General features: G+C 54.4%; 84 protein-coding genes and 2 CRISPR repeat arrays (1 of these 86 cut by a window edge). Of the genes, 52 read left to right on the forward strand and 32 right to left on the reverse strand.

What is annotated here, in order from left to right; genetic code table 11:
- The 7 genes from clpA to cas6f all read left to right on the forward strand — a co-directional run.
- Positions 1–139: the final stretch of an ATP-dependent Clp protease ATP-binding subunit ClpA gene (gene clpA / locus K2184_RS12085; protein ID WP_004100629.1), read on the forward strand. 2,144 nt of this gene lie to the left of the window's left edge; the window shows 139 of its 2,283 coding nt (coding positions 2,145–2,283); the start codon falls outside the window, past its left edge; the stop codon is at positions 137–139.
- Positions 140–329: 190 nt separating this feature from the next.
- A CRISPR array of direct repeats spans positions 330–777; the repeat unit is 28 nt; unit sequence GTTCACTGCCGTACAGGCAGCTTAGAAA.
- A 153-nt stretch (positions 778–930) separates the two neighbouring features.
- Positions 931–1,914, forward strand: a complete 984-nt coding sequence (gene cas1f / locus K2184_RS12090; RefSeq protein WP_163525144.1) for a type I-F CRISPR-associated endonuclease Cas1f — start codon at positions 931–933, stop codon at positions 1,912–1,914.
- The gene (cas3f, locus tag K2184_RS12095) at positions 1,911–5,150 is read left to right on the forward strand and encodes a type I-F CRISPR-associated helicase Cas3f (protein WP_163525142.1); all 3,240 of its coding nucleotides are present in this window, start codon (positions 1,911–1,913) and stop codon (positions 5,148–5,150) included. The genes cas1f and cas3f overlap by 4 nt, the downstream gene beginning before the upstream one ends.
- A gap of 17 nt (positions 5,151–5,167) precedes the next feature.
- Positions 5,168–6,481: a type I-F CRISPR-associated protein Csy1 gene (csy1, locus tag K2184_RS12100; protein WP_105889986.1), complete on the forward strand. Its 1,314-nt coding sequence runs from the start codon at positions 5,168–5,170 to the stop codon at positions 6,479–6,481.
- Complete coding sequence (gene csy2, locus K2184_RS12105; protein WP_049591101.1) at positions 6,478–7,413, forward strand: type I-F CRISPR-associated protein Csy2; 936 nt, start codon at positions 6,478–6,480, stop codon at positions 7,411–7,413. Before csy1 ends, csy2 begins: the two co-directional genes overlap by 4 nt.
- A gap of 10 nt (positions 7,414–7,423) precedes the next feature.
- Positions 7,424–8,425 (forward strand): type I-F CRISPR-associated protein Csy3, encoded by a 1,002-nt coding sequence (gene csy3 / locus K2184_RS12110; protein ID WP_023320641.1) that lies wholly within the window; start codon positions 7,424–7,426, stop codon positions 8,423–8,425.
- Between the two features lie 9 nt (positions 8,426–8,434).
- Positions 8,435–8,989, forward strand: a complete 555-nt coding sequence (cas6f, locus tag K2184_RS12115; protein WP_163525140.1) for a type I-F CRISPR-associated endoribonuclease Cas6/Csy4 — start codon at positions 8,435–8,437, stop codon at positions 8,987–8,989.
- A 216-nt stretch (positions 8,990–9,205) separates the two neighbouring features.
- A CRISPR array of direct repeats spans positions 9,206–9,954; the repeat unit is 28 nt; unit sequence GTTCACTGCCGTACAGGCAGCTTAGAAA.
- Between the two features lie 129 nt (positions 9,955–10,083).
- Here cas6f and infA read toward each other — a convergent pair.
- The 5 genes from infA to trxB all read right to left on the reverse strand — a co-directional run bounded on the left by infA (position 10,084) and on the right by trxB (position 15,896).
- Positions 10,084–10,302: a translation initiation factor IF-1 gene (gene infA / locus K2184_RS12120; protein ID WP_002211347.1), complete on the reverse strand. Its 219-nt coding sequence runs from the start codon at positions 10,300–10,302 to the stop codon at positions 10,084–10,086.
- Positions 10,303–10,581: 279 nt separating this feature from the next.
- Positions 10,582–11,286, reverse strand: a complete 705-nt coding sequence (gene aat, locus K2184_RS12125; protein WP_004100631.1) for a leucyl/phenylalanyl-tRNA--protein transferase — start codon at positions 11,284–11,286, stop codon at positions 10,582–10,584.
- A 38-nt stretch (positions 11,287–11,324) separates the two neighbouring features.
- Complete coding sequence (gene cydC / locus K2184_RS12130; protein WP_004111859.1) at positions 11,325–13,046, reverse strand: heme ABC transporter ATP-binding protein/permease CydC; 1,722 nt, start codon at positions 13,044–13,046, stop codon at positions 11,325–11,327.
- A complete protein-coding gene (cydD, locus tag K2184_RS12135; RefSeq protein ID WP_163525138.1) occupies positions 13,047–14,813 on the reverse strand; it encodes a heme ABC transporter permease/ATP-binding protein CydD in 1,767 nt (588 codons plus the stop codon).
- Between the two features lie 114 nt (positions 14,814–14,927).
- A complete protein-coding gene (gene trxB / locus K2184_RS12140) occupies positions 14,928–15,896 on the reverse strand; it encodes a thioredoxin-disulfide reductase (RefSeq protein ID WP_004100637.1) in 969 nt (322 codons plus the stop codon).
- A 531-nt stretch (positions 15,897–16,427) separates the two neighbouring features.
- Here trxB and lrp point away from each other — a divergent pair.
- The 8 genes from lrp to K2184_RS12180 all read left to right on the forward strand — a co-directional run bounded on the left by lrp (position 16,428) and on the right by K2184_RS12180 (position 28,822).
- Positions 16,428–16,922, forward strand: a complete 495-nt coding sequence (gene lrp, locus K2184_RS12145) for a leucine-responsive transcriptional regulator Lrp (RefSeq protein WP_002439523.1) — start codon at positions 16,428–16,430, stop codon at positions 16,920–16,922.
- A gap of 135 nt (positions 16,923–17,057) precedes the next feature.
- Positions 17,058–21,224 (forward strand): DNA translocase FtsK, encoded by a 4,167-nt coding sequence (gene ftsK / locus K2184_RS12150; protein ID WP_224261020.1) that lies wholly within the window; start codon positions 17,058–17,060, stop codon positions 21,222–21,224.
- A 119-nt stretch (positions 21,225–21,343) separates the two neighbouring features.
- A complete protein-coding gene (gene lolA, locus K2184_RS12155; protein WP_004100642.1) occupies positions 21,344–21,955 on the forward strand; it encodes an outer membrane lipoprotein chaperone LolA in 612 nt (203 codons plus the stop codon).
- Positions 21,956–21,963: 8 nt separating this feature from the next.
- Positions 21,964–23,307 (forward strand): replication-associated recombination protein RarA, encoded by a 1,344-nt coding sequence (gene rarA / locus K2184_RS12160; protein WP_004100647.1) that lies wholly within the window; start codon positions 21,964–21,966, stop codon positions 23,305–23,307.
- Positions 23,308–23,397: 90 nt separating this feature from the next.
- On the forward strand, positions 23,398–24,690 hold the full coding sequence (gene serS, locus K2184_RS12165; RefSeq protein WP_004100649.1) for a serine--tRNA ligase: 1,293 nt from the start codon (positions 23,398–23,400) through the stop codon (positions 24,688–24,690).
- Between the two features lie 200 nt (positions 24,691–24,890).
- Positions 24,891–27,329, forward strand: coding sequence for a dimethylsulfoxide reductase subunit A (gene dmsA, locus K2184_RS12170; RefSeq protein WP_123830268.1), 2,439 nt, complete (start codon positions 24,891–24,893; stop codon positions 27,327–27,329).
- 10 nt (positions 27,330–27,339) lie between these two features.
- Positions 27,340–27,957, forward strand: coding sequence for a DMSO/selenate family reductase complex B subunit (locus K2184_RS12175; protein ID WP_004100653.1), 618 nt, complete (start codon positions 27,340–27,342; stop codon positions 27,955–27,957).
- A gap of 1 nt (position 27,958) precedes the next feature.
- Positions 27,959–28,822 (forward strand): dimethyl sulfoxide reductase anchor subunit family protein, encoded by an 864-nt coding sequence (locus K2184_RS12180; protein WP_004100660.1) that lies wholly within the window; start codon positions 27,959–27,961, stop codon positions 28,820–28,822.
- 56 nt (positions 28,823–28,878) lie between these two features.
- Here the strand turns inward: K2184_RS12180 and K2184_RS12185 are convergent, their stop codons facing one another.
- Positions 28,879–29,085, reverse strand: a complete 207-nt coding sequence (locus K2184_RS12185; RefSeq protein WP_123830269.1) for a hypothetical protein — start codon at positions 29,083–29,085, stop codon at positions 28,879–28,881.
- Between the two features lie 11 nt (positions 29,086–29,096).
- Here K2184_RS12185 and K2184_RS12190 point away from each other — a divergent pair, with 11 nt between their 5' ends.
- Positions 29,097–30,245: an MFS transporter gene (locus tag K2184_RS12190; protein ID WP_004111869.1), complete on the forward strand. Its 1,149-nt coding sequence runs from the start codon at positions 29,097–29,099 to the stop codon at positions 30,243–30,245.
- 39 nt (positions 30,246–30,284) lie between these two features.
- Here K2184_RS12190 and K2184_RS12195 read toward each other — a convergent pair whose 3' ends face one another.
- The 5 genes from K2184_RS12195 to K2184_RS12215 are packed head-to-tail and all read right to left on the reverse strand — an operon-like array spanning position 30,285 to position 34,055.
- A complete protein-coding gene (locus tag K2184_RS12195) occupies positions 30,285–30,722 on the reverse strand; it encodes a PTS sugar transporter subunit IIA (protein ID WP_163525134.1) in 438 nt (145 codons plus the stop codon).
- A 53-nt stretch (positions 30,723–30,775) separates the two neighbouring features.
- Positions 30,776–31,687, reverse strand: coding sequence for a transketolase family protein (locus tag K2184_RS12200; protein WP_049591096.1), 912 nt, complete (start codon positions 31,685–31,687; stop codon positions 30,776–30,778).
- The gene (locus tag K2184_RS12205; RefSeq protein WP_163525131.1) at positions 31,687–32,484 is read right to left on the reverse strand and encodes a transketolase; all 798 of its coding nucleotides are present in this window, start codon (positions 32,482–32,484) and stop codon (positions 31,687–31,689) included. Before K2184_RS12205 ends, K2184_RS12200 begins: the two co-directional genes overlap by 1 nt.
- Positions 32,485–32,496: 12 nt before the next feature.
- Positions 32,497–33,762 carry a PTS ascorbate transporter subunit IIC gene (locus tag K2184_RS12210; protein WP_004100670.1) on the reverse strand — a complete coding sequence of 422 codons (1,266 nt, stop codon included), beginning with the start codon at positions 33,760–33,762 and terminating at the stop codon, positions 32,497–32,499.
- A 17-nt stretch (positions 33,763–33,779) separates the two neighbouring features.
- Positions 33,780–34,055 carry a PTS sugar transporter subunit IIB gene (locus K2184_RS12215; protein WP_004100672.1) on the reverse strand — a complete coding sequence of 92 codons (276 nt, stop codon included), beginning with the start codon at positions 34,053–34,055 and terminating at the stop codon, positions 33,780–33,782.
- Between the two features lie 122 nt (positions 34,056–34,177).
- On the opposite strand from K2184_RS12215, the gene K2184_RS12220 reads away from it, so the two are divergent.
- Positions 34,178–35,035: a MurR/RpiR family transcriptional regulator gene (locus K2184_RS12220; protein WP_004111873.1), complete on the forward strand. Its 858-nt coding sequence runs from the start codon at positions 34,178–34,180 to the stop codon at positions 35,033–35,035.
- A 56-nt stretch (positions 35,036–35,091) separates the two neighbouring features.
- On the opposite strand, the gene pflA is transcribed toward K2184_RS12220, so the two are convergent.
- From pflA to ycaO, 4 genes are all read right to left on the reverse strand, one after another.
- Complete coding sequence (pflA, locus tag K2184_RS12225; protein ID WP_004100682.1) at positions 35,092–35,832, reverse strand: pyruvate formate lyase 1-activating protein; 741 nt, start codon at positions 35,830–35,832, stop codon at positions 35,092–35,094.
- A 203-nt stretch (positions 35,833–36,035) separates the two neighbouring features.
- On the reverse strand, positions 36,036–38,318 hold the full coding sequence (gene pflB / locus K2184_RS12230) for a formate C-acetyltransferase (protein ID WP_439237756.1): 2,283 nt from the start codon (positions 38,316–38,318) through the stop codon (positions 36,036–36,038).
- 51 nt (positions 38,319–38,369) lie between these two features.
- Entirely contained in the window at positions 38,370–39,227 is an 858-nt protein-coding gene (focA, locus tag K2184_RS12235; RefSeq protein WP_004100685.1) for a formate transporter FocA, read from the reverse strand.
- Between the two features lie 386 nt (positions 39,228–39,613).
- Positions 39,614–41,374 (reverse strand): 30S ribosomal protein S12 methylthiotransferase accessory factor YcaO, encoded by a 1,761-nt coding sequence (gene ycaO / locus K2184_RS12240; RefSeq protein WP_004100686.1) that lies wholly within the window; start codon positions 41,372–41,374, stop codon positions 39,614–39,616.
- A gap of 114 nt (positions 41,375–41,488) precedes the next feature.
- Here ycaO and K2184_RS12245 point away from each other — a divergent pair, with 114 nt between their 5' ends.
- The 14 genes from K2184_RS12245 (at position 41,489) to K2184_RS12310 (ending at position 57,363) form a co-directional block, all read left to right on the forward strand.
- On the forward strand, positions 41,489–42,181 hold the full coding sequence (locus K2184_RS12245; RefSeq protein ID WP_004100689.1) for a DUF421 domain-containing protein: 693 nt from the start codon (positions 41,489–41,491) through the stop codon (positions 42,179–42,181).
- 186 nt (positions 42,182–42,367) lie between these two features.
- Positions 42,368–43,456 carry a 3-phosphoserine/phosphohydroxythreonine transaminase gene (gene serC / locus K2184_RS12250; protein WP_004100691.1) on the forward strand — a complete coding sequence of 363 codons (1,089 nt, stop codon included), beginning with the start codon at positions 42,368–42,370 and terminating at the stop codon, positions 43,454–43,456.
- Positions 43,457–43,528: 72 nt separating this feature from the next.
- Positions 43,529–44,812, forward strand: coding sequence for a 3-phosphoshikimate 1-carboxyvinyltransferase (gene aroA / locus K2184_RS12255; protein WP_023320650.1), 1,284 nt, complete (start codon positions 43,529–43,531; stop codon positions 44,810–44,812).
- 147 nt (positions 44,813–44,959) lie between these two features.
- Positions 44,960–45,727, forward strand: coding sequence for a M48 family metallopeptidase (locus K2184_RS12260; RefSeq protein WP_004100700.1), 768 nt, complete (start codon positions 44,960–44,962; stop codon positions 45,725–45,727).
- Positions 45,728–45,898: 171 nt separating this feature from the next.
- Positions 45,899–46,582, forward strand: a complete 684-nt coding sequence (cmk, locus tag K2184_RS12265) for a (d)CMP kinase (RefSeq protein ID WP_004100701.1) — start codon at positions 45,899–45,901, stop codon at positions 46,580–46,582.
- 136 nt (positions 46,583–46,718) lie between these two features.
- The gene (gene rpsA, locus K2184_RS12270) at positions 46,719–48,392 is read left to right on the forward strand and encodes a 30S ribosomal protein S1 (RefSeq protein ID WP_004100702.1); all 1,674 of its coding nucleotides are present in this window, start codon (positions 46,719–46,721) and stop codon (positions 48,390–48,392) included.
- A gap of 150 nt (positions 48,393–48,542) precedes the next feature.
- Positions 48,543–48,830, forward strand: coding sequence for an integration host factor subunit beta (ihfB, locus tag K2184_RS12275; protein WP_004100704.1), 288 nt, complete (start codon positions 48,543–48,545; stop codon positions 48,828–48,830).
- A gap of 215 nt (positions 48,831–49,045) precedes the next feature.
- Positions 49,046–51,310, forward strand: coding sequence for a ComEC family protein (locus K2184_RS12280; RefSeq protein WP_163525130.1), 2,265 nt, complete (start codon positions 49,046–49,048; stop codon positions 51,308–51,310).
- A gap of 36 nt (positions 51,311–51,346) precedes the next feature.
- On the forward strand, positions 51,347–53,095 hold the full coding sequence (gene msbA, locus K2184_RS12285) for a lipid A ABC transporter ATP-binding protein/permease MsbA (protein ID WP_105889996.1): 1,749 nt from the start codon (positions 51,347–51,349) through the stop codon (positions 53,093–53,095).
- Entirely contained in the window at positions 53,092–54,072 is a 981-nt protein-coding gene (gene lpxK / locus K2184_RS12290; RefSeq protein ID WP_004100710.1) for a tetraacyldisaccharide 4'-kinase, read from the forward strand. Before msbA ends, lpxK begins: the two co-directional genes overlap by 4 nt.
- Before the next feature lie 46 nt (positions 54,073–54,118).
- Complete coding sequence (locus tag K2184_RS12295; RefSeq protein ID WP_016808061.1) at positions 54,119–55,348, forward strand: winged helix-turn-helix domain-containing protein; 1,230 nt, start codon at positions 54,119–54,121, stop codon at positions 55,346–55,348.
- A gap of 52 nt (positions 55,349–55,400) precedes the next feature.
- On the forward strand, positions 55,401–55,583 hold the full coding sequence (gene ycaR, locus K2184_RS12300; protein WP_004100713.1) for a protein YcaR: 183 nt from the start codon (positions 55,401–55,403) through the stop codon (positions 55,581–55,583).
- Entirely contained in the window at positions 55,580–56,326 is a 747-nt protein-coding gene (kdsB, locus tag K2184_RS12305; RefSeq protein WP_004100715.1) for a 3-deoxy-manno-octulosonate cytidylyltransferase, read from the forward strand. Before ycaR ends, kdsB begins: the two co-directional genes overlap by 4 nt.
- A 143-nt stretch (positions 56,327–56,469) precedes the next feature.
- Entirely contained in the window at positions 56,470–57,363 is an 894-nt protein-coding gene (locus K2184_RS12310; RefSeq protein ID WP_163525128.1) for a YcbJ family phosphotransferase, read from the forward strand.
- Here K2184_RS12310 and elyC read toward each other — a convergent pair.
- A complete protein-coding gene (elyC, locus tag K2184_RS12315) occupies positions 57,340–58,119 on the reverse strand; it encodes an envelope biogenesis factor ElyC (protein WP_134882549.1) in 780 nt (259 codons plus the stop codon). The genes K2184_RS12310 and elyC overlap by 24 nt on opposite strands.
- A gap of 121 nt (positions 58,120–58,240) precedes the next feature.
- Here elyC and cmoM point away from each other — a divergent pair, with 121 nt between their 5' ends.
- The 7 genes from cmoM (at position 58,241) to K2184_RS12350 (ending at position 68,970) form a co-directional block, all read left to right on the forward strand.
- Positions 58,241–59,020: a tRNA uridine 5-oxyacetic acid(34) methyltransferase CmoM gene (cmoM, locus tag K2184_RS12320; protein WP_004100721.1), complete on the forward strand. Its 780-nt coding sequence runs from the start codon at positions 58,241–58,243 to the stop codon at positions 59,018–59,020.
- A gap of 3 nt (positions 59,021–59,023) precedes the next feature.
- A complete protein-coding gene (gene mukF, locus K2184_RS12325) occupies positions 59,024–60,346 on the forward strand; it encodes a chromosome partition protein MukF (protein ID WP_049127791.1) in 1,323 nt (440 codons plus the stop codon).
- Positions 60,327–61,031, forward strand: coding sequence for a chromosome partition protein MukE (gene mukE, locus K2184_RS12330; RefSeq protein WP_004100725.1), 705 nt, complete (start codon positions 60,327–60,329; stop codon positions 61,029–61,031). The genes mukF and mukE overlap by 20 nt, the downstream gene beginning before the upstream one ends.
- Positions 61,031–65,479 (forward strand): chromosome partition protein MukB, encoded by a 4,449-nt coding sequence (gene mukB / locus K2184_RS12335; protein ID WP_163525126.1) that lies wholly within the window; start codon positions 61,031–61,033, stop codon positions 65,477–65,479. The genes mukE and mukB overlap by 1 nt, the downstream gene beginning before the upstream one ends.
- Positions 65,480–65,662: 183 nt before the next feature.
- The gene (gene ldtD / locus K2184_RS12340) at positions 65,663–67,456 is read left to right on the forward strand and encodes a L,D-transpeptidase (RefSeq protein ID WP_163525124.1); all 1,794 of its coding nucleotides are present in this window, start codon (positions 65,663–65,665) and stop codon (positions 67,454–67,456) included.
- 301 nt (positions 67,457–67,757) lie between these two features.
- Complete coding sequence (locus tag K2184_RS12345) at positions 67,758–68,309, forward strand: YcbK family protein (protein WP_004100731.1); 552 nt, start codon at positions 67,758–67,760, stop codon at positions 68,307–68,309.
- Positions 68,310–68,322: 13 nt separating this feature from the next.
- Positions 68,323–68,970 (forward strand): MBL fold metallo-hydrolase, encoded by a 648-nt coding sequence (locus tag K2184_RS12350; protein WP_004100733.1) that lies wholly within the window; start codon positions 68,323–68,325, stop codon positions 68,968–68,970.
- Between the two features lie 66 nt (positions 68,971–69,036).
- Here K2184_RS12350 and K2184_RS12355 read toward each other — a convergent pair whose 3' ends face one another.
- From K2184_RS12355 to pncB, 4 genes are all read right to left on the reverse strand, one after another.
- Positions 69,037–70,227 carry an amino acid aminotransferase gene (locus K2184_RS12355; protein WP_004100734.1) on the reverse strand — a complete coding sequence of 397 codons (1,191 nt, stop codon included), beginning with the start codon at positions 70,225–70,227 and terminating at the stop codon, positions 69,037–69,039.
- Positions 70,228–70,414: 187 nt separating this feature from the next.
- Positions 70,415–71,494 carry a porin gene (locus tag K2184_RS12360; protein ID WP_004100735.1) on the reverse strand — a complete coding sequence of 360 codons (1,080 nt, stop codon included), beginning with the start codon at positions 71,492–71,494 and terminating at the stop codon, positions 70,415–70,417.
- A gap of 589 nt (positions 71,495–72,083) precedes the next feature.
- Complete coding sequence (gene asnS, locus K2184_RS12365; protein WP_004100736.1) at positions 72,084–73,484, reverse strand: asparagine--tRNA ligase; 1,401 nt, start codon at positions 73,482–73,484, stop codon at positions 72,084–72,086.
- A gap of 312 nt (positions 73,485–73,796) precedes the next feature.
- Positions 73,797–74,999, reverse strand: coding sequence for a nicotinate phosphoribosyltransferase (pncB, locus tag K2184_RS12370; protein ID WP_004100738.1), 1,203 nt, complete (start codon positions 74,997–74,999; stop codon positions 73,797–73,799).
- Positions 75,000–75,326: 327 nt separating this feature from the next.
- Between pncB and pepN the strand changes: the two genes are divergently transcribed.
- A complete protein-coding gene (pepN, locus tag K2184_RS12375; protein WP_004100740.1) occupies positions 75,327–77,942 on the forward strand; it encodes an aminopeptidase N in 2,616 nt (871 codons plus the stop codon).
- Between the two features lie 64 nt (positions 77,943–78,006).
- On the opposite strand, the gene ssuB is transcribed toward pepN, so the two are convergent.
- The 3 genes from ssuB to ssuE are packed head-to-tail and all read right to left on the reverse strand — an operon-like array spanning position 78,007 to position 80,198.
- Entirely contained in the window at positions 78,007–78,780 is a 774-nt protein-coding gene (gene ssuB / locus K2184_RS12380; RefSeq protein WP_004111897.1) for an aliphatic sulfonates ABC transporter ATP-binding protein, read from the reverse strand.
- Positions 78,777–79,568 (reverse strand): aliphatic sulfonate ABC transporter permease SsuC, encoded by a 792-nt coding sequence (gene ssuC, locus K2184_RS12385; protein WP_004100742.1) that lies wholly within the window; start codon positions 79,566–79,568, stop codon positions 78,777–78,779. Before ssuC ends, ssuB begins: the two co-directional genes overlap by 4 nt.
- Positions 79,569–79,622: 54 nt before the next feature.
- A complete protein-coding gene (gene ssuE, locus K2184_RS12390; protein WP_004100743.1) occupies positions 79,623–80,198 on the reverse strand; it encodes an NADPH-dependent FMN reductase in 576 nt (191 codons plus the stop codon).
- A 247-nt stretch (positions 80,199–80,445) separates the two neighbouring features.
- On the opposite strand from ssuE, the gene pyrD reads away from it, so the two are divergent.
- Both pyrD and zapC read left to right on the forward strand, forming a co-directional pair.
- Complete coding sequence (gene pyrD, locus K2184_RS12395; protein ID WP_004100745.1) at positions 80,446–81,456, forward strand: quinone-dependent dihydroorotate dehydrogenase; 1,011 nt, start codon at positions 80,446–80,448, stop codon at positions 81,454–81,456.
- 168 nt (positions 81,457–81,624) lie between these two features.
- Positions 81,625–82,167 carry a cell division protein ZapC gene (zapC, locus tag K2184_RS12400; RefSeq protein ID WP_004100747.1) on the forward strand — a complete coding sequence of 181 codons (543 nt, stop codon included), beginning with the start codon at positions 81,625–81,627 and terminating at the stop codon, positions 82,165–82,167.
- Here the strand turns inward: zapC and K2184_RS12405 are convergent.
- A complete protein-coding gene (locus K2184_RS12405) occupies positions 82,164–83,273 on the reverse strand; it encodes a YcbX family protein (protein ID WP_016808052.1) in 1,110 nt (369 codons plus the stop codon). The genes zapC and K2184_RS12405 overlap by 4 nt on opposite strands.
- Positions 83,274–83,371: 98 nt before the next feature.
- On the opposite strand from K2184_RS12405, the gene rlmKL reads away from it, so the two are divergent.
- The 6 genes from rlmKL to rmf all read left to right on the forward strand — a co-directional run bounded on the left by rlmKL (position 83,372) and on the right by rmf (position 91,293).
- On the forward strand, positions 83,372–85,477 hold the full coding sequence (gene rlmKL, locus K2184_RS12410) for a bifunctional 23S rRNA (guanine(2069)-N(7))-methyltransferase RlmK/23S rRNA (guanine(2445)-N(2))-methyltransferase RlmL (RefSeq protein WP_004100749.1): 2,106 nt from the start codon (positions 83,372–83,374) through the stop codon (positions 85,475–85,477).
- A gap of 12 nt (positions 85,478–85,489) precedes the next feature.
- Positions 85,490–87,397, forward strand: coding sequence for an ABC transporter ATP-binding protein (locus K2184_RS12415; RefSeq protein WP_004100750.1), 1,908 nt, complete (start codon positions 85,490–85,492; stop codon positions 87,395–87,397).
- A 14-nt stretch (positions 87,398–87,411) separates the two neighbouring features.
- The gene (pqiA, locus tag K2184_RS12420) at positions 87,412–88,680 is read left to right on the forward strand and encodes a membrane integrity-associated transporter subunit PqiA (RefSeq protein WP_032727997.1); all 1,269 of its coding nucleotides are present in this window, start codon (positions 87,412–87,414) and stop codon (positions 88,678–88,680) included.
- Positions 88,670–90,307, forward strand: a complete 1,638-nt coding sequence (gene pqiB, locus K2184_RS12425) for an intermembrane transport protein PqiB (protein WP_004100756.1) — start codon at positions 88,670–88,672, stop codon at positions 90,305–90,307. Before pqiA ends, pqiB begins: the two co-directional genes overlap by 11 nt.
- Positions 90,307–90,870: a membrane integrity-associated transporter subunit PqiC gene (gene pqiC, locus K2184_RS12430; RefSeq protein WP_004100758.1), complete on the forward strand. Its 564-nt coding sequence runs from the start codon at positions 90,307–90,309 to the stop codon at positions 90,868–90,870. Before pqiB ends, pqiC begins: the two co-directional genes overlap by 1 nt.
- Positions 90,871–91,125: 255 nt before the next feature.
- Positions 91,126–91,293 (forward strand): ribosome modulation factor, encoded by a 168-nt coding sequence (rmf, locus tag K2184_RS12435; RefSeq protein WP_004100764.1) that lies wholly within the window; start codon positions 91,126–91,128, stop codon positions 91,291–91,293.
- 66 nt (positions 91,294–91,359) lie between these two features.
- Here rmf and fabA read toward each other — a convergent pair whose 3' ends face one another.
- Positions 91,360–91,878 (reverse strand): bifunctional 3-hydroxydecanoyl-ACP dehydratase/trans-2-decenoyl-ACP isomerase, encoded by a 519-nt coding sequence (gene fabA, locus K2184_RS12440; protein ID WP_004100765.1) that lies wholly within the window; start codon positions 91,876–91,878, stop codon positions 91,360–91,362.
- A gap of 69 nt (positions 91,879–91,947) precedes the next feature.
- Positions 91,948–93,705: an AAA family ATPase gene (locus K2184_RS12445; protein WP_163525122.1), complete on the reverse strand. Its 1,758-nt coding sequence runs from the start codon at positions 93,703–93,705 to the stop codon at positions 91,948–91,950.
- A 185-nt stretch (positions 93,706–93,890) separates the two neighbouring features.
- On the opposite strand from K2184_RS12445, the gene matP reads away from it, so the two are divergent.
- On the forward strand, positions 93,891–94,343 hold the full coding sequence (gene matP, locus K2184_RS12450) for a macrodomain Ter protein MatP (protein WP_004100768.1): 453 nt from the start codon (positions 93,891–93,893) through the stop codon (positions 94,341–94,343).
- A gap of 110 nt (positions 94,344–94,453) precedes the next feature.
- Here matP and ompA read toward each other — a convergent pair whose 3' ends face one another.
- Together ompA and sulA are read right to left on the reverse strand one after the other, a co-directional pair.
- Entirely contained in the window at positions 94,454–95,524 is a 1,071-nt protein-coding gene (ompA, locus tag K2184_RS12455) for a porin OmpA (RefSeq protein ID WP_004100770.1), read from the reverse strand.
- Between the two features lie 353 nt (positions 95,525–95,877).
- Positions 95,878–96,387 carry an SOS-induced cell division inhibitor SulA gene (sulA, locus tag K2184_RS12460; RefSeq protein ID WP_024273980.1) on the reverse strand — a complete coding sequence of 170 codons (510 nt, stop codon included), beginning with the start codon at positions 96,385–96,387 and terminating at the stop codon, positions 95,878–95,880.
- A gap of 461 nt (positions 96,388–96,848) precedes the next feature.
- Between sulA and K2184_RS12465 the strand changes: the two genes are divergently transcribed.
- The gene (locus tag K2184_RS12465; protein ID WP_163525120.1) at positions 96,849–97,472 is read left to right on the forward strand and encodes a TfoX/Sxy family DNA transformation protein; all 624 of its coding nucleotides are present in this window, start codon (positions 96,849–96,851) and stop codon (positions 97,470–97,472) included.
- Here the strand turns inward: K2184_RS12465 and yccS are convergent.
- Positions 97,460–99,595, reverse strand: a complete 2,136-nt coding sequence (yccS, locus tag K2184_RS12470) for a YccS family putative transporter (protein WP_032728000.1) — start codon at positions 99,593–99,595, stop codon at positions 97,460–97,462. The two genes, K2184_RS12465 and yccS, sit on opposite strands and share 13 nt — an antisense overlap.
- A 17-nt stretch (positions 99,596–99,612) precedes the next feature.
- Positions 99,613–100,059: a YccF domain-containing protein gene (locus K2184_RS12475; RefSeq protein ID WP_004100782.1), complete on the reverse strand. Its 447-nt coding sequence runs from the start codon at positions 100,057–100,059 to the stop codon at positions 99,613–99,615.
- 122 nt (positions 100,060–100,181) lie between these two features.
- Here K2184_RS12475 and helD point away from each other — a divergent pair, with 122 nt between their 5' ends.
- The gene (gene helD / locus K2184_RS12480; protein ID WP_163525118.1) at positions 100,182–102,236 is read left to right on the forward strand and encodes a DNA helicase IV; all 2,055 of its coding nucleotides are present in this window, start codon (positions 100,182–100,184) and stop codon (positions 102,234–102,236) included.
- A gap of 28 nt (positions 102,237–102,264) precedes the next feature.
- On the opposite strand, the gene mgsA is transcribed toward helD, so the two are convergent.
- Positions 102,265–102,723 carry a methylglyoxal synthase gene (mgsA, locus tag K2184_RS12485; protein WP_163525164.1) on the reverse strand — a complete coding sequence of 153 codons (459 nt, stop codon included), beginning with the start codon at positions 102,721–102,723 and terminating at the stop codon, positions 102,265–102,267.
- A 154-nt stretch (positions 102,724–102,877) separates the two neighbouring features.
- On the opposite strand from mgsA, the gene K2184_RS12490 reads away from it, so the two are divergent.
- A complete protein-coding gene (locus K2184_RS12490) occupies positions 102,878–103,291 on the forward strand; it encodes a CoA-binding protein (protein ID WP_004100789.1) in 414 nt (137 codons plus the stop codon).
- Between the two features lie 209 nt (positions 103,292–103,500).
- Here K2184_RS12490 and K2184_RS12495 read toward each other — a convergent pair whose 3' ends face one another.
- Positions 103,501–103,728, reverse strand: a complete 228-nt coding sequence (locus K2184_RS12495) for a hypothetical protein (protein WP_064374117.1) — start codon at positions 103,726–103,728, stop codon at positions 103,501–103,503.
- A 164-nt stretch (positions 103,729–103,892) separates the two neighbouring features.
- On the opposite strand from K2184_RS12495, the gene K2184_RS12500 reads away from it, so the two are divergent.
- The coding region (locus K2184_RS12500) for an Ig-like domain-containing protein (protein ID WP_439237757.1) at positions 103,893–110,394 on the forward strand (6,502 nt) is incomplete at its 3' end.

The following is a 110,394-nucleotide window of genomic DNA, read 5'->3' on the forward strand; positions in this document are numbered from 1 at the left end:
AAAACCGCTGGCCAACGAGCTGCTGTTTGGCTCACTGGTTGACGGTGGTCAGGTGATCGTTGAGCTGGACAAAGAGAAAAACGCGCTGACCTACGCCTTCCAGAGTGCGCAAAAGCACAAACCGGAAGCGGCACATTAAGTCGCTTGCGTGAAACGTCAAACCGGCCTCAGGGCCGGTTTTTTTATGCCGATGTCCTGAACCCTTTTTTATTCCGCTTTTGTAAGCTATTGATTTGATTAAAGTGAAAATCTGGCGTGAAATTATGGTAGCAGAGAGGGGCTGTTGATTAATTTCAATGATAACAATATGGTAGGGTGTCGTTCGTTCAGTTCACTGCCGTACAGGCAGCTTAGAAATTTGGAAAGACCCGGCCTAATCAACCGGGTTTGTTCACTGCCGTACAGGCAGCTTAGAAATGATGCAGGGTGCAGCTACGCTAACACGCGATGTTCACTGCCGTACAGGCAGCTTAGAAACAGCGGGCCAGAGCTGCGCCATAAATAGCATCGTTCACTGCCGTACAGGCAGCTTAGAAATCGAACCATTCCGTAAGCTGTTTGTTATTGTCGTTCACTGCCGTACAGGCAGCTTAGAAATGGAAATCGTTGTCGAAGAAATAATCGTACTGGTTCACTGCCGTACAGGCAGCTTAGAAATAATATTGACCCAACAGGAGCGTCAGGAGCATGTTCACTGCCGTACAGGCAGCTTAGAAATCGACAAGCACATACTGCCCTACATCGGCAAGGTTCACTGCCGTACAGGCAGCTTAGAAAAGAGCTTGCCTATACTGCGGTGCAGGCTAAAACGATTTTAAAGAATTTGCCAAAATAATAGGCTATTTTGCAATTTGCGATGAATGTCAACGTATTACCTCTAATATACTGTTTTTATAAACAGCTATCGACACTGAGCCACAGGATGTGACTATGCCCGCGAACTATATTGCCCCGTCGGATTTAAAAACGATTCTCCATTCGAAGCGCGCCAATATTTATTATCTGGAAAAGTGTCGGGTTCAGGTCAACGGCGGCCGCGTGGAATATGTTACGAGCGAGGGAAAAGAGTCATTCTACTGGAATATCCCAATAGCAAATACAACGGCTATTATGTTGGGAATGGGAACCTCCGTTAGCCAGGCTGCAATGCGTGAGTTTGCCCGAGCGGGCGTAATGGTCGGTTTTTGCGGTACGGATGGCACGCCTCTTTATGCCGCTAATGAAGTCGATATTGACGTTTCCTGGCTGTCCCCGCAAAGCGAATATCGACCAACTGAGTACTTACAGCGGTGGGTTTCATTCTGGTTTACGGAGATTAAGCGGTTGGAAGCGGCGAAATGTTTCCAGAATATTCGCCTCGCGCAACTGGAAAAACACTGGCTCGGCAGCCGAATGCAGCGCGAGTCGCTATTTCCAGTCAATAAAGAAAAGCTGCTGGGATTAACGGAACGTGCGCGTTCAGGTATGGCGGAGGCGGATAGCCATACCGCGCTGATGCTTCAGGAAGCACAGCTCACCAAAGCGCTATACAAACTTGCCGCGCAGACCTCCGGTTATGGGGATTTTAAACGAGCAAAGCGTGGCGGAGGGCTGGATCTGGCAAATCGCTTTCTGGATCAGGGAAACTATCTGGCATACGGGCTTGCCGCGGTGGCAGCGTGGGTTACCGGCATTCCTCACGGCCTGGCAGTAATGCATGGTAAAACCCGGCGCGGAGGGCTGGTCTTTGACCTTGCCGATTTAATAAAAGATGCGTTAATTATGCCTCAGGCATTTATCTCCGCCATGCAGGGGGATGATGAGAGAGATTTCAGACACGCCTGCATTAATCATTTCCAGCAGTCAGATGCCCTCGATTTAATGATTGCCGCCCTTAAGGAAACCGCTGCCGCAGTGGGCGGGAGCGCAGAATGAACGTGCTGATCGTTTCGCAATGCACAAAAAAAGCCAGAGAAGAGAGTTGTCGCATTATCGATCGGTTTGCTGAGCGGATTGGAACCAGCGCCTGGCAAACCACCATAACGATGGAAGGGCTGGCAACACTGCGCAAATTGTTACGCAAGTCCGCTCGTCGCAATACGGCAGTTGCCTGCCACTGGCTAAAAAAGAGCGGGCAGTCCGAGCTAATGTGGATAGTCGGAAATCCACGCCGCTTTAATGCGCAAGGCAAAGTGCCGACTCACCGTACCACGCGTTCGGTATGGGTTTCTGATGAAGGTTTGCGTTGGCAATGTGGTGAAAGTATCGCTTTGCTGGCCGCGATTGCCGGACTTTTTCATGATTTCGGTAAAGCGGGCCGCGGCTTTCAGGAAAGCCTGTCCGGGAAAAGTCCAAAGACTTATCAGCCTTACCGGCATGAATGGATTTCGGTTCGCCTGTTTCAGGCCTTTGTCGGCGATCAAGATGACGATGGGTGGCTGGCAAAGCTCGGAGCGCTTTCGCCAGTTGATGAAACTGAGCTGCTGGGCAGATTGCTTAAAGACAACCCGCGATTTTCCAATAGCCCTTTCCTCACACTTCCCCCGCTTGCCAGGGCCGTTGCCTGGCTCATCCTTTCACATCACCGCCTGCCTGATAATTTGGATGGCGATAATGAACCGTTGCTCAATCATTGTGAGAGCTGGCTGGAAACTCAGCTTAACGCCAGCTGGAATTCGCTAAATCACAGAAATGAAAGCTGGCGGGATACGGATTTTCATAAGGTCTGGACCTTCCCCCAGGGAACGCCGCTGCAAAGTATGACCTGGCGAGAAAAGGCGCGGCAGATAACCCGGCGTGCCCGAAATAGCGCGGCTTTAAACCAGTGGGGCCAGATGGACCAGCCATTTACGCTACATATGGCGCGTTTTTGCCTGATGCTGGCCGATCATTTTTATTCCGCCAGCAATCCGCAGCCCGGATGGCAGGATCCGGAGTATCGCCAGTGGGCCAACGGCGATCGCAGCAGCGGGGCGCTGAAACAGCGAGTGGATGAACATCTCTGCGGCGTAGCGCATCATGCGCTGCTTTTGGGCCGACAGCTGATGCGCGTTCGTTCATCGCTACCGGCGATTGCGCGACATAAAGGGTTTCGTGAGCGGGCCGCAAACCCGCTTTTTCACTGGCAAAATAAAGCGTGGGACGTAACTTCCGCACTACGTGAACGGAGCAGGGAAAACGGTTTTTTTGGCGTCAATATGGCTTCAACCGGCTGTGGTAAAACCTTTGCCAATGCGCGAGTGATGTACGCGCTTGCAGATCAACAGGAAGGCTGTCGCTTTACCATTGCCCTTGGCTTGCGGACGTTGACATTGCAGACGGGAGACGCGTTGCGCAGCCGTCTGAAGCTGGATGACGATGACCTGGCGGTGCTCGTTGGTTCGAGGGCGGTGAAGGAATTATGGCAATCGACGAAGAGAGAGGAGCCTGACCGCGGCAGTACCTCTGAGGGGAGTTTATCTGAGGAGCTGCACTATGTTCATTATGCGGGCAGTACCCAGGCAGGGATTCTGGAAAAATGGTTACGCGGGGATGCAAAGCTTTCTGCTCTGGTCAGCTCGCCTGTGCTGGTTGCCACCATTGACCATCTGATCCCGGCCACGGAGGGTGTACGTGGTGGAAAGCAGCTACCGGCCATGCTGCGTCTGCTTACCAGCGATCTGGTGCTGGATGAGCCGGACGACTTTGATATCAACGATCTTCATGCGGTATGCCGCCTGGTGAACTGGGCCGGGATGCTGGGAAGCCGCGTTCTGCTCTCATCCGCGACGCTTCCGCCCGATCTTATCCAGGCGCTATTTGCCGCTTATCTGGCCGGGCGAAAAATATGGCAGGCGTCATGTGGGGTCAGCGACAGGCCCGTCAATATTTGTTGCGCCTGGTTTGATGAGAAAGGCGCCCGCGCAGAACAGATTGCTGACGGTCTCTCTTTCCGTCAGGCGCACAATCTGTTTATTGAGCGGCGAGCAAAAATGCTGGCGGAGAAACCCAGGCTGCATTTTGGCCGTATCGCTTCCCTATCTTCGGAGCCTGGTACAGTAGAAGATGTGATTAGCCGGGTTGCGCAAACCGTTCATACGCAAATGCTGCCATTGCATCAGGCGCATAACGAACCGCACAGCAACGGTAAAACCGTGTCGATGGGGTTGGTGAGATTTGCCAATATCGATCCGCTGGTCGCCGTAGCGAAAGCGCTATTCGCGATATCCTCTCCGCAAGACGTCTGCATTCATTACTGCGTTTATCACAGTCGACATCCGCTGATGGTTCGGTCAGCCATTGAAGCGAGACTGGATCAAGCATTTATGCGTCATCAGCCCGCCAGGCTCTGGCAGCATCCGGATATTGAAAAAGCGTTGCGCAGTCGTCCGGAAAAGCATCATCTTTTCGTCGTGCTCGGTACCTCCGTCATGGAGGTCGGACGTGACTGGGATGCCAGCTGGGGCATTATTGAACCCAGCTCAATGCGCTCCATCATTCAGTTTGCAGGCCGTATCCAGCGCCATCGTCGGCAGCTTCCCGAGAGCGAGAACCTGGCGATCCTCAGCCATAATATTCGGGCGTTACGAAAACTATCCCCGGTCTTTTGCAAACCCGGGTTTGAAGATCGCGACAATCTTTTATCCGACCACGACTTGCTTAATCTACTGCCGCTGCAGGATTACCAGACCATCAATGCGCTACCGCGGATTTTGCCAGCTAAGGGCGACAATAAGCTGGCTGCGCTGGAGCATGCGCGGCTTCATAAGGAATTACTTAGCAGTAAGAGCAAGCGGTTGATTGCTGCGGACTGGTGGCGGCGCTCGCTTAGCTGGAGCGGCTGGATGCAGCGTAAAACGCCGTTCCGCCAGTCGCAGCCTGAGAAATCCTATTTCCTTCATATGAATGATGAAGATAGCGAGCCCTGCTTTGCTTTTTATGCTGAGGACGGAAGCGTCAAACCCTCAGGCAATTTTAAGTTGCAGTTGCTGAAGTTTGCCGACGGTGTCACCTGCTGGGGGACAGTGGATTACCAGCAAGCGATGCTGGCGCAGGCAGAGGCGCAGGGAATTGAAATCGACTGCGTTGGCGCATTGTTTGGCGAAATTCGGGTGCCGGAAAATAGTCAGGAGGATGCAACCAGCGACTGGAGTTATCACCCGTGGCTGGGTGTTTACAGGGAGATTTATTAACAATGTCAGGAGCAGCTATGACAACCGAAGCACTGACTCACTTCATCATCGACTACATCGCTTCACGAAAGCAGCCCAAATTAGACGCCTTTGAAAAAGAGGCGGCGAAACGGCTGGCTCAAGGCGAGGATGCCGGCGCTATCGCGCAGGAGCGTCAGGAGCTTGAAGTGAAGTATCAGCCGCGCAACTGGCTGACGGATGCGGCAAGACGTGCTGGGCAAATCAGCCTTGTCACTCATGCGGCGAAGTTTACCCACGGTGACTCAAAAAGCAGCAGCATTTACCGCGAAACGGTGGGCGATGAGGGTTATTTAAGTACAGCTGTGCTGGCTAACGTGGCGGCGGATGCGGTGGGCAACGCGGCTGCTCTGGACGTGGCAAAACTGCTGCAAACCGAAGTGGGCGGCGATTCGCTGCTGGCCTGCCTGAAACGCGGCGATCGTAGTCCGCTGATGGGCTTTGCTGAAAACGACGCCCAGCTGGCACTGTGGATGGAAGGATTCTCTCATGCGTTAACGCCTGCTCAACCCGCCTCGCATAAGCTTGCCAAACAGATTTACTTTCCAGTCGATGGCGGCTATCACCTGCTATCTCCGCTATTTGCCACCTCGCTGGCGCAGGCGATGCATGAAAAAATGGTGGCAGCACGATTTGGCGAACAAGCAAAAGCCGCGCGTGAAGCTCGCCGGGCGGGCAAATGGCATGCGCAGCCCGATGTGCGCTATCCGAATATTGCCGAAATGCATTTTGGCGGCACTAAACCGCAGAATATTTCGGCGTTAAACAGCTCGCGCGGTGGGCGGGTCTGGCTGCTGCCGTCGCAGCCGCCAAAATGGACAATGCTCGATAAGGCGCCGCAAAATCTGACTAGTCTCTTTGCACTACGCGGCGATTTTAACCGAGCGGCAACCGACACTGTTTCCCGGATGGTTTCTCTGCTTAAAGAGAAGACTGATAACAATAATCGCCATATCCGCAATGCTCGGGCGGGTTATGTTGATGAACTGATTGATTTGCTATTTCTTCATGCAGCGACGTACCAGCAGGAAGCGTGGCAGGGATGGACGCTTAACAGCCCGGATTTACCTCTCCACCAGCAGCTTTGGCTCGATCCCTGGCGTAGCAAAACAGACGAGACATTCCGCTCTGAGCGTGAAAAAGGCGACTGGCAACGAAGCGTCGCGGATGACTTCGCGCGCTGGCTGAACTATCGCCTGAATAAAGCGCGTCTCGATGTGGGGATCGCCGAGCGCCGTGAGTGGCAAACTCAGCGTCTGTTTAGTCAACGGATGCGGGAAATGGAAGCTATTGTGCAGGAGGCGCTGAAATGAGCTATCTGCTTTTATTGCCCCATATTCGCATCGAAAACGCAAATGCGGTAGCAGGATTAACCTGGGGATTCCCCGCTATTACCCACTTTTTAGGGTATGTTCATGCGCTTTCCCGCAGGGTGAGCGAATTTGGCGTCTCTTTCACCGGCTGCGCGGTGATTAATCATGAACACCACATTCAGGCCTATTCCTCCGGGCGCGACTATCAATTTGCGCTGACTCGTAATCCGCTGACCAAAGAAGGTAAAACCGCTGCCTTTAACGAAGAGGGGCGAATGCATCTTACCGTCTCTTTGCTTGTTGAATGCCAGGGCGAAATCATCAATGGCGAATATGGCAAAGCGGCGCTCTGTTCGTCTCTGCTTACGCTCTGCCAGAGCCACAAACTGGCGGGCGGAAGTATCGTGATGATGCGCGAGCCACAGATATTTAATGCGCCTGATGATGAAAGAACGCTGCGTAAGATCCTCTGGCGTCTGATGCCAGGTTTTGCTCTCTGCGATCGCAGCGAGTGGTTGATGGAGCACTATCGCCAGCTGCAGCAGCGGAGGCCGGAAAGCAGCTTACTGGATGCGTGGCTTGACTTTGCGGCGATCAAATATCAGCCCGTTCAGCAGGAACCGGAGGATAGCGTGAGCTGGGAGTATCAGCCGAAACCGAAGCCGGGGTATCTGGTGCCGCTGATGTGCGGATATCAACGTATTTCCCGTCTATACCAGCCGGGAGAAGTGGCCAACGTTCGCGATACCACAACGCCGTTCGCCTTTACCGAGGCCGTTTATGGCGTTGGAGAATGGCGCGGGTTACATCGTATAGCTGACCTTGAGCCGCTTATCTGGCGCTACCGCACGAGCGATACAGGCTACTACTGTTCTGCAATGCCTGTTGCTGATGATGATTTTATATTTAACGAAGATGACGATTTAGAATAAGGACATAACGATGGCAAAGGCTCCTGTATCTGTAAAAACGGCTTCCGTACTGGCATTTGAACGCAAGCTCGCCACCTCCGATGCGATGATGTATGCGGGGAACTGGCTGGGCGATAGCTGGCAACCGATCGAAATTAAGGAAAAAGCGGTACGTGGAACTATCTCGAACCGGCTTAAAAATGCCATCGCCAGCGATGCAACAAAGCTGGATGCCGAGATCCAAAAAGCGAATCTGCAACGAGTGGACACGGCGGCGTTGCCCGCTGATGCCGACACCTTAAAAGTCGTATTCACCCTGCGGGTGCTGGGGAACTTAGCGACGCCATCGGTCTGTAATGATATGGCCTATCAGAATGCGATTCAGCAGACGATCGAAGGTTATATCAGCGAGCACGGTTTTGCCGAACTGGCTCGTCGCTATGCGGCTAACCTCGCAAATGGGCGTTTTCTATGGCGCAACCGCATTGGCGCTGAGCAGATTCAGGTTAGCGTGAGCGCGCAGGGGCAGGCGTGGGTATTCAATGGCCACGATTATTCATTACGTGAATTCTCTCAGGACGATGAGGAAATAGCCTCCCTTGCGGCGCTGATCGAACAGGGGCTATGTGGCCAGGCGTGGGTGATGCTAACGGTTGAGGCGCAGGTACGTTTGGGCGCCGGGCAGGAGGTCTTTCCGTCACAGGAGCTGGTACTGGATAGCAACAGTAGTAAAAGTCGCGTGCTGTATCAGGTCGCGGGCATTGCCGGGATCCACTCGCAGAAGATCGGCAATGCGCTGCGCACTATCGATACCTGGCATCCAAAAGTCGATGAGCTGGGGGCGATTGCGGTAGAGCCGTACGGCTCGGTAACCAGCCGCGGTATGGCCTGTCGTCAGCCGAAGGACAAGATGGATTTTTATACTCTGCTGGATAGCTGGGTGACGAAAGGCATTAAGCCAGACGTCGAACAGCAGCATTATGTCATGGCGGTTCTTATCCGGGGTGGTGTATTCGGTGAGAAAAGCGAATAAGGGGCTGCCATGGACTATTTCCTGGATATTCGCGTTCTGCCTGACCCGGAATTTAGCGAAGAGATGCTTATGGCCGCACTGTTTGCCAAACTACACCGCGCTTTAGGAGCCAGAGGCAAGGGGGATATTGGCGTCAGTTTTCCTGAGTTTTCCATCAAGCCGGGGCCATTATTACGTTTACATGGTGATGAATCTACACTGTGCGCGCTGGAAAAAACGCTCTGGCGTAAAGGGCTGAATGATTATTGTCAGAGTGGGCAGATAATGCCGGTAGGGGAAATACAAGGATGGCGTTGCGTCAGTCGGGTACAGGTAAAAAGCAGCCCCGAGCGTCTGATGCGCCGCTCGATGAGAAAAGGCTTGCTGACGCAGGATGAAGCAAATGAGCGATTGCTTAGCATGCGGGGAGAGTCAACAGCGCTCCCCTGGTTGAATATGAAAAGCCTCTCAAATGGGCAGAAGTTTCCGCTATTTATTTGTCACGGTGAGCTGCTGGCGCAGCGCGTCGCGGGAACATTCAATAGCTATGGGCTGAGCCATATCGCGACTATCCCCTGGTTTTAGCATGTTGGTGAGAGTTTTTGACGAGTGCTAAAACAAACCATAACCGGCGCGGTCTTTCGCGCCGATTTTTCAATCGCTAATTAAAACCCTTTTTTATGATGAATCTCTATCTTATTGATTTTAGACAGTGATTTTATAAAGGTCAGAAAAAGGGTTGTGAAGAGGGGAAGGCGTTTTTTGGCTTTTTTATCAGATGGTTGTAGTGGTTAGGCTTCAGTTCACTGCCGTACAGGCAGCTTAGAAATTATGCCCGGTTCTCCATGTCCCGCCTTGGGGGTTCACTGCCGTACAGGCAGCTTAGAAAACAACGAGACCTAAGGCCAGGGGGGACACAGCGTTCACTGCCGTACAGGCAGCTTAGAAATCCAGAAACGAAAAAACCCGCCGAAGCGGGTCGTTCACTGCCGTACAGGCAGCTTAGAAACTGGGTATCCATATCGATTACAGCAACCCGCTGTTCACTGCCGTACAGGCAGCTTAGAAAAGATCCAGCGTCCGAGACTGCTGATAACTGAAGTTCACTGCCGTACAGGCAGCTTAGAAAAGTTACACGGAACAGGTCAGATTACCCAAAGCGTTCACTGCCGTACAGGCAGCTTAGAAATGGCGAAGCATGCGAACCTCGTTAGCCCATCCGTTCACTGCCGTACAGGCAGCTTAGAAACGGCAACGCTGCTACTGCCGAACGAACGTCTTGTTCACTGCCGTACAGGCAGCTTAGAAATGCCAGCGCGAACGGAAGCATCAAGAGCATCAGTTCACTGCCGTACAGGCAGCTTAGAAAGACAGCCTAGGAAATTACCGCGGGCGTTGGCGAGTTCACTGTCGTACAGGCAGCTTAGAAATCCGATACCACGGCATACCGGCCGCAGCTTTCATTCTCTGCCGTACAGGCAGCTTATAAATGCTCTTCCTGGCGCTGTTGCTTCTGCTGTTTGTTCACTGCCGTACAGGCAGCTTAGTGATCGTGGCGGTTACGGGCGCAGAGACAGGGCCGTCAAAGCCGAAGAGGGAAGCGGCGTGAGAATAAAAGAAATGAAAAGACCGGGAATTATCCCGGCCTTCAGCATCTGGCGCGTTAAGCGCGAAAACGATCAGCGACTACGGAAGACAATGCGGCCTTTGCTCAGGTCGTACGGGGTCAGCTCAACAGTCACTTTGTCGCCCGTCAGAATGCGGATGTAGTTTTTACGCATTTTACCGGAAATATGCGCAGTTACCACGTGACCGTTTTCCAGTTCTACGCGGAACATAGTGTTAGGCAGCGTATCAAGTACGGTGCCCTGCATTTCAATATTGTCTTCTTTGGCCATCTAGTCCTCTGGGGTATCACTACCGTAGTTTTGAACCGGCAAGATAATGCCGAAGTTCAGCAAGTATGTAAAGTTTTACGTCAAATCGCCGAAGTAGTTTTGGCGCATTGCCCGTAATTCACGCGGATAAACCGGGCGACAGGCGCAAACGTAAAGGGGGAGTGACAGAACGATGGGCGTTATCTGACTCTTATTATTCCCAAACGGCGGCGGGGCAACGGGCAGAAGCTACTCTACCGCGCAATTATAACATCCCGACAAAAAATGTGCTGAAAACATTTATGCTTCTCCTGCAAATAGCACCCTTGGCACCCAGAACCGCTCCGGCAGACGATACGTCCGCAGTACGGAGAGATAGTCGAGATAATCGCGGCGAGGAATTTCCACTGCGCCCAACGAAGCCGTATGCTTGTTTAGCACCTGGCAATCGATTAATTTTCCACCATCGTGCATAAACGCCTGGCTAAAGACCAGTAGTGCGGTTTTGGAGGCATTCTCGGCTCGGCTGAACATTGATTCTCCGCAAAACAGCGCCCCCTGTGCAACGCCGTACATGCCACCCACTAATTCCTCTTCCTGCCACACTTCAACAGAATGAGCGTGCCCCAGCTCATGTAGCTGATGGTATGCCTGAACAATACCCTGCGTTATCCATGTTCCCTCATCACGATGATCGGCGCAGCCTTCAATAACCTGACCGAAGGCGTGATTCAACGTTACGCGATACGGGGAGCGCTGATGAAAACGCTTCATACTGCGGCTGAGATGGAATTTCTCCGGCCACAGTACCGCTCGCGGGTCGGGGGACCACCAGAGAATTGGGTCACCGGGCGAAAACCATGGAAAAATACCGCGCTGATAGGCCATCAGTAACCGCGCCGGGCTAAGATCGCCGCCCAGCGCTAACAGACCATTAGGTTCGCGCAAAGCGCCTTCCGGGGAGGGGAAGGCGATGGAATGATGAGAGAGCTGAACCAGCCGCATTTTTACCTCAACGCATCAGGCAATGATTCAATAGTAGCCTACAGACGCTGCTTAAACTGGTAGTAACGCCCCTGTTCAGCCAGCAATTCTGCGTGACTACCTTGCTCAATAATCTTTCCGTTGTCCATGACTATTATCTGATTAAACCGCGCCAGCCCGCGCAGACGATGAGTTACCATCAGCACGGTTTTTTCACGCATAACTTCAGCAAGTAAATCAAGTATTTGGCTTTCGGTCGTCGCATCAAGGCCTTCAGTAGGTTCGTCCAGCAGCATCAGCGGCGCATCGTGAAGCAGGGCGCGAGCGATAGCCAGCCTGCGCAACTCGCCGCCGGAAAGCTGACGACCACCTTCTCCCAGCCAGCTATTCAGGCCGCTATCTTCCAGCAACCTGGCTAAACCGACGCGTTCAAGCGTTTCTGCAAGCCGGGCATCGCTGGCCCCCGGAGAAGCCAGCAGCAGGTTGTCGCGCAGGGTCGCGCTGAACAGATGTACGCGCTGCGGCACGACGCTCATCGCCTGGCGCAACGTCGCTTCGTTAAGCTGCGTCAGCGGCTGATCATTGAGTAATATCTCTCCCTCCGCAGGATCCCAGGCACGGGTCAGCAGCTGTAACAGCGTCGATTTACCGCAGCCTGTTCGTCCCAGGATGGCGATATGCTCTCCGGCCTCGATCTGCAATGATATTTTCTCCAGCGCAGGGGAGGGCTGCTGCGGATAGCTGAAGGTAACCTGATTTAAGCTCAACGAAACGCGATCCAGCTTTTGGCTTTCGCCCTGAGTGAAGGCGACTTCCGGCTCTTGTTCGGTAATTTGCGTGATGCGCTTTGCGGAAGCGATCACCTGCCCCAGATGCTGAAATGCGCCGGTTACCGGCGCCAGCGCTTCAAACGCCGCCAGCGCGCAGAAGACAAACAACGCGATCAGCGCGCCCGGTTGAGTATCGCCGCCAACGCCTGCTGAGGCGAGCCACAGCATAGTAATAACCGCCACTCCGCCAATCAGCAGCATCAGCGCCTGGGAGAGGGCCGTCAGTTCCGCCTGGCGACGCTGCGCATCCAGCCAATGCGCTTCGGTTTTTTCCATTTGCTGCCGGTAACGATCGCTGGCGTTGAACAGCATCAGCTCCGCCTGCCCCTGCAGCCATGAGGTCAACTGCTGGCGATACTGCCCGCGGAAATGAGTCATGCTTTCACCGGCGGGCTTACCGGCGCGATAGAACAGCGGCGGCATCACCAGCAGGGTAAGTAGCATAATCCCGCCCAGGGTCAGAGCCAGAGTAACGTCCAGTACGCTCAGCCCCACGGTGACGACGAGAATTACCACCAGCGCGCCTACCAGCGGCGATATGACGCGCAGATAGAGATGATCCAGGGTATCGACATCTGCAACCACCCGGTTAAGCAGTTCACCCTGACGAAAACGCGCCAGCCCGGCGGGGGAGAGCGGTAGCAGTTTGCTGAAGGTAAATACCCGCAGATGCTGCAGGACGCGAAAGGTTGCGTCATGGCTGACCAGACGCTCAAAATAACGGCCAGCGGTGCGAATGATCGCCGCGCCGCGTACGCCCGCGGCTGGCAGCATATAGTTAAAGCTGTAGATGCCCGCTACGCCAACAACGGCCGATGCCGACAGGAACCAGCCGGATAACGTTAATAAGCCAATGCTGGCCAGCAGCGTAACGATCGCCAGCACGATACCGAGCAGCAGCAGCCATTTGTGTCGTTTGTACAGCGCCAGGTAAGGCCATAATGCGCGCATTTAAATCTCCTCCTGACGATGAGCAAGCAGGGTTGCAAAAGGGCCGCCTGCGGTCGCCAGTTGCGAATAACTGCCTTGTTCAACAATTTGACCATCCTGCATCACCCAGATTGCATCCCAGTTCGCAAGGCCTTCCAGCTGGTGGGTAACCATTAGCGTGGTTTGCTGCGTTGATGCATTGGTCAGCGCCTGCATCACGCGCTGCTCACTATGGGCATCCAGGCTGGCTGCGGGTTCGTCCAGCAGCAGCAGGCGGCAGGGTACCAACAGCGCCCGCGCGACGGCGACACGCTGAGCCTGCCCGACCGACAGGCGACCGGCCTGATCGCCGACAGGCGTGTTAATACCCTGCGGCAGAAGGGAGAGGAACTCGCTGACCCACGCTTTATCCAGCGCAAGCTGTAGCTGTGCTTCGGTGGCATCAGGGCAGGACAGCAGGACGTTGTCACGCAGCGTTACCGCCGGCAGCTGCGGATTTTGCCCTACCCAGCACAGGAGACGGCGCCAGCGGTCAGCATCCAGACTCTTTAACTCAACGCCATTGACCTTGAGCGAGCCCTCGAAGGGAAGAAAACCTGTTAGCGTATTCAATAGCGAGCTTTTGCCGGAGCCGCTTTGCCCAACCAGTACCACGCGCTCGCCAGCGCGTAGGGAAAAATTCAGCGGCCCGGCCAGCACTTTACCCTCAGGGGATTTGATCAGCAGGTTGCGGGCTTCGATGCTAATCATTTCATTATCGCTTAATACTTTTTCCCCACGTTCTGGCTGCGCCAGCGGCGTTTCCATAAAGGTCTTCAGGCTATCTGCGGCGCCAATAGCCTGCGCTTTCGCATGATAAAAGGTGCCTAAATCGCGCAGCGGCTGGAAAAACTCGGGGGCCAGAATCAGCGCGAGGAAACCGGCCATCAACGTCACTCCGGCGCCGTAGTGGCCAAAGTTGAGCTCTCCCAGATAGGAAAAGCCAAAGTAAACGGCTACCAGCGCAATCGAGAGCGAGGTGAAAAATTCCAGCACGCCGGAGGAGAGAAACGCCAGACGCAGCACTTCCATTGTTCGCTGACGGAAATCCTGAGAAGCCTCGCGTATGTTATCCGTCTCTGCTTGACCGCGATGAAAAATTCTCAGCGTCTCCATACCGCGCAGGCGGTCGAGAAAATGGCCGCTTAAGCGCGCCAGAGCGAGAAAGTTACGTCGGTTGGCATCGGCCGCTCCCATGCCAACCAGCGCCATAAACAGAGGAATAAGCGGCGCTGTGCCCAACAGAATCAGCGCTGCGGCCCAGTTGATGGGGAAAATAGTGATGACGATCAGTAAGGGAATGCTGGCCGCCAGCGTCATCTGCGGTAAATAGCGAGCATAGTAGTCATGCATATCGTCGATCTGCTCAAGGATCAGCGTGGCCCAGCTGCCTGCGGGTTTCCCCTGTATCCATGCCGGCCCCGCCTGCTGTAAGCGATCCAGAACCTGGCGGCGAATCTCAACGCGGATATGCTGGCCCGCCTGAAAACCCACTCTTTCACGCAGCCAGACAACCCAGGCGCGCAGCACAAAGACCAGCACCAGTAACACAAAAGGCAGCAGCAGCGCCGTGGCGGGAATATTTTCCATAATCATGCGATGAAGGATCCGCGCCAGGAACCAGGCCTGAGCAACGATGAGCAGGCCGCTAACGACGCCCAGGAGACGGGAAATCATCAACCAGCGACGGGAGATAATGCTTTGATCTTTTAACCAACGGGTTAACTCTTGTTGACGGGTTTTATTCATTGCGCGCTTAGCAGGTGTAGTTATGAGTTTTTTGGGCACGGCAATGTTACAACGGGGCAAAAATAAAGGCGACTTTTCGTCGCCTTCTTTACCTTTGTTACTGACTTGTAAAGATTATTTGCAAGCGTCGGCTAAACCATCCAGATAACGCTCTGCATCCAGCGCAGCCATACAGCCTGTTCCGGCAGAGGTAATCGCCTGACGATAGATATGGTCCATCACGTCACCCGCAGCGAAGACACCAGGAATGCTGGTCTGGGTGGCGTTGCCGTGGATACCGGACTGAACTTTAATGTAGCCGTTTTCCAGCTCAAGTTGACCGGCAAAAATCGCCGTGTTCGGGCTATGCCCGATAGCAACGAACAGCCCGGCAACGTCCAGGGATTCAACATTGTCAGCATTCTGCGTATCGCGCAAGCGCAGGCCGCTCACGCCCATCTGATCGCCGGTTACTTCTTCGAGGGTGCGGTTGGTATGCAGCACGATGTTGCCGCTTTCCACTTTATCCATCAGGCGTTTGATGAGGATTTTTTCCGCGCGGAAGCCGTCACGACGGTGGATCAGATGGACTTCGGAAGCGATGTTGGACAGATACAGCGCCTCTTCAACAGCCGTATTGCCGCCGCCGATGACGGCAACTTTCTGGTTACGATAGAAGAAACCGTCGCAGGTGGCGCAGGCAGAAACGCCGCGGCCTTTAAATGCCTCTTCTGATGGAAGCCCCAGATAACGCGCTGATGCGCCGGTGGCGATAATCAGGGCGTCACAGGTGTATTCACCGCTGTCGCCAGTCAGGCGGAACGGACGGTTTTGTAGATCGACGCTGTTAATATGATCGAAAATAATTTCGGTCTCAAACTTGGTGGCATGTTCGTGCATGCGCTCCATCAGCAGCGGTCCGGTCAGATCGTTAGGATCGCCTGGCCAGTTTTCCACTTCCGTGGTGGTGGTCAGCTGGCCGCCTTTTTCCATTCCGGTAATCAGTACCGGCTGCAGATTTGCGCGCGCTGCGTAGACCGCAGCGGTATATCCCGCAGGTCCAGAACCAAGAATAAGCAGTTTACTGTGTTTGGCCGTGCCCATGAGATCCTCGTAATTTATTAGCATACATGCGCTGGATTGTAGGGAATTTGTGGACGTAAAAAAAGAGCGTGGCAGTTTTGTTAACGATATGTGTAATAGAAGCTGCCGATTAATTGGCGATTTAACGAACGAAGAATATAACTAATTCTACTGTCAGGGGGACAATTATAAGAGGAAAACATGAGAATCAACGGGGGAGGATAATGAATATCTGGCATCTTGTACTAAAAATCGATGTTTTGCTTTGACAATCCCCTGTGCTTTTGCGAAAACATTCATGGAAGAAGAAAAGCAGTGTTTAGCGTGTGGCGAATTTTAATGCACGCAAATGCCATTTTTATCCGGGTTAGCGAAATCTACGCATGGTGTGGACAGACGCCATGCGTGATGTCGGTGACTGCCGTCAGGCAACGGGCTTCTCACGTACCCCTGGGTTACCCATCGTCGTAAGGGTAATGACAGGATGGACTCTGGCAGTGAAGGCTCAGAGTCGGAACAGGAGTAGGGAAGGAATACAGAGAGACAATAATAATGGTAGATAGCAAGAAGCGCCCTGGCAAAGATCTCGACCGCATTGATCGTAATATTTTGAATGAATTGCAAAAAGACGGGCGTATTTCCAACGTCGAGCTTTCTAAACGGGTGGGACTTTCTCCGACGCCTTGCCTTGAGCGCGTGCGTCGACTGGAAAGACAGGGTTTTATTCAGGGCTATACAGCGCTGCTCAACCCGCATTATCTGGATGCATCACTTCTGGTATTTGTTGAGATTACTCTGAATCGTGGCGCGCCGGATGTGTTTGAGCAATTTAACTCCGCTGTGCAAAAACTTGAAGAAATTCAAGAGTGTCATCTGGTTTCCGGGGATTTCGATTACCTGTTGAAAACCCGCGTGCCGGATATGTCTGCGTATCGTAAACTACTGGGCGAGACCTTGCTGCGCCTGCCGGGCGTAAACGACACCCGTACCTATGTGGTAATGGAAGAAGTCAAGCAAAGTAATCGTCTGGTAATTAAGACGCGCTAACACGGAACAGGTGCAAAATCGACGTAGTTTGATTACACTCCTGTTAATCCATACAGCAACAGTGCCGGGGAGACCCGGCACTGTTGTCCGTTTTAGCTGAAGGCAGGAAACAGCCTGATACCTGGAGAGCCTTTCTTGAGCCAGGAATACACCGAAGACAAAGAAGTCAAGTTCACAAAGCTGAGTAGCGGGCGCCGTCTCCTTGAGGCATTACTCATTCTTTGCTCCCTTTTTGCCATCTGGTTGATGGCGGCCTTACTCAGCTTTAATCCCTCGGATCCTAGCTGGTCGCAAACGGCGTGGCACGAGCCTATTCATAACATAGGCGGTACGCCCGGAGCATGGCTAGCCGATACGCTATTTTTCATTTTTGGCGTAATGGCTTACACCATTCCGGTCATTATTATCGGCGGCTGCTGGTTTGCCTGGCGTCATCAGGAAAACGACGAGTACATCGATTATTTCGCCGTCTCGCTGCGTTTGATCGGTGCGCTGGCGCTGATTCTCACGTCCTGCGGGCTGGCGGCTATCAACGCTGATGATATCTGGTACTTTGCCTCCGGCGGGGTGATCGGCAGTCTGCTGAGCACCACCCTGCAACCTCTGCTGCACAGCAGCGGCGGCACAATCGCGCTGCTCTGCATCTGGGCGGCCGGATTGACGTTGTTTACCGGCTGGTCCTGGGTCAGCATCGCCGAAAAAATCGGCGGTGTGATTCTCTCTGTTCTCACGTTTGCCAGCAACCGTACCCGTCGTGACGACACCTGGGTTGATGAAGGGGAATATGAAGATGATGAAGAAGAATATGACGATGATGAACCCGCCAGGCCGCAGGGTTCTCGACGCGCGCGGATTCTACGCAGCGCCTTAGCCCGCCGCCAGCGCCTGGCCGAAAAATTCGCTAACCCGATGGGGCGTAAAACTGATGCCGCTCTGTTCTCCGGTAAGCGGATGGATGATGCGGAAGATGAGATTCAGTATAGCGCCAGCGGTGCGCCTGTTGCCGCTGATGATGTGCTCTTTTCAGGTTCCAGCGCAGCGCGTCCGGCCAATGCCGATGACGTTCTGTTCTCCGGAGTCAGCGCGGCACGCCCTGGCGATTTTGACCCATACGATCCGCTGTTGAACGGCCATAGCATTGCCGATCCGGTAGCAGTGGCCGCGCAGGATACCGCTGCTCCACAGGCATGGGCTGAACCACTGCCAGGGTACGACGCTCAGCCAGTCTATCAGCCCGAACCAGTGACACCGCCGCAGCATGCGTACCAGCCGCAGCCGTCTCCGATGCAGCAGCCAGCTTATCAGCCGGAACCGATCGCGCAGCCGCAGCACGTGTATCAGCCGGAGCAGGCTCCGGTGCAGCAGCCAGCTTATCAGCCGGAACCGTTCTTGCAGCCGCAGCACGCGTACCAACCGGAACAGGCTCCGGTGCAGCAGCCAGCTTATCAGCCGGAACCGTTCTTGCAGCCACAGCACGCGTACCAGCCGGAACAGGTTCCGGTGCAGCAGCCAGCTTATCAGCCGGAACCGGTATGGCAGCCGCAGCACGCGTACCAGCCGGAACAGGCTCCGGTGCAGCAGCCAGCTTATCATCCGGAGCCGATCGCACAGCCACAGCACGCGTACCAGCCGGAGCAGGCTCCGGTGCAGCAGCCAGCTTATCAGCCGGAACCGTTCTCGCAGCCGCAGCATGCGTACCAGCCGGAACAGGCGCCAGTGCACCAGCCCGATCCCTATGCTGCCCCCGTTGAGCCTGAGCCTCCGCAAGAGGAGGTGAAGCCTCAGCGTCCGCCGATGTATTACTTTGAAGAAGTAGAAGAGAAACGCGCGCGTGAACGCGAGCAGCTTGCCGCCTGGTATCAGCCGATTCCTGAACCCGTCAGTCCGGTGGCGACAAAACCCATCACGCCTCCGTCTTCACCGGCGGGAGATGTTGCCGCCGTGAGCGCACTGGCGGCCGGGGTCCATCAGGCAACGGGTGCGGCTGCAGCTAGCGCCGCCGCGGCCTCAACCGCTTCTGCCGCATCCGGCGCTGCGCCGTTATTTAGCCCGGCTTCGGGCGGTCCTCGCGCGCAGGTAAAAGAAGGCATTGGCCCGAAATTACCTCGTCCAAATCGCGTTCGGGTTCCCACCCGCCGGGAACTTGCCTCCTACGGGATCAAGCTGCCTTCGCAGCGGTTAGCCGAAGAGCGCGCGCGTCAGGCTGAGCATCAGCACTATGATGATTCGCTGTCTGACGAGGAAGTTGCAGAGCTCGAGCAGGGAGAGCTGGCGCGTCAGTTCGCCGCTGCGCAAAATCAGCGCTATGGTGATAGCTACGCTGCCGAAGATGAAACTGCAGATGACGATTCCGCTGCTGAAGCCGAGCTGGCTCGTCAGTTTGCCGCATCTCAACAACAGCGCTACGCAAGCGAGCAGCCGCCGGGATCGCATCCGTTCTCTGCGGCTGACTATGAATTCTCGCCAATGAAAACGTTAGTTGACGATGCGCCGAGCGAGCCTGTCTTCACGCCATTGCCGGAAGTGCAGCAGCCTGCTCCGCAGTATCAGCAGCCGGTCCAGCATTCGCAGCCCGTGCCGCAGCCGATGCCGCATCAGCACGCCCCTCAGCAACCGCAAAATGTGCAGCACCAGGCTTATCAATCCGCGCAGCATCAGCCGGCTCAACATCCGCAGATGCCGCAGCAGGCTGCTGGCAGCTATCCGCAGCAGCATGCTTCTCAGGGGCACGCCCCGCAGCAGCCGGCCCCACAGCCGCAGGAGAGTCTCATTCATCCGTTGTTGATGCGCAATGGCGACAGTCGCCCGTTGCAGAAGCCGACGACGCTGCTGCCGTCTCTCGACCTGCTTACGCCGCCCCCGGCTGAAGTTGAGCCGATTGATACCTTTGCGCTTGAGCAGATGGCGCGTCTGGTTGAAGCTCGCTTGGCCGATTTCCGCATTAAAGCCGACGTGGTGAACTACTCACCGGGCCCGGTAATCACTCGCTTTGAGCTTAACCTGGCGCCGGGCGTGAAAGCGGCGCGTATTTCCAACCTGTCGCGTGATTTGGCCCGTTCCCTGTCCACAGCGGCGGTGCGCGTAGTCGAAGTTATTCCGGGTAAGCCTTACGTTGGCCTGGAGCTGCCTAATAAAAAACGGCAAACCGTTTACCTGCGCGAAGTGCTGGATAACGCGAAATTCCGCGACAATCCTTCACCGCTCACCGTGGTCCTCGGCAAAGACATCGCGGGCGAACCCGTAACCGCCGACCTGGCGAAAATGCCGCACCTGCTGGTGGCTGGTACTACCGGTTCCGGTAAGTCTGTTGGGGTCAACGCCATGATCCTGAGCATGCTTTACAAAGCGCAGCCGGAAGATGTGAAATTCATCATGATTGACCCGAAAATGCTCGAGCTGTCGGTTTATGAAGGCATACCGCATCTGTTGACCGAGGTGGTGACGGATATGAAAGACGCCGCCAACGCTTTGCGCTGGAGCGTTAACGAGATGGAGCGTCGGTATAAGCTGATGTCTGCGCTGGGCGTGCGTAATCTGGCGGGTTACAACGAGAAAATTGCCGAAGCCGCGCGTATGGGACGGCCAATTCCGGATCCGTACTGGAAGCCTGGCGACAGTATGGATGCAACCCATCCGGTACTGAAAAAAGAGCCTTATATCGTGGTGCTGGTCGATGAATTTGCCGACCTGATGATGACCGTTGGTAAGAAAGTGGAAGAGCTGATCGCCCGTCTGGCGCAGAAAGCGCGCGCCGCGGGTATCCACCTGGTGCTGGCAACTCAGCGCCCTTCGGTTGACGTGATTACCGGCCTCATCAAAGCCAACATCCCGACGCGTATCGCCTTTACCGTCTCGAGTAAAATTGACTCGCGTACCATCCTCGATCAGGGCGGTGCGGAATCTCTGCTGGGGATGGGCGATATGCTCTACTCCGCGCCTAACTCGACGATTCCGGTGCGCGTGCACGGCGCTTTTGTGCGCGACGAGGAAGTTCACGCTGTCGTTCAGGACTGGAAAGCGCGCGGTCGTCCGCAGTATGTCGATGGCATCACCTCCGACAGCGAAAGCGAAGGCGGCGGCGGTGGCTACGATGGCGGGGAAGAGCTCGATCCGCTATTCGATCAGGCCGTGAATTTTGTGACGGAAAAACGCAAAGCCTCCATTTCTGGGGTACAGCGTCAGTTCCGCATTGGCTATAACCGCGCCGCGCGTATTATTGAGCAAATGGAAGCCCAGGGTATTGTGAGCGAGCAGGGTCATAACGGTAACCGTGAAGTGCTGGCTCCGCCGCCCTTCGAGTAACCGCTAAGCTGGGTAAATAAGTGAAAATCAGCCTTTTCTGCTGTTTAGCCGCCGTTAGCGGGTCTAAATTTGGCAGAAGAGGCTCCCGCGTCGGGAGTGACGCACATAAAGGAATGATAATGAAAAAACTCGCAATCACCTGTGCATTACTGTCCGGTCTGGTTGTCAGCCAGGTATGGGCGGATGCCGCCAGCGATTTAAAAAGCCGCCTTGATAAAGTGAGCAGCTTCCACTCCAGTTTTACGCAGAAGGTCACCGACGGCAGCGGTAATGCCGTTCAGGACGGGCAGGGTGATCTCTGGGTCAAGCGGCCAAATCTGTTCAACTGGCACATGACTCAGCCAGATGAAAGCGTGCTGGTTTCTGATGGCAAAACGCTATGGTTTTACAATCCGTTTGTTGAGCAGGCCACCGCCACCTGGTTAAAAGACGCGACCAGCAATACGCCGTTTATGCTGATTGCCCGTAATCAGGCCAGCGACTGGCAAAACTACAACATTAAGCAGAACGGTGACGATTTTGTTCTGACTCCGAAAAACGGCAGCGGTAATCTTAAGCAGTTCACCATCAACGTGGGTCGTGACGGTACGATTCATCAATTCAGCGCCGTGGAACAGGACGATCAACGCAGCAGCTATCAGCTGAAATCGCAACAAAATGGTGCCGTGGATGCATCTAAGTTCACCTTTACGCCGCCGCAAGGGGTTACGGTGGACGATCAACGTAAATAGAGGCGAACGTGAGCAACCTGTCGCTCGATTTTTCCGATAACGCGTTTCAACCTCTGGCCGCCCGTATGCGGCCAGAAAATTTAGCGCAGTACATTGGCCAGCAGCACCTGCTGGCGCCGGGTAAACCCTTACCGAGGGCGATTGAAGCCGGGCACCTGCACTCGATGATTCTCTGGGGGCCGCCGGGAACGGGAAAAACCACCCTCGCTGAGGTCATTGCGCGCTACGCCAGCGCCGACGTTGAACGTATTTCAGCGGTTACCTCCGGAGTGAAAGAGATCCGCGAGGCCATTGAACGCGCGCGTCAAAACCGCAATGCGGGTCGCCGCACGATCCTGTTTGTCGATGAGGTCCATCGGTTTAATAAAAGCCAGCAGGATGCCTTTTTGCCGCATATCGAAGATGGAACTATCACCTTTATCGGCGCGACGACGGAAAACCCTTCCTTTGAACTCAATTCTGCACTGCTATCCCGCGCGCGCGTCTATCTGCTGAAGTCGCTGACCAGCGACGATATCGAACAGGTTCTTAATCAGGCCATGAGCGACAAAACGCGCGGCTACGGTGGGCAAAATATTGTACTACCGGACGAGACGCGCAAGGCCATCGCTGACCTTGTCAACGGTGATGCGCGCCGGGCGCTGAATACGCTGGAAATGATGGCCGATATGGCTGAAACCGACGCCTCCGGCAATCGCGTGTTGCAGGTTGAACTGCTGACCGAAATTGCCGGCGAGCGCAGCGCGCGTTTCGACAACAAAGGCGATCGCTTTTACGATTTAATCTCCGCGCTGCATAAATCGGTCCGCGGAAGCGCGCCGGATGCCGCCCTCTACTGGTACGCGCGGATTATTACCGCCGGCGGCGATCCCCTCTACGTTGCCCGCCGCTGCCTGGCGATTGCCTCTGAAGATGTAGGCAATGCCGATCCGCGCGCGATGCAGGTTGCGATCTCCGCCTGGGACTGCTTTACCCGCGTCGGACCGGCGGAAGGTGAACGCGCCATTGCTCAGGCCATTGTTTATCTTGCCTGTGCGCCCAAAAGCAACGCTGTTTACACCGCCTTTAAAGCGGCAATGGCCGACGCGCGCGAACGTCCCGATTACGACGTCCCGGTACATTTGCGCAATGCCCCCACGAAGCTGATGAAAGAGATGGGCTACGGGCAGGCGTACCGCTATGCACATGATGAACCTAATGCTTATGCCGCCGGAGAGCAGTACTTCCCGGAGGAAATGGCGCAAACGCGCTATTATCAGCCGACAAACCGGGGGCTGGAGGGCAAAATAGGCGAAAAGCTCGCCTGGTTAACCGAACAGGATCAAAATAGCCCGATAAAACGCTACCGATAATTGAGGCGTTGCGGTAAGGTTGTCACACTATTTCCGTGGTCGCGCTCTGCGGCCATTTTTCTTTATTAATTCGATAAGCACAGGATAAGCATGCTCGATCCCAATCTGCTGCGTACCGAGCCAGACGCAGTCGCAGAAAAACTGGCACGCCGGGGCTTTAAGCTGGATGTAGATAAACTTCGCGCTCTGGAAGAGCGTCGTAAAGTTCTGCAGGTTCAAACTGAAAACCTGCAGGCGGAGCGTAACTCCCGATCGAAATCCATTGGCCAGGCGAAAGCGCGCGGGGAAGATATTGAGCCATTACGCCTGGAAGTGAACAAGCTCGGTGAGCAGCTTGATGCCGCTAAGACCGAGCTGGACGCGCTGCTGGCGGAAATCCGCGATATTGCGCTGGCTATTCCAAACATCCCGCATGATGACGTACCGGCCGGTCGCGATGAAAACGATAACGTTGAAGTCAGCCGCTGGGGAACCCCGCGCGAGTTCGATTTTGACATTCGCGATCACGTCACGCTGGGCGAAATGCACGGAGGGCTGGATTTTGCCGCCGCCGTGAAGCTGACCGGTTCTCGCTTTGTGGTCATGAAGGGCCAGCTGGCACGCCTGCACCGCGCGCTGGCGCAGTTTATGCTGGATCTGCATACTGAACAGCACGGTTACAGCGAAAACTATGTTCCGTATCTGGTTAACCAGGACACGCTGTACGGCACTGGTCAGCTACCAAAATTTGCCGGCGACCTGTTCCATACCCGTCCGCTGGAAGAAGAAGCCGACAGCAGCAACTATGCGCTGATCCCAACGGCGGAAGTCCCGCTGACCAACCTGGTTCGCGATGAAATCATTGATGAAGACGATCTGCCGATCAAAATGACCGCCCATACGCCGTGCTTCCGCTCTGAGGCGGGCTCTTACGGCCGTGATACCCGTGGTCTGATCCGCATGCACCAGTTCGACAAAGTTGAGATGGTGCAGATTGTGCGTCCGGAAGATTCCATGGTCGCGCTGGAAGAGATGACCGGTCACGCCGAGAAAGTGCTGCAGCTGCTGGGTCTGCCGTATCGTAAAGTGGCTCTGTGCACTGGCGACATGGGCTTCAGCGCGTGCAAAACCTACGATCTGGAAGTGTGGGTACCGGCGCAGAATACCTATCGTGAAATCTCTTCCTGCTCCAACGTGTGGGATTTCCAGGCGCGTCGTATGCAGGCGCGCTGCCGCAGCAAGTCTGACAAGAAAACTCGCCTCGTACACACGCTGAACGGTTCTGGCCTGGCGGTTGGGCGTACGCTGGTCGCGGTGATGGAAAACTATCAGCAGGCGGATGGCCGCATTGAAATTCCGGAAGTGCTGCGTCCGTATATGCGCGGCCTTGAATTTATCGGCTGATTTTTCGACTCTTTTCTCAAAAGCGCCTGCGGGCGCTTTTTTTTTACCCCCTTCTTGATACCGGGCAATAATCGACTTCGCGAATACGCAGATACTCCCTTTGGATTAACCAGCATAAAAAACTAATAAAGTCTAATTTCGTTATATATAAAACTATATAGCGGCTTTAAGTTAATTGTGAGCAACCAAAGCGAGTATCTATGAAAACCAAAACCCCCGATGCTTTACTGGCTGCCGAGGTGAGCCGGCGTGGTTTAATGAAAACCACGGCGATTGGCGGGCTGGCAATGGCCAGCAGCGCTTTTACCTTACCCTTCACGCGCATTGCCCACGCTGCGGATAGCCTGAGTCCCACCAGCGAAACCGTTACCTGGAGCGCCTGTACGGTTAACTGCGGTAGCCGCTGTCCGCTGCGGATGCATGTGGTCGATGGTGAGATCAAATATGTTGAAACAGACAATACCGGCGATGATAGCTACGACGGCCTGCATCAGGTTCGCGCCTGTCTGCGTGGCCGCTCGATGCGTCGACGCGTCTACAACCCGGACCGCCTGAAATATCCGATGAAGCGCGTGGGCAAGCGCGGCGAGGGCAAATTCGAGCGCATCAGCTGGGAAGAAGCATTTGATACTATCGCCAGCAATATGCAGCGCCTGATAAAAGAGTACGGTAATGAGTCTATCTATCTGAACTATGGAACGGGTACCCTCGGCGGAACTTTGACTCGCTCATGGCCACCGGGAAAAACCCTGATTGCCCGCCTGATGAACTGCTGCGGCGGCTATCTCAACCATTATGGCGACTACTCCACCGCGCAAATTGCCGCTGGCCTGAACTATACCTACGGTGGCTGGGCCGATGGCAATAGCCCGTCGGATATCGAAAACAGTAAGCTGGTCGTATTGTTTGGCAACAACCCCGGGGAAACCCGAATGAGCGGCGGCGGGGTAACCTATTACCTGGAACAGGCGCGGGAGAAATCCAACGCCAGGCTGATTATTATCGATCCACGCTATACCGACACCGGTGCCGGACGCGAAGACGAGTGGATCCCGATTCGCCCGGGAACCGACGCCGCTCTGGTCTCCGCGCTGGCGTGGGTGATGATTACTGAAGACCTCGTTGATCAACCTTTCCTCGATAAGTACTGCGTAGGCTATGACGAGAAAACGCTGCCGGAAGGAGCGCCAGCCAATGGCCACTATAAGGCCTATATTCTCGGTCAGGGCAAAGACGGTATCGCGAAGACCCCTGAGTGGGCGGCGACGATTACCGGCATTCCCCAGTCGCGTATCGTCCAGCTGGCGCGCGAAATCGCCAGCGCTAAACCTGCCTATATTTCTCAGGGCTGGGGCCCGCAGCGTCATGCCAACGGTGAGCTGGTATCCCGTGCAATTTCAATGCTGGCGATCTTAACCGGTAACGTCGGGATTAACGGCGGCAACACCGGCGCGCGTGAAGGTTCTTACTCCCTGCCTTTTGAACGCATGCCGACGCTGGATAATCCGGTGGAAACCAGTATTTCCATGTTTATGTGGACCGATGCGATTGAGCGCGGTACGGAAATGACCGCGCTGCGCGACGGCGTGCGCGGCAAAGATAAGCTTGACGTCCCTATCAAAATGGTCTGGAACTATGCTGGTAACTGCCTTATCAACCAGCACTCAGAAATCAACCGCACCCATGACATCCTGCAGGATGACAAGAAGTGCGAAATGATTGTGGTCATTGATTGCCATATGACCTCCTCAGCAAAATATGCCGATATTCTGCTGCCGGACTGTACGGCCTCGGAGCAGATGGATTTTGCGCTGGATGCTTCCTGCGGCAACATGTCCTACGTGATTTTTGCCGACCAGGCCATCAAGCCGCGCTTTGAGTGCAAAACCATTTATGAAATGACCAGCGAACTGGCGAAGCGCATGGGCGTTGAGCAACGCTTCACCGAAGGTCGCACGCAGGAAGAGTGGCTGCGTCATCTCTATGAACAATCCCGTAAAGCGATCCCGGCACTGCTGCCGTTTGATGAATTCCGTAAGCAGGGAATCTTCAAGCAGCGCGATCCGGAAGGTCACCACGTTGCCTATAAAGCCTTCCGTGAAGATCCCGCCGCCAATCCGTTAACGACGCCGTCAGGGAAAATTGAAATTTACTCTGCGCAGCTGGCGGAAATTGCGGCGACCTGGGAGCTTAAAGAACAGGATGTCATCGACCCGCTACCGATCTACAGCCCTGGGTTTGAAAACTATGACGATCCGCTGGCTGAAAAGTATCCGCTGCAGCTCACCGGTTTTCACTATAAAGCCCGTACGCACTCCACCTACGGCAACGTTGACGTGCTGAAAGCGGCTTGCCGTCAGGAGATGTGGATCAACCCGCTGGATGCGCAGAAGCGCGGCATCGCTAATGGCGATCGGATCCGCATCTTTAACGATCGTGGTGAAGTCCATATCGAAGCCAAAGTGACCCCGAGAATGATACCTGGCGTGGTCGCGCTGGGTGAGGGGGCCTGGTATAACCCGGACGCAGGCCGCGTGGATCAGGCTGGCAGCATCAACGTGCTGACCACCCAACGCCCGTCGCCGCTGGCGAAAGGCAATCCATCGCATACCAACCTCGTCCAGGTTGAAAAGCTGTAAGGAGTAACCGATGACAACTCAATATGGTTTTTTTATTGATTCCGCCCGTTGCACCGGTTGCAAAACCTGCGAACTGGCTTGTAAAGACTATAAAAACCTTACGCCGGAAGTCAGCTTCCGTCGTATCTACGAATACGCCGGCGGCGACTGGCAGGAGGATAACGGGGTATGGCAGCAAAACGTCTTTGCCTATTACCTCTCTATCGCCTGCAACCATTGTGAGGATCCTGCCTGCACTAAAGTTTGCCCTAGCGGAGCGATGCACAAGCGTGAAGATGGCTTTGTTGTCGTCGATGAAGATGTCTGTATCGGCTGTCGCTACTGTCATATGGCCTGCCCGTACGGCGCACCGCAGTACAATGCGACAAAAGGCCATATGACCAAATGCGATGGCTGCCACGAGCGCGTCGCCGACGGCAAAAAACCAATTTGTGTGGAATCTTGCCCGCTGCGCGCGTTGGATTTCGGCCCGATTGAAGATCTGCGTAAAAAACACGGTCAGCTGGCTGCCGTCGCGCCGCTGCCTTCGGCGCATTTCACTAAGCCGAGCATTGTGATTAAACCTAATGCCAACAGCCGACCGTGTGGAGATACCACCGGCTACCTGGCTAACCCGAAGGAGGTGTGAGATGGGGAGTGGATGGCATGAATGGCCGCTGATTATTTTCACGGTCTTGGGTCAGTGCGTCGTGGGCGGATTTATTGTACTGGCTCTGGCGCTAATAAAGGGCGATTTAACGCGTGAACAGCAGCAGCGCGTGGTGCGAAGTATGTTTGGCCTGTGGGTGCTGATGGGCGTAGGTTTTATTGCCTCGACTCTGCATCTTGGGTCGCCGATGCGCGCTTTTAACTCGCTTAATCGCGTGGGGGCTTCATCGCTCAGCAACGAAATCGCCAGCGGTGCGCTGTTCTTTGCCGTCGGCGGCATTGGCTGGCTGCTGGCGGTGGTGAATAAGCTACCCGCGGGACTGCGTCACCTCTGGCTGGTTATTACCATGGTGCTCGGGATCATCTTTGTCTGGATGATGGTCCGCGTCTATAACACCATCGATACGGTGCCCACCTGGTACACGGTCTGGACGCCACTGAGCTTTTTCCTGACGATGTTTATCGGCGGTCCGCTGCTGGGGTATCTGCTGCTGCGCTTTGCGGACGTCAACGGTTGGGCGATGCGCCTGCTGCCGGCGGTGACTCTGCTGGCGCTGGTGGTGAGCGTGACCGTGGTGCTGATGCAGGGTCAGGAGCTGACAACAATCCATAGCTCTATCCAGCAGGCCTCGGCGCTGGTGCCGAACTATGGTTCGCTGATGGCGTGGCGCGTGGTGGCTCTGGTGCTGGCGCTGGTATGCTGGATAGCTCCGCAGCTCAAAGGCTATCAGCCCGCATTGCCGCTTCTGGGGCTGGCATTTGCGCTGGTGCTGGTTGGCGAAGCGATCGGCCGCGGCGTCTTCTATGGCCTGCATATGACCGTCGGGATGGCAATCGCCAGCTAATCGTCCTTTATCGCGCCAGAATTATGATTTCTGGCGCGATAAAAAGTGCGGTCGATTCATGAAATATTTCTACTGATATTCCCACCGCTTTTTTTTAATAAATTAATAAAAACAATGGAATAATATAAATAACTATTCTGTTGACGATCCGCTGGATAAAAAACTTCAATCGTTCCCCCGCAAACCGCGTCAGGCCTGATTTCAGGTAGATTGACAATGTTTTCAGCAGTGGCATGATGCGCACGAAATCTGAACTCCATCACGGTTTATATCCATGACCATCTACACCCGGCCAGTGCAAATGCTGCTCTGTGGCCTGCTTCTGTTGACTCTGGCGATAGCGGTTTTAAATACGCTCGTCCCGCTTTGGCTCGCCCATGAAAATATGCCGACCTGGCAGGTTGGAATGGTGGGGTCGTCCTATTTTACCGGTAATCTGGTGGGAACGTTGCTCGCCGGATGGGTAATTAAGCGCCTGGGGTTTAACCGCAGCTATTACCTGGCATCGGTTATTTTTGCCGTGGGCTGCGTGGGTCTTGGTATCACTATTGGCTTCTGGAGCTGGTTCAGCTGGCGTTTTATCGCCGGCGTCGGCTGCGCGATGATTTGGGTGGTGGTTGAGAGCGCGCTGGTCTGTAGCGGCACTTCGCGGAGCCGGGGTCGACTGCTGGCGGCCTATATGATGATTTATTATGTCGGCACGGTACTGGGCCAGCTAATGGTCAGCAAACTGCCGACGGATCTGATGAGCGTTCTGCCGTGGGTGACGGCGCTGGCTCTGGCGGCCATCCTGCCGCTGCTGTTTGCTCGCGTGGCGACTCAGGCCGATGAACCGCATGAACCGGCGCGTATCTGGCCAATGCTACGGCTGCGTCAGGCCCGCCATGGGGTCAACGGCTGCATTATTTCCGGCATCGTTCTCGGTTCGCTGTATGGCCTGATGCCGCTATGGCTTAACCACCAGGGCGTTAGCGATTCCGGCATTGGCTTCTGGATGGCGGTAATGGTGAGCGCGGGTATCGTTGGGCAGTGGCCGATTGGCCGTCTCGCCGATCGCTACGGGCGTCTGCTGGTTCTGCGCGTTCAGGTATTTGTGGTGATCCTCGGCTGTCTGGCAATGTTAAGCCAGGCCGCAATGGCGCCGGCGCTATTCGTGCTGGGGGCATCCGGCTTTACGCTCTATCCGGTAGCTATGGCCTGGGCCTGTGAAAAAGTGGAGCGTCATCAGCTGGTGGCGATGAACCAGGCGCTCTTAATGAGCTATACCGTGGGTAGCCTGCTTGGGCCGACCCTTACCGCGATGCTGATGCAGAATTTCTCTGATAATCTGCTGTTTATCATGATCGCCAGCGTGTCATTCATCTATCTGCTGACGCTGCTGCGCAAAGCGGGCCACCATCCTACGCCGGTGGCGCACGCCTGATTTATGCAGAACATAGCCAGGGCACGCCCTGGCTATGGTTTAATGCGAAGCAAGAAGCGCGGCAAACTCGGTCTGGCTTTGCACCGTGCTGAATCGCTGAAGTCTCTCCCCCTCATCCAGCCAGCAGACTAACCGCTGGATCGTCTGAATATGCTGTTCGCTATCTGCCGCCGCCAGTATGACTATCAGCCGAATTCCGGGATGATCCGAGAAATCAACGGCTTCGCTACAGCAAAGCAGCGAAAGCGCGCTATTTTTGCTCAGCACGCCCGCTTCCGGACGCGCATGCGGTAGCGCAAATCCCGGGCTCAGTATATACCAGGGGCCATCCTGCTCTGTGGCGTGGATAATCGCACCGGCATACCCGGCGGTAATTTTCCCCTGTTGCTCTAGCGGGCGGCAGGCGAGCTGAACAGCGCTGCGCCAGTTCAGGCAGTGGCTGGTGAACTGACAGGCGGAAAACAGCGTCTCTTCCATACACATTCCTTTTATGCGCGAGCCGACCGCCATCTGACCGGCTCGCCTGGTGGTTAGCGTAGAGCATTAAACAGCGCTTCTCCCGAAATGCCGTATTTGGCTTTTAACTGTCTGCTGTTACCCGATTCGGTAAAGGTATCCTGCGTTCCCAGCCGCGTAAGGCGCGCCGGATGCGCCTTTTGCGTCAGGGTTTCCGCGATCAGCCCGCCGAGGCCGCCGTTGACGGTATGATTTTCAAGCGTAGCGATAAGTGGACAATCATTAACCAGCCGATAAAATTCTTGCTGATTAAAGGGCTTAAGGGTTGCGACGTGAATCAGCTTGCCCTTTTTGCCGCTGGCGACTAACTTTTCATAACCCTCGGTGGCCTGCTCCAGAACCGTCCCTTCAAAAAGAATCGCAAAATCATTGCCGCTATCGGCGATGGCGGCGATATCGCTCACCCGCGGCACGACGCTTTTATCGCGAACCGGCATCGGTTCGCGGGCAACGCGGATATAAACGGGCCCCTTTATTTTTGCCGCCTGCTCGAAGGCCTCGGCGATTTCTTCCGCATCTGCTGGCGTCAGGACGGTTAACCCCGGAAGGACGCGGGTCAGCGCTAAATCCTCCAGCGCATGATGCGAAGCGCCGTCAGGTCCATCATCCATACCGGGATGGCTACCGACGAGTTTAATATTGGCTTTGGCGTAGCAGGCCTGCCGCAGCTGGGTCCAGGCGGTGCCGGTGACGAACATGGCAAAGTTAACATAGAACGGCATAAAGCCTTCCAGCGCCTGGCCGACCGCGAAACTCATGGCGGAGCCTTCCGCAATGCCCATTTCGAAAAAGGCCTCAGGATAGATGGCCTGAAACTGGTCAGTACGGGTAGAGCTGGCTAAATCACTGTCGATAACAACGACGGGATAGCCTTTTTCTTTTAGCGCAATCAGGGCTTTACCGATCTCATCACGGGGTGCTTTCATCACTGTAACTCCTCCATTGCCTGCTGAAATTGTTCTTTGCTCGGGGTTTTTGAGTGCCAGTCGCCGTTGTTTTCCATATAGCTGACGCCGGAACCTTTAGTCGTGTGCGCCACGATGGCGACCGGCTTGCCTTTCAGATGGCGGGATAGCATCAGGGTATCGGCAACCTGATGCATATCATTGCCATCGTGCAGCTCCAGTACATGCCAGCCAAAGCAGCGGATTTTGTCCGCCAGCGGCTCGAGATTAACGACTTCATTAACGGGGTCGTGGGAAGAGAAGCCGTTGTAATCGAAGATGGCGACCAGATTATCCATTTTCATGTGACCAGCCTGCTGTAAGGTTTCCCAGATTTGGCCTTCATGCATTTCGCCATCGCCAACGATGGCAAAGACCCGGTGCGGATCGTTGCGCCGCTTTTTGGCGGCCGCCATACCAAAAGCAATCGACAGCCCCTGACCCAGCAGACCGGTTGTGGCATCGACCTCCGGTAGTGATTTAATGCTTGGGTGTCCCTGCAGGCGCGAGTTGATCTGCCGGAACGTATGGAACTCGCTGCGATCGATCTTTCCTTTTTGATAGAGCATGGCGTACTGCGCGGCGACGGCGTGGCCTTTACTCATCACCACGCGCGAGCGCGGGGAGGCTTGCAGATCGACTTCCTGATAATAGAGCCAGGTAAGAATGTCGATTATCGACAATGCCCCGCCCGGATGGCCAATCCCGGATTCGTAAATCATGGTGACTATCTCGCGGCGAGCGGCAAGCGCATGGGATTTCAGTTCATCAATGTTCATGTTCTTTCCTTCTTAGGGCAGCATTTTACCGATGTAGTACACGACCAGACCCAGGGCAACGAAGTCAGTTTCCGGGAAGCTGGTGCCTGAAAGACCGACGGACTCCATAATCGGGTAAATCAGCGCAGGGCCAATACCGATCAGGATCCCGGTGATGAAGCTTCCGGCAATCGCGCCTTTCCAGCCGCCGGAGGCATTACCAAATACCGCAGCGGTGGCGCCAATGAAGAAGTAGGGAATAGCGACCGGGATAATGACGGTTTGTCCGAGGATCGCCAGCAAACCCATCACCACCAGCCCGCCGACAAAAGACGAGATAAATCCGAGAACCGTGGCGGTTGGAGCGTAGGGAAAGACGACCGGGCAGTCGAGCGCGGGTTTGGCATTAGGAATAAACTTCTCCGAGATGCCGAGAAAGGCCGGAACAATTTCTGACAGCAGCAGGCGCACGCCGGTAATGATGATGTACAGAGAAGCGGTAAAGGTCAGCGACTGAAAGAGCGGGTAAACCAGCCAGTGCATGCCGCCGGCCGCTGCGGTGACCGCAGCTTTTCCGGCCGCGAGCGCGGCGATGTAATAGAAAATACTCACCGAGATCGATACTGAAACAATGTAATCTTTGAAGATCCCCAGCCAACCGGGGAGATTCAGCTTTTCGGTAGATTGTTTAGGATCGCCGACTTTAGAACCGATCCAGCCGGAGGCGGCATAGGCCAGCGTGACGTAGTGCCCCATGGCGATCTCATCGTTACCGGTAATTTTTCGCATCCACGGTTGCGCAATAGCCGGATAGAGGCAGGCGGCGAGCCCCAGCAGCACCGAGCCGACAATAATGGTCGTCATGTCGCTGTAGCCCAGCGCCTTTAGCGTCACGGTAAGCAGCGCGGAGAGATACAGGTTATGTTGCCCGGTAAGAAAGATGTATTTAAACGGCGTCACGCGGGCAAAGAACAGGTTCCAGGCAAAACCAATCACCATAATCAGCGAAACGCACATGGCGAATTTGGTTTGCGCCAGTCCGGTTAGCGCTTCAGCCAGCGGCATTACGCCCTTCAGGCCAAAACCATCGCTGAATAAGGTCTGAAAGTTACCCAGGGAAGTCACCGCCAGACCAGCGCCGCCGGCGAATACCAGAAAGCCGACGATGGTTTTAAAAGTGCCGGAAAGCACTTTTTCAATCGGCTTGCGTTGGATTAACAGGCCGATTAATGCAATAAAGCCAACTAAAAGTGGGGTTACGCCCAGAATGTCGAATACAATAAATCTGAGGAAATCCATATTGCCTCCGGGAGAGGTTAGTTGCTTTGAACGATGTCGGTGAGCGCAGATTCCATCTCTTCACTGTTCATCAGGTCGGTGATGCCGACAGCTCTGAATCCGGCGGCTTCGACTTCATCGGTGAGATCGCGCATAGTGATGACAAAATCAATATCTCGCCAGGTGCGTAAGCCTGAGAGGACGTCGTGTTCCAGCTCGATATCCCAGCCGTGTTTGTCGATGATTTTTTGTGCTTTTATTTTGAGCATTAAGGAGCTGCCCATACCGGTACGACAGACTATGAGACCTTTCATTCGATGTTCTCCTGTTTGTAAAAATAATTATTTTTATTTGTTTGTGTGAGATAATAATTATTATCTTTGCAGCAGGACGAAAGATGTGACTGTGTTTGCATTTTGAGCAAATAAGGCAAAACATGAGCCAGATAGACAATAACTTGTTGATAAGCATAAGAAATGGAGCTTCAGGGCTAAGCCCGATACTGGAGAAAGTTGGCCGTTTTATTACGGAAAATCCTGACTTTGTGATGCGTCACACGATTTCAGAACTGGCCGACTCCATTGATACCAGTGAAGGGAGTATCACCCGTTTTTGTCGGGCATTCGGATTTAAAGGTTTCTCGGATTTCAGAACCGCGCTGGCGATGGAGCAGGGCGCCGCGCGTTCGGAAGACAACGGTATCAACGAGAACGAAGAGATTGCGCCGGTGCTGGCGAGCATTCGCGACAGTAATGCTATCGTGGATAACCAGGAGCTGAAAGCCGCAGCTGACTGGCTTAACGCCCTGAACAGCATTGCTATCTATGCCGTGGGCACGGCAGTGCCGGTCGCGTTATTCCTGCAAATGAATTTAATCAATATGGGTAAGGCGGCCAGCTTTGTCGATCGCTCTTATCCGGCGGCGATGCCGTTGCTGGCTGATAACCAAAAAACCGGCATTATCGTCGTGCATACTGAACAGGCCTCGGCGGATATGATGCAGTCCCTGTCCCTGGCAAAGCAGCAGGGCGTGAAAATATTGTCGCTGACGCGGGGGACGTTCGCGCCGTTAGCCCGCTTATCTGACTGGAATCTTCAGGCGGCGGTGGCTTTACAGGGGGAGGGGGAGTCAGGATTTGCGGAAATTGCCGGCGCCATGATGGTGGCCGACCGGATCCTCAGCGCGCTGGAAGAGCAGGATGAACGCTATGCGGAATACCGTAAAGCGCATCAGAAGCGCATTTTCTCTATTGAAAGCGTGGCAAATAAGCTGTCGGAATACTTTATGTCCTGATGCTTATCATAGTTTGGCAAAAACCCGGTAGCGCTTGCGCTACCGGGTGGGGAAATTTAGTACATCACTTTATGACCGTACTGTTCCAGAATTCCCTTCACGCGTTCCATGGTCTCTTTTTTAGGCGGATGGACGCCATCCAGCTTGTACTCTTCGCCCATGGCCACCCATTTATGTTTGCCCAGCTCATGATACGGCAGCAGTTCAATTTTCTCGACGTTGCCCATATCGCGGGTAAACTCGCCCAGGCGATGCGCGGAATCATCATCGTCGGACCAGCCAGGGACCACCACGTAGCGGATCCAGACTTTGATGTTTTTATTTGACAGATAGCGGGCAAATTCCAGCGTTCGATGGTTAGAGACGCCAACCAGGTTCTGGTGAATTTCATCATTCATTTGCTTGAGATCGAGCATCACCAGATCGGTCACTTCAAGCAGTTCATCGATAACCGGATCGTAACGGCGCACAAAGCCGTTAGTGTCGAGGCAGGTATGAATACCTTCTTTCTTACAGGCGCGGAACCAGTCGCGAACAAATTCGGCCTGCAGAATGGCTTCGCCGCCGGATGCCGTTACGCCGCCGCCGGAAGCGTTCATAAAGTGGCGATAGGTCACCACCTCTTTCATCAGCTCTTCAACGGTAATCTCTTTACCGCCGTGGGTATCCCAGGTATCGCGGTTGTGGCAATAGAGGCAGCGCATCAGGCAGCCCTGGAAGAAAGTGATAAAGCGGATCCCCGGGCCATCGACGGTGCCACAGGATTCAAAGGAGTGAATGCGACCAATTGTTGACATTGCGGTGATATCTCCAGATTCGGCCCGTCCGGGGCCTGTGCATGCACAGCTCAAACCGGCTGTGTTAAGTCTGTTTTGGCTGTTATCCATAAAGTATAGACAGCGGACAAAAGAGACTGGGACAGGAAGGTATTGCTAAAAAGGCCCCACTTGCGTGGAGCCTTTATTGTACGCTTTTTACAGTTCGATTTCAGTCAATACCATTACATGGTCTGAGTGAAGGTACGAGTAATAACGTCCTGCTGCTGTTCTTTAGTCAGGGAGTTAAAACGTACTGCATAACCGGATACGCGGATGGTCAGCTGCGGATATTTTTCCGGGTTTTCCATCGCGTCGAGCAGCATTTCGCGGTTCATGACGTTGACGTTCAGGTGCTGACCGCCTTCGATGGACGCTTCGTGGTGGAAGTAACCATCCATCAGGCCTGCGAGGTTAGTTTTACGAACTTCGTCGTCTTTACCCAGTGCGTTCGGAACGATAGAGAAGGTATAAGAGATACCATCTTTCGCGTAAGCAAACGGCAGTTTAGCAACGGAGATCAGAGAGGCAACTGCACCTTTCTGGTCACGGCCGTGCATCGGGTTAGCACCTGGTCCGAACGGAGCGCCAGCGCGACGACCGTCTGGGGTGTTACCAGTTTTCTTACCATACACAACGTTAGAGGTGATGGTCAGAACGGACTGAGTCGGGATAGCGTTACGGTAGGTGTGCAGTTTCTGAATTTTCTTCATGAAACGTTCAACCAGGTCAACGGCCATATCATCGACGCGAGAGTCGTTGTTACCAAACTGCGGGTATTCGCCTTCGATTTCGAAGTCGACAGCCAGACCGTTTTCATCACGAATCGGTTTAACTTTCGCATATTTGATTGCAGACAGGGAGTCAGCAGCAACGGACAGACCTGCGATACCACATGCCATAGTGCGGATAACATCACGGTCGTGCAGCGCCATCAGGGAGGCTTCGTAGCTGTACTTGTCGTGCATGTAGTGGATGATGTTCAGCGCAGTGACGTACTGTTTAGCCAGCCAGTCCATGAAGTGATCCATGCGGTCCATCACTTCATCGAAGTTCAGAACGTCGCCTTTGATCGGTTCAGATTTAGGACCAACCTGCATTTTCAGTTTTTCATCAACGCCGCCGTTGATTGCGTACAGCATGGTTTTCGCGAGGTTAGCGCGAGCACCGAAGAACTGCATTTGCTTACCAACAACCATCGGGCTTACGCAGCAAGCGATAGCGTAGTCATCGTTGTTGAAGTCTGGGCGCATCAGGTCATCGTTCTCATACTGCAGAGAAGAGGTATCGATGGACACTTTTGCAGCGAATTTTTTGAAGCTCAGCGGCAGTTTTTCAGACCACAGAATGGTGATGTTCGGCTCCGGAGACGGCCCCATGGTGTACAGGGTGTTCAGGAAACGGAAGCTGTTTTTGGTTACCAGAGTACGGCCGTCAACGCCCATACCGCCGATGGATTCAGTTGCCCAAATCGGGTCACCGGAGAACAGTTCATCATATTCTGGAGTACGCAGGAAACGAACCATACGCAGTTTCATGACCAGGTGGTCAATCATTTCCTGAGCGTCTTGCTCGGTGATTTTACCGGCTTTCAGGTCACGTTCGATGAAGATGTCCAGGAAGCTGGAGGTACGACCGAAGGACATTGCCGCGCCGTTCTGAGATTTAACGGCAGCCAGGTAACCAAAGTAGGTCCACTGGATAGCTTCCTGAGCGGTGGTAGCAGGACCAGAGATATCGCAGCCATATTTAGCCGCCATTTCTTTGATCTGACCCAGCGCACGGTGCTGCTCAGAGATTTCTTCACGCAGACGGATGGTTGCTTCCAGATCTTCACCGCTTTCCAGTTTGTCTTGCAGAGAGACGAACTGAGCGTATTTGTCTTTCATCAGGAAGTCGATACCGTACAGCGCAACGCGACGGTAGTCACCGATGATACGACCACGACCATAGGCATCCGGCAGACCGGTCAGAACGCCAGATTTACGGCAGTTCAGGATGTCTTTGGTGTAAACGTCAAACACGCCCTGGTTGTGGGTTTTACGGTATTCAGTGAAGATTTTCTTCAGCATTGGGTCCAGCTCGCGATTGTACGCTTTGCAGGAGCCTTCTACCATTTTGATACCACCGAACGGGATAATCGCACGTTTCAGCGGCGCTTCAGTCTGCAGACCAACGATTTTCTCGAGACCTTTCTCGATGTAGCCAGCGTCATGAGAGGTGATGGTGGACGCAAGGGAAGTATCAAAATCAACAGGCGCGTGAGTGCGGTTTTCCTGTTTAACGCCTTCCATTACGGTGTCCCACAGCTTGGTGGTCGCTTCAGTTGCGCCAGCCAGGAAGGACTCGTCACCTTCGTACGGGGTATAGTTTTTCTGGATGAAGTCGCGGACGTTGACTTCGTTCTGCCAGTCACCTTTCGCAAAACCTTCCCAGGCTGTGGCTAACTTTTCATTAAGCTCGGACATGTAACACCTACCTTCTTAAGTGGATTTTTTATTTACTGCCTGAAACAACCCTTAGTGATGGTTGTCGCCACGCAGGTAAATGACCCAGTATGTCAACCCAACCAGCAGACCACCGCCGATGATGTTCCCGATTGTTACCGGAATCAGGTTATCAGTGATGAAGTTCATGACGGTCAGGTGAGAGAAACTTTCCGGAGTTGAACCAACTGCGGTCCAGAATTCCGGGCTCGCAAAGTCGCGAATGACGATACCCAGCGGGATCATAAACATGTTCGCGATACTGTGCTCAAACCCGCTGGCAACAAACATTGCCACCGGTAAAACCATAATCATGGCTTTATCCATCAGGCTACGGCCGGAGTAGCTCATCCATACCGCAAGGCAGACCATCAGGTTTGCCAGGATACCCAGGCACACAGCTTCAATAAAAGTATGGTGCATTTTGTGGTCGGCGGTTTGCAGAACGTTAAGTCCCCATTGACCGTTGGCAGTCATATATTCGCCTGAAAGCCACATCAGCAATACAAAGAGTAAGCAACCAACCAGGTTACCAACATAGACGTTTAGCCAGTTTTTAGCCAGCTGACCCCATGTTATTCTTCCGCTGGCTTTCGCCACAACGATAAGAACGGTTGAAGTAAACAGGTCGGCACCGCATATAACGCAGAGAATCAAACCCAGTGAGAAGCAAATGCCTCCAATCAGTTTGGCAACCCCGAATGGCATCCCGGCCGTGCCGGTTGTCGCGGTAATATAGAAAACAAAAGCGATAGAGATGAAGACACCTGCGGTGATAGCCAGATAAAACGTCTTTATCGGATGTTTTGTCGCTTTATAGACACCTGCTTCTTCGGCGACTTTCGCCATGGCAGCAGGGAGTAAAAGATCAAAAGGGTTGTCAGCTTTCACACTAACTCTCTCTTTATGTAAGTTGGCGGTGAGATACTAACAAAGCATTATAGAAGGGAATTTGATGTAGATCATATCCTACCGGAACTATAGGCCCTTTTAGTGTGTGGAATTGATGTTTTTTATATCTAATTATTTGATTTTTAACGAAAAAATAAATTTTAAATTTTACAAATAATGTTGATTATTTTCATTTTACCCCCGTTTTTCGGTTAATTAAAATGGGGTATTTTTATTAAATATTAACAATATTTGCGGCACCATTTTATTATTTCTCACCACTAATTAACTTTATGGCTACAACCTGGTTGCGGGTTGTGGAAAACATAAAAAAAGGGGGCCTATTTGCCCCCTCATCATACGGTGATTCAGGCAGTAAAGTGAGCTTATTTACCCCAGAATACAGCTTTTGCGCGCTGTAGCTTTTCGTAGGCTTTCAGTAGCGACTGGTGAGCCGGGAAAGCGAGCAGATCGCTGTCTACTGCCTGCAGCCCATAGAACGGTGCTTCTCCGCTAAGCGCGGCGCTGGCGGCTTCAACGGCATCGGCGCCGTACATGCGTACGAAAGCGTTGAGATACTGCAGTGGCTGACGTTCCTCTTCCTGGCTCAGCAGCAGCAGAGTTTGCAGGCAGCGGTAGTAATTAGCGCGTTCGGCGCTAAAGATTGAGGCATTAAATTCCATGGTCCACTCGGTCCAGATCAAGGCCTGCTCGAGATCGCCGCCCGCCAGCGCCAGCATTGCTTTTAGCTCGCCAATGCGCAGCGTATACCAGCCGTTGTCTTTACCGGTCGCCAGACCGAGCAGTTCGCGCACACGGGTGAAATCATCAAGGCCTTCATCATCCATTTGCTCGATAAGCGCCAGATAATCTTCTTTTTCCCATTCGCTTTCCGGCAGAGAAAGAATCGTTTCCCGCAGAGGTGCGCCCATGCTGTTATTCGCCAGCCAGAGGTCTTCCGCCGGATAGATATCAGACATGCCCGGAACAATTATCCGGCAGGCGTAGACGCTAAGGTGTTCGTAATCGGCGATGTAAACTTCTTTATCTTCTTGTTTAAAGATAGCCATCAGGGTGGCGAACTCTTCCTCCGTGGTGCCGGAGAAGCTCCAGTCCACGAACGGGTAGTCGGCATCCTGCTTAAACATATCCCAGGAGATCAGGCCGCTGGAATCGATAAAGTGCGTTTCAAGATTCGCATGTTCGGCGACTTCTTCATCATCAAAGGTTGGCGGCGTGAAGACGTCGAGATCTTTCAGGCTGCGGCCCTGCAGCAGTTCGGTAACGGTACGTTCCAGCGCCACGCCGAAATCAGGATGCGCGCCAAACGAGGCGAAACAGGTGCCGTTTGCGGGGTTAAACAGCACAACGCAGATAACCGGATATTTGCCGCCGAGCGAACCGTCATAAGCGAAAATCGGGAAACCTTCGGCCTCCAGCTTGTTGATGGATTCAACCACGCCCGGATAGCGCGCCATCACCTCCGCCGGGATCTCCGGGAGGCTGATACTTTCAGCGATAATGCGGTTTTTAATATGGCGTTCGAACACTTCCGAGAGGCCCTGAACGCGGGCTTCGTTGCGGGTGTTGCCCGCGGACATTCCGTTAGAAACGTAGAGGTTGCCGATGATATTCATCGGAATATAGACCGTTTCGCCATCTGACTGACGGGTGAACGGCAAACCGCAGACGCCGCGATCGTCATTACCTGACTGCAGATCGACCAGCATGCTGGCGGTTAACTGATCGTCAGGATCGTAGAATGCGCGCAGGCGGGCATCCAGCAGGCCTTCCGGTACTTCGTCATCGTCGGTTAAAGGGAACCATTTTTCATTCGGATAGTGAACGAAAGGCGCGTTGGCGATGGTCTCGCCCAGCCAGAAGTCGGCAAAAAAATAGTTAGTCGAGAGACGCTCAAAGTACTCTCCAAGGGCCGAGGCCAGCGCGGCTTTTTTGGTGGCGCCTTTGCCGTTGGTGAAGCACAGGGCGCACTCTTTATCGCGGATATGCACTGACCAGACGTGCGGTACCGGGTTGAGCCATGAGGCCTCTTCAATATCAAATCCGAGGTCGTGCAACTTCTGCTGGAAGCGAGCGATGGAATCTTCCAGGGCGGCATCTTTGCCGGGAATAAACGTTTGAGTCATGGCAGTCACTTTTATCGTACGTAAAGCGCGCAATGATACGGGTTTTATATGACAGGTGCTATCTCCATCGTCTGGCTATGCTTATGTCACTCAATAACTGTTCAGGCGTTAACCATGAAGACATTTGACTGGCATCGTATGGCACTGGATAAAGTGCCCGTGGAGTTTCTGGCCGAGGTGGCACTGCGTAGCCTCTATACCTTCGTCCTGGTATTTATTTTTCTTAAGATAACCGGGCGGCGTGGCGTTCGACAGATGTCTCTTTTCGAAGTCCTCATCATTTTGACCCTCGGTTCGGCGGCAGGGGACGTCGCGTTTTATGATGATGTTCCCATGCTGCCGGTACTGGCGGTATTCATTACCCTGGCTCTGTTGTATCGATTGATTATGTGGCTGATGGGGCATAGCGAAAAACTGGAGGACTTGCTGGAAGGTAAGCCGATTATTGTTGTGGAGAACGGCGAACTGGCCTGGGAGAAACTGCAGGCGGAAAATATGACCGAATTCGAGTTTTTTATGGAACTGAGAATCAGCGGGGTTGAGCAACTGGGTCAGGTACGGCTGGCCATTCTGGAAACCAACGGCCAGATCAGCCTTTATTACTATGAGGATGAAGATGTTAAAGCCGGGCTTTCCATTCTGCCTTCCCGTTTTACCGATCGTTTTATCACCATCCCTCACGATGATGAGTACGCCTGCGTTCGCTGTAGCGCAATCCTTACGCTACGAGCTGGGGATAAACAATTATGCCCTCGCTGCGCAAATGCAGAATGGTCGAAGGTCAGTCGGGCAAAAAGAGTCACCTGACAGCAATTATGTCGGTTTTATGACGTCAAGCTGGCAGATTCTTTTGTGTGACCGAGTCCGCATTTCCCCCAGGCTCAGTTTTAGCCATTGCGGTGCGTGTCACTGAATGATAAAACCGATAGCCACAGGAATAACTTATGCCCGCGACGGTTCGCGGGTAAATAACATAGCAAGTGGTGAGGGGAAATGGCTCAGGTCTATAACTTCAGTTCAGGCCCGGCAATGCTGCCGGCGGATGTACTCAAACTGGCGCAAAAGGAGCTTTGCGACTGGAACGGTTTGGGGACGTCGGTGATGGAAATCAGCCACCGTGGTAAAGAGTTCATCAAGGTGGCTGAAGAGGCGGAACAGGATTTTCGCTCCCTGCTCAATATTCCTTCCAATTACAAAGTCTTATTTTGTCACGGCGGCGGTCGCGGACAGTTTGCTGGTATCCCGCTGAACCTGCTGGGTGATAAAACCGTTGCCGACTACGTTGATGCCGGCTACTGGGCAGCCAGCGCGGTTAAAGAAGCGCATAAATACTGCAAACCGAACGTGATTGACGCCAAAATCACCGTTGACGGCCAGCGCGCGGTTAAACCGATGAGCGAATGGCAGCTGACTCCGGGCGCGGCCTATCTGCACTACTGCCCGAACGAAACTATCGATGGTATTGCCATTGAAGAAACGCCTGATTTTGGCGACGATGTCATCGTGACGGCGGATTTCTCCTCGACTATTTTGTCTCGTGAAATTGACGTAAGCCGTTATGGCGTAATTTACGCAGGCGCGCAGAAAAACATCGGTCCTGCAGGTCTGACGCTGATTATTGTGCGTGAAGATCTGCTGGGTAAAGCCAGCATAGCCTGCCCGTCGATTCTTGATTACTCCATCCTGTCGGCCAATGACTCTATGTTTAACACGCCGCCGACGTTTGCCTGGTACCTCTCCGGCCTGGTGTTTAAGTGGCTGAAAGAGCAGGGCGGCGTTGCCGCTATGGATAAAATCAACCAGCAGAAAGCCGACCTGTTGTATAGCACCATCGATAACAGTGGTTTCTATCGCAACGATGTCGCTGCGGCGAACCGTTCGCGCATGAACGTGCCGTTCCAGTTGGCCGATAGCGCGCTTGATAAACTGTTCCTCGAAGAGTCGTTTGCCGCTGGTCTGCATGCGCTGAAGGGCCACCGCGTAGTGGGAGGCATGCGCGCTTCCATTTATAACGCCATGCCGCTGGCGGGCGTGAAGGCGCTGACCGACTTTATGCAGGACTTCGAACGCCGTCACGGCTAATCGCTGTCGTATTTTTCATCCCCGCAGCTCGTCTGCGGGGTTATTATTCTGTTTGTTTGAGAGTTGAGTTTAATGGAATCCCTGACGTTACAACCCATCGCACGCGTAGATGGCACAATTAACCTGCCCGGGTCCAAGAGTGTTTCTAACCGTGCTTTGCTACTGGCGGCATTGGCCCGCGGCACGACGGTGCTGACCAATTTGCTGGATAGCGACGATGTACGCCACATGCTGAATGCCCTGAGCGCGCTGGGAGTTCATTACACCCTGTCTTCCGACCGTACCCGCTGTGAAGTCACCGGTAACGCCGGCCCACTGCACGCGGCTGAAGCATTAGAACTGTTCCTCGGTAATGCCGGAACGGCCATGCGTCCGCTGGCGGCGGCGTTATGTCTGGGGAGTAACGATATTGTGCTGACCGGCGAGCCGCGAATGAAAGAGCGGCCGATTGGTCACCTGGTTGACGCGCTGCGTCAGGGCGGGGCGCAGATTGATTATCTGGAGCAGGAGAATTACCCGCCGCTGCGCCTGCGCGGTGGTTTCAGCGGTGGACAGGTTGAAGTGGACGGCAGCGTTTCCAGCCAGTTTCTGACCGCGCTCCTGATGACCGCCCCGCTGGCGCCTCAGGATACCGTCATTGCGATTAAAGGCGATCTGGTATCCAAACCTTATATTGATATTACGCTGCACCTGATGAAAACCTTTGGCGTTGAGGTTGAAAATCAGTCTTATCAGCGATTTATCGTGCGCGGCAATCAACACTACCGCTCGCCGGGCGATTATCTGGTTGAAGGCGACGCCTCCTCGGCATCCTACTTCCTCGCCGCCGGAGCAATTAAAGGCGGGACGGTAAAAGTCACCGGTATTGGCCGCAATAGCGTGCAGGGCGACATTCGGTTTGCCGATGTGCTGGAAAAAATGGGCGCAACCATTACCTGGGGCGATGATTATATCGCCTGCACGCGCGGCGAACTGAACGCCATCGATATGGATATGAATCATATCCCGGATGCCGCGATGACTATCGCCACGGCCGCCCTGTTCGCCAAAGGCACCACGACTCTGCGCAATATTTATAACTGGCGCGTCAAGGAGACTGACCGCCTGTTTGCTATGGCCACTGAGCTGCGTAAAGTGGGAGCTGAAGTTGAAGAAGGGGAGGATTTCATCCGCATCACTCCGCCTGCGAAGCTCCAGTTCGCTGAAATCGGCACCTATAACGACCATCGTATGGCAATGTGTTTCTCGCTGGTGGCGCTTTCCGATACGCCGGTCACCATCCTTGATCCGAAGTGTACGGCAAAAACTTTCCCGGACTACTTCGAACAGCTGGCGCGAATCAGTACGCTGGCCTGAATCACGCGAATTTTAGGTGAAAACGCCGACCCTTGGGTCGGCGTTTTTTTATGTCTGCTTGTCGGGCGGAAAACTAAATGCTAGCCTTGGTTGCTTGTAAATACAGGATTTATAAGCATTTAATATGCTAATCAATGGATGATTGATATGAGAAATACAAAAGTAATGCTGGCTTTAGCGGTTTCCGCCACGTTGTTGGCAGGTTGTAAAAATATGCAGGGGGTGGACACCAACGCCCTCGTAAGTTCAGGGATGACGGCCTACAAAGCGGCAACGCTTTCTGACTCTGAAGTCAAAGCGCTTTCCGACGATGCCTGTAAGCAAATGGATAGCGAAAATAAAAAGGCCGGCGCTTCAAGTAAGTACACCAAGCGTCTGAATAAAATTGCCAAAGCGTTAGGTAATAATATCAACGGCACCCCGGTAAACTATAAGGTTTACATGACATCAGACGTCAACGCCTGGGCAATGGCCAACGGCTGCGTCCGCGTCTATAGCGGCCTGATGGACATGATGACCGATAATGAAGTTGAAGCGGTTCTGGGCCATGAGTTGGGCCACGTAGCGCTGGGACATTCGCGCAAAGCGATGCAAACCGCCTATGCGACCATTGCCGCGCGTGATGCAATTTCAGCCACCAGCGGAGCGGCTGCAAGTTTGTCTAAATCTCAGTTGGGCGATATCGCAGAGGGAATGATTAACTCCGCTTTCTCCCGCTCTCAAGAGTCCGATGCTGATGATTTCTCCTACGATCTGCTGAAAAAGCGCAACATCAGCACTCAGGGGCTGGTGGGCAGCTTCGACAAACTGGCCAGCCTTGACGCCGGCCACAGTAAATCTCTGTTCGATTCACACCCGCCTTCAGCTGAACGCGCGCAGCATATCCGCGACCGTATCGCGGAAGATAAAAAGTAAAACTGCCTCATCTTCCGGGCTGATGCTCCATCAGCCCGCTATAATTGCACAATTCTTCCGCAATAGATTTCCAGTTATCCGTAATTTACAACCAATGCTCACTTTCCGTCGAAGAGATGCGTATAATGCGCGGCGTTTATATATTTATGCGCCTTGCTAAAGGAGAAAAAGATGACGGCAACAGTTCCGGTAATCACCATTGATGGGCCTGGCGGTGCGGGCAAAGGCACGTTATGCAAGGCAATGGCAGAAACGCTGGGCTGGCATCTGCTGGATTCTGGGGCGATTTATCGCGTTCTTGCTCTCGCTGCGCTGCATCACCATGTTGATGTTGAATCCGAAGAGGCGCTGGTGCCGCTGGCCGCGCATCTTGATGTCCGTTTTGTCTCCACTGATGGTAGCCTGGAAGTCATTCTGGAGGGGGAGGACGTTAGCGCGGAAATCCGCACTCAGGATGTGGCCAATACGGCCTCTAAAGTCGCCGCTTTTCCGCGCGTGCGCGAGGCATTGCTGCGCCGTCAACGAGCCTTCCGTGAGCTGCCCGGTTTGATCGCTGACGGACGCGATATGGGAACCGTGGTATTCCCCGATGCGCCGGTGAAAATTTTCCTTGACGCTTCCGCGGAAGAACGTGCGCATCGCCGCATGCTTCAGTTGCAGGAGAAGGGCTTTAGTGTTAACTTTGATCGCCTTTTATCCGAGATAAAAGAGCGCGACGACCGCGATCGCAATCGTACAGTGGCGCCGCTTATCCCGGCTGCCGATGCCTTAGTTCTTGATTCCACAGAACTAAACATTGAGCAAGTGATTGAAAAAGCGCTACAATATGCGCGCGAAAAACTGGCTTCCGCTTAATCTTATCGTCGATAAAGCACAATAGCCTGCGAATTATAGCAGTACCCCGCAGCAACGGACTGTTTGCGGGTATGTTAAACAACCCCATCCGGCATGGAGCCTGGTGGACGTTAAATATGAAACCTGAAGATTAAACATGACTGAATCTTTTGCTCAACTATTTGAAGAATCCTTAAAAACAATCGAAACCCGTCCGGGTTCCATCGTTCGTGGTGTTGTTGTTGCTATCGACAAAGACGTAGTACTGGTTGACGCCGGTCTGAAATCTGAGTCTGCCATTCCGGCAGAGCAGTTCAAAAACGCCCAGGGCGAGCTGGAAATCCAGGTTGGTGACGAAGTTGACGTTGCTCTGGATGCAGTAGAAGACGGCTTCGGTGAAACCCTGCTGTCCCGTGAGAAAGCTAAACGTCACGAAGCTTGGATCACGCTGGAAAAAGCTTACGAAGACGCTGAAACTGTAGTCGGTATTATCAACGGCAAAGTTAAAGGTGGCTTCACTGTTGAGCTGAATGGTATTCGTGCGTTCCTGCCGGGCTCCCTGGTAGACGTTCGTCCGGTGCGCGACACGCTGCACCTGGAAGGCAAAGAGCTTGAATTCAAAGTCATCAAGCTGGACCAGAAACGTAACAACGTCGTTGTTTCTCGTCGTGCCGTTATCGAATCCGAAAACAGCGCAGAGCGCGATCAGCTGCTGGAAAACCTGCAGGAAGGCATGGAAGTTAAAGGTATCGTTAAGAACCTCACTGACTACGGTGCATTCGTTGATCTGGGCGGCGTTGACGGTCTGCTGCACATTACCGATATGGCATGGAAACGCGTTAAGCATCCGAGCGAAATCGTAAACGTTGGCGACGAAATCACTGTTAAAGTGCTGAAGTTCGACCGCGAACGTACTCGTGTATCTCTGGGCCTGAAACAGCTGGGCGAAGATCCGTGGGTAGCTATCGCTAAACGTTATCCGGAAGGTACCAAACTGACCGGTCGCGTGACCAACCTGACCGACTACGGCTGCTTCGTTGAAATCGAAGAAGGCGTTGAAGGCCTGGTTCACGTTTCCGAAATGGATTGGACCAACAAAAACATCCACCCGTCCAAAGTTGTTAACGTTGGCGATGTAGTGGAAGTTATGGTTCTGGATATCGACGAAGAACGTCGTCGTATCTCCCTGGGCCTGAAGCAGTGCAAAAACAACCCATGGCAGCAGTTCGCGGAAACCCACAACAAGGGCGACCGTGTTGAAGGTAAAATCAAGTCTATCACTGACTTCGGTATCTTCATCGGCCTGGACGGCGGCATCGATGGCCTGGTTCACCTGTCTGACATCTCCTGGAACGTTGCAGGCGAAGAAGCAGTTCGTGAATATAAAAAAGGCGACGAAATCGCAGCAGTTGTTCTGCAGGTTGACGCAGAGCGCGAGCGTATCTCTCTGGGCGTTAAACAGCTCGCAGAAGATCCGTTCAACAACTGGGTTGCACTGAACAAGAAAGGCGCAATCGTAAACGGTAAAGTGACTGCAGTTGACGCTAAAGGCGCAACCGTAGAACTGGCTGACGGCGTTGAAGGTTACCTGCGCGCTTCTGAAGCTTCCCGTGACCGCGTTGAAGATGCCACCCTGGTTCTGAGCGTGGGCGACGACGTTGAAGCTAAATTCACCGGCGTTGATCGTAAGAACCGTGCAATCAGCCTGTCTGTTCGTGCGAAAGACGAAGCTGATGAGAAAGATGCCATCGCAACTGTTAACAAACAGGAAGATGCAAACTTCTCCAACAACGCAATGGCTGAAGCTTTCAAAGCAGCTAAAGGCGAGTAATCTTAGTCTTTCGGGTTACAACAACCTGAATTATGACGAGTTTACTTGACAGATTGCAGGATTCGTCCTGTAATCAAGCACAAAGGGCGGCTACGGCCGCCCTTGTTTAAGCTGTTAGCTAATTTTGCCTTGAAGGAAACCGGAGGAATAATGACCAAGTCAGAATTGATAGAAAGACTTGCCAGCCAGCAATCTCACATTCCTGCGAAAGCAGTGGAAGATGCTGTTAAAGAAATGCTGGAGCATATGGCCTCAACGCTTGCTCAAGGCGAGCGCATTGAAATCCGCGGTTTCGGCAGCTTCTCTCTGCATTATCGAGCACCCCGCACCGGGCGTAACCCAAAAACTGGCGATAAAGTTGAACTGGAAGGTAAGTACGTTCCCCACTTTAAGCCGGGCAAAGAATTACGCGACCGCGCCAATATTTACGAAGAGTAAGTTTCGCTGAGCGGCGACAACATACTTAAACGTTAAAAAAGCACCTTTGGGTGCTTTTTTTATGCCTTTAAAGCTGTACTGGAAGTTGCCTCGCAAAACGTCAGTTCTTTTGCGTTAACAGAGAAAGTTCTCTGGATTGCGCAATCCACTTCTTTTCTGTCCTCAAAGACACTTTCTCCATTTAGCGCAACACTCCCTCTGACAGGGAGGTGCTAATGCGTTTACCACAACTTGCTGGCTGTGTGATTATCGGCATTCTGCCGCTGCTCTGGTTGCCCGATTTGCCCGAGCGTTTGGTTACCTGGGGACTGATGCTGCTGGCGCTGCTTATTGCGCAATGTCGCCGTAGAGCTGCGCAATACGCGGCATTGATAACGCTGTTTTTTGTCTGGGGTGTACTCAGCGCTCGCCAGGTCCTATGGCCGACACAGACGTTAACAAACGGGAATCGTCAGGTTGAGGTTGTGCTGACCGCAACAGATGGGCAGACAACTCATCAGGGCAGAATTGTCCGTCTGGATGGGCGACGGCTATTTCCCGCGCCAGGGGTAAGCCTCTACGGTAATTATTTGCCTGAACCGCCCTGTGCAGGGCAGGTTTGGGCCATGACGCTACGCGCGCGTCCGGTACATGGTCAGCTCAACGAAGGCGGGTTTGACAGCCAGCGCTATGCGCTATCACAGCATCGTCCGTTAACCGGACGCTTTATCAGCGCTAAAGTTCGCGAGCGAAACTGTAGTGTACGAGCGCGTTATCTGGCCTCGCTCAATCAAACCCTGGCGGAACTGCCCTGGCAATCGGTGATGCTGGGGTTAGGCATGGGGGAACGTCTGGCGATCCCTCGCGAGATAAAGATCCTGATGCAGGAAACCGGTACATCGCACCTGATGGCGATCTCAGGGTTACATATCGCGTTAGGAGCCACTCTGGGCTGGTTGCTGCTAAGGGGTTTGCAGTTCTTTCTTCCGTGCCGCTGGCTGGGCTGGCGGGCGCCGCTGCTTACTGGCCTGGCGAGCGCTATTTTTTACGCCTGGCTAACCGGAATGCAGCCGCCCGCGCTGCGCACCTGTGTTGCCCTGATCGTTGGCTGCGCGCTGCGGCTATCCGGGAAACGCTGGTCGCCATGGCAACTATGGCTCTGCTGCATTGGTGCAATACTGTTTGCCGATCCGCTGGCAGCGTTGTCAGAAAGCCTCTGGCTATCGGCGTTTGCCGTTGCGGCGCTTATCTTCTGGTATCAGCTGGCCCCGATGCCTGGCGGTAAAAGGTGCTGGCTGCTGCGCCAAAGCCTCGCGTTATGTCATCTGCAGATCGGCTTGATGTTTTTACTTGCACCTTTACAGATTGCTCTCTTCCACGGCATCAGCTTAACGTCGGTGCTGGCGAATTTGATTGCCGTGCCTCTGGTGACTTTTATCGTTGTTCCGCTGATTCTGACCGCCATGTTTTTACACCTCTGTGCTCCGCTCACCATTGAGATGGTGATATGGCAATCAGCAGACCGTATCCTGGCGGCGCTATTCGGGTTCCTGCGGCAGCTGCCGCCCGGCTGGCTCGAGCTGGATGCTCGCTGGCTTGGGATAAGCCTGCTGCCGTGGCCGGCGTTAATTCTCTGGCGTTTTCATGCGTGGCGCACGTTGCCGGCGTTTTGTTTAGCATGTCTCGGGCTATTAAGCTGGCCATTCTGGCGGAGTACGGCTACCAACGAATGGCGAGTCACCATGCTGGATGTCGGGCAGGGGCTGGCTATGGTGATTGAACGCCAGGGCGCGGCCCTTCTCTACGATACCGGACTCGCCTGGCCTGAGGGTGACAGCGGTGAGCAGATTATCATCCCCTGGCTACGCTGGCATCACTTGCATCTGGAAGGCGTCGTTCTCAGCCACGAGCATCTCGATCACCGCGGGGGACTCAACTCGGTGTTAAAAGCATGGCCTCAAATATGGATACGAAGCCCTCTAGGCTGGGCGGGCCATTTAGCATGCCAGCGCGGAGAGATCTGGCAGTGGCGAGGTTTAACCTTTCGTGCGTTCTGGCCGCTGCCCGGCGCGACAAAGCAGGGGAATAATCGCTCATGCGTGGTGCGTGTTGATGACGGCAAGCACAGTATCCTGCTCACCGGGGATATCGAAACGCCAGCGGAGCAAGCGATGATTAGCCACTACTGGCAACATCTTGCGTCTACACTTATCCAGGTTCCCCATCACGGCAGTAATACGTCGTCCGGGACCGCCCTGTTGCGCAGCGTTGGCGGGGAGGCTGCGCTAGCTTCTGCTTCCCGCTATAACGCATGGCGTATGCCCTCAACCAAGGTGAAACAGCGCTATCGAAACCAGAATTATCAGTGGTTCGACACGCCGCATCAGGGGCAAATTACGGTTATTTTTTCCGCGGATGGCTGGCAAATCCATAGCTTACGGGATCAAGTTTTACCGCGATGGTATCATCAGTGGTTTGGCGGGAACGTTCAGAACGGGTAGAATATGCGGCTATTTCAACACAAGCTGGTTTATTGAATGCAGAACGATAAAGATCTTTCCACGTGGCAGACCTTCCGCCGACTCTGGCCGATTATAGCGCCGTTTAAACCCGGGCTAATCGTTGCAGCGGTAGCGTTAGTGCTTAACGCGGCTAGTGATACCTTCATGCTATCGCTTCTTAAACCGTTACTGGATGATGGTTTTGGTAAAACGGATCGCTCGGTGCTGATATGGATGCCGCTGGTGGTGATCGGATTGATGGTTCTGCGCGGCATCACCAGCTACGTTTCGAGCTACTGCATCTCGTGGGTGTCCGGCAAAGTCGTGATGACGATGCGCCGTCGTTTATTCAGCCACATGATGGGAATGCCGGTTGCATTCTTTGACAAGCAGTCCACCGGGACGCTGCTATCACGTATTACCTATGATTCGGAGCAGGTGGCCTCTTCCTCCTCCAGCGCGTTGATTACCGTCGTGCGTGAAGGCGCGTCGATTATTGGCCTGTTTGCGATGATGTTTTATTACAGCTGGCAGCTGTCATTGATTCTGATCGTTCTGGCGCCGATCGTGTCTGTTGCTATTCGCGTGGTCTCGAAGCGTTTTCGTAATATCAGCAAGAATATGCAGAACACCATGGGCCAGGTGACGACCAGTGCAGAGCAGATGCTGAAAGGGCATAAAGAAGTGCTGATGTTTGGCGGTCAGGCCGTCGAAACCAAGCGCTTTGATAAAGTCAGCAACAAGATGCGTCTGCAGGGGATGAAAATGGTCTCCGCGTCCTCAATTTCTGACCCTATTATTCAGCTAATCGCCTCCCTGGCTCTGGCTTTCGTACTTTATGCGGCAAGCTTCCCGAGCGTAATGGAGACGTTAACGGCTGGTACAATTACCGTTGTCTTCTCCTCAATGATCGCGCTGATGCGTCCGCTAAAATCGCTGACTAACGTCAACGCGCAGTTCCAGCGCGGGATGGCCGCTTGTCAGACGCTTTTCGCTATTCTTGACTCCGAGCAGGAGAAAGATGAAGGCACGCGGGTTATCGAACGTGCGAAGGGCAACCTCGAATTTAAAAACGTTACCTTCAGATATCCGGGGCGTGAAGTCGCTGCGTTGCGCAATATTGACCTCAATATTCCGGAAGGGAAAACCGTGGCGCTGGTAGGGCGCTCGGGGTCGGGTAAATCTACCATCGCCAGCCTGATTACGCGTTTTTATGATGTTGATGAGGGGCAGATCTTGCTGGACGGCCACGACCTGCGTGAATACACGCTGAGCTCTCTGCGCGATCAGGTTGCGCTGGTGTCGCAAAACGTCCATCTCTTTAACGACACCGTGGCGAATAATATCGCCTATGCCCGAACCGAAGAGTACAGCCGCGAGCAGATTGAAGAAGCGGCTCGCATGGCTTATGCCATGGACTTTATCAATAAAATGGACAATGGCCTGGATACGATTATCGGTGAAAACGGCGTTATGCTTTCCGGCGGCCAGCGCCAGCGTATCGCTATCGCTCGCGCCCTGCTGCGCAACAGCCCGATACTGATCCTTGATGAAGCAACTTCGGCGCTGGATACCGAATCAGAGCGCGCCATTCAAGCGGCGCTGGACGAACTGCAGAAAAACCGCACTTCGCTGGTTATTGCTCACCGTCTCTCGACGATTGAGCAGGCTGACGAAATTGTGGTAGTGGAAGATGGCCAGATCGTTGAACGCGGCAGCCATGCCGATCTGCTTGAACATAAGGGCGTTTACGCTCAGCTGCATAAGATGCAGTTCGGCGCATGATTGCGCGCATCTGGTCCGGCGAATCGCCTTTATGGCGGCTGCTGCTTCCGCTCTCCTGGCTCTATGGCCTGGTGAGCGGATTAATACGGCTAAGCTATAAACTGGGATGGCGAAAAGTGTGGCGAGCGCCGGTGCCGGTAGTGGTGGTTGGCAATCTGACCGCCGGCGGTAATGGCAAAACGCCGGTTGTTGTCTGGCTGGTGGAACAGCTTCAGCAGCGCGGTATTCGCGTCGGCGTTGTGTCACGCGGCTACGGCGGAAAAGCCGCGAGCTATCCGCTGCTGCTTAATGTGGATACGCATACCGGGGAAGCGGGCGATGAGCCGGTGCTGATTTATCAGCGTACCGGCGCGCCGGTTGCCGTCTCGCCGGTACGCAGCGATGCGGTTCAGGCGCTGCTCGCCGCCAACGATCTTCAGCTTATCGTCACGGATGATGGTCTGCAGCACTATAAGCTGGCGCGTGACAAAGAGATTGTGGTGATTGACGGCGTACGTCGTTTTGGTAACGGCTGGTGGTTGCCTGCGGGTCCTATGCGCGAGCGCGCTTCGCGTTTGCGCAGCGTGGATGCGGTTATCGTTAACGGCGGTCTCGCCCGCCCGGGAGAGATACCTATGCAGCTTCGTCCCGGGCTGGCGGTGAATCTGCTGACCGGTGAACGCCGGGATGCGGCGGCGTTGGACAACGTGGTGGCGATGGCAGGAATCGGCCATCCGCCGCGTTTCTTCGCCACCCTCGAGAGCTGCGGCGTACGTCCGGTGAAAACCATCTCCCTGGCCGATCATCAGGCTTTGTCGCAGAGCGATGTCGCCGCGCTGGCGGCGCCGCAGCAAACTCTGCTGATGACCGAAAAAGATGCGGTGAAGTGCCGCGACTTTGCGCAGGCAAACTGGTGGTATCTACCGGTCGACGCGATAATGACTGACCAGCGCGCACAGCGCCTGCTCACGGATTTAGTGACGCTGGCGCAGCGCTAATTTCGCTTATCACCGCCTGCGCCGGAACCTTTTACGGAGAAGCTGCATGCCGGTATTGTCCCTCTCGCTTAAAGAAGCTCGCCATCTTCACCTGGCCGCGCAGGGGCTGCTGAAAAAGCCCCGCCGTCGCGCCAAACCCGAGGATGTTCTGCAAACCATTAAGCAGATGTCCCTGCTGCAAATCGATACCATCAACGTTGTTGCCCGCAGCCCTTATCTGGTGCTTTTCAGCCGCCTTGGCCACTATCCGCAGCGCTGGCTGGATGAGGCGCTTCGCGCCGGTGAACTGATGGAATACTGGGCGCATGAGGCCTGTTTCTTACCGCGCAGCGACTTTTCACTGGTGCGTCACCGTATGCTGACGCCGGATAAAATGGGCTGGAAATACCATACCGCATGGATGACCGAGCACGCTCCGGCCATTCAGGAACTGCTGGCCCATATTGCTGAAAATGGCCCGGTTCGCTCGGCAGACTTTGAACATCCGCGTAAGGGCGCCAGCGGATGGTGGGAGTGGAAACCGCATAAGCGCCATCTTGAAGGTTTATTTACCGCTGGAGAGCTGATGGTTATCGAGCGGCGCAACTTTCAGCGCGTTTACGATCTCACGCAGCGGGTCATGCCGGACTGGGAGGATGAGCGGGATGGCCTCTCTCAGGAGCAGGCCGAAGCCATTATGTTACGCAATAGCGCACGCAGCCTCGGGATCTTCCGTGCGCAGTGGCTGGCGGATTATTATCGTCTACGTCGACCCTCGCTACCCCCGCTGCTGGCGAGCTGGCAGGATGAGGGGCTGGTGAAACCGGTAAACGTTGAAACCCTGGGGGAAATGTGGCTTCACCGTGATGCGCTGAAGCTGCTGGAGTCCTCACCCGGCGGCAGGCTCGCCGCCAGCCACAGCGCGGTGCTCTCGCCTTTCGATCCGGTGGTGTGGGATCGCAAGCGGGCTGAGCAGCTATTTAACTTCACCTATCGCCTGGAGTGCTATACGCCCGCGCCGAAACGTCAGTATGGCTATTTCGTATTACCGCTGCTGCATCAGGGGAAGCTGGTGGGCAGAATGGATAGCAAAATGCATCGTAAAACCGGCGTTCTGGAAATTATCGCTCTGTGGCTGGAGGAGGGGGTCAAGGTGACCTCGGGACTCGAGAGCGGGCTAAAACGCGCCATTGATGATTTTGCCCTCTGGCAGGAGGCGACACGGGTGAGCTGCGGGAAGCTGCCGGCGGAACTTTTTGCCGGGCGGCAACAGGGTTGGGAAATTGACGCCGCCTGAGTCAGCGTATGATATGCTGCTAAAGAATCTATTCGGTCCATCTGGAGGAATCATGGATCACCGTTTACTTGAAATTATCGCCTGTCCGGTTTGTAACGGTAAGCTCTATTACAGCCAGGATAAGCAAGAACTGATCTGCAAACTCGATAGCCTGGCTTTTCCGCTGCGTGAAGGTATCCCCGTACTGCTGGAAACCGAAGCCCGCGCGCTTGCTGTAGAAGAGAGCCAGTCATGAGTTTCGTGGTTATCATCCCCGCGCGCTTCGCTTCTACTCGTCTGCCAGGCAAACCGCTCCAGGATATCAACGGCAAGCCGATGATTGTCCACGTCCTTGAGCGAGCCCGTGAATCCGGGGCCGAGCGTATTATCGTTGCCACCGATCATGCAGACGTAGCCCGAGCGGTTGAAGCCGCCGGCGGTGAAGTCTGCATGACGCGTGAAGATCATCAGTCTGGCACCGAGCGCCTGGCCGAGGTGGTTGAAAAATGCGCTTTCAGCGATGACACCATCATTGTGAATATCCAGGGCGATGAGCCGATGATCCCGCCCGCCATCGTGCGCCAGGTAGCCGAGAATCTGGCTGCCAGCACGAGCGGTATGGCAACCTTAGCGGTGCCAATCCACGATGCGGAAGAGGCGTTTAATCCGAATGCGGTCAAGGTTGTCATGGACGCAGCTGGCTATGCCCTCTATTTTTCTCGCGCCACCATCCCGTGGGATCGCGATCGTTTCGCTAAATCCCGCGAGGCTATCGGCGATTCGCTGCTGCGTCATATCGGGATCTATGGCTATCGCGCCGGTTTTATTCGTCGCTATGTTAGCTGGGCGCCAAGCCCGCTTGAACAGATCGAGATGCTCGAGCAGCTACGCGTGCTGTGGTACGGCGAGAAAATCCATGTCGCGGTGGCGGAAGTGGTTCCCGGTACAGGCGTCGATACGCCGGAAGATCTGGAACGCGTCCGCGCGGAGCTACGTTAATCTCCCTCCATCCCCTCCGCCAGGAGGGGATATCTTCAGGCCGTTTTTCCATACTTTTTTACGTCAATTTTGATCTTACCCGATGACAACCCCGGCACAGGCGCTCATTATGAAACCAGTAGTGTTCATAGGGGTAATCAGAAATGGAACAGTTGCGTACCGAGCTGAGCCACCTGCTGGGTGAAAAACTAAGCCGCGTGGAGTGCGTCAGCGAGAAACCCTCGTCGGCGCTGTGGTCTCTATATGATGCGCAGGGAAACCCAATTCCGCTGCTGGCGCGCAGCTTTACGACGCCGGGCGTGGCGCGTCAGCTGGCGTGGAAGATATCAACCCTCGCGCGAAGCGGTACTGTCCGTATGCCGGTGGTCTACGGCGTAATGACGCACGAAGAGCATCCGGGCCCAGATGTACTGCTGATCGAACGACTGCGCGGCGTTTCGGTAGAAGCCCCCGCCCGTACGCCGGAGCGTTGGGAACAGCTACAGGAGCAGATTGTTGAAGCGCTGCTGGCCTGGCACCGTCAGGATAGCGGCGGCTGCGTCGGGATGGTCGACAGCACTCAGGAAAATCTCTGGCCATACTGGTACCGCCAGCGTGTAGAGGTGCTATGGAGCACGCTGAACCTTTATCAGGATACCGGCCTGACGATGCAGGACAAACGCATTCTGTTCCGCACTCGCGAATGCCTTATGGATTTGTTTAAGGATTTCAATGATAACTGCGTGCTGGTCCACGGTAGCTTCACGCTGCGCAGCATGCTTAAAGATCCGCGCAGCGATCAGCTGCTGGCGATGGTAGGTCCGGGCATGATGCTCTGGGCGCCGCGTGAATATGAGCTATTCCGTCTGGTTGATAGCGGCCAGGAAGAGCAGCTGCTGTGGCACTATCTCCGCCGGGCGCCGGTAGCGGAAGCGTTTCTCTGGCGGCGCTGGCTGTATCTGCTGTGGGATGAAGTGGATAATCTGGTCAATACCGGACGCTTTGACCGCGTCCGGTTTGATCTGGCGGCTAAATCAATTCTGCCCTGGCTCGCCTGAAGATCCTTTCAGTCGCTGCCAGATGCGACCTAACGTTTCGTAACCAACCCGATCGCTATGCATTAGCCAGACCGGCGAGGGGATTGCCCGCTCCCATGGGTTGAGCGGTGACTCAATCGCCAGCTGGTTGGCCGGGGCAGGCAAGGGCGCCAGCCCGGCGCGGCGAAAGAAAATCATCGCCCGCGGCAGATGTGAAGCGGAAGTGACCAGCAGGAAAGGCGCATCGCCAACCGCCTCTTTCACCGCGGCGGCTTCCTCTTCGGTATCTTTGGGTTTATCGAGAACGATAATTTCGCTGCGCGGTACGCCCAGGGTCTCGGCTACCCGGGCACTGGTTTCCGCAGAACTTACCGGGTTGGTCTTCGCTCTTCCGCCGGTAAAGATCATTTTGGCTCCCGGATTTTCCTGCCACAGGCGGATGCCCTCCGTCAGCCGCGGCAGGCTGTTATTAATGAGATTTGAACTGGGCGCCCAGGCTGGATTCCAGGTGTATCCTCCGCCCAGTACGACGACGTACTGTACGCGCTCTTCTCCCCGCCACGTCGGGTATTTATCTTCAATCGGTTTGAGCAAACTATCGGCCACCGGTTGCAGGCTTAATAGCAGCAACAGCAGCCAGCCGAAGCTGACGCAGAGCTTGCCGGTGCGCTGGAAACGGCTAAACCACAGCAAGGCGATGCCGACCGCCATAAGCAACAGCAGCAGGGGAAGCGGCAGCATCATGCCGCCTAAAACCTTTTTCAGCGTAAAAAGCATGCCCAACGGTTCCTTTTTTAACCATATAACCAAAGATATACCCGGATCTTACAACAGATCGCTTCATTCTCCGCGCGGGTATGACAAAATAGCGGCTTTGTGTTGGCTTGTGGAGTCACCCGTGCAGGATCGTAATTTCGATGATATTGCTGAAAAGTTTTCGCGCAATATATACGGCACCACCAAAGGCCAGCTGCGGCAGGCGATCCTCTGGCAGGATCTACAACCGCTGCTGAACCAGATGGGGCCTGGGCCATTGCGAGTTCTTGACGCGGGCGGCGGCGAAGGGCAAACGGCGATCAAAGTGGCGGAAATGGGCCATCACGTCACGTTATGCGATCTCTCTGGTGAAATGGTGGCTCGCGCCAGGCAGGCGGCTGCCGATAAAGGTGTGATCGACAACATGCATTTTGTACAATGCGCGGCTCAGGATATTGAGCAGCATTTGGAAAGTCCGGTCGATCTGATACTGTTTCATGCGGTGCTGGAATGGGTAGCCGAACCACAGGCGATGTTGCGTACGCTGTGGTCGATGCTGCGCCCCGGCGGCGCGTTATCGCTGATGTTCTACAATGCTAACGGCCTGTTGATGCACAATATGGTCGCCGGCAATCTGGACTATGTGCAAATCGGCATGCCGAAAAAGAAAAAACGCACGCTGTCGCCGGACTATCCGCGCGATCCGCAGCAGGTTTACGGCTGGCTGGAAGAGATTGGCTGGCAGATTACCGGTAAGACCGGCGTGCGGGTGTTTCATGATTATCTGCGTGAAAAACACCAACAGCACGACAAATTTGCGGCGCTGCTGGAGCTGGAAACGCGCTACTGTCGCCAGGAGCCGTATATTAGCTTAGGCCGTTATATTCACGTCACCGCGCTTAAGCCGCAGATGCAAGGATAAACTATGAGTGAATTTTCCCAGACAGTCCCCGAACTGGTTGCCTGGGCCAGGAAAAATGATTTTTCTATTTCGCTGCCGGTCGACAGACTCTCTTTTCTGCTGGCGATTGCCACGCTGAACGGCGAGCGGATGGAAGGGGAAATGACCGAGGGAGAACTGGTGGACGCGTTCCGCCACGTCAGTGATGCGTTTGAGCAGACCAGCGAAACCATCAGCCAGCGCGCCAATAATGCCATTAACGATATGGTGCGCCAGCGTCTGCTGAACCGCTTTACCAGCGAAATCACCGAGGGTAACGCTATTTATCGCCTGACGCCGCTGGGCATCGGGATCACCGATTACTATATTCGTCAGCGCGAGTTCTCCACCCTGCGCCTGTCGATGCAGCTCTCCATCGTTGCCGGCGAACTCAAGCGCGCCGCCGACTCGGCAGAAGAGGGCGGCGATGAGTTCCACTGGCATCGTAACGTTTTCGCTCCCCTGAAGTACTCGGTTGCGGAAATTTTCGACAGTATCGATCTGACCCAGCGGATCATGGATGAGCAGCAACAGCTGGTGAAAGATGATATTGCCCAGCTGCTGAATAAAGACTGGCGGGCGGCGATCTCCAGCTGCGAGCTGCTGCTGTCGGAAACGTCCGGCACCCTGCGCGAGCTGCAGGATACTCTGGATGCGGCGGGCGATAAGCTGCAGGCAAACCTGCTGCGTATTCAGGACTCGACCATGACGCGCGACGATCTGAATTTTATCGATCGTCTGGTGTTCGACCTGCAAAGCAAGCTGGACCGCATCGTCAGCTGGGGTCAGCAGGCGATAGACCTGTGGATCGGCTACGATCGCCACGTGCATAAATTTATCCGTACCGCTATCGATATGGATAAAAACCGCGTCTTCGCGCAGCGTTTACGCCAGTCGGTCCAGACTTACTTCGACGCTCCCTGGGCGCTCACCCATGCGAATGCCGATCGTCTGCTTGATATGCGCGATGAAGAGATGGCGCTGCATGATGAAGAGGTTACCGGGGAACTTCCGGCGGATCTGGAGTACGAAGAGTTTAACGAAATTCGCGAACAGCTGGCAGCGCTGATTGAAGGTCAGCTGGCGGTCTATAAAGAGAAGGGACTGCCGCTGGATCTTGGTCTGGTGGTACGCGAATATCTTTCGCAGTATCCGCGCGCTCGCCACTTTGATGTCGCGCGCATTGTTGTCGACCAGGCGGTACGTTTGGGCGTAGCGCAAGCAGATTTCACCGGACTGCCGGCAAAATGGCAGCCGATTAATGATTACGGAGCCAAGGTACAGGCGCATGTCATCGACAAATATTGAACAAGTGATGCCGGTTAAACTGGCGCAAGCGTTGGCTAATCCGTTATTTCCGGCGCTGGATAGCGCCCTGCGCGCGGGCCGTCATATCGGCCTTGACGAGCTGGATAATCACGCATTTTTAATGGATTTTCAGGATTACCTGGAAGAGTTTTATGCTCGCTACAACGTCGAGCTGATTCGCGCGCCGGAGGGGTTTTTCTATCTACGCCCGCGCTCGACCACGCTGATCCCGCGCTCGGTGCTCTCCGAGCTGGATATGATGGTGGGCAAAATTCTTTGCTATCTCTACCTCAGTCCGGAGCGCCTGGCGAATGAAGGCATCTTCACCCAGCAGGAGCTTTACGACGAGCTGCTGACCCTGGCGGACGAAGCCAAGCTGCTGAAGCTGGTCAATAACCGTTCGACCGGCTCCGACCTTGACCGCCAGAAGCTGCAGGAAAAAATGCGCGCTTCGCTCAACCGGCTGCGCCGCCTCGGCATGGTGTGGTTTATGGGCCACGACAGCAGCAAATTCCGCATCACCGAATCGGTGTTTCGCTTCGGCGCCGACGTGCGCGCCGGTGACGACCCGCGCGAAGCGCAGCTGCGTATGATCCGTGACGGTGAAGCCATGGCGCTGGAAAATCGTCTGCAGCTTAATGATGAGAATGAAGAGAATCAGCCGGATAGCGGGGAGGAAGAGTAATGATTGAACGCGGTAAATTTCGCTCGCTGACGCTGGTTAACTGGAACGGCTTTTTTGCCCGCACCTTTGATCTTGATGAATTAGTGACCACGCTTTCCGGCGGTAACGGCGCCGGTAAATCCACGACCATGGCGGCCTTCGTCACCGCGCTGATCCCCGACCTGACGCTGCTGCATTTCCGTAATACTACGGAAGCCGGGGCCACCAGCGGCTCGCGAGATAAAGGGCTTCACGGTAAGCTGCGCGCAGGCGTCTGTTACTCGGTGCTGGACGTCATTAACTCTCGCCACCAGCGCGTGGTGGTTGGCGTTCGCCTACAGCAGGTCGCCGGTCGCGATCGTAAAGTTGATATCAAGCCTTTTGCGATTCAGGGGTTGCCTACCTCCATCCAGCCGACTCAGCTGCTGACCGAAACCCTTAACGAGCGCCAGGCGCGCGTGGTGACGCTCAACGAGCTGAAAGATAAGCTCGAAGCGATGGAAGGGGTACAGTTCAAGCAGTTTAACTCTATTACCGAGTATCACTCGCTGATGTTCGATCTGGGCGTGGTGGCTCGCCGCCTGCGTTCAGCTTCCGACCGTAGCAAGTACTATCGCCTGATCGAAGCGTCGCTGTACGGCGGCATTTCAAGCACCATTACCCGCTCGCTGCGCGACTACCTGCTGCCGGAAAACAGCGGCGTGCGTAAAGCATTCCAGGATATGGAAGCGGCGCTGCGTGAAAACCGCATGACCCTGGAAGCGATCCGCGTAACGCAGTCGGATCGCGACCTGTTCAAACATCTGATCAGCGAAGCCACCAACTACGTTGCCGCCGACTATATGCGCCACGCGAACGAGCGACGCATTCATCTCGACAAAGCGCTGGAGTATCGCCGCGATCTGTTCACCTCCCGCGCTCAGCTCGCGGCTGAACAGTATAAGCACGTCGATATGGCCCGCGAGCTGCAGGAACATAACGGCGCGGAAGGCGATCTGGAAGCCGATTATCAGGCCGCCAGCGACCATCTGAACCTGGTGCAGACCGCTCTGCGCCAGCAGGAAAAAATCGAGCGCTATGAGGCGGATCTTGATGAACTGCAGATTCGCCTCGAAGAGCAAAATGAAGTCGTTGCGGAAGCGGTTGACCAGCAGGAAGAGAACGAAGCCCGCGCCGAAGCCGCCGAGCTGGAAGTGGATGAGCTGAAAAACCAGCTTGCCGACTACCAGCAGGCGCTGGACGTGCAGCAGACCCGTGCGATTCAGTACAACCAGGCGCTGCAGGCGCTGGAAAGAGCAAAAGCGCTTTGCCATCTGCCGGATTTAACCCCGGAGAGCGCCGACGAGTGGCTGGAAACTTTCCAGGCGAAAGAGCAGGAAGCGACGGAGAAAATGCTGTCGCTGGAACAGAAAATGAGCGTGGCGCAAACTGCGCATAGCCAGTTTGAACAGACATACCAGCTGGTGGTGGAGATCAACGGTCCGCTGGCGCGTAATGAAGCCTGGGACGTGGCGCGCGAGCTGTTGCGCGAAGGCGTTAATCAACGCCACCAGGCAGAGCAGGCGCACGGGTTGCGCAGTCGCCTGACGGAACTTGAACTGCGTCTGCGTGAACAGCAGGATGCTGAACGCCAGCTGAACGAATTCTGTAAGCGTCAGGGCAAACGTTACGATATCGACGAACTGGAAGCTCTGCATCAGGAGCTGGAAGCCCGCATAGCCTCGCTTTCCGACAGCGTTTCCTCCGCCAGCGAACGGCGGATGACCCTGCGTCAGGAGCTGGAACAGCTGCAGACGCGGACGCAAACGCTGATGCGCCGCGCGCCCATCTGGCTGGCGGCGCAGAACAGCCTCAATCAGCTGTGCGAACAGAGCGGCGAGCAGTTTGAGTCGAGCCAGGAAGTCACCGAATATCTCCAGCAACTGCTGGAGCGTGAACGCGAAGCTATCGTAGAGCGCGACGAAGTTGGCGCCCGCAAGCGCGCAATCGATGATGAAATCGAGCGCCTTAGCCAGCCGGGTGGTTCAGAAGATCAGCGCCTGAACGCGCTGGCGGAACGCTTTGGCGGCGTACTGCTGTCGGAAATCTATGATGACGTTAGCCTCGATGATGCGCCGTATTACTCGGCGCTGTACGGCCCTTCCCGCCACGCTATTGTGGTACCGGATCTGTCGCTGATTGCCGAGCAGCTGGAAGGCCTTGAAGATTGCCCCGAAGATCTCTACCTGATCGAGGGCGATCCGCAGTCGTTTGATGACAGCGTATTTAGCGTCGATGAGCTGGAAAAAGCCGTTGTCGTTAAGATTGCCGATCGTCAGTGGCGCTATTCACGCTTCCCGACGCTGCCGCTGTTTGGCCGCGCCGCGCGTGAAAGCCGCGTTGAAACGCTGCACGCCGAGCGTGAAAGCCTCTCCGAGCGTTTTGCGACCCTGTCGTTTGATGTGCAGAAAACCCAGCGCCTCCATCAGGCGTTCAGCCGCTTTATCGGTAACCATCTGGCGGTGGCCTTTGAGGACGACCCGGAAGAAGAAATCCGTAAACTGAATACTCGTCGCGGCGAGCTGGAGCGGGCGCTGACCGCCCATGAGAGCGATAACCAGCAGAACCGGGTGCAGTATGAGCAGGCGAAAGAGGGTGTATCCGCGCTCAACCGCTTGTTGCCACGTCTGAATCTGCTGGCCGACGACTCGCTGGCCGATCGCGTCGATGAAATCCAGGAGCAGCTCGACGAAGCGCAGGAGGCCGCGCGCTTTGTGCAGCAGTATGGTAACCAGCTGGCTAAGCTGGAACCGATCGTTTCCGTTCTGCAGAGCGATCCGGAGCAGTTTGAACAGCTAAAAGAAGATTACGCGTACTCGCAGCAGACTCAGCGCGATGCGCGTCAGCAGGCGTTTGCGCTGACCGAAGTCGTGCAGCGCCGCGCCCACTTTAGCTACTCTGACTCCGCAGAGATGCTCAGCGGTAATAGCGATCTGAACGAGAAGCTGCGCCAGCGCCTGGAGCAGGCGGAAGCGGAGCGCGCCCGCACCCGCGAAGCGCTGCGTACCCACGCCGCGCAGCTCAATCAGTACAACCAGGTGCTGGCATCGCTGAAAAGCTCCTACGACACCAAAAAAGAGCTGCTCAACGATCTGCATAAAGAGCTTCAGGATATTGGCGTACGCGCCGACGCCGGCGCCGAAGAGCGCGCCCGTTTGCGTCGCGATGAGCTTCATGCTCAGCTCAGCAACAACCGCGCGCGGCGTAACCAGCTTGAAAAAGCCTTGACCTTCTGCGAAGCGGAAATGGATAACCTGACCCGCAGGCTGCGCAAGCTGGAGCGTGATTACTGCGAAATGCGCGAACAGGTGGTCAGCGCCAAAGCCGGCTGGTGCGCGGTCATGCGCCTGGTGAAAGACAGCGGCGTGGAGCGTCGTCTGCATCGCCGCGAGCTGGCCTACCTTTCGGCTGATGAGCTGCGCTCAATGTCGGATAAAGCGCTCGGGGCGCTGCGTCTGGCGGTCTCTGATAACGAACACCTGCGCGATGTGCTGCGTATTTCGGAGGATCCGAAACGCCCGGAACGCAAAATCCAGTTCTTTGTCGCCGTTTATCAGCATCTGCGCGAACGTATCCGCCAGGATATTATCCGTACCGACGATCCGGTGGAAGCGATTGAGCAGATGGAGATTGAACTCAGTCGACTGACGGAAGAGCTGACCAACCGCGAGCAGAAGCTGGCCATCAGCTCTCGCAGCGTGGCCAACATCATCCGCAAGACAATCCAGCGCGAGCAGAACCGTATTCGCATGCTCAACCAGGGGCTGCAGAGCGTCTCCTTCGGCCAGGTCAACAGCGTGCGGCTGAACGTCAACGTACGGGAAACCCACTCGATGCTGCTGGACGTGCTGTCCGAGCAGCATGAACAGCATCAGGATTTGTTCAACAGCAATCGTCTGACCTTCTCGGAAGCGCTGGCGAAGCTGTATCAGCGCCTGAATCCGCAAATTGATATGGGGCAGCGTACGCCGCAGACCATTGGTGAAGAGCTGCTGGACTACCGCAACTATCTGGAGATGGAAGTGGAAGTTAACCGCGGTTCCGACGGCTGGCTGCGCGCTGAATCCGGTGCGCTATCGACCGGTGAGGCTATCGGTACCGGGATGTCGATTCTGGTTATGGTGGTGCAGAGCTGGGAAGATGAATCCATGCGCCTGCGCGGCAAGGATATTTCGCCGTGCCGCCTGCTGTTCCTCGATGAAGCCGCGCGTCTGGATGCCCGTTCTATCGCCACGCTGTTCGAACTGTGCGATCGACTGGAGATGCAGCTGATTATCGCAGCGCCGGAAAATATCAGCCCGGAAAAAGGCACCACCTACAAACTGGTGCGTAAAGTGGTGAACAATCACGAGCATGTGCATGTAGTAGGTCTGCGTGGCTTCGCGCCGCAGCTGCCTGAAACGCTGCCGGGAACGGCTAATGCTTCATAAGGTTGTACAATAAGTAGCCAAAGGGCGACATGATGTCGCCCTTTTTGTTATCCGTACCTGTATTTTAGGATTGTATAATCTTTTAACTTCTTTACATTTGGGAAGGTAAAAGCGTTTTCGTCTTCATATACTGAAAGTAAGCCCCATTTTAGCGGGCAGCAATGTGTTAACAGGGGGCAAGGGATGTTGCTTAAGAAACGGTATGGTCGTCAATTGTCAGCGCTCAGTCTGGGCCTGGCTTTTGCATTCGCTCCACTGTTCAATGTCCAGGCCGAAGAGCCTGAAATTGTACCATCGGATAGCTCAGCCACCATCAGCGAGCTCTCTTCCGCACTCAGCCAAAGCGCAAACCAGTCTGCGGCGGTTGCCAAAATGGCTGGCGAGCAGGCGCTACCTGCCGATGCGGCGGCGAAAAGCCGTGCCGATATTCAGGCGGTACTGCCGTCCGGTTATCAACCCGTCTTTATGAATCCGCTGGTCTCGCTGTATGCGGCCAGGGATATGAAGCCGATGTGGGATAACCGTGAGGCGGTGCAGGCGTTTCAGCAGCAGCTGGCTGAAGTCGCTATTGCCGGTTTTCAGCCGCAGTTCACCACCTGGGTTGAGCTGTTAACCGACCCGGCGGTGAACGGTCTGGCGCGGGATATTGTTTTGTCTGACGCCATGATGGGCTATCTGCATTTTATTAGTGGTATTCCCACTCAGGGCAACCGCTGGCTGTATGGCACCAAACCGTATGCCATGTCGACACCGCCGCTATCGGTGGTTAATCAGTGGCAGGTGGCGCTGGATAGCGGTTCGCTGCCGCAGTTCATTGCGGGCCTGGCGCCGCAGCATCCGCAGTATGCCGCAATGCATCAGGCGCTACTGGCGCAGGTTGCCGATTCGCGTCCGTGGCCGCAGCTCACCGGTAAGACCTCGCTACGTCCCGGGGAGTGGAGCAATGATGCCGGTGCGCTCAGGGAAATTTTACAGCGCACCGGTATGCTCGATGACTCGGCGAAAATTGCCCTGCCGGGCGATGACGTGGTGAGCCCATCCGCCGGGAAAAAGGCTAAAAACAGCGGCCGCGGCGTTTACGATCGCCAGTTGGTTGAAGGCGTTAAGCGCTTTCAGGCGTGGCAGGGGCTGGGCGCTGATGGCGTGATCGGTCAGGCGACCCGCGACTGGCTCAACGTCTCTCCCGCGCAGCGCGCCGGCGTGCTGGCCTTAAATATCCAGCGTTTGCGTCTGCTGCCGGGTAATCTTGCGACCGGTATTATGGTGAATATTCCAGCCTTTTCGCTGGTTTATTACCAGGATGGCAGCGAGGTGCTGGCATCACGAGTTATCGTTGGCCGCCCGGACCGCAAAACGCCGATGATGAGCAGTGCCCTAAACAATGTGGTGGTCAACCCGCCGTGGAACGTGCCGCCGACGCTGGCGCGCAAAGATATCCTGCCGAAGGTGCGCAATAACCCCGGCTATCTTGAACAACACGGCTATACGATGATGCGCGGCTGGAACAGCAAAGAGGCCATCGATCCTTATCAGGTGGACTGGGAGACGATAACCGCATCGAATCTGCCGTTCCGCTTCCAGCAGGCTCCCGGCGCGCGTAATTCGCTGGGGCGCTATAAATTTAATATGCCAAGCTCAGATGCCATATATTTGCACGACACGCCAAATCACACTCTGTTCCAACGGGATGGGCGAGCGCTGAGCTCTGGATGTGTGCGGGTGAATAAAGCTTCAGAGCTGGCGAATATGCTGTTGCAGGACGCGGGCTGGAACGACGCGCGTATTTCGGATGCCCTCAAGCAGGGAAATACCCGCTATGTGAATATTCGTCAGAATATCCCGGTTAATCTCTATTATTTGACCGCCTTTGTCGGGGCTGATGGACGTACACAATATCGAACAGATATTTACAATTACGATCTCACCGCGCGATCCAGCGCACAAATCCTGCCTAAAGCTGAACAATTAATCAGATAAATGAAGTAGTTCAACGGATTCGGTTGTCCTATCTGTGTGTGAAAACGGGTCTTGCAGTCTGCAAGGCCCGAGTTTACTGGGGGGAGGCTGCCTTGACGTTGGCAATAATGCCCGGTAAGGTGCCTTTCGTGCGCCAGAAGTGCATATACATATAATCCTGCAAAAGCGTAATGGTGGTGAGCAAGCCAGGTCTTCGTCGCTGATATTGATTAGCCGCCGGAGAACGAGCGTATGCTGGCGGCTAACGGGCGGATTGCGGGAAAAGTATATTACGATTCATTTACCTGTAGACCTGATTATCATGGACAAATTTGACGCTAATCGCCGCAAACTGCTGGCGTTAGGTGGAGCCGCGCTCGGTGCTGCTGCCATTCTGCCTGCGCCGGCATTTGCCACCCTCTCGACCCCACGACCGCGTATTTTGACGCTGAACAACCTGCATACTGGTGAATCACTCAAGGCGGAGTTTTTCGATGGCAGAGGCTATATTCAGGATGAATTAGCAAGACTTAATCATTTTTTCCGCGACTATCGCGCGAATAAGATTAAGTCCATCGATCCCGGTTTGTTCGATCAACTCTATCGTCTGCAGGGATTACTTGGTACGAACAAGCCTGTCCAGCTTATTTCCGGTTATCGCTCTGTTGATACCAATAATGAGCTTCGCGCGCGCAGCCGGGGAGTAGCGAAACACAGCTACCACACCAAAGGCCAGGCCATGGATTTCCATATTGAAGGCATTTCGTTAAGCAATGTTCGCAAAGCCGCGTTATCTATGCGTTCAGGTGGTGTAGGATACTACCCACGTAGCAACTTTGTGCATATTGATACCGGGCCGGTACGGCACTGGTAACGAAAGGAGCGTCATGAACTATCGTATTATTCCGGTTACCGCGTTCGCGCAGAACTGTTCTTTAATCTGGTGCGAACAAACCAGGCTGGCGGCGCTGGTGGATCCCGGCGGTGATGCTGAGCGAATCAAACAGGAAGTCACCGCGGCAGGCGTCAGCCTGATGCAAATTCTGCTGACGCATGGCCATCTCGATCACGTTGGTGCGGCGGCGGAGCTGGCGCAACATTATGGCGTGCCGATTATCGGGCCGGAAAAAGAAGATGAGTTCTGGCTGGAAGGATTACCGGCGCAGAGCCGGATGTTTGGTCTGGAAGATTGCCAGCCGCTTCAGCCGGATCGCTGGTTGAACGAAGGCGATGTAGTCAGCGTGGGGAACGTCTCTCTGCAGGTGTTGCACTGTCCCGGTCATACTCCAGGGCACGTGGTCTTCTTCGATGCCGCTTCCCGACTGCTGATTTCTGGCGATGTCATATTCAAAGGTGGGGTGGGGCGTAGCGATTTCCCTCGTGGCGACCATAGCCAGCTGATCGATGCGATTAAACGCAAACTCTTGCCGTTGGGCGATGACGTATCGTTTATTCCTGGCCATGGCCCTATGTCGACGCTTGGGTATGAGCGTCTGCATAACCCATTCCTGCAGGATGAGATGCCTGTCTGGTAAATTTGCCGGAAGAAAATAGATGAAAAGGCCGCGAATGCGGCCTTTTGCTTTTGCTACAGAGCGGGCTTACAGTACGGCAACAATCGCTTCGCATAGCGGCGCCATATTGTCTGGCGTCATGCCCGCGACGTTAATACGCCCGGATGCCACGGCGTAAATCGCAAACTCTTCGCGTAACCGCAGGACCTGCTCTTTGGTCAGGCCGCTAAACGAGAACATCCCGTTTTGCTGAATGATGAAAGAGAAATCGCGGCTGGCGCCTTTTTCCTGCAGGGTATTAACGAACAGCAGACGCATGCGCTGGATGCGTTGGCGCATGTCGGTTAACTCTTGTTCCCAGATGGCGCGCAGTGCGTCATTGCTGAGAATGGTCGCCACTACCGAGGCGCCGTGAGCTGGCGGGTTAGAGTAGTTTGCGCGGATAACGGACTTCATCTGGCTGAAGGCGCGGTCTACCGTTTCCTGGTCAGCGGCAACCAGCGTGCAGGCACCTACGCGTTCGTTATACAGGCCGAAGTTTTTCGAGTAGGAGCTGGCTACCAGCAGCTCTTTATGCAGCGCGGCGAAAGCGCGCAGGCCTTCAGCGTCCTCTTCCAGGCCACGGGCAAAGCCCTGGTAGGCAAAGTCAAACAGCGGCAGCCAGCCTTTCTCTACGGAGAGCTGCGCCAGCTGTTGCCACTGTTCCAGCGTTGGATCGATACCGGTTGGGTTGTGGCAGCAGCCGTGGAACAGAACCACGTCACCGGCCTGCGCTTCGTTCAGGCTGGCCAGCAGTCCATCGAAGTCGAGTTTGTGGTTTGCGGCATCGTAGTAGGTATATTCGCGAACGTCGAGTCCGGCTGAATTGAACACGCTTTTATGGTTCGGCCAGCTTGGGTTGCTCACCCAAATACGTTTAACGTCGGTATTCTTCGCCAGAAAATCAGCGGCGACGCGCAGGCCGCCTGTACCACCGGGAGTCTGGGCAGTACGAGCGCGTTTATCATTGATAATCGCGCTGCCTTTCCCAAACAGCAGCTCCTGAGTGCAGCGACCAAACTCTGGAATACCATCAATACCCAGGTAATTTTTGGTGGTTTCATTTTCCAGCAGATACTGTTCTGCTTTCTTCACGCTAGTCAGGACCGGTGTTTTACCCGTTTCATCTTTATAAACACCAATTCCAAGATTAATTTTTGTTGGGCGGTCATCGGCACGAAACAGATCGGCCAGGCCCAGAATTGGGTCGGCAGGGGCGGCGGTAATGTTCTCAAACATGACGAGGTTCCATTGTGATTACTGAAGGGAAATCCGCTATCAGGTTAACGGGAGTTATGTTAATTGCCAACCGTTTGCGACAAAAAGCGAGAAGGTTTTTAAAAGTTACGATCTTCCTCTCAGGAACGCAGAAAAGCAGGACCGAAGTCCTGCTTTTTAGGCATATCACGAAGGGGTGTACTGCAAATTAGAACTGGTAAACGATACCAACCGCTGCCTGATCGTCGGTCGCGACTTTCGCAGCACGGGTGTAGTCGTTGTCGTCCAGCTGGTTGAATTTATACGCAGCGTAGACGTTCATGTTTTTGTTGAAGTAGTACCAGGTACCCACTTCGACGTATTTAACCAGGTCAGCATCGCCGCCGGAGAAGCCAGCGCGGGAGCGCAGGTCTTTACCTTTAGTCTGTACGTAGCCGATGGACGGACGCAGGCCGAAGTCGAACTGATACTGAACAACGGCTTCAAAGTTCTGAGTTTTGTTAGCGAAATAGTTGCCTTCGTTTTCCGGAGTCATGTTGTAGGTCTGAGAGTACATGACTGCAGCGTAGATGTTGTTCGCATCATACTTAGCGGAGGTTGCCCATGCTTCAGCTTTTTCGCCCTGACGGTCTGCTTTCTGGTCGCCGCTGCGGCTGGAGTTAGCATAACCAGCGGACAGCGCTACACCGTTGTCAAACGCGTAGGTAGCCGCGGTGCTGAAGCCGTCGCCGTTTTGTTTCTTCACAGCGCGTTCTTTGTTTTTACCCTGGTACTGCAGCGCAAAGCTCAGGCCATCAACCAGACCGAAGAAATCAGAGTTACGGTAGGTCGCAACGCCGTTGGTACGCGCGGTCATGAAGTTGTCGGTGTTGGTCCAGCCGTCGCCGCCCCATTCAACCAGCATATCGGTCGCCGCTTCAACGTCGTAGATGGCGCCGTAGTTACGACCGTAGTCGAATGAACCGTATTCACCGGCTTTTAAGCCAGCGAAAGCCAGACGGGTTTTCGTGGTCTGGGAGCCTTCAACGTTGGACGCATCCATGTTGTATTCCCACTGGCCGTAACCGGTCAGCTGATCGTTGATCTGGGTTTCGCCTTTCAGGCCGATACGGGCGTAGGTGGTGTCGTCGCTGCTGGTGTCACCGTTAGTGGTCCAGACGTGCTCGCCAACCATTTTTCCGTAAAAGTCGAGTTTGTTGCCGTTTTTGTTATAGATTTCTGCAGCGTTAGCTGCACCGGCTACCAGCAGGGCAGGAATTACCGCTGCCAGAATTTTGCGCTTCATCATTATTTATTACCCTCATTTATATTTTTTTATGAACACTTGCCACTGCCGCCAATACGTTTCGTCAATAAAAATTTACGGAACTATTGATGATAGTTTGGTGTCTGGAGGCATCTTTCCATTCAGAACAACGTTTCGCTAGCCTGAAAATGCTACCAATATCTCATATGAGTAACAAAAGGAAATTCTATGTAACTAAATGTGTATTTTTGGGAACTTTGTGAACTCTATCAACATTCCGTCCCTGTTCGCTGACAAAATCAGCTCTCTTTATATATCTATATGAATTAATTATGATTAATTTAGATAACAGAGGGGTTGCGCATTTTACAGCTGCTTTTTGCTTTTTTTTTATTCAGATCTTGTCGTTGCAAGATGTGCGGTGGTTGATTAAATAGTGAGCAATATAATCAGCAGGTTTGACGATTTTTGGGCATTAAGTGCGATTTGTAACTTCAGGTATGAGCGAAATAGTGCGTAACATATTTATGAATTTCGCGGGTTGATGTTTAAATTTCCTGAAATTCGTTAACGTAAATTGACATAAAAAAAGGCCGGCTTGCGCCGACCTTTGCGTGAGATAACAAAAAAATCAGAATGTGGCGTTACGTGGAGTGCGCGGGAACGGAATGACGTCACGAACGTTCTGTACGCCGGTCACGTAGGCAATCAGACGCTCGAAGCCCAGACCAAAACCGGAGTGCGGCACGGTGCCGTAACGGCGCAGGTCGCGGTACCACCAGTAGTCTTCTTTATTAAGACCCATTTCCGCCATGCGCGCGTCAAGTACGTCCAGGCGTTCTTCACGCTGGGAGCCGCCGATAATTTCACCGATACCCGGCGCCAGAACGTCCATTGCGGCGACGGTCTTCCCGTCTTCGTTAAGGCGCATATAGAACGCCTTGATCTCTTTCGGGTAGTTTTTTACGACTACCGGCGCTTTAAAATGCTCTTCCGCCAGATAGCGTTCGTGCTCGGAGGAGAGATCCACGCCCCAGTACACCGGGTTTTCGAACTGCTTACCGCAATTTTCCAGAATGGTGACCGCGTCAGTGTAATCCACCTGAGCGAAATCCGCGGAAACGAAACGTTGCAGACGATCGATCGCATCTTTATCAACGCGTTCGGCAAAGAACTGCATGTCATCTGCCCGCTCTTCCAGAACGGCTTTGAAAACGTACTTCAGCATCGCTTCCGCCAGACCTGCCACATCGTTCAGATTAGCAAAGGCGACTTCCGGCTCCAGCATCCAGAACTCTGCCAGGTGGCGGGTGGTGTTGGAGTTTTCCGCACGGAAGGTTGGGCCGAAGGTGTAGATTTTGGATAGCGCGCAGGCGTAGGTTTCGCCGTTCAGCTGGCCAGAAACGGTCAGGAATGACTCTTTACCAAAGAAGTCCTTATCGAAATCGACTTTGCCCTGATCGTTGCGCGGCAGGTTTTCCAGATCCAACGTGGAAACGCGGAACATCTCGCCCGCGCCTTCGGTATCGGAAGCGGTAATCAGCGGGGTAGAAACCCAGAAGAAACCCTGTTCGTCAAAGAAGCGGTGCAGCGCCTGCGCCAGGGTATGGCGAACGCGCGCCACGGCGCCAATCAGGTTGGTGCGCGGGCGCAGGTGGGCAACTTCACGCAGGTATTCAATGCTATGGCGTTTAGCCGCCATCGGATAAGTTTCCGGATCGTCTACCCAGCCGCTTACTTCAACATGACTGGCCTGAATCTCAAAGCTCTGGCCCTGACCCTGGGATTCCACGACTTTACCGGTCACGATGACTGAACAGCCGGTGGTCAGGCGCAGCACTTCCTGATTGTAATTGGGAAGAGAATTACTAATAACGGCCTGTACAGGATCAAAGCAGGAACCGTCATAGACGGCGAGGAAAGAAAAGCCAGCTTTAGAATCTCGGCGGGTACGCACCCATCCGCGCACGGTGACTTCGCTGTCAACGGCAACGCGGCCCTGGAGTACGTCGGCTACAGGCACAACGCTCATAATAGTCTCTCTTGTTAGTCCAATAGAAAAATCTGTATTCCCCTTCGACAGGGGGATATCTATGTTACCTGTCATCTTCCATCAGACAAGTAGATTTCGCGCAAGAAAGGGGTGTTTTAGGAAATAAATAAGGAGATTGTCTCCTTTACGACGGGAGAGCCTGATATTAAGAGAGTTTTAAGCATTGCCTTTATCCCGCGCAGGGCATTTCGCAATGAAAACAGGGCGGTGAATATGAAACACTTTTCTGAGCGGAAAGGGGACGATAATAAAAATGCGTCCGGTTTTACGGACGCATTTTTTCGCACAGCGTTAGCTGGCTTTTTTGACCGGCGGCAGATCGAAGGCTTTACGCAGGGCACGCACGAAGGCTTTATCGTGGCAAATCGTTTTACCCGGGCTATCGGAAAGTTTCGCTACCGGCTTGCCGTTGCACTCCACCAGCTTAATAACAATATTCAGTGGCTTAACCTGGGGAATATCGCAGGTTAAACGTGTGCCGATACCGAAGCTCAGATTGACCCGTGAGGAGAAGTGGCGATAAAGATCGACCGCTTTCGCCAGGTCGAGATTATCAGAAAATACCAGCACTTTGCTCAGCGGATCGATGCCCAGCTTCTTGTAATGGGCAATAGCCTTCTCGCCCCATTCTACCGGGTCGCCGGAGTCGTGGCGCAGCCCCTGATAGCGGGTTGCAAATTCCGGCCCGAAATCGCGCAGGAAAGCGTCCATCGTGATGCAGTCAGTCAGTGCGATACCTAACCGATCGGGATACTCTTCCAGCCAGGCCGCGAGGGCCGCGCGCTGGCTGCTGGCCAGGTTCGGGCTGATCTGCTGGTGCGCCTGGAACCATTCGTGCGCCTGGGTTCCCATTGGCGTCAGGTTAAGCCGACGCGCCAGATCGTAGTTGCTGGTGCCGGTGAACCACGGCTCCTGCTGCAGACGCTGAACAATGGCCTGCTGCACCTCGCGGGAGAAGCGGCGGCGAGTACCGAAATCCATCAGGCGGAAGCCGGACATATCGACATCAGCGGTGAGGCGGTTAAAGTCGGACAGCTTATGTTCAAGGGTATTCAGCGCTGTCGTCACGGTGATTTCCGGCGAGCGGTAGTGGTGCACCAACTCGCTTATCACCGCCAGCAGCGGAACTTCCCACATGATGACTTCAAGCCATGGCCCGGACAGGCGAATATTCAGCTTACCATTGTCATTAGTGACGGTAACCTGGCGCGGATCGTAGCGGAAGCCGCGTAGCCAGTCGAGATAATCTGGCGCAAAGAAGGGCAGGCTCGACAACCAGTGATATTCATCGTCCTGCAGCCTCAGGTCGCGCATCGTCTCAACCTGCTCGCGAATCGCATCGGCGTAGATGCCGAGCAGATCGTCCCCGCGGCAGCGGAACTCCGCCGCAACCTGTACATCATTGTAGCGGTGGAAGACAGCCTGCTGCATATGCAGCTTGTAGGCATCCGTATCAAGCAGCGAATGCAGTACAGGAGAAGTGAATTGGGTCATGGTGCGCAGTAGCATCCTCTCACTGGAGCGTTTCCATCAAAACCAAAGCGGTAAAAGGAGGCGGAGTATACCTGTAATACCCGACTCTGTCCCGCGGCGACGGCTGATGGCGACGCTAACGGTCATTTGCGAGGCCTAGTTTAATATATTGAACACGCATCACACCACAAGCTTTGCGCCTGGTCGAGCGCATTTCGTGCCTCTGGTGTTATCAGAATGTAGCAATTTTCATGTTTAGCATTGAAAAGATGAAGATTCTGCATAGCGAGATTTGTGCAACAGGAATAGACTGAGTCGACACTTTACAGGACATGCTAAAGGTTTTTTATGACACAACAGCCCCAAGCCAAATACCGCCACGACTATCGTGCGCCGGAGTATCTGATTAGCGATATCGATTTGACCTTTGACCTGGATGCCGCGAAAACCGTTGTTACGGCTGAGAGCAAGGTCTCCCGCCACGCGGCTGCGTCTGATGTGCCATTGCGTCTGGATGGCGAAGACCTGACGTTGGTTTCTCTGCTGGTTAATGGTCAGCCGTGGAGCGACTATAAGGAAGAAAATAACCAGCTGGCGATCGGCGGATTGCCGGAACATTTCACCCTCACTATCGTCAACGAAATCAGCCCGGCGGCCAATACCGCGCTGGAAGGGCTGTATCAGTCCGGCGAAGCGCTGTGTACCCAATGCGAAGCGGAAGGTTTTCGCCATATTACCTGGTACCTTGACCGTCCGGACGTGCTGGCGCGCTTCACCACCAAAATTATCGCCGACAAAGCCAAATACCCGTTCCTGCTTTCCAACGGTAACCGCGTAGCCCAGGGGGAGCTGGAGAATGGCCGCCACTGGGTTCAGTGGCAGGATCCGTTCCCCAAACCGTGCTACCTGTTTGCGCTGGTGGCCGGTGATTTCGACGTCCTGCGCGATACTTTCAAAACTCGTTCGGGACGTGAGGTTGCGCTGGAGCTGTATGTAGACCGCGGCAACCTCGATCGCGCTCCATGGGCGATGACTTCGCTGCAAAACTCAATGAAGTGGGACGAAACCCGCTTTGGCCTCGAGTACGATCTTGATATCTATATGATTGTCGCCGTTGACTTCTTCAACATGGGCGCCATGGAGAACAAAGGGCTTAACGTCTTTAACTCTAAATACGTGCTGGCGCGCACCGATACCGCGACCGACAAAGACTATCTGGATATCGAGCGTGTCATTGGCCACGAATATTTCCATAACTGGACCGGTAACCGCGTAACCTGTCGCGACTGGTTCCAGCTCAGCCTGAAAGAAGGCCTGACTGTTTTCCGCGATCAGGAGTTCAGTTCCGATCTCGGCTCACGTGCGGTCAACCGCATTAATAACGTGCGTACTATGCGCGGTCTGCAGTTCGCTGAAGATGCCAGCCCGATGGCGCATCCGATTCGGCCGGATAAGGTTATCGAGATGAACAACTTCTACACCCTGACGGTGTATGAGAAGGGCGCTGAGGTGATCCGCATGCTGCATACGCTGCTGGGCGAAGAGAATTTCCAGAAAGGAATGCAGCTGTACTTTGAACGCCATGACGGCAGCGCCGCGACCTGCGATGATTTTGTCCAGGCGATGGAAGACGCTTCGAACGTTGATCTATCCCACTTCCGCCGCTGGTATAGTCAGTCCGGGACGCCGATCGTTACCGTCCATGATGACTACAATCCAGAAACGGAGCAGTACACGCTGACCATCAGTCAGCGCACGCCGCCGACCGCTGAGCAGGCTGAGAAGCTGCCGCTGCATATTCCGTTCGATATCGAACTCTACGACAACGAAGGCAAAGTCATCCCGCTGCAGAAGGGCGGTCACCCGGTGCATCATGTGCTGAACGTGACGCAGGCGGAGCAGACTTTTGTTTTCGATAATGTCTACTTCCAGCCGGTACCGGCGCTGCTATGCGAGTTCTCTGCCCCGGTGAAGCTGGAGTACAAATGGAGCGATCAGCAGCTGACTTTCCTGATGCGCCACGCGCGTAATGATTTTTCCCGCTGGGACGCGGCGCAGAGCCTGCTGGCAACCTATATCAAACTCAACGTTAACCGCCACCAGCAGGGGCAACCGCTGTCGCTGCCGATCCACGTAGCCGATGCTTTCCGCGCCATCCTGCTGGATGAAAAGATCGATCCGGCGCTGGCGGCGGAGATCCTGACGCTGCCTTCGGCGAATGAAATTGCTGAGCTGTTTGCGATTATCGATCCGCTTGCTATCGCCGCGGTGCGTGAAGCGCTGACCCGTACGCTGGCGAAAGAGCTGGCAGACGAGTTCCTGGTGATTTACAACGCTAACAAGCTTGACAGCTACCGCGTTGAGCATGCCGATATCGGCAAGCGTTCTCTGCGTAACACCTGCCTGCGCTATCTGGCGTTTGGCGACGCGGAGCTGGCGGATAAACTGGTTAGCGCGCAGTATCACCATGCGGATAACATGACCGACGCGCTGGCGGCGCTGGCGGCGGCAGTCGCTGCCCAGCTGCCGTGCCGTGATGCATTGATGCAGGAGTATGATGATAAATGGCATCAGGACGGCCTGGTGATGGATAAATGGTTTATCCTGCAGTCAACCAGCCCGGCCGATAACGTCCTGCAGACGGTTCGCGGCCTGCTGAATCATCGTTCGTTCAGCATGAGTAACCCGAACCGCGTCCGTTCTCTAATCGGCGCTTTTGCCGGCAGCAACCCGGCGGCGTTCCATGCCGAAGACGGCAGCGGCTATCAGTTCCTGGTGGAAATGCTCACTGAACTGAACAGCCGTAATCCACAGGTTGCGTCGCGTCTGATTGAACCGCTGATTCGTCTGAAACGCTATGATAACAAGCGTCAGGCGCTGATGCGCGGGGCGCTTGAGCAGCTGAAAGGTCTGGAGAATCTTTCCGGGGATCTGTTCGAGAAAATCAGTAAAGCGCTGGCATAACGCCAGCACGAGTCCAAACCTGTCGCCCCGCTCGCGCTGCGCGAGCGGGGGAACGTCGCAGTCGTTAACCGTGACTCACTAAGCGTGGCGAGGATTCGTTCTTGCCGCGCTGCATCACCCGATGCAGCACTTCCGCTTCCAGTTCGGCCAGCTTCGCCGAGCCGGTGCGCCGCGGACGGGGGATGTCCACCAGCAGATCCAGACCTATTTTTCCCTCTTCTATCAGCAATACGCGATCGGCCATCGCCACCGCCTCGCTGACGTCGTGGGTGACCAGCAGGACGGTAAAGCCATGATCCTGCCACAGAGAAACGATCAGATCCTGCATTTCAAGACGAGTCAGCGCGTCGAGTGCGCCGAGCGGTTCATCAAGCAGCAATAATCCAGGACGATGAATTAACGCACGCGCCAGCGCTACGCGCTGCTTTTGCCCGCCGGAAAGCGCTGCAGGCCATTCACCGGCGCGGTCTTCAAGGCCAACGCTCGCCAGGGCCTTAAGCGCCGCCTCACGCCACTGGCCTTTCAGCCCCAGTCCGACGTTGTCGATCACCGTTTTCCACGGCAGCAGGCGGGCATCCTGGAACATCATCCGGGTATCGTCCTGGATTTGTGCCAGCGGCGTCGAGCCCGCCAGCAGCTGGCCGCCGTTGGGCTTTTCCAGCCCAGCCAGCAGCCGCAGCAGCGTACTTTTACCGCCGCCGCTGCGACCGACCACTGCGACGAATTGCCCGGTGGGGATATGCAGATCGAGTTCATTCAGAATCGTCTTGCTGCCGTAACGCTTGCTTACGCCGTTTAACAGCAGCGGAATTCCGGGATTAAGACGCGCGGTTGTCATGCGCTGGCCTCCTGAAGGTGATAAGCCGGATTCCAGCGCAGCCAGACGCGTTCAAGGAGCTGTGCGCTGAAGTCGGCCAGTTTGCCGAGAATAGCGTAAAGAATAATGGCGACGACCACGACATCGGTCTGCAGAAATTCGCGAGCGTTCATTGCCAGATAGCCAATACCGGCGTTAGCAGAAATGGTTTCCGCAACAATCAGCGTTAACCACATCAGGCCGAGCGCAAAGCGGATACCGACCATAATTGAGGGCAGGGCGCCGGGCAGGATCACGTGACGGAACAGCGCAAAGCCCGATAAGCCATAGCTGCGAGCCATCTCTACCAGCCCTCGGTCAATGTTGCGGATGCCGTGCCAGGTGTTGATATAAATCGGGAACATCGTCCCCAGCGCCACGAGGAAAATTTTGGCGCTTTCATCAATGCCAAACCATAAAATGACCAGTGGAATCAGGGCGAGGTGCGGCACGTTACGTAGCATCTGAATAGAGGTATCCAGCAGGCGTTCTCCCCAGCGCGAGAGGCCGCTGATAAGCCCGAGAACCAGACCAATGGAGCCACCGATACTGAAACCAATAAGTGCCCGCCACGAGCTAATGGCCAGATGCTGCCATAGTTCGCCGCTGGCGGAGAGCGTCCAGAAGGCTTTGAGCACGCCTTCCGGCGACGGTAAAATCCGGGTGGAAAGCCAGCCGATGGAGGAGGCGAATTGCCAAATAATCACGCTGCCCACCGGTAAAAGCCAGGGAGCTATGCGGATGAGAAATTTTTGCGAAAGCGTCGCCATGGAGTATTCCTTATTCGCTAGCGTATTGCCCTGTTAAGGGTAATACGCTGGTCGTTAAACGTGCTCAACCCGCTGTAAGGTTTTCAGCGCCGGCGCGCGGCTGCTGGGGCGATGCAGCGCCTGCCAGAAAGTTTCCAGCGCCAGGTCGAGGCGACCCTGCAGATTCGGCGTAAACTGCGGTTTATGCTGATAATCCGTGACCTGGCTATCGTCAGCAAAAACGCCGTGGAGGATCTCCTGAGCTTTCAGCGCATTGAGTACCGGTTTTAAGGCGTAATCCACCGCCAGCATATGCGCGATGGTCCCGCCGGTAGCCAGCGGCAGAACGATTTTGCCTTCCAGCGCGCGTTCCGGCAGCAGATCAAGCAGCGTCTTGAGTGCGCCTGAAAAAGAAGCCTTATAGACCGGCGTGGCAATAATCAGCCCGTCCGCGCCGGCAAGCTGTTCATTAAGCGCGTGAAGAGCGGGGTTATCGAAGCGAGCATAGAGCAGGTCTTCCGGGGCAAAATTCTGCAGGTGCCAGTGGCAAACCTCGATATCCGCCGCGGAGAGGGTCTCTCTGGCGTATTCCAGGAGTGCGCTGGAGCGGGAAGGGTAACGCGGGCTACCCGCAAGTGTTATGACTCGCATATTCTCTCCTTATAACCAAATATTTTCATTTATCTATAATTGATAACATTTAGCCGCAGTGTGACAGAGCGCTTATCTTTCCCTAAATGATTTATCCGGCGTTGGATTGTCAGAAAGCGCATAACGAAGGGGGAAAAGTAAACGTTTGCGTCGGAGATAAGATTTTTTGTCGTAGGTCAATTCCCTTTCCGGGGTGGATCGCACATAATACGCCCCCGGTTTGCACACCGGGAATCCAGGAGAGTTCATGTACTACCCCTTCGTTCGTAAAGCCCTTTTTCAGCTCGATCCTGAGCGCGCTCATGAAGTCACTTTTCAACAATTACGCCGTGTTTCGGGTACCCCGCTGGAAATGTTGGTTCGCCAGAAGGTGCCGGCTAAGCCGGTGACCTGCATGGGACTCACATTCAAGAACCCGCTGGGCCTGGCCGCCGGGCTGGACAAAAACGGCGAATGCATCGATGCCCTTGGCGCAATGGGCTTTGGTTCCATTGAAATTGGTACCGTAACGCCTCGTCCGCAGCCGGGCAACGATAAGCCAAGGATCTTCCGCCTGGTTGATGCCGAAGGTTTGATCAACCGCATGGGCTTTAATAACCATGGCGTGGATAACCTGGTAGAGAACGTAAAAAAAGCGCATTTTGACGGCATTCTGGGGATTAATATCGGTAAGAATAAAGATACCCCGGTAGAGCAAGGCAAAGATGATTACCTGATTTGTATGGAAAAAATCTACGCTTACGCCGGATATATCGCCATTAATATCTCCTCGCCGAATACTCCGGGCTTGCGTACGTTACAATACGGAGAAGCTCTCGACGATCTGCTCTCTGGTATTAAAAATAAGCAGCGTGAACTCCAGGAAAAACATCAAAAATATGTTCCGCTGGCAGTAAAGATCGCTCCGGATCTTTCCGTCGAGGAATTGATCCAGGTTGCGGACAGTTTAGTCCGACATAATATCGATGGGGTCATTGCCACCAATACCACTTTGGATCGTTCACTGGTGCAGGGAATGAAACATTGCGATGAAACCGGTGGGCTTAGCGGGCGTCCGCTGCAGCTGAAAAGTACCGAAATCATCCGTATGCTATCTGAGGAATTAAATGGTCGTCTGCCAATTATCGGCGTCGGCGGTATTGACTCAGTGATTGCCGCTCGTGAAAAGATAGCCGCCGGTGCGACTCTGGTGCAGATTTATTCCGGATTTATTTTTAAAGGTCCGCCGCTGATTAAAGAAATTGTTACCCATATCTAATCTTTTCCCCTTCTGATACTCCACCAGGGCTTTATTTATAGCCCTGGTTGTTTTATATTCCTTCATTGTTGCTTATTTAGACATTTTAGTCTTTTCTTAATTTTTGAAATATTCTGTAGCAGTTTTGCTGTTTATTGCAGATGGATGTGAAAGAGGACGGGGGTAGAAATGCGGATTAAACCTGACGATAACTGGCGCTGGTATTACGATGAAGAGCATGACCGCATGATGCTCGATCTGGCTAATGGTATGTTATTCCGATCCCGTTTTCCCCGCCGGATGCTGACGCCAGATGCCTTCGCCCCTTCCGGATTTTGCGTTGATGACGCCGCACTCTATTTTTCATTTGAAGAAAAATGCCGCGACCTTGAATTATCCAAAGAACAGCGCGCTGAATTAGTGCTCAATGCGCTGGTCGCCATTCGTTTCCTTAAGCCGCAGATGCCGAAAAGCTGGCATTTCACTACTCATCAACAGAGCTGGCAGCCCGGTACCGGTGATGCCGCTAGCGCATGGCTGAGCGATACCGGTCAGCAGGTTAATCTGCTGGTGGTTGAGCCCGGCGAAAACGCCGCGCTGTGCCTGCTAGCGCAGCCGGGACTGACGCTTGCCGGGCGAGTGATGCAGTTGGGGGACGTGATTAAAATTATGAACGACCGACTGCAGCCAGCGACCGCCGTCGCCAGCTACAGCCTGGGCCAGGCGGTTTAAGGCGCCAGCCTTACCGCGGTTTTCGGTACGCAGCTGCAGCACAAAATGGTGCCATCGGCGGCGACCGCATTTTTCTTCAGCGCGCTGACTTCCCCTTCTTCCAGACGGATGCGACAGCTGCCGCAAATCCCTGCCCGGCAGGAGTAAGGAATGCGAATTCCCTGCTGTTCCAGCTGCTCCAGCAAGATCTGCTGATTATTACCGGTAAAGCTCAGTCCCTGCCACTCAATTTCCACCGTTGCGTTCTGCTGAGTCTCAGGCGCCAGCGAATTGTCGCTTTCCCCGGCGCCGTAGGCCTTCGCCGGGCCGCGGGCCAGCACTTCTAACTCATCGCCGACGCGGATCGTGCCGCTATTTCGCGCGATCAAATTCTGGCCAAAATCGACATCGCCATTATCCAGCGCCGTGCGGAATCCCTGTAGGGTGGTTAATGGCTCACCGCCAGGGTGCTTTTGCCCACGTTCCGCGCTGACGGTTGTCAACACGCAGCGGCTGCAGGGTTTCGCGACATCAAAAACGACCTCGCCAATACGCACCACTTTCCAGGTATCTTCCTCCCAGGCGGCCGCGCCGGTCACCAGCAGATTCGGGCGAAATTGTTCTATGCTTACGCTGGCCGGACAGCGATTTTGCAGGTCCCGCAGCGAGGCCTCATTGGCCAGCAGATAGGGAAAGCCGTCGGCAAAGGAGAGGGGGACGGCATCGTGACGTTTTACCCGACGGCTAAGCTCTGGCCCCAGCCAGCGCAGCTGAACGCTGCGGTTGAAAAAACCGCTTAGCCACTGGTTCACCCCGGCCGGGGCAATCAGGGCGGTAAAATGGTTGCCCCAGACTTCGGTCGGCTCCTGCTGCACGGAGAAATCGCTGAAGCGCACGATCGCGCTACTGCCGTCCGGAGCGGTCAGATGCAGACCATCATGGAGCGGCGCGGGAGTAAACTTGACCATTTGCGGGAACTGACGAGCGGTGATAAAGGTGCCATCGGTTTCCGTCACCATAAATATACGATCGAAGGCCAGCCCGCTGATGTCTGCATAAGCGTGGCTCAGGCCAATTCCCCGCATCGATTTGACGGGATGAATAAAAAGTCGCGAAAGGGTTACCATACGCTGCCCCTGGCTTTAAAAATAAGCCTTTAACTTTATGACATGGGGCGCATATTGGCTATAATGCGCACCAATTTTCTTTTAGTAAAAGTGACGATATGAATTCTCTGTTTGCCAGTACGGCTCGTGGGCTGGAAGAGCTGTTAAAAACTGAACTGGAAGGGCTGGGCGCGGTGGACTGCCAGTTGGTCCAGGGCGGGGTCCATTTTCAGGGAGATACGCGGCTGCTGTATCAAAGCCTGATGTGGAGCCGACTGGCTTCGCGGATTATGCTGCCGCTGGGGCAGTGCAGCGTATACAGCGACCTGGATCTGTATCTTGGCGTGCAGGCCATTCCATGGACGGAGATTTTCAGCCAGGATGCCACTTTTGCCGTGCATTTTAGCGGGCTGAACGAAGAGATCCGCAACAGCCAGTATGGGGCGCTGAAGGTTAAAGATGCCATCGTCGACAGCTTTACGCGTAAGAATTTGCCGCGTCCCAACGTCGATCGCGAAAACCCCGATCTGCGCATTAACGTCTGGCTGAATAAAGAGACCGCGCATATCTCTCTGGATCTCAGCGGCGAGGGCCTGCACCTGCGCGGCTACCGCGACGGTACCGGTATGGCGCCAATCAAAGAAAACCTGGCCGCGGCGATAGTGATGCGTTCCGGCTGGGCTACCGGTACGCCGCTGCTCGATCCCATGTGCGGTTCCGGTACGCTGTTGATTGAAGCGGCGATGCTGGCGACCGATCGGGCGCCGGGTTTACACCGCGGCCATTGGGGTTTCGGCGGCTGGGCGCAGCATGATGATGCTATCTGGAAAGAGGTGAAGTCCGAAGCGCAAACCCGCGCCCGTCAGGGGCTGGCGGCGTATGAGTCGCGCTTTTACGGTTCCGACGTTGACGCCCGGGTTATCGAACGCGCGCAGCGTAACGCCCGCCGTGCCGGTATTGGCGAGCTGGTTACCTTCGAAGTGAAAGATGTCGCCCAGCTGAGCAACCCGTTGCCGAAGGGCCCTTACGGGACAGTGATTAGCAACCCTCCATACGGCGAGCGTCTGGAGAGCGAGCCGGCGCTGATTGCCCTGCATAGCCTGCTGGGGCGGATTATGAAAAACCAGTTTGGCGGCTGGAACCTGTCGCTGTTTAGCGCCTCGCCGGATCTGCTGAGCTGCCTGCAGCTGCGCGCCGATAAGCAGTTCAAAGCGAAAAACGGCCCGCTCGACTGTGTACAGAAGAATTACCACCTTGCGGAAAACGAAGGCGGCAAAACCGCGATGCTGGCGGAAGATTTCGCCAACCGCCTGCGTAAAAACCTGAAAAAATATGAGAAGTGGGCGCGCCAGGAAGGTATTGAATGCTATCGCCTGTATGATGCCGACCTCCCGGAATACAACGTCGCTATTGACCGTTACGCCGATTGGGTTGTGGTGCAGGAGTATGCGCCGCCGAAAACCGTTGACGCGCATAAAGCCCGTCAGCGTCTGTTCGATATTATTGCTGCCACCATTGCCGTGCTTGGGATTGCGCCGAATAAGCTGGTGTTGAAAACCCGCGAGCGGCAGAAAGGTAAAAATCAGTACCAGAAAATGGGCGAAAAAGGTGAATTCATTGAGGTGCAGGAGTATAACGCGCGTCTGTGGGTTAATCTGACCGACTATCTGGATACCGGGCTGTTCCTCGACCACCGTATCGCTCGCCGCATGCTGGGGCAGATGAGTAAAGGTAAAGACTTCCTCAATCTGTTCTCCTATACCGGCAGCGCCAGCGTTCACGCCGGCCTTGGCGGCGCGCGATCCACGACCACGGTTGATATGTCGCGTACCTACCTCGAATGGGCTGAGCGTAACCTGCGCCTCAATGGTTTAACCGGTCGCGCGCATCGCCTGATGCAGGCCGATGTGCTGGGCTGGCTGCGGGAGACGACCGAACAGTTCGACCTGATCTTTATCGATCCGCCCACCTTCTCCAACTCGAAGCGTATGGATGACGCCTTTGACGTTCAGCGCGACCATTTGCGTCTGATGACCGATTTAAAACGTCTGCTGCGTAAAGGCGGCACGATTATGTTCTCAAACAACAAACGCGGTTTCCGTATGGATCATGACGGGCTGGCGCAGCTGGGCCTGAAGGCGCAGGAGATTACGCAAAAAACGCTGTCTCAGGACTTTGCCCGCAACCGTCAGATTCACAACTGCTGGCTGATTACCGCAGCCTGAAAGGAATAAAGAATGTCTTTAATTAGTATGCACGGCGCCTGGCTCTCTTTCAGCGATGCGCCGCTGCTGGATAATGCTGAACTGCATATCGAAGATAACGAACGCGTCTGCCTGGTGGGGCGCAACGGCGCGGGTAAATCGACCCTGATGAAGATCCTCAACCGCGAACAGGGTCTTGATGATGGGCGCATTATCTATGAGCTGGATCTGGTTGTGGCGCGTTTGCAGCAAGATCCGCCGCGTGACGTCACCGGAACCGTGTATGACTTTGTGGCGGAAGGGATTGCTGAGCAAGCAGCATACCTCAAGGGTTATCACGATGTTTCGCAGCTGGTGATGACCGATCCGAGCGACAAGAATCTCAATGAGCTGGCGCGTCTGCAGGAACAGTTGGACAATTTAGGGCTGTGGCAGCTCGACAGTCGTATTAATGAAGTGCTGGAACAGCTGAATCTGGATCCTAACGCCGAGCTATCATCGCTCTCCGGCGGCTGGCTGCGTAAAGCGGCCCTCGGTCGCGCGCTGGTCAGCGGGCCGCGGGTGCTGCTGCTCGATGAACCGACCAACCACCTCGATATTGAAACCATCGACTGGCTGGAAGGTTTCCTGAAGATGTTTAAAGGCACCATCATCTTTATTTCGCATGACCGTTCCTTCATTCGCAATATGGCGACGCGTATTGTCGATCTCGATCGCGGCAAGCTGGTGACCTATCCGGGTAACTACGATCAGTATCTGCTGGATAAAGAAGAAGCGCTGCGCGTAGAAGAGCTACAGAACGCGGAGTTCGATCGCAAGCTGGCGCAGGAAGAAGTGTGGATCCGACAGGGGATCAAAGCGCGCCGCACCCGTAACGAAGGACGCGTGCGGGCGTTAAAGGCCATGCGTCGCGAACGCGGCGAGCGTCGTGAAGTGATGGGCAGCGCGAAGATGCAGGTGGAAGAGGCCGCGCGTTCGGGCAAGATTGTCTTCGAAATGGAGAACGTCAACTACCAGGTTGATGGCAAGGTGCTGGTTAAAGACTTCACCGCCCAAATCCAGCGCGGCGACAAAATTGCGCTGATTGGCCCGAACGGCTGCGGCAAAACTACGCTGCTGAAGCTGATGCTCGGTCAGCTGCAGGCGGATAGCGGGCGTATTCATGTAGGCACCAAGCTGGAAGTGGCCTACTTCGACCAGCACCGCGCGGAACTTGATCCGGATAAAACGGTGATGGACAACCTCGCGGAAGGTAAACAGGAAGTGATGGTGAACGGCAAGCCGCGCCACGTCCTGGGCTATCTGCAGGATTTTATGTTCCATCCGAAACGCGCGATGACGCCGGTGCGTGCGCTATCGGGCGGCGAGCGCAACCGTCTGCTATTGGCGCGTCTGTTCCTTAAGCCCAGTAACCTGTTGATTCTCGACGAACCGACAAACGATCTGGATGTCGAAACCCTGGAGCTGCTGGAAGAGCTTGTCGACGGCTATCAGGGAACCGTGATGCTGGTTAGCCACGACCGTCAGTTTGTCGATAATACGGTAACAGAGTGTTGGATCTTTGAAGGCGCAGGGCAAATTGGCCAATACGTTGGCGGCTATCATGACGCCCGCGGTCAGCAAGCGCAGTACCTCGCGCGTAAGCAGCCGGTTTCCAAAAAGAGTGTTGAAGTTGCTCAACCGAAAGCAGAAAGTGTCAAACGTGCTGCCAGCAAACTAAGCTATAACCTGCAGCGCGAGCTGGAACAGCTGCCGCAGAAGCTGGAAGAACTGGAAGCCCAGCTGCAGAATTTGCAAGAGCAGGTTGCCGACCCTTCTTTCTTTGGTCAGTCGCATGACCATACGCAGCAGGTACTGGCGCAGCTGAGTGAAGCGGAGCAGGCGCTGGAAGCCGCCTTCGAACGCTGGGAATATCTTGAAGGGCTAAAAAACGGCGCATAAGCTGAGGAGTTTTCATGTGCGATCATCATCATGCTGCGCGGCATATTCTGTGCCGACAATGTGATCTGCTGGTGGCTTTGCCGCAGCTGGAGCATCGCCAGAAAGCTGCATGTCCGCGCTGCGGAACGACATTGACAACGTCATGGGACGCGCCACGGCAGCGTCCTACCGCGTATGCGCTGGTCGCGTTGTTCATGTTGCTGCTGGCCAATTTGTTTCCCTTCATCTATATGAAGGTCGGGGGGATTAGCAGCGAAATTGAATTGCTGGAAATCCCGAACGTCCTCTTCACCGAGGACTATGCCAGCCTCGGTACGTTCTTTTTGCTTTTCGTCCAGCTGGTGCCGGCTTTCTGTCTGGTCACTATACTCCTGCTGGTCAACCGGGTGCGCATGCCATCCGGGCTGAAAGCGTTTCTGGCGCGTATCCTGTTTCATCTTAAAACCTGGGGAATGGCGGAAATCTTTCTCGCCGGGGTACTGGTCAGCTTCGTTAAGCTGATGGCCTATGGCGATATTGGCGTTGGCCTGAGCTTTGTCCCCTGGTGTATGTTCTGCATATTACAGCTGCGGACGTTCCAGTGCGTGGATCGCCGCTGGCTGTGGGATGATATTGCGCCAATGCCGGCTATCAAGCAGCCGCTGAAAGTTGGTGTGTCCGGACTGCGTCAGGGGCTGCGTTCATGCTCATGCTGTACAGCGGTGTTGCCGATTGATGAGGCCGTCTGTCCGCGCTGTCATACAAAGGGGACTGCCCGGCGTAAAAACAGCCTGCAGTGGACGCTGGCGCTGTTAATGACTTCGCTAATCCTTTATATGCCCGCCAATATTCTGCCGATCATGATTACCGATCTGCTTGGCGATAAAATGCCTTCCACCATTATGGCGGGGGTGATCCTGCTGTGGAGCGAAGGATCCTATCCAGTGGCGATGGTGATATTCATCGCCAGTATTATGGTGCCAACCTTAAAAATGATCGCCATTGGCTGGCTCTGCTGGAACGCCAGCGGCAGGGGAGATCGCGACTCAGAGCGCATGCATCTGATTTATGAAGTCGTCGAGTTTGTTGGCCGTTGGTCAATGATTGATGTGTTTGTCATCGCAGTCCTCTCCGCTCTGGTGCGCATAGGTGGGTTAATGAATATCTATCCGGCGATAGGGGCGGTGATGTTTGCGCTGGTGGTAGTGATGACAATGTTTTCGGCCATGACCTTTGACCCGCGTTTGTTGTGGGATCGTGAGCCAGATTCAAGCCATGAGGAAAGACTGCAGCATGGAAAATAAGAGCGGAGAAGCGAAGGTGCAAAAGGTGAAGAACTGGTCACCGGTGTGGATCTTCCCGATAGTGACGGCGCTAATTGGCGCCTGGATTCTTTTTTACCACTATAGCCACCAGGGGCCGGAAGTGACCCTGATCACAACCAACGCCGAAGGCATTGAAGGGGGAAAGACCCGCATTAAAAGCCGCAGCGTTGACGTCGGCGTGATTGAAAGCGCAACGCTGACGGACGACCTGACTCACGTGGAGGTTAAAGCCCGACTGAATTCTGGCATGGAAAAACTGCTTCATCAGGATTCGGTTTTTTGGGTGGTTAAGCCGCAGGTTGGTCGTGAAGGTATCAGCGGCCTCGGCACTCTATTGTCCGGCGCCTATATCGAACTGCAGCCGGGGACTAAAGGCTCTGTCCCTGCGCAGTATCCGCTGCTGGATTCACCGCCGCTGGCCTCACCCGATGCGAAAGGCATTCGTATTCTATTGGAAAGTAGCAAAGCGGGTCAGCTGTCACCCGGCGACCCGGTGCTTTTCCGCGGCTATCGTGTAGGTTCGGTGGAAACCAGCACCTTCGATGCGCAAAAACGCAATATCACCTATCAGCTGTTTATTAGCGCGCCTAACGATCGGCTGGTCACTAATAACGTGCGTTTCTGGAAGGATAGCGGTATTGCGGTGGATCTGACCGCGGCCGGCATGCGCGTTGAGATGGGATCGCTGTCGACGCTGTTTGGCGGCGGCGTCAGCTTTGATATCCCTGAAGGACTCCCGCTAGGGGAACCGGTGGCGAATAAAACCGAATATCATCTGTTTGACGATCAACGCAGCATTCAGGACTCTGTGTTCACTCAACACATTGACTACGTGATGTTCTTTAAAGATTCTATTCGCGGTCTGCAGCCCGGCGCGCCGGTTGAATTCCGCGGTATCCGTCTTGGGACCGTAGGCAAGGTACCATTCTTTATTCCAGGCCTGAAGCAGAACATAAACGACGATTACCGTATCCCGGTAGAAGTGCGAATTGAGCCGGAACGCCTGATCAATCAGTTAGGCGCCGATCCTGATATTCGTAAGCATATCGATGATCTAATGAATCGCGGGCTGCGCGGTTCGCTTAAAACCGGCAATCTGGTGACCGGCGCGCTGTATATCGATCTCGACTTCTATCCGAAAGCCCCTGCGCGCGGCAAGATGCAGGAATTTGGCGGTTATCCGATTATTCCGACCGTAAGCGGTGGTCTGGCGCAGATCCAGCAGCGCCTGATGGATGCGCTGGATAAGATTAATAATCTGCCAATTAATCCACTGCTGGAGCAGGCAACCAGTACGCTGGCGCAAAGTGAAAAAACCATGCAGCACGTACAGGCGACGCTCGACAGTCTGAATAAGATCACCTCAAGTCAGTCTATGCAGCAGCTGCCGGGTGATATGCAGAGTACGCTACGTGAACTTAATCGTAGTATGCAGGGCTTCCAGCCTGGCTCCGCGGCTTACAATAAGATGGTTGCGGATATGCAGCGTCTTGACCAGGTGCTGCGCGAACTGCAGCCGGTACTGAAAACGCTTAATGATAAGAGCAATGCGCTGGTATTTGAGGCGAAGGATAAAAAAGATCCGCAGCCGAAGGGAGCGAAATAATGAAGAAATGGCTAATAGCGGCGGCGGTATGCGCGTTGACGGCATGCAGCAGCGGCGGTGAGAGTAAAACTTACTACCAGCTTCCCGTGGCTCAGGGCGGCGCGCAAAGCGCCGCACACCAGAGCAAAAATTTGCTTTGGGTCGAGCAGGTCAGTATTCCGGATTATCTTGCCGGTAACGGGGTGGTCTATCAGACCACCGATGTTCAGTATGTGATTGCAAATAACAATCTGTGGGCGAGTCCGCTCGATCAGCAGCTAAGAACGACGCTGGTGGCGAACCTTAGCAATCAGCTTCCCGGCTGGGTCGTGGCTTCTCAACCGCTGGGTAGCGAGCAGGATACCCTAAACGTATCCGTCAGCGGTTTTCACGGTCGTTACGATGGTCGGGTTATCGTTAGCGGTGAGTGGTTACTGAAGCATCAGGGACAGCTGATTAAGCGGCCATTCCATATCGAGCTCAAGCAACAAGAAGATGGCTACGATGCGATGGTGAAAACGCTCGCTCAGGCCTGGACTCAGGAAGCGGCGGCGATTGCCAGCGAGATTAACCGCTTGCCATAAGTAAAATTAATAAGAAAAAAAGCCGCAGCGAAAATGAAAATCGCAGCGGCTTTTTTATTTGTCTCATCAGATTGTTACTTGTGCTGGTTCACAGTTTTTGTACAAATGAAGTTTCATGTAGCTCACAAATATGACAATGGCGTGAATTTTGCGCATTGACGCTATCCCCGATTCGCGGTATTCGTTAACCGTGGTTGCGTATTTAGTGACCATTGTTTTCTTTTCCACCAGATCAAAGAATGAGGGAAACGAGGCATGAAGAGACAAAAACGAGATCGCCTGGAACGGGCACATCAGCGTGGGTACCAGGCCGGTATTACCGGAAGGTCGAAGGAAATGTGTCCTTACCAGACCTTAAACCAGAGGTCTTATTGGCTGGGAGGCTGGCGAGAGGCCATGGAGGACAGGGTACAAATTGCCTGACTGTCTCTTTAAAAAGAAGCCTCCGCTGCGCGGGGGCTTCGCCGTCTATAAGCGTGACTGCTTATATCAGAATGAGGAAGTGTCCTGGAACAGGCCCACTTTCAGATCGGTTGCGGTGTAGATCAGACGATCGTCAACCAGCACTTCACCATCCGCCAGGCCCATAATCAAACGACGATTTATCACGCGTTTGAAATGAATGCGGTAGGTTACTTTCTTCGCCGTTGGCAGTACCTGGCCGGTGAGCTTGACTTCACCTACGCCTAACGCACGACCTTTACCCTCGCCACCTAACCAGCCCAGGTAGAAGCCCACCAGCTGCCACATGGCATCCAGACCCAGACAGCCCGGCATTACCGGGTCACCAATGAAGTGGCAACCGAAGAACCACAGATCCGGGTTAATATCGAGTTCTGCCTCGACATAACCTTTGTCATAGTTACCACCGGTTTCGGTCATTTTGATGACGCGGTCCATCATCAGCATATTTGGCGCCGGCAGTTGAGGGCCTTTCGCGCCAAATAGTTCACCACGACCGGAGGCAAGAAGGTCTTCTTTTGTATAGGATTCGCGTTTATCTACCATGTTTTCAGTAAGCCTTATTTTGAGTTCGGGACGCAGGATAGCTAACACGTGTAAGCTGAACAAGTCCGATCAGTTCGAACCTGAACCGCCTAACCAGCGTAGCAGCCACGGAAAGCGATGACGACTCTCTTGCTGTGTCGCCTGCGCAATCCGCTCCTGTATGGTTTGCCGTAAAGTTTGTCCTTCGCCGTCCCAGAGTAACTGGGTCAGAATGGGCAGCGCTTCGGTTACGTCATCGACCGCCCAGATAAAGAACTGTTCATCCGCAACCGCCTGTTGCAGCTCCTGCGCCAGGCTCAGATGACGAACGTTGGCGGAAGGAATAATGACGCCTTGTTTACCGGTTAGCCCACGCTGCTGACAAATAGCAAAGAAGCCTTCAATTTTCTCATTGAGCCCGCCTACCGGCTGTACGCGACCAAACTGATCGACCGAGCCGGTAATGGCGATACTTTGATTAATCGGCACATTGGCCAGAGAACTGATCAGCGCGCACAGTTCGGCCATGGATGCACTGTCGCCATCCACTTCACTGTACGACTGTTCGAAGGTCAAAGATGCGGTGAAGGGGAGCTGTTGTTCAAGCTCCAGCTCGGACATCAGGAATGCCTGCATAATCATCATGCCTTTCGCATGAATATTGCCACCCAGTTCCGCCTTGCGCTCAACATCAATAAATTCACCGTCGCCAATATGCACGACGCAGCTGATACGAGAAGGCTCGCCAAACGCGCGCGGATGGCCCGGAAACTCGATGACTGAGAGGGCGTTGATCTGCCCTACGCATTCGCCTTCCGTCTCGATCAGGATTTGCTCCTGCAGGATTTCATCCTGGATGCGTTCGGCAAGATAGCCTTCGCGCCACAGACGACGCTCAAGCATGGTTTGCATCTCTTCGGCGCTAATCTCGTCACCTTCACAGAAGGCGGCGGCTTCGCGAAGCTGGCGGGCGATCCACAGTATGCACAGGGGCAAGGTTTCCTGGTCACCGGTATAGCGAGCTCCTTCCTGAATCAACAGCGGCCAGGCGGTAGCGGACAGCCCCGGAAGTTCGAGCCGCTGGGCATTTTGCCAGACCCATTGACACCACTGCTTAAGCGTCTCTGCATCAGCGATTTGCAGGTTATCTTCATATTCGCTGTAGATAGCCTGAGCAGAAAGCTCGGGCTCCATCTCCTGAAAATCAGCAAGAGATTCCCGCTCGCCGACCAGGATCACTTTCAGGCTCAAAGGCATAGAGGGAATGCTCACCGGAAGAGGGCGAGACTCATCAAATGACAGCCAGTCAAAACGCTGGCGAGCCACCATATTTTTTAGCCGCATCCATAGCAGAGGCTGAGCCAGTAAGGCCCGCAAGGAGAGGATCAGTACGCCGCCATTAGCCCGATGGACAAGACCCGGTTGTAAAGTGATCTCGCCGTTAAACTGGCGCACGCAGCCAAATAGCTGCTCCGCTTCGACCCAATCTGCCGCTTCGACCGGCGCGACGCTTGCGAAATTATCTTCAGCGGTTTGCGCCGGCGAGAGCGAGATTTTTCCGCCATCAATCTGATAGCGTACTCCGCAGAGGGATTCCGGCGGTTGATGTAAAGTACGAGTTTCGTTAGCGAGCCATTGCAGGTACTCCGGCTCTTCCGGAATTTTAACCAGCATAAATGGCGAAATGGCTGGAGTGACCAGAAGCTGCTCCAGGGCATAGAATAAACGGGGTTGCAGTTCGCCTGAGAGGGATGCCTCTGCGTGAGCTAAGTCGGCTTGTGCAAACAGCGCCTGATAACTTTCCGTATCAGGAGCGAGGTCGTTTCGGGTAAGTTTCGTAATGGTCAAAGTCGCTGTTTTTTAGTCAGATGTAAAACGCGCGATTATACATTATGCGGCGTCTGAGCACACGGGGGATTGCGATTGTCACGGCTATCGGCCATCTACCAACATCACGAAAGATGATTTATTCTCAGCACATCGAGAAAAAACTGATATCCTGAAATGAGTTACACGGTCACATTGAGATCGCAATGAAATATCAACAACTGGAAAATCTCGAAAGCGGCTGGAAATGGACATATCTGGTAAAAAAGCATCGGGAAGGTGAGCTTATTACCCGCTACATTGAAGCCAGCGCTGCGCAGGCCGCGGTCGATCTATTATTGACGCTTGAAAATGAACCCGTGCTGGTGAATACCTGGATTGAGCATCATATCAACCCAGAGCTGGTTAACCGCATGAAGCAGACGATCCGCGCGCGACGCAAACGTCATTTTAACGCGGAGCATCAGCATACGCGTAAAAAGTCTATCGATCTGGAGTTTATGGTCTGGCAACGCCTCGCCGGTCTGGCTCAAAGACGGGGTAAAACGCTGTCGGAAACCATTGTGCAGTTGATTGAGGATGCTGAGCATAAAGAGAAGTATGCCAGCAAGATGTCGAGCCTGAAGCATGATTTGCAGGTGCTGCTAGGTAAAGAGTAGCAATTGGGGCGAGGGTATAAGCGCCTCAACGTTCTGCAGCTTTGACTTTGATGACAGCAGTTGAAGCAAAAAAAACCCCGCATCGCGGGGTTTTTTATTAACGAGATAACTTAAGCCTGCGGCTGAGTTACAACGTCTTTGTAGCCTTTAACTTCGATTTCTACGCGACGGTCCGGCGCCAGGCAGTCGATCAGAGCTGCGCGTGCTTTCACGTTGTCACAGGTGTTGCCAGTAACCGGGTTGGATTCACCCATACCGCGAGCGGAGATTTTGCTGGCCGGGATACCTTTAGATACCAGGTAATCAACAACGGACTGAGCACGTTTCTCAGACAGCTGCTGGTTGTAGGCATCGGAACCGATACGGTCGGTGTAGCCCAGAACAACTGCGGAACCGTCTTTCGGATCCATGTTGCTCAGCTGGGTGTACAGCTGATCCAGAGCCTGCTGACCTTCTGGTTTCAGAGTAGATTTGTTGAAGTTGAACAGAACGTCAGACTTCAGGGTGAAGTGCTTGGTAGTCACTTCCGGAGCCGGAGCCGGAGCCGGAGCTACAACCGGAGCAACATCTTCCTGACCGAAACGGTAGGAAACACCCAGGCTCAGCATGCCGTTATCAGGACGGGTACCAACGGTGCCTGCGTCGCCGATGTTGTTAACCCACTGGTATTCCAGACGGGTTGCGATGTCACGAGTAACAGCCCACTCTAAGCCACCCGCGAATACCGGGGATACGCCAGTGTCATGTTCGCTACGGGAAACACCGGTAGAAGCGTAGTTACCTTTGGAGTCAGCGCGCCAAACCATGCCGCCCAGACGGGTATAGATGTCCAGATCGTCAGTGATTGGGTAACCCAGTTTAGCAGTCAGCTGAACGCCCTGAGCTTTGAAAGCGCCGTTGTCTACGCTGCCTTTATAAGCCATGCGGCCCAGCCAGTCGTAACCCATTTCGAAACCGAGGTACGGGTTAACCTGGTAACCACCGAACGCACCAGCACCCAGCTGATCGTTACGAACTGGACCATTGTTACCTTTGAAACCGTTACCGTAGAAACCGGTATCGTGATACTGGGACCAGCCCAGCTTACCACCTGCATACCAGGTGTTATCTTTCGGAGCGGCCTGCGCTACGGTAGCGAAGCCAGCCAGTGCCACTGCAATCGCGATAGCTGTCTTTTTCATTTTTTGCGCCTCATTATCATCCAAAATTCGCCATGAAGGTTCAGAAGACCTCACGGTTAAATCCTTCACCCGGGGCGTGACTTGTTGTTAACTGTGCTGATACATGCAGCGTAAGCCGATCACCCCTGGCGATGTAAAGTCTACAACTTAGTTAGAAACTTACAAGTGTGAACTCCGTCAGGCATATGAAAAAAAAGGGTTGTGTACGCTATGTTTAACAAATAGGGTTGGCTTCAATCGAGGCAAAAAAAGTCGCGAACCCGCATCAGACAAGCATTTTAACAAAAACGCCCGCGATGAAAGCCAATCTCAGTCGCGGGCAAAAAAAATTCCAGGATTAATCCTAAACTCAGTTAATGATACAGGTTTGAGTGAATTTTTAGCCCGGAATGTTGTCTGCCAGGCTGAGCGGTATTTCTTACCGGACGCATGATAAAGCCCATCGCGTGACCTTCTTCTGCAGCGGCAACCAGTCGTTCATGTTCCTCAACGGTGAGTTCTTCCGACAGCCAGCCAATGACCACGCTATAGTTTCCCGTGCGCAGTGAGCGAACCATTGATTCGAGCGTATTAGCAGGGGAGAGCTGACTGATTTGCATCACCTTGGATAGCGGTAAACCGGATGACTGCACCCATTCGCGACTCAGCTTCTGCTGTGGTGTCAGCCAGAGCTGCCAGCGCGACTGCTGACCAAGCTGTTGTAATAAAGGAAGCAGTAGCAGTTGCGTCATCATGGGCTGATCTTCTCGATAGACTATTTCACTGATCAGCCCGTTAGCTGGCTGTTCGGCAGCGTCATGAGAGCGACGACGTACTGAAGTAGAAGTCAGTGGTGAACGATTTGCGTGAGCTGATGTAAACATAGTCTATCCCGCCTGTGGGTTACTGTATGCATATACAGTATATGCGACAGGATGAAAGATCAACTCTATTTTCTCGTTTTCTGGATGAAATTTGTACATCTTTGGCAATGAAGACAAGCTGACAGCGTTGAGTGATGGGGTGTACAGAATGTGAATTCATCGTTGTGGTCATTTCTTCTTTAAAAAATTCCTCCCACAAATTATGACGTTAACCATTTACAAATCGCGGGTGACGCCATGCTTTATGTTCTCCGGGTTGATTAATATTAATTAAGCATTTTACCTTTCCTGCTTTTTACTTCATCAAAAGGCTATTTTCGGAAAGCTGCTCGCAAAAAAACAAGCTGAGTAAAATAAAGAGATAATTCATGTTGCTGCATAAAGGGAACTCCCTTATTTTCTTATTAGCGGATCCGTTAGCAAATTTATGTCTTATTTACATGATTAACAAAGGAATAATCATGAAGAAACTCGTATGTCTTAGGATCCATCAGTTTCGGGCATGTTTGTCTCCATTAGGGAAAATAAGCTGTCGGCCCTTATTTGGTGGCTATAGCCTGGCGATAGATAATACCGTGTTTGCCATGATGGCTGAGGGGGAGATCTATCTTCGGGTTTGTGAGCAGAGTGCGCAGTATCGCGTGGCGCATAAAAACCCGCTGTTGAAGATGCAGAAGAATGGTCGTCTGGTTGCGCTTAAGTACTATCATATAGATGAAGGGCTTTGGCGTGACAGCAAAATGCTTTTTCATTTATCAGCGCTATCATTACAGACCGCTCGTAATGAAAAACATCGGCAGCGACATTCCGGAAGATTAAAGAATCTTCCAAATATTAGTTTTCACATGGAGCTCCAGTTGATTAATTCAGGTATCAAAGATGAATTAACGCTGCGAAAAATTGGCGCTAAAGAAGCCTGGCTCAGACTACGAAAAATGAATAAAGCGCTAACGATAAACGTCCTTTATTCATTAGAGGGAGCTATTGCGGGCGTGCATGCGGCCACGCTCCCGATGCAACAGCGTCAGGAGCTTGAGGAGTGGGCGACGGTACAGGTACAGGAGATGGAGGCCTACTCAGGTTGAATCTCAACCTGTCGCTGTAGCCGACAAATTTCTGGCAGTAGCGCCAGCAGCAGTCCAATTTGCTGCAGAACTAAAGGCTCTTTGCTGTCGGCGCGAGGGTCAAGATGTTGGATCCGGGTCTGCAGGCTTGCTAAAGCCTGCTGTACCCGTAGTTCATCGGCTGGCGAATGGTGCAGTGCGTCATCCACATAACACACGGCATCGTCCAGCAGCGCCAGAATATCTGGCGTTGTCAGCTTTTCCCTGTGGGCTCCCAGAGCAGAGATATAGCTGGTAAAGGTATGGTTCAGGCAGAGCAAACGAAAAGCAGTTTCCCGCATTTGTGAGCCCGCTTTGGGTTCTGTTGATAAGTTCGATACGACAGAGGCCAGTTCGCTATCCCGGTTATGCGCGGCTCTGCGTGCAACACGATAGGCCAGGCGGTTGTCGCGCCCCTGGTGATATTGCTCAAGAATGGCATCTAAATATCGGCAGTTGGCATTGATTGCTTGCTCGAGCACTCGAGGGAGATTGCGGAATTTCCAGTCCGGCCAAATAAAACTCACTGCGGCCCAGGCGATAGCGCAGCCAATCAGAGTGTCGAATATGCGCGGTAGGGCAACTTCAAAACCTTCTCCCAGGAGGTTAAAACAGAGCAAGACAAGGAGCGTAATGAACATTGTCGCGTGGGCGTACTGCACATTACGGAAAGCGAAGAACAGCACGCCGGTCAGGACAATCAAAAGCAGCTGGCCTTCAACGGACGGGACGAGGAGCAGTACCGGCAGGCCGATGGCCACACCGATCAAGGTCCCGATTATCCTTAACGCCAGCCGATGGCGAGTGGCGTTATAGTTTGGCTGACAAACAAACAGGCTGGTCAGTAATATCCAGTAGCCATGGTTCAGTCCGGTCAATTGGATAAAGGCATAACCAGCGCACAGGACTATCGACATTCGAACTGCATGACGAAACAGGGCTGACTCAGGAGACATATTACTGCGCAAGCGCAGCCAGATATCGCTAAATCCGTTAGGCTGGTCGTCGGCTAACAGGTTTTCCGTACTGTGAATGGACTGTTCGGTGGTCTGGACCGATTCAATTGTCGCCAGCTGGGCGTCAATAGCCCGTAAGTTATTCAGCAAAAAACCCAGCGCTTTAATCTGTTCCGCTGGCGCGCCGCTGGCCTTAACGCGATCGAGCGCTGCGTCAAGATGCATAAAAGCGCGCTCAAAATGAGTGTCGTGCAGGTAGGGCTCGCGCAGCAGAATGGCACGCGACAGTTTCTGGCAGGCCTGCGCCTGCATTGATAGCATACGCTGAAAGCGGAACATCACATCGCTATAACGAAAATGTTCGCGTAGCGTTTGGTACTGAATATGCGATGAACTCGCACGTTCATGGATATCCTGCGCCACGAAATAGTACTGTAACGTGCGGCGAGTACCGCGCTGGCCGCGATCTCCGCGCAGACGAGTCAGCAGGGAAACTTTGGTCTGGTTCAGCGTAGTCACCAGCTGGCCGTTGGCTATTGCCAGGTCATAGAGCGGGGCCTGGCTTTCATCTTCTATATCCGGATCGAATAGCCGGGATTTAAGCTCCAGATAGCGGGCGAGCTGCTCATAGCTACGTGCCAGATTGTCCTGAAGGGGACGGATAGGGAAAATCAGATGCCCGGCGAGGGTGAGCAGGTTGTACCACACCGCGCCAGCCAGCAAAAACAGCGGCTGGAGATACCATTGGCTGTAAAGCGTTACCCCCAGCATAGTGTAAATGGCAATTAATAGCGCGCCAAAGGCGATGGTGGCGTAGCGTTGTCCCAGACCACCAAGCAAAATAAAGCCGATAGTGGAAACGGTTAATCCTGCCGCGAATAACCAGGGCCAGGGGAAGAGAAGCTCCACCGAGGCCGAAGCGATAAAGAAGCATACAAGGGTAATGGCCAGATTACGCAGACGTCCTGCCAGACGATCGTCCAGGTCAGTCAGCGCCGCGGCCACGACGCCAAGCGTTAAGGGGATGGTGAGTTTTACTTCGCCGTGCCACCAGGGAAATGCGGTCGTACCGCAGAGTGCGATGAATATCCTGATGTAATATAACCAGGCACTGTTCCAGGTATAGCGGCGTAGCAGGGGGCTGAGCATTTCTCTGTTCCATTCAATTACTGAAAGCGGCGACGCGCGTTGGCTTCACGCGCAGCACGAGCGGTCTCAACGGAAACGACTCGCCGGCCTACCGGCCACAAAGCAATCGCGGCGATTTTAAAATTGGCGATGCCTACCGGAATGCCGATGATGGTCAGACACTGGGCGATCCCACAAAAGATATGCATCAGGCACAACCACCAGCCGAAGAAAATAAACCATAAAATATTCAACAACGTTCCGCCCGCGTTAAGCAGGCTATTCTTTCCCTGAGGGTCGAGTTCATCAACATGAATGGCTTCATTACCATAGGGAAGGAGAGAGAGTTTTGTTATCTCCCAGCAGGAGCGGGTGAGAGGCAGCGTAAAAATCAGTACTATGCTGACCAGCGTCGCCAGAAGCCAGCCGAGCGTGGTGGCGAATCCGCCAAGGATAAAGTTTAAAATATTCAGAACGGTACGCATAAACCCTCGGTTTAATTCTGTAGATAATAAGGTCCGGCCATTGTAGCGTTTTTTACGCTGGAGCACCCGGTCGCTGGCGGTTAAACTTAAAAACATCCAACCTGATTGAAATTCGACATTATATGGAACTCAGAGCGACAACATTGGGCAAACGCATGGCTCAACACCCTTATGACAGGGTGCAACTTCTTAATGCCGGAGTAAAGGTTTCCGGTGATAGCCATGAATATCTTATACCTTTCAATCAGTTATTATCTATTCATTGCAAGCGTGGGCTAGTGTGGGGAGAGCTGGAATTTATCCTCCCGGGCGAGAAAGTTGTGCGATTGCATGGTACCGAATGGACCGAAACTCAGCGTTTTTACCATCATCTGAATGCTCTCTGGCAGCAGTGGAGCGCGGAAATGAGCGAGATTTCCGCCGATCTGCTGCGCCAGCAGTTGGCTGATGTGGCGCGTTCAAGCGCCGAGGGTAAATGGTTGACGCGTCAGCAGGTGTTCGATATTCAGCAGAAAATTCGCCATGCCCTTAGCGGCCTCCCCGTGCCGACAAGCCGCCTTGAGGGATTTGAAAACTGCCGCGAATTATGGCGGCAGTGCCAGAGTTGGTTGGGGGATACGGAAAAGGCCAGGCTTGAGCATAACCAAAAATTTACTGAATCAATGCTGGAACAATATCGGGGATTTTTTGCTGCAGTTGAATCATCGCCGCTGAATCCGGCTCAGGCGCGCGCCGTGGTGAACGGCGAGCGTTCATTGCTGGTACTGGCAGGGGCCGGAAGCGGTAAAACCTCTGTTTTAGTGGCGCGAGCAGGTTGGCTATTGACCCGGGGCGAAGCGGCAGCTGAGCAAATTTTGCTGCTGGCTTTTGGTCGACAGGCCGCGCAGGAGATGGATGAGCGCATTCGCGAACGCCTCGGAACCGACGAGATCTCCGCGCGCACTTTTCATGCTCTGGCTTTGCATATTATTCAGCAGGGCAGTAAAAAAGCGCCGATGATTAGCAAGCTGGAAAACGACAGCGCTGCGCGGCAAAAACTTCTGCTCGAAAGCTGGCAGCAGCAGTGTCAGGAGAAAAAAGCGCAGGCGAAAGGCTGGCGACTGTGGCTGGAGGAAGAAATGGGCTGGCCGATCCCTGAAGGTGATTTCTGGCAGGATAAAAAGCTGCAGCGCCGCATCGCCAGCCGCCTCGATCGCTGGGTTAGCCTGATGCGCATGCATGGCGGCTCGCAGGCTGAGATGATCGCCGGGGCGCCTGAGGAGGTACGCGATCTTTTTAGTAAGCGCGTCAAGCTGATGGCCCCTTTACTAAAAGCCTGGAAAACGGCGTTAAAAGATGAAAATGCCGTCGACTTCTCCGGTCTGATTCATCAGGCGATAAATATTCTCGATAAAGGCCGCTTTGTCAGTCCGTGGAAGCATATTCTGGTGGATGAATTTCAGGATATCTCTCCGCAGCGGGCGTCACTACTCGCCGCGTTACGTCGACAAAATACGCAGACCACGCTGTTTGCCGTTGGCGATGACTGGCAGGCTATCTATCGTTTTAGCGGTGCTCAACTCTCTTTGACGACGGCTTTTAATCACTATTTTGGCGAAGGGGATTGTTGCGCGCTGGATACGACCTACCGATTTAATAGCCGGATAGGCGAGGTCGCAAACGGATTTATCCAGCAAAACCCGCATCAGTTGACGAAACCACTCAACAGTCTGATTGCAGGCGACAAAAAAGCGGTGACGTTGTTAGCGGAGGATAAACTCGACGATCTGCTCGATAAAATGAGCGGTTACGTCAAGCGAGAACAGCGGATCTTGCTGTTAGCGCGTTACCATCATTTGAAGCCAGCGGCGCTGGAAAAGGCTGCAACACGCTGGCCCCATCTTCAGCTCGATTTCATGACTATTCATGCCAGCAAAGGGCAGCAAGCAGATTACGTCATTATCCTTGGTCTTCAGGACGGTGATGATGCGTTTCCGGCTTCGGCGCGTGAGTCGATTATGGAGCAGGCACTGCTACCACAACCGGAGGATTTTGCCGATGCAGAAGAGAGACGTTTGCTGTATGTCGCACTTACGCGCGCGCGTCTGCGGGTCTGGTTGTTGTTTAATAAAGAGCAGCCGTCACCGTTTGTTGATATGTTGAAGGCGCTGGACGTGCCGGTTGCGAGAAAGCCGTAATGACTGGCGGCGAGGCCGCCAGCGTGGTTTATTTCAGACGCTCAGCGAGATAACGCTGGTAATCAGGAATCAAAATATCGACCGGATCGCTAAAGTGGGGAGACTGGATGATAAAGTCGGCGGTCGAGACATTCGTTGCAACGGGAATATTCCACACGGTTGCCAGACGGAGTAACGCTTTAACATCAGGGTCATGCGGCACCGCATTCAGCGGGTCCCAGAAAAAAATCAAAATATCAATTTTACCTTCTGATATCAGGGCTCCTACCTGCTGGTCGCCGCCCATTGGGCCGCTCAGCATAGCGTGCACCTCCAGCCCGGTTGCGCGTGATACCAGATTACCGGTTGTACCTGTTGCCGATAGCGTATGTTGTGCCAGAAGTTGCTGGTGGCGCTCTACCCATTTCATCAGCATATCTTTACAGTGATCGTGAGCAACCAGCGCAATATGTTTACGTGCTGGCAGTGTACGTGTTGTTAGTTCCATCATTTCATTCCACATTTTGGCCTGCAGACAGATTACTGGAAGTGTCTGCTGCTGCAAGCATCGGGATGAAAAAATTTGACGCATCTGTGGGTTAGCACTAATGCTGGTTTATTCGGATTAGCATACACTTGGGCTAAATAGCAGGAGGATGATGATGAAAGAGAACGATATCGCAGGTATTCTGACCTCGACCCGGACTATCGCCCTGGTGGGGGCAAGCGACAAACCCGATCGCCCAAGCTATCGGGTGATGAAGTACCTTCTGGAGCAGGGATATCACGTCATTCCGGTTTCTCCTAAGGTTGCGGGTACTACGCTGCTGGGGCAAAAAGGATATGCCACGCTGGCCGAGGTGCCGGAAAAAGTGGACATGGTTGATGTCTTCCGCAACTCAGAAGCAGCCTGGGGCGTTGCCCAGGAAGCGGTGGCTATCGGTGCTAAAACTTTGTGGCTACAGCTAGGGGTCATCAATGAACAAGCGGCAGTGCTCGCCCGAGACGCCGGTCTAAACGTGGTGATGGATCGCTGTCCGGCGATAGAAATTCCGCGATTAGGATTAGCCCGCTAAACCTAAAACCCCGCTTGACGGGGTTTTTTATTATGCATATGCATTAAATTATTTGTGGGTAGTATTTTAATTAAAACTACATCGAAACGTTTCTTTAATTTCCGATAACTCACATTAACTTTGTGGGTTTAAAAGACACTCTCTGAATTCCCTCTTGCTTATTAATAAATTTCCCCATTCACAAACAATTTATTTTTATAAGTAAACCATTATAAATATAATGGATATTGCTTAAAATTTACTTTAAACTTTAAATTATTTTTTGCTTTTTCTTGCATGATTTTTTTGAGAGATATCACAGATATTTTTCTATTATCATAAAAATGGCGGTTTAACGCTATTAGAAAAGTATTATCCATGACTTTATCTTTATTGTAATAACCGTGAGTAACCGTTTTAATTATCTCTCTTATTAACATCTCAAAATGTAAGCTCATTATTTTAACATTATGTAATATATGGGGTTTGTGTTATTTCAGGATGTGAATGGAATGTTTTCCCTCTCCTTGCGGGACTGCAAGTTCTGGTATATCTAATAAGATGCCTAATTAAGAATTATCTCATACCTCTGACTGCGTCTTCATTTCAAGGGTGTAACCTGATGAAAAATATAAATGTGACAGTGAAAGAAACGGGTGTTGAATACACCGTTGATGGCAATCTAATTAATCTCAATACGCAGTCAGTGGTTCTCCTGCACGTCAAGCGTGAAGATATTAGCTCGTATACCCGGCAAGGTAATGATCTGGTTCTAAAACTCCACAACGGCGATACCGTTACTATTAAAAACTTTTTCGTTGTGGATGAGCATGGACAGCACAGTGATTTGGTGCTCATGGATGATGAGACCGGCGCACTATGGTGGCTGGAAGGTGCGGGTACCGATGGGGCCCACTATTCGCTGATTAGCGATCTCTCAGAAGTCATCGCCTCCGGAGGCGCAGGGCAAAGTATTGCCGGATGGGTAATGGCGGGCGCGGCTTTGCTGGGTATTGCGGCAATGTTTGCTGGTACCTCAAATAAAGATCACCACTCTTCGATTTCAGAAACTGACTCAGATGCGGACAGTGATTCGGACTCCGACAGTGACTCGGATGCTGACGGCGATTCGGATGCGGACAGCGATTCTGACGCTGACAGCGACTCGGATAGCGACAGCGATTCAGATTCCGACAGTGACTCGGACTCTGACAGCGATGCCGATTCAGACAGCGATGTGGACTCCGACAGCGATTCGGATTCCGACAGCGATTCGGATTCTGACAGTGATTCTGACTCTGACAGCGATTCTGACTCTGACAGCGATTCCGATTCTGATAGTGACTCGGATTCTGATAGTGACTCGGATTCTGATAGTGACTCCGATTCTGACAGTGACTCGGATTCTGACAGTGATTCCGACTCCGACAGCGATTCGGATTCTGACAGCGATTCGGATTCTGACAGCGACTCGGACTCTGACAGCGACTCGGATTCTGACAGTGACTCGGATAGCGACAGCGATTCCGACTCTGACAGTGACTCGGACTCCGATTCTGACAGCGACTCCGATTCCGACAGCGATTCGGATTCGGACAGCGACTCGGATTCGGACAGCGATTCCGACTCCGACAGCGACTCGGATTCCGACAGTGACTCCGATTCTGACAGCGATTCCGACTCTGACAGCGACTCGGACTCCGACAGCGACTCCGATTCTGACAGTGACTCCGATTCTGACAGTGACTCGGACTCTGACAGCGACTCGGATTCGGACAGCGATTCGGATAGCGACAGCGATTCCGATTCTGACAGCGACTCGGACTCTGACAGTGATTCGGACTCTGACAGCGACTCGGATTCTGACAGCGACTCGGACTCCGACAGCGACTCCGATTCTGACAGTGACTCCGATTCTGACAGTGACTCGGACTCTGACAGTGACTCGGATTCGGACAGCGATTCGGATTCGGACAGTGATTCCGACTCCGACAGCGACTCGGACTCGGACAGCGATTCGGATAGCGACAGTGACTCGGATTCTGACAGTGACTCGGATAGCGACAGCGACTCGGATAGCGACAGCGATTCCGATTCTGACAGCGACTCGGACTCTGACAGTGATTCGGACTCTGACAGCGACTCGGATTCGGACAGCGATTCGGATAGCGACAGCGATTCCGACTCTGACAGTGACTCGGATTCCGACAGCGATTCGGATTCGGACAGTGATTCCGACTCCGACAGCGACTCGGACTCGGACAGCGATTCGGATAGCGACAGCGACTCGGATTCGGACAGTGATTCTGACTCTGACAGTGACTCGGATTCCGACAGCGATTCTGACTCTGACAGCGATTCCGATTCTGACAGCGATTCCGATTCTGACAGCGACTCGGATTCGGACAGCGATTCCGACTCCGACAGCGATTCGGACTCTGACAGCGACTCGGACTCTGACAGCGATTCGGACTCCGACAGCGACTCGGACTCCGACAGCGATTCGGACAGCGATTCCGACAGCGATTCCGACTCCGACAGCGACTCGGATTCGGACAGCGACTCGGATTCGGACAGTGATTCAGACTCCGACAGCGACTCGGACTCTGACAGTGACTCCGACTCCGACAGCGACTCGGATAGCGACAGTGATTCTGATTCCGACAGTGACTCGGACTCTGACAGTGACTCGGACTCTGACAGCGATTCCGACAGCGACTCGGACTCCGACAGCGATTCTGATACTGAAGCACCCACTGCAGCACAGAACATCACGGTTAATGACAATGTTGGTTCCATCACTGGTGCGCTTCATTCCGGTGATGTGACCGATGATACAACGCCGGAGATCAAAGGGACGGCAGAAGCGGGCGCCACGATAACGATTTATGACGGCGATACCGTACTGGGTTCAGTGGTTGTGGATCAGGATGGCAACTGGAGCTTTACTTTACCGGAGCTTAGCGAAGGTCCTCATAGCCTGAGCGCTACGGTGACGGACAAGGCCGGGAACGTCAGCGAGCGCTCTCCGGTGTTTGAGCTGACAATTGATACCACCGCGCCGTCTGCCAGTGCGCCGGAGGTGACCGACGACGTGGCCGGGCACACCGGCCCGCTGGCCAGCGGCGATCTGACCAACGACGCGACACCGACCCTGAGCGGTACCGCCGAGGCGGGGGCCACGGTCACGATCTATGACGGCGACACGGTACTGGGTACGGTGGTTGCCGGGGAGGACGGACGCTGGAGTTTCACGCCGGACACCCTGAACGAGGGCAGCCACAGCCTGAGCACCACCGTGACGGACAAGGCCGGGAACGTCAGCGAGCGTTCCCCGGCGTTTGAACTGACGATTGATACCACCGCGCCGTCTGCCAGTGCGCCGGAGGTGACCGATGACGTGGCCGGGCATACCGGCCCGCTGACCAGCGGCGATCTGACCAACGACGCCACGCCGGCCCTGAGCGGTACCGCCGAGGCGGGCGCCACGGTCACGATCTATGACGGTGAGACCGTACTGGGTACCGTGGTTGCCGGCGAGGACGGACGCTGGAGCTACACCCCTGATGCACTGGATGAAGGCAGCCACAGCCTTAGCACCACGGTGACGGATAAGGCGGGGAACGTCAGCGAGCGCTCCCCGGTGTTTGAGCTGACAATTGATACCACCGCGCCGTCTGCCAGTGCGCCGGAGGTGACCGACGACGTGGCCGGACACACCGGCCCGCTGGCCAGCGGCGATCTGACCAACGACGCCACGCCGGCCCTGAGCGGCACGGCGGAGGCGGGGGCCACGGTCACGATCTACAACGGCGACACGGTGCTGGGTACCGTGGTTGCCGGCGAGGACGGACGCTGGAGCTTTACGCCGGATACCCTGGACGAGGGCAGCCACAGCCTGAGCACCACCGTGACGGACAAGGCCGGGAACGTCAGCGAGCGCTCTCCGGTGTTTGAGCTGACGGTGGACACAGTCGTGACTCCGGTCAGCGGTCTGCAGGTGACCGACGATGTGGCCGGGCATACCGGCCCGCTGGCCAGCGGCGATCTGACCAACGACGCCACACCAACCCTGAGCGGTACCGCCGAGGCGGGGGCCACGGTCACGATCTATGACGGTGACACGGTACTGGGTACAGTGGTTGCCGGCGAGGACGGACGCTGGAGCTACACCCCTGATGCACTGGATGAAGGCAGCCACAGCCTGAGCACCACGGTGACGGATAAGGCGGGGAACGTCAGCGAGCGCTCCCCGGCGTTTGAGCTGACAATTGATACCACCGCGCCGTCTGCCAGTGCGCCGGAGGTGACCGACGACGTGGCCGGACACACCGGCCCGCTGACCAGCGGCGATCTGACCAACGACGCCACACCGACCCTGAGCGGTACCGCCGAGGCGGGGGCCACGGTCACGATCTATGACGGCGACACGGTACTGGGTACGGTGGTTGCCGGTGAGGACGGACGCTGGAGCTACACCCCTGATGCACTGGATGAAGGCAGCCACAGCCTGAGCACCACCGTAACCGACAAGGCCGGGAACGTCAGCGAGCGTTCCCCGGCGTTTGAGCTGACGATTGATACCACCGCGCCGTCTGCCAGTGCGCCGGAGGTGACCGACGACGTGGCCGGACACACCGGCCCGCTGGCCAGCGGCGATCTGACCAACGATGCCACGCCGACCCTGAGCGGCACGGCGGAGGCGGGGGCCACGGTCACGATCTACGACGGCGATACCGTACTGGGTACCGTGGTTGCCGGGGAGGACGGACGCTGGAGTTACACCCCTGATGCACTGGATGAAGGCAGCCACAGCCTGAGCACCACCGTGTCCGACAAGGCCGGAAACGTCAGCGAGCGTTCCCCGGCGTTTGAAATTACAGTGGACACGACGGTGACTCCGGTCAGCGATCTGCAGGTGACCGACGATGTGGCCGGGCATACCGGCCCGCTGGCCAGCGGCGATCTGACCAACGACGCCACGCCGGCCCTGAGCGGTACCGCCGAGGCGGGCGCCACGGTCACGATCTACGACGGTGACACCGTACTGGGTACGGTGGTTGCCGGGGAGGACGGACGCTGGACTTTCACGCCGGACACCCTGAACGAGGGCGACCACAGCCTGAGCACCACCGTGACGGATAAGGCGGGGAACGTCAGCGAGCGTTCCCCGGCGTTTGAGCTGACGGTGGACACAGTCGTGACTCCGGTCAGCGATCTGCAGGTGACTGATAATGCAGGAGAAGACACGGGTACACTGAACAGCGGCAACGTAACGGATGATGCCACGCCGACCCTGAGCGGTACCGCCGAGGCGGGCGCCACAGTCACGATCTATGACGGCGACACGGTACTGGGTACGGTAGTTGCCGGGGAGGACGGACGCTGGAGCTTCACACCTGATGCGCTGGACGAAGGCAGCCACCGCCTGAGCACCACGGTGACCGATCTGGCCGGGAACGTCAGCGAACGCTCCCCGACTTTTGAGTTAACTGTCGATCTCAGCGACGACACCGACAGCGACTCGGATAGTGACAGTGATTCGGACTCTGACAGCGACTCGGATTCCGACAGCGATTCGGATTCCGACAGTGACTCGGATTCGGACAGCGATTCGGATAGCGACAGCGATTCTGACTCTGATAGTGACTCGGACTCTGACAGCGACTCCGACTCCGACAGTGACTCGGATTCGGACAGCGACTCGGACTCTGACAGCGACTCCGACTCCGACAGCGACAGCGACTCGGACTCTGACAGCGACTCCGATTCCGACAGCGATTCGGACTCTGACAGTGATTCGGACTCTGACAGTGATTCGGACTCTGACAGTGATTCGGACTCTGACAGTGATTCGGACTCTGACAGCGACTCGGACTCCGACAGTGACTCGGATAGCGACAGCGACTCGGATTCAGACAGCGATTCCGACTCTGACAGTGACTCGGATTCGGACAGCGACTCCGATTCCGACAGTGATTCGGATTCTGACAGCGACTCGGATAGCGACAGCGATTCGGATTCCGACAGCGATTCCGATTCTGACAGCGACTCGGATAGCGACAGCGATTCGGATTCCGACAGCGATTCCGATTCTGACAGCGACTCGGATAGCGACAGCGATTCGGATTCGGACAGCGACTCGGATTCTGACAGCGACTCGGATAGCGACAGCGATTCGGATTCGGACAGCGACTCGGATTCTGACAGCGACTCGGATAGCGACAGCGATTCCGATTCTGACAGTGACTCGGATTCCGACAGTGACTCCGACTCCGACAGCGATTCCGACTCTGACAGTGACTCGGATTCCGACAGCGACTCGGACTCTGACAGCGACTCGGACTCTGACAGTGACTCGGATTCGGACAGTGACTCGGATAGCGACAGCGATTCGGATAGCGACAGCGACTCGGATTCGGACAGCGACTCGGATTCGGACAGTGATTCAGACTCCGACAGCGACTCCGATTCCGACAGCGATTCCGACTCTGACAGTGACTCGGATTCCGACAGCGACTCTGACTCTGACAGTGACTCGGATTCCGACAGCGACTCTGACTCGGACAGTGACTCCGATTCCGACAGCGATTCGGACTCTGACAGCGACTCCGACAGCGATTCGGATTCTGACAGCGATTCGGATTCTGACAGCGATTCCGACTCTGACAGCGATTCGGATAGCGACAGCGATTCTGACTCTGACAGCGACTCCGACTCCGACAGTGACTCGGACTCCGACAGCGACTCCGATTCCGACAGTGACTCGGATAGCGACAGCGATTCGGACTCTGACAGTGACTCCGACTCCGACAGTGACTCGGATTCTGACAGCGACTCCGATTCCGACAGCGATTCCGACTCTGACAGTGACTCGGATTCTGACAGCGACTCCGATTCCGACAGCGACTCGGACTCTGACAGCGACTCTGACTCCGACAGCGATTCCGACTCCGACAGCGATTCTGACTCTGACAGCGACTCCGATTCCGACAGCGATTCGGACTCTGACAGTGATTCGGACTCTGACAGTGATTCGGACTCTGACAGTGATTCGGACTCTGACAGTGATTCGGACTCTGACAGTGATTCGGACTCTGACAGTGATTCGGACTCTGACAGTG

Source organism: Klebsiella sp. K5-306, from assembly GCF_051835185.1.
In the GTDB taxonomy this organism is placed as follows: Bacteria; Pseudomonadota; Gammaproteobacteria; order Enterobacterales; family Enterobacteriaceae; genus Klebsiella; species Klebsiella oxytoca.

Excerpts from the sequence above, each read along its gene's own strand:
- cas1f (WP_163525144.1), top strand. The coding sequence starts at position 931 with ATGCCCGCGAACTATATTGCCCCGTCGGATTTAAAAACGATTCTCCAT.
- cas3f (WP_163525142.1), top strand. The coding sequence starts at position 1,911 with ATGAACGTGCTGATCGTTTCGCAATGCACAAAAAAAGCCAGAGAAGAG.
- csy1 (WP_105889986.1), top strand. The coding sequence starts at position 5,168 with ATGACAACCGAAGCACTGACTCACTTCATCATCGACTACATCGCTTCA.
- csy2 (WP_049591101.1), top strand. The coding sequence starts at position 6,478 with ATGAGCTATCTGCTTTTATTGCCCCATATTCGCATCGAAAACGCAAAT.
- csy3 (WP_023320641.1), top strand. The coding sequence starts at position 7,424 with ATGGCAAAGGCTCCTGTATCTGTAAAAACGGCTTCCGTACTGGCATTT.
- cas6f (WP_163525140.1), top strand. The coding sequence starts at position 8,435 with ATGGACTATTTCCTGGATATTCGCGTTCTGCCTGACCCGGAATTTAGC.
- infA (WP_002211347.1), bottom strand. The coding sequence starts at position 10,302 with ATGGCCAAAGAAGACAATATTGAAATGCAGGGCACCGTACTTGATACG.
- aat (WP_004100631.1), bottom strand. The coding sequence starts at position 11,286 with ATGCGGCTGGTTCAGCTCTCTCATCATTCCATCGCCTTCCCCTCCCCG.
- cydC (WP_004111859.1), bottom strand. The coding sequence starts at position 13,046 with ATGCGCGCATTATGGCCTTACCTGGCGCTGTACAAACGACACAAATGG.
- cydD (WP_163525138.1), bottom strand. The coding sequence starts at position 14,813 with ATGAATAAAACCCGTCAACAAGAGTTAACCCGTTGGTTAAAAGATCAA.
- trxB (WP_004100637.1), bottom strand. The coding sequence starts at position 15,896 with ATGGGCACGGCCAAACACAGTAAACTGCTTATTCTTGGTTCTGGACCT.
- lrp (WP_002439523.1), top strand. The coding sequence starts at position 16,428 with ATGGTAGATAGCAAGAAGCGCCCTGGCAAAGATCTCGACCGCATTGAT.
- lolA (WP_004100642.1), top strand. The coding sequence starts at position 21,344 with ATGAAAAAACTCGCAATCACCTGTGCATTACTGTCCGGTCTGGTTGTC.
- serS (WP_004100649.1), top strand. The coding sequence starts at position 23,398 with ATGCTCGATCCCAATCTGCTGCGTACCGAGCCAGACGCAGTCGCAGAA.
- dmsA (WP_123830268.1), top strand. The coding sequence starts at position 24,891 with ATGAAAACCAAAACCCCCGATGCTTTACTGGCTGCCGAGGTGAGCCGG.
- K2184_RS12175 (WP_004100653.1), top strand. The coding sequence starts at position 27,340 with ATGACAACTCAATATGGTTTTTTTATTGATTCCGCCCGTTGCACCGGT.
- K2184_RS12180 (WP_004100660.1), top strand. The coding sequence starts at position 27,959 with ATGGGGAGTGGATGGCATGAATGGCCGCTGATTATTTTCACGGTCTTG.
- K2184_RS12190 (WP_004111869.1), top strand. The coding sequence starts at position 29,097 with ATGACCATCTACACCCGGCCAGTGCAAATGCTGCTCTGTGGCCTGCTT.
- K2184_RS12195 (WP_163525134.1), bottom strand. The coding sequence starts at position 30,722 with ATGGAAGAGACGCTGTTTTCCGCCTGTCAGTTCACCAGCCACTGCCTG.
- K2184_RS12200 (WP_049591096.1), bottom strand. The coding sequence starts at position 31,687 with ATGAAAGCACCCCGTGATGAGATCGGTAAAGCCCTGATTGCGCTAAAA.
- K2184_RS12205 (WP_163525131.1), bottom strand. The coding sequence starts at position 32,484 with ATGAACATTGATGAACTGAAATCCCATGCGCTTGCCGCTCGCCGCGAG.
- K2184_RS12210 (WP_004100670.1), bottom strand. The coding sequence starts at position 33,762 with ATGGATTTCCTCAGATTTATTGTATTCGACATTCTGGGCGTAACCCCA.
- K2184_RS12215 (WP_004100672.1), bottom strand. The coding sequence starts at position 34,055 with ATGAAAGGTCTCATAGTCTGTCGTACCGGTATGGGCAGCTCCTTAATG.
- K2184_RS12220 (WP_004111873.1), top strand. The coding sequence starts at position 34,178 with ATGAGCCAGATAGACAATAACTTGTTGATAAGCATAAGAAATGGAGCT.
- pflA (WP_004100682.1), bottom strand. The coding sequence starts at position 35,832 with ATGTCAACAATTGGTCGCATTCACTCCTTTGAATCCTGTGGCACCGTC.
- pflB (WP_439237756.1), bottom strand. The coding sequence starts at position 38,318 with ATGTCCGAGCTTAATGAAAAGTTAGCCACAGCCTGGGAAGGTTTTGCG.
- ycaO (WP_004100686.1), bottom strand. The coding sequence starts at position 41,374 with ATGACTCAAACGTTTATTCCCGGCAAAGATGCCGCCCTGGAAGATTCC.
- K2184_RS12245 (WP_004100689.1), top strand. The coding sequence starts at position 41,489 with ATGAAGACATTTGACTGGCATCGTATGGCACTGGATAAAGTGCCCGTG.
- serC (WP_004100691.1), top strand. The coding sequence starts at position 42,368 with ATGGCTCAGGTCTATAACTTCAGTTCAGGCCCGGCAATGCTGCCGGCG.
- aroA (WP_023320650.1), top strand. The coding sequence starts at position 43,529 with ATGGAATCCCTGACGTTACAACCCATCGCACGCGTAGATGGCACAATT.
- K2184_RS12260 (WP_004100700.1), top strand. The coding sequence starts at position 44,960 with ATGAGAAATACAAAAGTAATGCTGGCTTTAGCGGTTTCCGCCACGTTG.
- cmk (WP_004100701.1), top strand. The coding sequence starts at position 45,899 with ATGACGGCAACAGTTCCGGTAATCACCATTGATGGGCCTGGCGGTGCG.
- rpsA (WP_004100702.1), top strand. The coding sequence starts at position 46,719 with ATGACTGAATCTTTTGCTCAACTATTTGAAGAATCCTTAAAAACAATC.
- ihfB (WP_004100704.1), top strand. The coding sequence starts at position 48,543 with ATGACCAAGTCAGAATTGATAGAAAGACTTGCCAGCCAGCAATCTCAC.
- K2184_RS12280 (WP_163525130.1), top strand. The coding sequence starts at position 49,046 with ATGCGTTTACCACAACTTGCTGGCTGTGTGATTATCGGCATTCTGCCG.
- msbA (WP_105889996.1), top strand. The coding sequence starts at position 51,347 with ATGCAGAACGATAAAGATCTTTCCACGTGGCAGACCTTCCGCCGACTC.
- lpxK (WP_004100710.1), top strand. The coding sequence starts at position 53,092 with ATGATTGCGCGCATCTGGTCCGGCGAATCGCCTTTATGGCGGCTGCTG.
- K2184_RS12295 (WP_016808061.1), top strand. The coding sequence starts at position 54,119 with ATGCCGGTATTGTCCCTCTCGCTTAAAGAAGCTCGCCATCTTCACCTG.
- ycaR (WP_004100713.1), top strand. The coding sequence starts at position 55,401 with ATGGATCACCGTTTACTTGAAATTATCGCCTGTCCGGTTTGTAACGGT.
- kdsB (WP_004100715.1), top strand. The coding sequence starts at position 55,580 with ATGAGTTTCGTGGTTATCATCCCCGCGCGCTTCGCTTCTACTCGTCTG.
- K2184_RS12310 (WP_163525128.1), top strand. The coding sequence starts at position 56,470 with ATGGAACAGTTGCGTACCGAGCTGAGCCACCTGCTGGGTGAAAAACTA.
- elyC (WP_134882549.1), bottom strand. The coding sequence starts at position 58,119 with ATGCTTTTTACGCTGAAAAAGGTTTTAGGCGGCATGATGCTGCCGCTT.
- mukF (WP_049127791.1), top strand. The coding sequence starts at position 59,024 with ATGAGTGAATTTTCCCAGACAGTCCCCGAACTGGTTGCCTGGGCCAGG.
- mukE (WP_004100725.1), top strand. The coding sequence starts at position 60,327 with ATGTCATCGACAAATATTGAACAAGTGATGCCGGTTAAACTGGCGCAA.
- mukB (WP_163525126.1), top strand. The coding sequence starts at position 61,031 with ATGATTGAACGCGGTAAATTTCGCTCGCTGACGCTGGTTAACTGGAAC.
- ldtD (WP_163525124.1), top strand. The coding sequence starts at position 65,663 with ATGTTGCTTAAGAAACGGTATGGTCGTCAATTGTCAGCGCTCAGTCTG.
- K2184_RS12345 (WP_004100731.1), top strand. The coding sequence starts at position 67,758 with ATGGACAAATTTGACGCTAATCGCCGCAAACTGCTGGCGTTAGGTGGA.
- K2184_RS12350 (WP_004100733.1), top strand. The coding sequence starts at position 68,323 with ATGAACTATCGTATTATTCCGGTTACCGCGTTCGCGCAGAACTGTTCT.
- K2184_RS12355 (WP_004100734.1), bottom strand. The coding sequence starts at position 70,227 with ATGTTTGAGAACATTACCGCCGCCCCTGCCGACCCAATTCTGGGCCTG.
- K2184_RS12360 (WP_004100735.1), bottom strand. The coding sequence starts at position 71,494 with ATGATGAAGCGCAAAATTCTGGCAGCGGTAATTCCTGCCCTGCTGGTA.
- asnS (WP_004100736.1), bottom strand. The coding sequence starts at position 73,484 with ATGAGCGTTGTGCCTGTAGCCGACGTACTCCAGGGCCGCGTTGCCGTT.
- pncB (WP_004100738.1), bottom strand. The coding sequence starts at position 74,999 with ATGACCCAATTCACTTCTCCTGTACTGCATTCGCTGCTTGATACGGAT.
- pepN (WP_004100740.1), top strand. The coding sequence starts at position 75,327 with ATGACACAACAGCCCCAAGCCAAATACCGCCACGACTATCGTGCGCCG.
- ssuB (WP_004111897.1), bottom strand. The coding sequence starts at position 78,780 with ATGACAACCGCGCGTCTTAATCCCGGAATTCCGCTGCTGTTAAACGGC.
- ssuC (WP_004100742.1), bottom strand. The coding sequence starts at position 79,568 with ATGGCGACGCTTTCGCAAAAATTTCTCATCCGCATAGCTCCCTGGCTT.
- ssuE (WP_004100743.1), bottom strand. The coding sequence starts at position 80,198 with ATGCGAGTCATAACACTTGCGGGTAGCCCGCGTTACCCTTCCCGCTCC.
- pyrD (WP_004100745.1), top strand. The coding sequence starts at position 80,446 with ATGTACTACCCCTTCGTTCGTAAAGCCCTTTTTCAGCTCGATCCTGAG.
- zapC (WP_004100747.1), top strand. The coding sequence starts at position 81,625 with ATGCGGATTAAACCTGACGATAACTGGCGCTGGTATTACGATGAAGAG.
- K2184_RS12405 (WP_016808052.1), bottom strand. The coding sequence starts at position 83,273 with ATGGTAACCCTTTCGCGACTTTTTATTCATCCCGTCAAATCGATGCGG.
- rlmKL (WP_004100749.1), top strand. The coding sequence starts at position 83,372 with ATGAATTCTCTGTTTGCCAGTACGGCTCGTGGGCTGGAAGAGCTGTTA.
- K2184_RS12415 (WP_004100750.1), top strand. The coding sequence starts at position 85,490 with ATGTCTTTAATTAGTATGCACGGCGCCTGGCTCTCTTTCAGCGATGCG.
- pqiA (WP_032727997.1), top strand. The coding sequence starts at position 87,412 with ATGTGCGATCATCATCATGCTGCGCGGCATATTCTGTGCCGACAATGT.
- pqiB (WP_004100756.1), top strand. The coding sequence starts at position 88,670 with ATGGAAAATAAGAGCGGAGAAGCGAAGGTGCAAAAGGTGAAGAACTGG.
- pqiC (WP_004100758.1), top strand. The coding sequence starts at position 90,307 with ATGAAGAAATGGCTAATAGCGGCGGCGGTATGCGCGTTGACGGCATGC.
- rmf (WP_004100764.1), top strand. The coding sequence starts at position 91,126 with ATGAAGAGACAAAAACGAGATCGCCTGGAACGGGCACATCAGCGTGGG.
- fabA (WP_004100765.1), bottom strand. The coding sequence starts at position 91,878 with ATGGTAGATAAACGCGAATCCTATACAAAAGAAGACCTTCTTGCCTCC.
- matP (WP_004100768.1), top strand. The coding sequence starts at position 93,891 with ATGAAATATCAACAACTGGAAAATCTCGAAAGCGGCTGGAAATGGACA.
- ompA (WP_004100770.1), bottom strand. The coding sequence starts at position 95,524 with ATGAAAAAGACAGCTATCGCGATTGCAGTGGCACTGGCTGGCTTCGCT.
- sulA (WP_024273980.1), bottom strand. The coding sequence starts at position 96,387 with ATGTTTACATCAGCTCACGCAAATCGTTCACCACTGACTTCTACTTCA.
- K2184_RS12465 (WP_163525120.1), top strand. The coding sequence starts at position 96,849 with ATGAAGAAACTCGTATGTCTTAGGATCCATCAGTTTCGGGCATGTTTG.
- yccS (WP_032728000.1), bottom strand. The coding sequence starts at position 99,595 with ATGCTCAGCCCCCTGCTACGCCGCTATACCTGGAACAGTGCCTGGTTA.
- K2184_RS12475 (WP_004100782.1), bottom strand. The coding sequence starts at position 100,059 with ATGCGTACCGTTCTGAATATTTTAAACTTTATCCTTGGCGGATTCGCC.
- helD (WP_163525118.1), top strand. The coding sequence starts at position 100,182 with ATGGAACTCAGAGCGACAACATTGGGCAAACGCATGGCTCAACACCCT.
- mgsA (WP_163525164.1), bottom strand. The coding sequence starts at position 102,723 with ATGGAACTAACAACACGTACACTGCCAGCACGTAAACATATTGCGCTG.
- K2184_RS12490 (WP_004100789.1), top strand. The coding sequence starts at position 102,878 with ATGAAAGAGAACGATATCGCAGGTATTCTGACCTCGACCCGGACTATC.
- K2184_RS12495 (WP_064374117.1), bottom strand. The coding sequence starts at position 103,728 with ATGAGCTTACATTTTGAGATGTTAATAAGAGAGATAATTAAAACGGTT.